At 71.3% G+C, this 115,343-nt stretch carries 96 protein-coding genes and 5 pseudogenes (2 of these 101 cut by a window edge); 47 read left to right on the forward strand and 54 right to left on the reverse strand.

Annotation, left to right across the window (positions count from 1 at the left end):
• The 4 genes in view from ACIBJC_RS00985 to upp are tightly spaced (at most 50 nt apart) and all read left to right on the forward strand, a layout consistent with a single transcriptional unit that may run on beyond the window.
• Positions 1-540 carry the end of an amino acid adenylation domain-containing protein gene (locus ACIBJC_RS00985; protein WP_399285948.1) on the forward strand. 3,594 nt of this gene lie to the left of the window's left edge, so only the last 540 of its 4,134 coding nucleotides appear in the window; its start codon lies beyond the left edge, outside the window; the stop codon is at positions 538-540.
• Between the two features lie 32 nt (positions 541-572).
• The gene (locus ACIBJC_RS00990; protein ID WP_399285949.1) at positions 573-1,526 is read left to right on the forward strand and encodes a pseudouridine-5'-phosphate glycosidase; all 954 of its coding nucleotides are present in this window, start codon (positions 573-575) and stop codon (positions 1,524-1,526) included.
• Entirely contained in the window at positions 1,523-3,454 is a 1,932-nt protein-coding gene (locus ACIBJC_RS00995) for an HAD-IA family hydrolase (protein ID WP_399285951.1), read from the forward strand. Before ACIBJC_RS00990 ends, ACIBJC_RS00995 begins: the two co-directional genes overlap by 4 nt.
• 50 nt (positions 3,455-3,504) lie before the next feature.
• Positions 3,505-4,221, forward strand: coding sequence for a uracil phosphoribosyltransferase (gene upp, locus ACIBJC_RS01000; RefSeq protein WP_399285953.1), 717 nt, complete (start codon positions 3,505-3,507; stop codon positions 4,219-4,221).
• A 57-nt stretch (positions 4,222-4,278) separates the two neighbouring features.
• Here the strand turns inward: upp and ACIBJC_RS01005 are convergent, their stop codons facing one another.
• Positions 4,279-4,740: a DUF6194 family protein gene (locus ACIBJC_RS01005; RefSeq protein WP_399285955.1), complete on the reverse strand. Its 462-nt coding sequence runs from the start codon at positions 4,738-4,740 to the stop codon at positions 4,279-4,281.
• Between the two features lie 63 nt (positions 4,741-4,803).
• Here ACIBJC_RS01005 and ACIBJC_RS01010 point away from each other — a divergent pair, with 63 nt between their 5' ends.
• Positions 4,804-5,517, forward strand: coding sequence for a MerR family transcriptional regulator (locus ACIBJC_RS01010; protein ID WP_399285957.1), 714 nt, complete (start codon positions 4,804-4,806; stop codon positions 5,515-5,517).
• Here ACIBJC_RS01010 and sigJ read toward each other — a convergent pair.
• Positions 5,514-6,413 carry an RNA polymerase sigma factor SigJ gene (gene sigJ / locus ACIBJC_RS01015; protein ID WP_399285959.1) on the reverse strand — a complete coding sequence of 300 codons (900 nt, stop codon included), beginning with the start codon at positions 6,411-6,413 and terminating at the stop codon, positions 5,514-5,516. The genes ACIBJC_RS01010 and sigJ overlap by 4 nt on opposite strands.
• A 102-nt stretch (positions 6,414-6,515) precedes the next feature.
• Between sigJ and ACIBJC_RS01020 the strand changes: the two genes are divergently transcribed.
• On the forward strand, positions 6,516-6,878 hold the full coding sequence (locus tag ACIBJC_RS01020) for a hypothetical protein (protein WP_399285961.1): 363 nt from the start codon (positions 6,516-6,518) through the stop codon (positions 6,876-6,878).
• Between the two features lie 2 nt (positions 6,879-6,880).
• On the opposite strand, the pseudogene ACIBJC_RS01025 reads toward ACIBJC_RS01020, so the two are convergent.
• Positions 6,881-7,490 (reverse strand): annotated as a pseudogene (locus tag ACIBJC_RS01025) (hypothetical protein); the annotation flags it as partial.
• On the opposite strand from ACIBJC_RS01025, the pseudogene ACIBJC_RS01030 reads away from it, so the two are divergent.
• Positions 7,486-7,755, forward strand: a pseudogene (locus ACIBJC_RS01030) (AAA family ATPase); the annotation flags it as partial. The pseudogenes ACIBJC_RS01025 and ACIBJC_RS01030 sit on opposite strands and share 5 nt — an antisense overlap.
• A gap of 83 nt (positions 7,756-7,838) precedes the next feature.
• Here ACIBJC_RS01030 and ACIBJC_RS01035 read toward each other — a convergent pair.
• From ACIBJC_RS01035 to ACIBJC_RS01065, 7 genes are all read right to left on the reverse strand, one after another.
• Positions 7,839-9,305, reverse strand: coding sequence for a glucoamylase family protein (locus ACIBJC_RS01035; RefSeq protein ID WP_399285963.1), 1,467 nt, complete (start codon positions 9,303-9,305; stop codon positions 7,839-7,841).
• 193 nt (positions 9,306-9,498) lie between these two features.
• The gene (locus ACIBJC_RS01040; RefSeq protein ID WP_399285965.1) at positions 9,499-10,701 is read right to left on the reverse strand and encodes a glycoside hydrolase family 1 protein; all 1,203 of its coding nucleotides are present in this window, start codon (positions 10,699-10,701) and stop codon (positions 9,499-9,501) included.
• Between the two features lie 85 nt (positions 10,702-10,786).
• Positions 10,787-11,707 carry a carbohydrate ABC transporter permease gene (locus ACIBJC_RS01045; RefSeq protein ID WP_399285967.1) on the reverse strand — a complete coding sequence of 307 codons (921 nt, stop codon included), beginning with the start codon at positions 11,705-11,707 and terminating at the stop codon, positions 10,787-10,789.
• Positions 11,704-12,696 carry a carbohydrate ABC transporter permease gene (locus ACIBJC_RS01050; protein WP_399285969.1) on the reverse strand — a complete coding sequence of 331 codons (993 nt, stop codon included), beginning with the start codon at positions 12,694-12,696 and terminating at the stop codon, positions 11,704-11,706. Before ACIBJC_RS01050 ends, ACIBJC_RS01045 begins: the two co-directional genes overlap by 4 nt.
• Positions 12,697-12,701: 5 nt before the next feature.
• The gene (locus tag ACIBJC_RS01055; RefSeq protein ID WP_399285971.1) at positions 12,702-13,946 is read right to left on the reverse strand and encodes a sugar ABC transporter substrate-binding protein; all 1,245 of its coding nucleotides are present in this window, start codon (positions 13,944-13,946) and stop codon (positions 12,702-12,704) included.
• A 273-nt stretch (positions 13,947-14,219) separates the two neighbouring features.
• Positions 14,220-15,275, reverse strand: a complete 1,056-nt coding sequence (locus ACIBJC_RS01060; RefSeq protein WP_399285973.1) for a LacI family DNA-binding transcriptional regulator — start codon at positions 15,273-15,275, stop codon at positions 14,220-14,222.
• A gap of 137 nt (positions 15,276-15,412) precedes the next feature.
• On the reverse strand, positions 15,413-16,378 hold the full coding sequence (locus ACIBJC_RS01065; protein ID WP_399285975.1) for an AraC family transcriptional regulator: 966 nt from the start codon (positions 16,376-16,378) through the stop codon (positions 15,413-15,415).
• A 105-nt stretch (positions 16,379-16,483) separates the two neighbouring features.
• Here ACIBJC_RS01065 and ACIBJC_RS01070 point away from each other — a divergent pair, with 105 nt between their 5' ends.
• Complete coding sequence (locus tag ACIBJC_RS01070; RefSeq protein WP_399285977.1) at positions 16,484-17,467, forward strand: NAD(P)-dependent alcohol dehydrogenase; 984 nt, start codon at positions 16,484-16,486, stop codon at positions 17,465-17,467.
• On the opposite strand, the gene ACIBJC_RS01075 is transcribed toward ACIBJC_RS01070, so the two are convergent.
• The gene (locus ACIBJC_RS01075) at positions 17,457-18,452 is read right to left on the reverse strand and encodes a cupin domain-containing protein (protein WP_399285979.1); all 996 of its coding nucleotides are present in this window, start codon (positions 18,450-18,452) and stop codon (positions 17,457-17,459) included. The genes ACIBJC_RS01070 and ACIBJC_RS01075 overlap by 11 nt on opposite strands.
• An 82-nt stretch (positions 18,453-18,534) precedes the next feature.
• On the opposite strand from ACIBJC_RS01075, the gene ACIBJC_RS01080 reads away from it, so the two are divergent.
• A complete protein-coding gene (locus tag ACIBJC_RS01080; RefSeq protein WP_399285981.1) occupies positions 18,535-19,371 on the forward strand; it encodes an NAD(P)H-binding protein in 837 nt (278 codons plus the stop codon).
• A gap of 102 nt (positions 19,372-19,473) precedes the next feature.
• Here the strand turns inward: ACIBJC_RS01080 and ACIBJC_RS01085 are convergent, their stop codons facing one another.
• From ACIBJC_RS01085 to ACIBJC_RS01130, 10 genes and pseudogenes are all read right to left on the reverse strand, one after another.
• Complete coding sequence (locus ACIBJC_RS01085) at positions 19,474-20,085, reverse strand: hypothetical protein (RefSeq protein WP_399285983.1); 612 nt, start codon at positions 20,083-20,085, stop codon at positions 19,474-19,476.
• A 304-nt stretch (positions 20,086-20,389) separates the two neighbouring features.
• Entirely contained in the window at positions 20,390-20,734 is a 345-nt protein-coding gene (locus tag ACIBJC_RS01090) for a zinc-binding dehydrogenase (RefSeq protein ID WP_399285985.1), read from the reverse strand.
• Between the two features lie 92 nt (positions 20,735-20,826).
• Positions 20,827-20,901: pseudogene (locus ACIBJC_RS01095) on the reverse strand (chloramphenicol phosphotransferase); the annotation flags it as partial.
• Between the two features lie 145 nt (positions 20,902-21,046).
• Positions 21,047-21,607 carry a hypothetical protein gene (locus ACIBJC_RS01100; RefSeq protein ID WP_399285987.1) on the reverse strand — a complete coding sequence of 187 codons (561 nt, stop codon included), beginning with the start codon at positions 21,605-21,607 and terminating at the stop codon, positions 21,047-21,049.
• 155 nt (positions 21,608-21,762) lie between these two features.
• Positions 21,763-22,749, reverse strand: coding sequence for a phosphotransferase family protein (locus tag ACIBJC_RS01105; protein ID WP_399285989.1), 987 nt, complete (start codon positions 22,747-22,749; stop codon positions 21,763-21,765).
• Positions 22,750-22,838: 89 nt separating this feature from the next.
• Positions 22,839-23,003, reverse strand: coding sequence for a hypothetical protein (locus ACIBJC_RS01110; RefSeq protein WP_399285991.1), 165 nt, complete (start codon positions 23,001-23,003; stop codon positions 22,839-22,841).
• Between the two features lie 388 nt (positions 23,004-23,391).
• The gene (locus ACIBJC_RS01115) at positions 23,392-24,438 is read right to left on the reverse strand and encodes a GNAT family N-acetyltransferase (RefSeq protein WP_399285993.1); all 1,047 of its coding nucleotides are present in this window, start codon (positions 24,436-24,438) and stop codon (positions 23,392-23,394) included.
• A gap of 11 nt (positions 24,439-24,449) precedes the next feature.
• The gene (tdh, locus tag ACIBJC_RS01120; RefSeq protein WP_399285995.1) at positions 24,450-25,478 is read right to left on the reverse strand and encodes an L-threonine 3-dehydrogenase; all 1,029 of its coding nucleotides are present in this window, start codon (positions 25,476-25,478) and stop codon (positions 24,450-24,452) included.
• Positions 25,475-26,020 carry a pyridoxamine 5'-phosphate oxidase family protein gene (locus ACIBJC_RS01125; protein WP_399285997.1) on the reverse strand — a complete coding sequence of 182 codons (546 nt, stop codon included), beginning with the start codon at positions 26,018-26,020 and terminating at the stop codon, positions 25,475-25,477. Before ACIBJC_RS01125 ends, tdh begins: the two co-directional genes overlap by 4 nt.
• Positions 26,017-26,757, reverse strand: coding sequence for a class I SAM-dependent methyltransferase (locus ACIBJC_RS01130; protein WP_399285999.1), 741 nt, complete (start codon positions 26,755-26,757; stop codon positions 26,017-26,019). Before ACIBJC_RS01130 ends, ACIBJC_RS01125 begins: the two co-directional genes overlap by 4 nt.
• Positions 26,758-27,286: 529 nt before the next feature.
• Between ACIBJC_RS01130 and ACIBJC_RS01135 the strand changes: the two genes are divergently transcribed.
• The gene (locus tag ACIBJC_RS01135; RefSeq protein WP_399286001.1) at positions 27,287-28,669 is read left to right on the forward strand and encodes a tol-pal system YbgF family protein; all 1,383 of its coding nucleotides are present in this window, start codon (positions 27,287-27,289) and stop codon (positions 28,667-28,669) included.
• Between the two features lie 235 nt (positions 28,670-28,904).
• On the opposite strand, the gene ACIBJC_RS01140 is transcribed toward ACIBJC_RS01135, so the two are convergent.
• On the reverse strand, positions 28,905-29,948 hold the full coding sequence (locus ACIBJC_RS01140; RefSeq protein ID WP_399286003.1) for an NAD(P)-dependent alcohol dehydrogenase: 1,044 nt from the start codon (positions 29,946-29,948) through the stop codon (positions 28,905-28,907).
• Positions 29,949-30,044: 96 nt separating this feature from the next.
• Between ACIBJC_RS01140 and ACIBJC_RS01145 the strand changes: the two genes are divergently transcribed.
• The 7 genes from ACIBJC_RS01145 (at position 30,045) to ACIBJC_RS01175 (ending at position 47,961) form a co-directional block, all read left to right on the forward strand.
• On the forward strand, positions 30,045-30,632 hold the full coding sequence (locus ACIBJC_RS01145) for a TetR family transcriptional regulator (protein ID WP_399286005.1): 588 nt from the start codon (positions 30,045-30,047) through the stop codon (positions 30,630-30,632).
• A gap of 183 nt (positions 30,633-30,815) precedes the next feature.
• Positions 30,816-31,025, forward strand: a complete 210-nt coding sequence (locus ACIBJC_RS01150) for a ferredoxin (protein ID WP_399286007.1) — start codon at positions 30,816-30,818, stop codon at positions 31,023-31,025.
• Positions 31,015-32,406, forward strand: a complete 1,392-nt coding sequence (locus ACIBJC_RS01155) for an NAD(P)/FAD-dependent oxidoreductase (protein ID WP_399286009.1) — start codon at positions 31,015-31,017, stop codon at positions 32,404-32,406. Before ACIBJC_RS01150 ends, ACIBJC_RS01155 begins: the two co-directional genes overlap by 11 nt.
• Positions 32,407-32,418: 12 nt before the next feature.
• Entirely contained in the window at positions 32,419-33,639 is a 1,221-nt protein-coding gene (locus ACIBJC_RS01160; protein WP_399286011.1) for a cytochrome P450, read from the forward strand.
• Between the two features lie 240 nt (positions 33,640-33,879).
• On the forward strand, positions 33,880-45,279 hold the full coding sequence (locus tag ACIBJC_RS01165) for an amino acid adenylation domain-containing protein (protein ID WP_399286013.1): 11,400 nt from the start codon (positions 33,880-33,882) through the stop codon (positions 45,277-45,279).
• Positions 45,276-47,189, forward strand: a complete 1,914-nt coding sequence (locus ACIBJC_RS01170) for a class I adenylate-forming enzyme family protein (RefSeq protein ID WP_399286015.1) — start codon at positions 45,276-45,278, stop codon at positions 47,187-47,189. The genes ACIBJC_RS01165 and ACIBJC_RS01170 overlap by 4 nt, the downstream gene beginning before the upstream one ends.
• A gap of 4 nt (positions 47,190-47,193) precedes the next feature.
• On the forward strand, positions 47,194-47,961 hold the full coding sequence (locus tag ACIBJC_RS01175; protein WP_399286017.1) for a hypothetical protein: 768 nt from the start codon (positions 47,194-47,196) through the stop codon (positions 47,959-47,961).
• 115 nt (positions 47,962-48,076) lie between these two features.
• Here ACIBJC_RS01175 and ACIBJC_RS01180 read toward each other — a convergent pair whose 3' ends face one another.
• Positions 48,077-49,363, reverse strand: a complete 1,287-nt coding sequence (locus tag ACIBJC_RS01180) for a Gfo/Idh/MocA family protein (RefSeq protein WP_399286019.1) — start codon at positions 49,361-49,363, stop codon at positions 48,077-48,079.
• A 71-nt stretch (positions 49,364-49,434) separates the two neighbouring features.
• On the opposite strand from ACIBJC_RS01180, the gene ACIBJC_RS01185 reads away from it, so the two are divergent.
• From ACIBJC_RS01185 to ACIBJC_RS01205, 5 genes are all read left to right on the forward strand, one after another.
• Positions 49,435-50,619, forward strand: a complete 1,185-nt coding sequence (locus tag ACIBJC_RS01185) for an ROK family transcriptional regulator (RefSeq protein WP_399286021.1) — start codon at positions 49,435-49,437, stop codon at positions 50,617-50,619.
• Positions 50,620-50,767: 148 nt separating this feature from the next.
• Complete coding sequence (locus tag ACIBJC_RS01190; RefSeq protein WP_399286023.1) at positions 50,768-52,036, forward strand: ABC transporter substrate-binding protein; 1,269 nt, start codon at positions 50,768-50,770, stop codon at positions 52,034-52,036.
• A gap of 1 nt (position 52,037) precedes the next feature.
• Positions 52,038-53,018, forward strand: a complete 981-nt coding sequence (locus ACIBJC_RS01195) for a carbohydrate ABC transporter permease (RefSeq protein WP_399286025.1) — start codon at positions 52,038-52,040, stop codon at positions 53,016-53,018.
• A gap of 148 nt (positions 53,019-53,166) precedes the next feature.
• Positions 53,167-53,949 (forward strand): carbohydrate ABC transporter permease, encoded by a 783-nt coding sequence (locus ACIBJC_RS01200; RefSeq protein WP_399286027.1) that lies wholly within the window; start codon positions 53,167-53,169, stop codon positions 53,947-53,949.
• A 126-nt stretch (positions 53,950-54,075) separates the two neighbouring features.
• Positions 54,076-55,488 (forward strand): DUF4832 domain-containing protein, encoded by a 1,413-nt coding sequence (locus tag ACIBJC_RS01205; RefSeq protein WP_399286029.1) that lies wholly within the window; start codon positions 54,076-54,078, stop codon positions 55,486-55,488.
• Between the two features lie 26 nt (positions 55,489-55,514).
• Here the strand turns inward: ACIBJC_RS01205 and ACIBJC_RS01210 are convergent, their stop codons facing one another.
• Positions 55,515-56,003 carry a hypothetical protein gene (locus tag ACIBJC_RS01210; protein ID WP_399286031.1) on the reverse strand — a complete coding sequence of 163 codons (489 nt, stop codon included), beginning with the start codon at positions 56,001-56,003 and terminating at the stop codon, positions 55,515-55,517.
• Positions 56,004-56,125: 122 nt separating this feature from the next.
• Here ACIBJC_RS01210 and ACIBJC_RS01215 point away from each other — a divergent pair, with 122 nt between their 5' ends.
• A complete protein-coding gene (locus ACIBJC_RS01215) occupies positions 56,126-56,731 on the forward strand; it encodes a CGNR zinc finger domain-containing protein (protein WP_399286033.1) in 606 nt (201 codons plus the stop codon).
• A 76-nt stretch (positions 56,732-56,807) separates the two neighbouring features.
• On the opposite strand, the gene ACIBJC_RS01220 is transcribed toward ACIBJC_RS01215, so the two are convergent.
• Positions 56,808-57,257, reverse strand: coding sequence for a spore-associated protein (locus tag ACIBJC_RS01220; RefSeq protein WP_399286035.1), 450 nt, complete (start codon positions 57,255-57,257; stop codon positions 56,808-56,810).
• Positions 57,258-57,646: 389 nt separating this feature from the next.
• Here ACIBJC_RS01220 and ACIBJC_RS01225 point away from each other — a divergent pair, with 389 nt between their 5' ends.
• Positions 57,647-58,699, forward strand: a complete 1,053-nt coding sequence (locus ACIBJC_RS01225) for an AI-2E family transporter (RefSeq protein ID WP_399286037.1) — start codon at positions 57,647-57,649, stop codon at positions 58,697-58,699.
• 71 nt (positions 58,700-58,770) lie between these two features.
• On the opposite strand, the gene ACIBJC_RS01230 is transcribed toward ACIBJC_RS01225, so the two are convergent.
• The 5 genes from ACIBJC_RS01230 to ACIBJC_RS01250 form a co-directional block, all read right to left on the reverse strand.
• A complete protein-coding gene (locus tag ACIBJC_RS01230; protein WP_399288031.1) occupies positions 58,771-58,926 on the reverse strand; it encodes a DUF6131 family protein in 156 nt (51 codons plus the stop codon).
• 214 nt (positions 58,927-59,140) lie between these two features.
• Positions 59,141-59,671, reverse strand: coding sequence for a GNAT family N-acetyltransferase (locus ACIBJC_RS01235; RefSeq protein WP_399286039.1), 531 nt, complete (start codon positions 59,669-59,671; stop codon positions 59,141-59,143).
• 50 nt (positions 59,672-59,721) lie between these two features.
• Entirely contained in the window at positions 59,722-60,441 is a 720-nt protein-coding gene (locus ACIBJC_RS01240; RefSeq protein ID WP_399286041.1) for a family 16 glycoside hydrolase, read from the reverse strand.
• Positions 60,438-61,688, reverse strand: coding sequence for a non-hydrolyzing UDP-N-acetylglucosamine 2-epimerase (gene wecB / locus ACIBJC_RS01245; protein WP_399286043.1), 1,251 nt, complete (start codon positions 61,686-61,688; stop codon positions 60,438-60,440). The genes ACIBJC_RS01240 and wecB overlap by 4 nt, the downstream gene beginning before the upstream one ends.
• A 71-nt stretch (positions 61,689-61,759) precedes the next feature.
• Positions 61,760-63,001, reverse strand: coding sequence for a glycosyltransferase (locus tag ACIBJC_RS01250; protein WP_399286045.1), 1,242 nt, complete (start codon positions 62,999-63,001; stop codon positions 61,760-61,762).
• A 580-nt stretch (positions 63,002-63,581) separates the two neighbouring features.
• Between ACIBJC_RS01250 and ACIBJC_RS01255 the strand changes: the two genes are divergently transcribed.
• Positions 63,582-65,453: a DUF2334 domain-containing protein gene (locus tag ACIBJC_RS01255; protein ID WP_399286047.1), complete on the forward strand. Its 1,872-nt coding sequence runs from the start codon at positions 63,582-63,584 to the stop codon at positions 65,451-65,453.
• 126 nt (positions 65,454-65,579) lie between these two features.
• Positions 65,580-66,611: a glycoside hydrolase family 113 gene (locus tag ACIBJC_RS01260; RefSeq protein WP_399286049.1), complete on the forward strand. Its 1,032-nt coding sequence runs from the start codon at positions 65,580-65,582 to the stop codon at positions 66,609-66,611.
• 43 nt (positions 66,612-66,654) lie between these two features.
• Here ACIBJC_RS01260 and ACIBJC_RS01265 read toward each other — a convergent pair whose 3' ends face one another.
• Both ACIBJC_RS01265 and ACIBJC_RS01270 read right to left on the reverse strand, forming a co-directional pair.
• The gene (locus tag ACIBJC_RS01265; RefSeq protein ID WP_399286051.1) at positions 66,655-67,152 is read right to left on the reverse strand and encodes an MMPL family transporter; all 498 of its coding nucleotides are present in this window, start codon (positions 67,150-67,152) and stop codon (positions 66,655-66,657) included.
• 21 nt (positions 67,153-67,173) lie between these two features.
• A complete protein-coding gene (locus ACIBJC_RS01270) occupies positions 67,174-67,626 on the reverse strand; it encodes a hypothetical protein (protein ID WP_399286053.1) in 453 nt (150 codons plus the stop codon).
• Here ACIBJC_RS01270 and ACIBJC_RS01275 point away from each other — a divergent pair.
• Positions 67,589-67,891, forward strand: coding sequence for a BTAD domain-containing putative transcriptional regulator (locus ACIBJC_RS01275; protein WP_399286055.1), 303 nt, complete (start codon positions 67,589-67,591; stop codon positions 67,889-67,891). The genes ACIBJC_RS01270 and ACIBJC_RS01275 overlap by 38 nt on opposite strands.
• 59 nt (positions 67,892-67,950) lie before the next feature.
• Here ACIBJC_RS01275 and ACIBJC_RS01280 read toward each other — a convergent pair whose 3' ends face one another.
• From ACIBJC_RS01280 to ACIBJC_RS01300, 5 genes are all read right to left on the reverse strand, one after another.
• The gene (locus tag ACIBJC_RS01280) at positions 67,951-69,033 is read right to left on the reverse strand and encodes a methyltransferase (RefSeq protein WP_399286057.1); all 1,083 of its coding nucleotides are present in this window, start codon (positions 69,031-69,033) and stop codon (positions 67,951-67,953) included.
• On the reverse strand, positions 69,030-69,824 hold the full coding sequence (locus ACIBJC_RS01285) for a hypothetical protein (protein ID WP_399286059.1): 795 nt from the start codon (positions 69,822-69,824) through the stop codon (positions 69,030-69,032). Before ACIBJC_RS01285 ends, ACIBJC_RS01280 begins: the two co-directional genes overlap by 4 nt.
• Complete coding sequence (locus tag ACIBJC_RS01290) at positions 69,805-71,277, reverse strand: carbamoyltransferase (protein WP_399286061.1); 1,473 nt, start codon at positions 71,275-71,277, stop codon at positions 69,805-69,807. Before ACIBJC_RS01290 ends, ACIBJC_RS01285 begins: the two co-directional genes overlap by 20 nt.
• 100 nt (positions 71,278-71,377) lie before the next feature.
• Positions 71,378-72,583, reverse strand: a complete 1,206-nt coding sequence (locus ACIBJC_RS01295) for a pyridoxal phosphate-dependent aminotransferase (protein WP_399286063.1) — start codon at positions 72,581-72,583, stop codon at positions 71,378-71,380.
• Positions 72,580-73,962, reverse strand: coding sequence for a B12-binding domain-containing radical SAM protein (locus tag ACIBJC_RS01300; RefSeq protein WP_399286065.1), 1,383 nt, complete (start codon positions 73,960-73,962; stop codon positions 72,580-72,582). Before ACIBJC_RS01300 ends, ACIBJC_RS01295 begins: the two co-directional genes overlap by 4 nt.
• Before the next feature lie 521 nt (positions 73,963-74,483).
• On the opposite strand from ACIBJC_RS01300, the gene ACIBJC_RS01305 reads away from it, so the two are divergent.
• From ACIBJC_RS01305 to truD, 8 genes are all read left to right on the forward strand, one after another.
• Complete coding sequence (locus tag ACIBJC_RS01305) at positions 74,484-75,257, forward strand: DUF6071 family protein (protein WP_399286067.1); 774 nt, start codon at positions 74,484-74,486, stop codon at positions 75,255-75,257.
• A gap of 75 nt (positions 75,258-75,332) precedes the next feature.
• Positions 75,333-76,103: a tyrosine-protein phosphatase gene (locus tag ACIBJC_RS01310; RefSeq protein WP_399286069.1), complete on the forward strand. Its 771-nt coding sequence runs from the start codon at positions 75,333-75,335 to the stop codon at positions 76,101-76,103.
• 303 nt (positions 76,104-76,406) lie between these two features.
• Positions 76,407-77,201, forward strand: coding sequence for an SDR family NAD(P)-dependent oxidoreductase (locus ACIBJC_RS01315; protein ID WP_399286071.1), 795 nt, complete (start codon positions 76,407-76,409; stop codon positions 77,199-77,201).
• Positions 77,202-77,217: 16 nt separating this feature from the next.
• Positions 77,218-77,844: a 2OG-Fe(II) oxygenase gene (locus tag ACIBJC_RS01320; protein WP_399286073.1), complete on the forward strand. Its 627-nt coding sequence runs from the start codon at positions 77,218-77,220 to the stop codon at positions 77,842-77,844.
• Positions 77,829-79,316 carry a hypothetical protein gene (locus tag ACIBJC_RS01325; protein WP_399286075.1) on the forward strand — a complete coding sequence of 496 codons (1,488 nt, stop codon included), beginning with the start codon at positions 77,829-77,831 and terminating at the stop codon, positions 79,314-79,316. Before ACIBJC_RS01320 ends, ACIBJC_RS01325 begins: the two co-directional genes overlap by 16 nt.
• Complete coding sequence (locus tag ACIBJC_RS01330; RefSeq protein WP_399286077.1) at positions 79,309-80,055, forward strand: 2OG-Fe(II) oxygenase; 747 nt, start codon at positions 79,309-79,311, stop codon at positions 80,053-80,055. The genes ACIBJC_RS01325 and ACIBJC_RS01330 overlap by 8 nt, the downstream gene beginning before the upstream one ends.
• Positions 80,056-80,206: 151 nt before the next feature.
• Positions 80,207-81,781, forward strand: coding sequence for an MFS transporter (locus ACIBJC_RS01335; protein WP_399286079.1), 1,575 nt, complete (start codon positions 80,207-80,209; stop codon positions 81,779-81,781).
• A gap of 2 nt (positions 81,782-81,783) precedes the next feature.
• The gene (gene truD / locus ACIBJC_RS01340) at positions 81,784-82,824 is read left to right on the forward strand and encodes a tRNA pseudouridine(13) synthase TruD (protein WP_399286081.1); all 1,041 of its coding nucleotides are present in this window, start codon (positions 81,784-81,786) and stop codon (positions 82,822-82,824) included.
• A gap of 11 nt (positions 82,825-82,835) precedes the next feature.
• On the opposite strand, the gene ACIBJC_RS01345 is transcribed toward truD, so the two are convergent.
• Together ACIBJC_RS01345 and ACIBJC_RS01350 are read right to left on the reverse strand one after the other, a co-directional pair.
• Positions 82,836-83,456, reverse strand: a complete 621-nt coding sequence (locus ACIBJC_RS01345) for a GrpB family protein (RefSeq protein ID WP_399286083.1) — start codon at positions 83,454-83,456, stop codon at positions 82,836-82,838.
• Between the two features lie 73 nt (positions 83,457-83,529).
• Positions 83,530-83,985: a MarR family winged helix-turn-helix transcriptional regulator gene (locus tag ACIBJC_RS01350; RefSeq protein WP_399286085.1), complete on the reverse strand. Its 456-nt coding sequence runs from the start codon at positions 83,983-83,985 to the stop codon at positions 83,530-83,532.
• Between the two features lie 191 nt (positions 83,986-84,176).
• On the opposite strand from ACIBJC_RS01350, the gene ACIBJC_RS01355 reads away from it, so the two are divergent.
• Entirely contained in the window at positions 84,177-85,634 is a 1,458-nt protein-coding gene (locus ACIBJC_RS01355; protein ID WP_399286087.1) for an MFS transporter, read from the forward strand.
• A 73-nt stretch (positions 85,635-85,707) separates the two neighbouring features.
• On the forward strand, positions 85,708-87,549 hold the full coding sequence (locus tag ACIBJC_RS01360) for a flavin-containing monooxygenase (RefSeq protein WP_399286089.1): 1,842 nt from the start codon (positions 85,708-85,710) through the stop codon (positions 87,547-87,549).
• A gap of 156 nt (positions 87,550-87,705) precedes the next feature.
• Here ACIBJC_RS01360 and ACIBJC_RS01365 read toward each other — a convergent pair whose 3' ends face one another.
• Positions 87,706-87,915 carry a tannase/feruloyl esterase family alpha/beta hydrolase gene (locus ACIBJC_RS01365; RefSeq protein WP_399286091.1) on the reverse strand — a complete coding sequence of 70 codons (210 nt, stop codon included), beginning with the start codon at positions 87,913-87,915 and terminating at the stop codon, positions 87,706-87,708.
• A 102-nt stretch (positions 87,916-88,017) separates the two neighbouring features.
• Positions 88,018-88,245: a hypothetical protein gene (locus ACIBJC_RS01370; protein ID WP_399286093.1), complete on the reverse strand. Its 228-nt coding sequence runs from the start codon at positions 88,243-88,245 to the stop codon at positions 88,018-88,020.
• A gap of 104 nt (positions 88,246-88,349) precedes the next feature.
• Between ACIBJC_RS01370 and ACIBJC_RS01375 the strand changes: the two are divergent.
• From ACIBJC_RS01375 to ACIBJC_RS01390, 4 genes and pseudogenes are all read left to right on the forward strand, one after another.
• Positions 88,350-88,946 (forward strand): annotated as a pseudogene (locus ACIBJC_RS01375) (carbohydrate ABC transporter permease); the annotation flags it as partial.
• 95 nt (positions 88,947-89,041) lie between these two features.
• Positions 89,042-91,495: a glycoside hydrolase family 2 TIM barrel-domain containing protein gene (locus ACIBJC_RS01380; RefSeq protein WP_399286095.1), complete on the forward strand. Its 2,454-nt coding sequence runs from the start codon at positions 89,042-89,044 to the stop codon at positions 91,493-91,495.
• 42 nt (positions 91,496-91,537) lie between these two features.
• Positions 91,538-92,167 (forward strand): TetR/AcrR family transcriptional regulator, encoded by a 630-nt coding sequence (locus ACIBJC_RS01385; RefSeq protein WP_399286097.1) that lies wholly within the window; start codon positions 91,538-91,540, stop codon positions 92,165-92,167.
• 170 nt (positions 92,168-92,337) lie between these two features.
• On the forward strand, positions 92,338-93,612 hold the full coding sequence (locus ACIBJC_RS01390; RefSeq protein WP_399286099.1) for a cation:proton antiporter: 1,275 nt from the start codon (positions 92,338-92,340) through the stop codon (positions 93,610-93,612).
• A gap of 58 nt (positions 93,613-93,670) precedes the next feature.
• Here ACIBJC_RS01390 and ACIBJC_RS01395 read toward each other — a convergent pair whose 3' ends face one another.
• Positions 93,671-95,092 carry a DUF2252 domain-containing protein gene (locus tag ACIBJC_RS01395; RefSeq protein ID WP_399286101.1) on the reverse strand — a complete coding sequence of 474 codons (1,422 nt, stop codon included), beginning with the start codon at positions 95,090-95,092 and terminating at the stop codon, positions 93,671-93,673.
• A 240-nt stretch (positions 95,093-95,332) separates the two neighbouring features.
• On the opposite strand from ACIBJC_RS01395, the pseudogene ACIBJC_RS01400 reads away from it, so the two are divergent.
• Positions 95,333-95,908 (forward strand): annotated as a pseudogene (locus tag ACIBJC_RS01400) (ABC transporter ATP-binding protein); the annotation flags it as partial.
• Here the strand turns inward: ACIBJC_RS01400 and ACIBJC_RS01405 are convergent.
• The 3 genes from ACIBJC_RS01405 to ACIBJC_RS01415 form a co-directional block, all read right to left on the reverse strand.
• Positions 95,884-98,685 (reverse strand): beta-L-arabinofuranosidase domain-containing protein, encoded by a 2,802-nt coding sequence (locus ACIBJC_RS01405; protein ID WP_399286103.1) that lies wholly within the window; start codon positions 98,683-98,685, stop codon positions 95,884-95,886. The pseudogene ACIBJC_RS01400 and the gene ACIBJC_RS01405 overlap by 25 nt on opposite strands.
• 308 nt (positions 98,686-98,993) lie before the next feature.
• The gene (locus ACIBJC_RS01410; protein WP_399286105.1) at positions 98,994-100,265 is read right to left on the reverse strand and encodes a glucarate dehydratase family protein; all 1,272 of its coding nucleotides are present in this window, start codon (positions 100,263-100,265) and stop codon (positions 98,994-98,996) included.
• Entirely contained in the window at positions 100,265-101,182 is a 918-nt protein-coding gene (locus tag ACIBJC_RS01415; RefSeq protein WP_399286107.1) for a 5-dehydro-4-deoxyglucarate dehydratase, read from the reverse strand. The genes ACIBJC_RS01410 and ACIBJC_RS01415 overlap by 1 nt, the downstream gene beginning before the upstream one ends.
• A gap of 454 nt (positions 101,183-101,636) precedes the next feature.
• On the opposite strand from ACIBJC_RS01415, the gene ACIBJC_RS01420 reads away from it, so the two are divergent.
• Complete coding sequence (locus tag ACIBJC_RS01420; protein ID WP_399286109.1) at positions 101,637-102,920, forward strand: MFS transporter; 1,284 nt, start codon at positions 101,637-101,639, stop codon at positions 102,918-102,920.
• 124 nt (positions 102,921-103,044) lie between these two features.
• Here ACIBJC_RS01420 and ACIBJC_RS01425 read toward each other — a convergent pair whose 3' ends face one another.
• Positions 103,045-104,535 (reverse strand): SulP family inorganic anion transporter, encoded by a 1,491-nt coding sequence (locus ACIBJC_RS01425; RefSeq protein ID WP_399288034.1) that lies wholly within the window; start codon positions 104,533-104,535, stop codon positions 103,045-103,047.
• 430 nt (positions 104,536-104,965) lie between these two features.
• On the opposite strand from ACIBJC_RS01425, the gene ACIBJC_RS01430 reads away from it, so the two are divergent.
• Entirely contained in the window at positions 104,966-105,376 is a 411-nt protein-coding gene (locus ACIBJC_RS01430; RefSeq protein WP_399286111.1) for a MerR family transcriptional regulator, read from the forward strand.
• A 52-nt stretch (positions 105,377-105,428) separates the two neighbouring features.
• Here ACIBJC_RS01430 and ACIBJC_RS01435 read toward each other — a convergent pair whose 3' ends face one another.
• Positions 105,429-106,142 (reverse strand): GntR family transcriptional regulator, encoded by a 714-nt coding sequence (locus ACIBJC_RS01435; protein WP_399286113.1) that lies wholly within the window; start codon positions 106,140-106,142, stop codon positions 105,429-105,431.
• A 458-nt stretch (positions 106,143-106,600) separates the two neighbouring features.
• Here ACIBJC_RS01435 and ACIBJC_RS01440 point away from each other — a divergent pair, with 458 nt between their 5' ends.
• The 3 genes from ACIBJC_RS01440 (at position 106,601) to ACIBJC_RS01450 (ending at position 109,494) form a co-directional block, all read left to right on the forward strand.
• Positions 106,601-107,998 carry an MFS transporter gene (locus ACIBJC_RS01440; protein WP_399286115.1) on the forward strand — a complete coding sequence of 466 codons (1,398 nt, stop codon included), beginning with the start codon at positions 106,601-106,603 and terminating at the stop codon, positions 107,996-107,998.
• Positions 107,995-109,044, forward strand: coding sequence for an L-idonate 5-dehydrogenase (locus ACIBJC_RS01445; protein ID WP_399286117.1), 1,050 nt, complete (start codon positions 107,995-107,997; stop codon positions 109,042-109,044). Before ACIBJC_RS01440 ends, ACIBJC_RS01445 begins: the two co-directional genes overlap by 4 nt.
• Before the next feature lie 78 nt (positions 109,045-109,122).
• Positions 109,123-109,494 (forward strand): DUF779 domain-containing protein, encoded by a 372-nt coding sequence (locus tag ACIBJC_RS01450; RefSeq protein WP_399286119.1) that lies wholly within the window; start codon positions 109,123-109,125, stop codon positions 109,492-109,494.
• An 18-nt stretch (positions 109,495-109,512) separates the two neighbouring features.
• On the opposite strand, the gene ACIBJC_RS01455 is transcribed toward ACIBJC_RS01450, so the two are convergent.
• From ACIBJC_RS01455 to ACIBJC_RS01485, 7 genes are all read right to left on the reverse strand, one after another.
• The gene (locus tag ACIBJC_RS01455; RefSeq protein ID WP_329826632.1) at positions 109,513-109,707 is read right to left on the reverse strand and encodes a hypothetical protein; all 195 of its coding nucleotides are present in this window, start codon (positions 109,705-109,707) and stop codon (positions 109,513-109,515) included.
• 112 nt (positions 109,708-109,819) lie between these two features.
• Positions 109,820-110,686, reverse strand: a complete 867-nt coding sequence (locus ACIBJC_RS01460) for a phosphatidylinositol-specific phospholipase C/glycerophosphodiester phosphodiesterase family protein (RefSeq protein ID WP_399286121.1) — start codon at positions 110,684-110,686, stop codon at positions 109,820-109,822.
• A gap of 242 nt (positions 110,687-110,928) precedes the next feature.
• Complete coding sequence (locus ACIBJC_RS01465; RefSeq protein ID WP_399286124.1) at positions 110,929-112,107, reverse strand: acyl-CoA dehydrogenase family protein; 1,179 nt, start codon at positions 112,105-112,107, stop codon at positions 110,929-110,931.
• The gene (locus ACIBJC_RS01470; RefSeq protein ID WP_399286127.1) at positions 112,104-113,339 is read right to left on the reverse strand and encodes an acyl-CoA dehydrogenase family protein; all 1,236 of its coding nucleotides are present in this window, start codon (positions 113,337-113,339) and stop codon (positions 112,104-112,106) included. Before ACIBJC_RS01470 ends, ACIBJC_RS01465 begins: the two co-directional genes overlap by 4 nt.
• The gene (locus ACIBJC_RS01475; protein ID WP_399286130.1) at positions 113,339-114,304 is read right to left on the reverse strand and encodes an NADPH:quinone oxidoreductase family protein; all 966 of its coding nucleotides are present in this window, start codon (positions 114,302-114,304) and stop codon (positions 113,339-113,341) included. The genes ACIBJC_RS01470 and ACIBJC_RS01475 overlap by 1 nt, the downstream gene beginning before the upstream one ends.
• A gap of 77 nt (positions 114,305-114,381) precedes the next feature.
• Positions 114,382-114,969, reverse strand: a complete 588-nt coding sequence (locus tag ACIBJC_RS01480; RefSeq protein ID WP_399286133.1) for a helix-turn-helix domain-containing protein — start codon at positions 114,967-114,969, stop codon at positions 114,382-114,384.
• Positions 114,970-115,061: 92 nt separating this feature from the next.
• Positions 115,062-115,343, reverse strand: partial view of a DUF5133 domain-containing protein gene (locus ACIBJC_RS01485; RefSeq protein WP_399286135.1) — the 3' portion only. Its footprint extends 18 nt past the window's final position; only the last 282 of its 300 coding nucleotides appear in the window; its start codon lies off the right edge, out of view; the stop codon is at positions 115,062-115,064.

Here is a 115,343-nt window from a genome sequence, read left to right on the forward strand (position 1 = left end):
GTACGGGCGGTCACCGGCATCGTACGCCGCACGTACTCCCTCACCTACGAGTTCCACGAGCTGCGCGGGCGCCGTCTCGACGCGCCAGTGACCCTGGTCAGGGCCACCGACGACAACTACTCCTTCATCGAGCACGAGGGCGGGTACTCCGCCCGGCCGCCCGCCGTCCACCAACTGCGGTCCGGCCACTACGAGTTGCTGCGTGAGCCGCACGTCGCCCGGCTCGCCACCGTCCTCAACGACCGGCTGTCCGCCGGTCCCAGCACGTCCCCCCGTCACAGCCAGCCGGCGCAAGCCACGGTCCAGGAGGTCGGAGTGCCCCACATCAACATCAAGCACTTCCCGGTGTCGATCACCGAGGAGAAGGAGCTGGAGCTGGTCGCCGCGGTCACCACGGCCGTGCGCAACGCCTTCGGCTGCACCGAGGAGGTCGTCTCCATCGCCCTGGAGCCCGTCGCCCAGGAGGTGTGGAACGAGCGGGTCTACATCCCCGAGATCGTCGCCCGGCCGGAGTTGCTGCGCAAGACGCCCAACTACTGACCGCCGCCCGCAGCCGACGAGAAGGACCTCCCATGACGATCCCCGCCCCCCGGCACCGTTCGGTGCCCCTGGTGTTCACCGACGAGGTGGCTGCCGCGCTCGCCGACGGCGACCCCGTGGTAGCCCTGGAATCGAACGTCATCACCCACGGGCTCCCGTACCCCGACAACGCTGCCACCGCCCGCAAGGTGGAGGACGCGGTACGGGCCGGCGGCGCCGTGCCCGCGACCATCGGCATCGACGACGGCCGCATCATGGTCGGGATGACCGACGGCGACATCGAGCGCTTCGCCGCCACCCCGGGCATTCCCAAGGTCAGCAGCAGGGACCTGGCGGCCGTCCTCGCCTCGGGCGGCACCGGCGCCACCACGGTCGCGTCCTCGCTGGTCGCCGCGGAACTGGCAGGCATCCCCTTCTTCTCCTCCGCCGGTATCGGCGGTGTCCACCGGGGCGCCGGGACCACCATGGACATCTCCTCCGATCTGATCCAGTTCACCCGCTCCAGGGTGGCGGTGGTCTGCGCCGGCGCGAAGAAGATCCTGGACCTCGGTCTGACGCTGGAGTTCCTGGAGACCCACTGCGTGCCCGTCATCGCCCACGGCTCCGACGACTTCCCCGCCTTCTACTGCCGCTCCAGCGGGCTGCGCGCCCCTCAGCGTCTGGACGACGAGACCCTGATCGCCCGTGCCGTCGAGACCCACTGGGCCCTGGGCAACCCCGGCGGCGTCCTCGTCACCAGCCCGACCCGGCCGGAGGACGCCATCGACGAACAGGACATCGAGGGGGCCATCGCCGACGCCCTGCGCGGCGCCGAGGCGGACGGTGTACGAGGCGGCGCCGTCACGAAGTACGTCATGCGCGCGGTGGACCGCGCCACCGAAGGACGCTCCGCACGGGCCAACACCGCCGTACTCATCCACACCGCGCAGATCGGCGGCCGGCTCGCGGCGGCCCACGCCCGGCTCCGACGAGAGGAAGACCAGTGACCACGACCCCGGTCGAGACCGTCCCGACAACGACTGCGACAGTTCCCGCCGGGACGGAGGAGACAGGACCGACCCGGGTCGCGATGTTCGACCTGGACGGAACCCTCGTCGACTCGCCCCGGGCGATCGTGGAGGCGTTCGCCGCCGCTTTCTGGGCGATGGGCCTCGCGCCCCGGGACCCGGCGGACATCCGGGCCACCATCGGCCTGCCCCTGGAGCAGGCCTTCGGGAAACTGCTGGGGGTACCGCAGGACGACCCCTCGGTCGCCGACGGCGTGGCCCGCTACCAGGAGGCGTTCCGCACCCTCATCCTCCCCCGCGCCCGCTCGCTGGTCTTCCCCGGCGTCCCCGAGGGCCTCGCCGAACTGCGCCGCCGGGGTGTCGTGGTGACGGTGGCCACGAGCAAGTTCCATGCCAGCGCCGACGCCCTGCTCACCGCCGCGGGCCTGCGCGACCACGTCACCACACTGGTCGGCGCCGACGACGTCACCCGCCCCAAGCCGCACCCCGAGTCGGGGCTGCTGATCCTCGGAGAGCTCGGCGCCCGGCCCGAGCACGCCGTGATGGTCGGCGACACCACCCACGACCTGAAGATGGCCACGGCGGCCGGCCTGGCGTCCGTGGCGGTCACCTACGGGGTCCACGAGCGGGCGGAACTGGAGACGGCCTCACCGACACACGTCGCCGACACGTTCGCCCAGGCCGTGGAGCAGATCCTCGCCGTCCTGCCGGCCGACGGCGGACCGGACGACACCCGCACCGTCGAGAGCCTCCTGGACGACAGCACGTACCACATCGAGTTCAACGGCCACCTCACCAACCACATCAAGCACGCCGTCGTCGCCCTCGCCGGCCTCGGTGTCGACCCCGGCCGGATCAAGGCCTACCACGACAACTACATCGCCCTCACCCCGTACGGCTGCCGCGTCGAGCCGGCCAGGCCTCCTCAGCGTGTGATCGACGACGGCAACTGGCTCGAACACCTCGGTCGGCGCGAGGACTTCGCCGCCTACTGCGCGTTCTTCGACCGGCGCGAACGGGAACTGGGCATGGCGGGCCTGCTGCGGCAGTACGTACCGCGCCTGCTCGCGGGCTGGGCCGGTGCGCTCCAGCACGCGACCATCCACCTGGGCTGGGCCCTGGACGCCGGCAACCGCCGCATGGCGATCGAGGGCATCGCCTACCTGGCCTTCGCGTACGTCGACTGCCATCCCGAGCGGGCCGTGCCCTCGGAAGCGCCCGGCACCGACCGGCCCGGGGACTCGCTGCTGAGCATCGCCCGCCACTGGGAGGAGAACGGGCCCCGGCTCGGCGCCTGGGTCGAGGACCTCGTCGGAACCACGAGCGCCGACATCCACCCCGAACTCCTGCGGTCCGGGCTGCAGTACCGGATCGCCCGGATGCTCGGCGAGGGCCACCCGCTGATGCACGGGACACCCTCCTGGATCGCCGCGCAGGACCCCGGCACCAGTTGGGACCAGCTCGCCTACCTCGTCACCGTTCTCTACCTGACCGAACCGGGAGACTTCCTCCTGCTGCACCTGGTCACCGCGCTTCACGCGATGCGGCACATCGCGGACGCCCTCCCCGCCGAGCAGCAGCGACGAGCGGTCGCGTGCTACTGGACCGGCATCCTCGGTGTGCTCTTCTCCCGGGGCCACTTCGTCGCCCCGGCGAAGCTGACCGCGATCGACAGCCTCTTCGACACCGCCCTGGACGACCTGGACGACCCGCGCTGGGCCCGGGAATGGGACTGGCACATCGCGCGGGCCGTGGAGGAGGAAGAGGAGCACAACGCCAAGCTCGTCTACGTGATGCGCGAGCTGTGGCGCGGCTCGGGCGGCAGGTCCGTGTACCGCGTCGCCGCCGGGCAGTTCACCACCACCCCGGAGCTCCCCGCCACCTTCGAGCAGCCCCCGGTCGACTGAACCGTCCCGCCCCGTCCTCCCCCGTCCCTCCCCCACTCCAGGAGTCACAGATGACCATCGCCACACAGCCCAGGACCGCTGCCGCGCACCCCACCACTGCCACGAGCACGTACCACCACCGCCTCGGCACGAGCGTCCACCTGCTCCCGCAGACCGACCAGTTGCGCGCCCTGCACACCGTCATCCGTGACCGCGACGCCCGCCGCGAGGACTTCGTCTTCTACGCCGGCCGGATCATCCGCCTGCTCACCGAGGCGGCCCTGAACCTCCTGCCCTTCGAGCCCTGCGACGTCACCACTCCCGTCGGCCGGACCTACCAGGGCCTGCGCTTCGCCGAGAACCTGGTCGGAGTGCCGATCGTACGTGCCGGGGAGAGCATGGAGGCCGAGCTGCGCGCCGTCGTCCCCGGCATCAGGATCGGCAAGATCCTCATCCAGCGCGACAGGACCACCAAGCAGCCGCGCCTGTACTACACGGCGTTCCCCGAGGACATCGCCACACGCCAGGTCCTCCTCCTCGACCCGATGCTGGCGACCGGCGGCACCGCCCTCGCGGCCATCGAGGTCCTGCGCGATCTCGGCGTTCCGGAGGAGCACATCGTCTTCGTCAACTTCATCACCTGCCCCGAGGGCATCGACGCCGTGGGCGAGCGCTACCCCGGGGTGCGGATCGTGACCTCCGCCATCGAGGAGGGACTCAACGAGAACGCCTACATGATGCCGGGCATCGGCGACTTCGGCGACCGCTACTTCGGAACGGACCGCTAGCGAGAAGTCGAGGGCCGCCGCCCCGGAGTGTCTCCGGGGCGGCGGCCCTCGTCCCTTTCAGCCCGTTCGTCGCTCATGGCGCGAACGTGCGAGGTGATGGGCCTTGCGGAGCAGCTCGGGGACCGCCTCCTCGGTCCGCCGGCCCGGATTCACCACCGCGAGCCAGCCGACGGAGCCGTAGACGGGGTGCGCGATCACAGCATCGGTGACGCTGGGGTCGTCGTCGACGGCTGGTTCGCGCGGCGCGTGGCCGGTCCAGTTGATGAACGATTCCTTCCCTGCGGCGATATTGACGCGGTACGTGTCCGGGCGGTCCAGGCGCGACCTCTCGTCGCCCGGCTGGTTCTTCGTCACGATCGTCGCGAACGGTTGAGTCGATTCCGGCATGACGCCCTCAGGGGAGTAGAAGAAGAACGTATCCCCCCAACTGATCTCCGGTGAGCCGTCACCGGGCTCCGGCCTGACCGCCAGGGCTCCATCCAGGTTCTCCACGAGGTCGATGATCTCTTCCATGGTCATGTGCTCAAGCGTTTCATTAAGGTGCTTGTGGAGACTTCGAGCTGGAAGACAAGGGAGTATCGGGTGTCAACTCTCAAGTCGGCTCTGCGCACGGTCGATGTGGCGCGGCGTGCCGGGTACTCCGTCCAGCAGGTACGCGATCTCGAACGCGACGGTGTCCTGCCGCCGGCCACGCGCTCGGCTTCGGGCTACCGGATCTACCGGGAGATCCACCTTCACTCCGCCCTGGCCTACCGGGCCCTGGCGGTCGGTACGGGGCCGATTGAGGCCAAGCGGATCGTTCGCGCGGTGCACGAGCGCCCGCTCCCGGACGTACTCGCGCTGCTCGACGCGGCACACGCCCGACTCGACCGGGAGCGTACGGACCTCCGGCTCGCCAAGGAGGCTGCGGCGGCGATCTCGGCGGAGCCGGTCGAAGACGTACGCCCATCGGATGCGATGAGCGTCTCCGAACTGGCCGCCGCGCTCGGGGTACGCCCGTCGACCTTGCGGCACTGGGACGCCGAGGGGCTTGCCGTTCCGGACCGGGTCTCCCCGAGAGACACGCGACGATACTCACCGGCCCAGACTCGGGACGCCCGGATCGTGCACCAACTGCGCGGCGCCGGGTACCGAATCGACCAGCTCCGGGCCCTGCTGCCGGACCTGCGGCGGGGACACCGTTCGGAAGACATCGAAGCCGCGCTGGCGGCCCGGGACGACAGCATCACGGCTCGCTCCCGCGCCCTCCTCGACGCCGGCGCCGCACTCAGCGCGGTCCTCGGCGCCACTGTCTAGCCGTCCCACCCCCACGCCCGCAGCTTCTCCGGATTGCGGACCACCCAGATCCGGGTGACACGGCCATCGACGACATCGAACGAGGCCACGGTCAGGACGGCGCCCGCCCGCCGGGCCACCAGACCCGGCACGCCGTTGACCGACCGCTCCAGGAGTTCGAGCCCCGGCGCCCTGTCGGCGATGGCGACCATGTACTGGGCGATGCGCGCACCGCCTTCGATCGGGCGTAGGGCGGTGCCGACCAGGCCGCCGCCGTCGGCGGTCATCACGGCGGCCGGGTCGAGGAGGTCGACGAGGGCCGCGATGTCCTTGGTCTCCCATGCCTCTTTGACATGCCGGACCGCGTCGGCCTGCCCGGCCGCCGTCACCGGAGCCCGCGCGACGCGTACCCGCCGCCGGGCGGAGGCCGCGAGCTGTTTGCAGGCCGCGGGGGTCCGGCCGACGATGCCGGCGATCTCGGCGAAGGGGTACCGGAAGACGTCGTGCAGGACGAACGCCACCCGCTCGGCGGGTGTCATCGACTCCAGGACGACGAGGAAGGCCATGGTCACCGATTCGTCCAGGACCATCTGGTCGGCGGGGTCGGTGCCATGGCCGTGGTCCCACTCGGCGTGGTCGGGCAGCGGATCGGGCAACCACACGCCGACATAGCGTTCACGCCGGGCCCGCGCCGAGCCGAGCACGTCCAGGCAGATGCGGCCGGTCACCGTGGTCAGCCAGGCGCCGGGGGACACGATCTCGTCCCGCCGACTCGGCGGCAGCGCGTACCAGCGCGCGTAGGCCTCCTGCACGGCGTCCTCGGACTCGGCCAGCGAACCGAGCAACCGGTAAGCGACATTGATCAGTTGGCGCCGCTCACCGGTCACCTCATCGGTACTCGTCCCCGCCGTCCCCATACCCCCGGCCGCCCCCTCGCCTTACCTTTCGCAGGCCCGCGTCGTCGGGCTGGTGAGACCTTATCGACCTACTGCCCCCGGGCGGGAAAAGGGGACCGCGGCATGGCAACCCAGGTGACGGCACAGCACCGCTTCTCGTTTCTGCAGATCGCCATCGCCCTGCAGACCCTGACCATCTTCCTTCAAGCGATCTCCGCCGGACTGCTGCTGACCTCGTCCTACGGAGAGACGCTGCACAGCGTCGGAGCCCGCGTGATGTACGGGGCGTCGATGCTGTACGTGCTCGCCGCGGTGCTGGCGTGGAAGCCGGGCGGCGGCTCGCTCCGGCCCGTCCGGTACGCGTCCGGCTTCCTCGTCCTCGCCTCGGTCCAGGTCGTGGTCGGCATCGCGCACGTACCGTCGGTCCATCTCCCCCTGGGCGTCCTGATGTTCGGCCTGAGCGTGCTGGCGCTGGCGCGGCGCTGATGTCAGTGGCCGACGACGCCGGAGAGTTCGTTCGTGCCCTTCGGCAGCGTCACCGACGTGATCTTCCCGCCGGACTCGATGTCGACGGCGTGCACCGTGCGCTTGCCCGGTTCCCAGACGTACGCGGTGTGGTCACGGACGAAGAGCGTGGGCCTGGCCTGCTGCCGGTCCAGCGGCTCCTGCCATGTGTCCACGACGGGGATCTTCTTCTCGACCGTGCCGGTCTTCGGGTCGATGACGTGAAGGGTGCCGTCGGTGCCGAGGACGAGTGCCTCGCCATGGGGTCCACGGCCGAGCGAGCGGAAGGAGTAGCTGGTGCCCAGGTCGACCAGGCGCAGCTTCGCGGTTTCGGTGTCGATGAGGGAGATACGGGTCGGCCGTTCCAGTTCGGCGTCCGGGTCGGACGTGTAGTCGCCCAGGAGGATCGGTGAGGCGTCGCTTCCGGCCTGGTTGCCGATACGGCCGTAGTCGTCGGGGGGCGTCGGCCTTGGTGAACTCGCCGTCCTTGTAGATCAGGACGCCGTCCTCGCAGCCGACGCCGACGGCCTCGCCCTGGGCGGCGGCTTCGCCGTGGACGCCGGGGCACTTCTCGTTGCGTTCGATCTCCTTGTTGCAGGGGCTGGCCCAGGAGTCGGACCTGCTGCTGCTGGACGAGCCCACCACGGGGCTCGCCCCCGAGGCCAGGGAACGCATAGCGACACTGCTGACGGACCTGGTCGACGACGGCGTGACCGTCGTCCACGCCACACACGACCTCGACGCCGCCCGCTCGGCCGACGCCTGCCTCCTGCTCCGCGACGGCCGTCTGGTCGGCCGAGGGGACCCCGAGCGGCTCCTCACCCCCGCCACGCTCGCCCGGGTCTGGCAACCGGCCTGAGGCACCACCGCCCCCGGTCGCCGGAAGGATTCGGCGACCGGGGGCTCCCCGTCCGGGTCCGCGCGTCAGCGGGTCCGCGCACGTCAGATGGAGAACCGCTCCTTCGCGAGCAGCGGACGCACCCGGGTGTGGAAACCGCCGGTACGGAAGGGGCGTTGCAGGAGGCCGGGCCGGATCGCCTGTGCCAGTGCCGCCGCGATCATGCCCTGGTCGAGCGCCAGTACGAAGTCGCTGACCCGGCCGGTGGAGACGTTGACGGAGTCACGGAAGCCGTAGCCGTCGTGGTAGGCGCCGAAGTCGCGGTCCAGCGCGTTCAGGTTGGCGATCGCCTCGCGGGGCGCGTACGGCAGGGCGAGGAAGGAGGCGTGCGGGGTGACCACCCCGTTGGTGAACGCGGACGGCGGCGGAAGCGGCGCGCCGTCCGTGGTGTACGTCCGGTCGGTGTTGGAGGCGTATCCGTCGACCTGCATGCCGAGCGCGTCGACCCCGTACTCCTGGTACCCGCCCTCGGGGATGTTGGCCGGGGAGAAGCCCCAGTATCCGTACCGCGCCTCTTCCAGGCCGTGTTCGATCTGGCCGCGGACGTACCGGTGGTGGGTGAGGCCCCAGGAACGCGGCGACCACTCCGGCTCCGGGACGAACAGCGGCACCATCAGCGCCTCGAACATCGAACCGCCCCAGCTCGGGACGAGCGCGCGGCCGCGGTGTGTGTAGTGCCCCTGCCAGACGCGGACACCGTCCATGACCGTGTGACCGCCCCGCGGGCGTTGTTCCTGCTCGTGCTCCGGGAGCATGGTGCGCAGCAGGTGCCAGTAGTGGTCCGCGGGCAGTGAACCGTCCGCGATGCCGAGGTAACTCGCCATACGGGGCTCGGTGTTGAGAGCGCCGTAGTGGTGGGCCGTCGGCTCCTCGGTGTCGGTCCAGAAGCCACCGCGCAGTTGCCCCGGTCCGGCGACGGGGTCGGCGGGGTCGTACGGGGTGTAGTAGTACGACCAGTCGGCCGTGGCCAGCAGGCGGGCGATCCGGGGGCGCAGCGCGGGCGCGGCGTCGGCGGCGACGCGCAGTCCGGTGATCAGCCAGGCGTTGTCGACGGAGGAGAGGAAGGGGCGGACCGGGGCGCCTGTTCCCGGCCACTCGGTCAGGACGGAACCGTCGTGCGCGTCGTACCAGTTGAGCCAGAAGCCGTGGGGGCGCTCCAGCTTCTCGACGGCCCGTACGGTGCGGGTCAGGCGGCGTTCCATGGTGGTGCGGTCGATCACGCCGAGGCCGGCGGCGGCGACGGTCGACCAGAGGCCGCAGCCGATGTTGGTCGGCGAGGTCTGGCGGGAGAGTACGGGACCGCCCGCGCCGCTGAGGTCGATCTTGTCGACGGCGAGACCGAGGTCGGTGGTCATCGCCTCGATGGAGCGGTAGGTGTCGCGGAACCAGCGCAGCAGATGGGGTGCGGCGGCGTTCCGCGCGGCGGGCGCGGCGAGTGCGGAGGGGGCTGAGGCGGCGCCGAGGGACAGAGCGGCGGCTCCGCTCCCGGTGAGAAACGTACGACGGTCCATGACGATCCAGCTCCTGGTGGCAGAAGGGGATGGGGAAGTTCCGTGGCGTGCGCGGTGTGTTGCGGTGCCGTGCGATGCGGTGCGATGCGGTGCGATGGGAGCGTGCGGCGGCGCGGCCCGGGTCGTTGATGGACCCGGGCCGTGCCGTACGGGCGGGAGCCGTACGGCGGCGGCTCCCGGTCGGTGGCCGGAGTCAGCCGGCGGTCCGAGGGAGTGTGCGGGTGCGGCCCATCGCGCCCAGCCAGGTGGCGGACGGCTTGGGCAGCCGCTCGAAGGTCTCCGGGTCCCAGCCGATCAGGCCGAACGTGGGCTTGTAGGAGCCCCATTCGTAGTTGTCCAGTGCGCTCCAGGCGAGGTAGCCCTCGATGCGCAGGCCGTCCTGGAGGGCGGCGGCGACCTCGTTCAGCGCGCCGGTGTAGTAGTCGATCCGGCGGTCGTCGTCCCCGGTCGCGATGCCGTTCTCGGTGACGATCAGCGGCATGCCGGGGCCGGCGACCTCGGCGGTGTGGCGCAGCGCGTGGCCCACCGCCGACGGGTAGTACTCCCACTGCGTGAGGGTGCGCTCGGCGTCGTCGGCGGTGGGGATCGGGCCGTCGGCGCCGATCCTGGTCCGGGTGTAGGACTGCACACCGATCCAGTCGTCGCCGCGGGCGGCCTCGATGAAGATGTCCTCGCGGGGGTGCCGGTAGGCCGCGGTGACCTCTTCGGCGCCGGGCAGCGCCTGGTAGACCTGGTTGGCGATGGTCCAGCCGACCTGGATGTCCGGGTTGATCGCCCTGACCTCCTTGACGGCCGCGTGGTGCGCGGCGATCACGGCGTGGGTGGTCTCCTCGTCCGGGGTCGGCAGCCCGGCGGGCGGGAAGCCGATGTCGCCGCGTTTGGCCTGGCCCGCCATGACGGCGATCATGTTGGGCTCGTTGATGGTGCAGACGTGGCCGACGCCCTCGGCGATGACGGGCGCGCAGGCGGCGACGTACCGGGCGAAGAGTTCGGTGGCGCCGTCGGCGGTGAAGCCGCCGCGCTCCTCGAACCACTGCGGCACGGTGAAGTGGTGGAGGGTGACCATCGGGCGCAGGCCGCGTTCGGCGGCGCCCTCGACCATGCGGCGGTAGTGGGCGAGTTCGGCGCGGGAGAACCGGCCCTCGGCCGGCTCGATGCGCGCCCACTCGATGGAGAAGCGGTAGTCGGTGAAGCCGAGTCCGGCCAGCACGTCCATGTCCTCGCGCCAGCGGTGGTAACTGTCGCAGGCGTCCAGGCTGGGCTCCTGGATGTGGGTGCCCGCGGTGTGTTCCTTGACCCACCAGTCGCTGTTGGTGTTGTTGCCCTCGATCTGGTGGGCGGCCGTGGAGGCGCCCCACAGGAAGCCTTCGGGGAACGGGACCTGGGTGTGCGTCATCGCGAAATGTCTTTCCGGTGCGTGGAGGGTGCGTGGCGGGTGTGAGAAGGGGGGCGCGGGAACGTACGCGTGGGGCGCGGGAGGGCTACTTCATGCCCGCCGTGGCGATGCCCTGCGTGAAGTGCCGCTGGAGGGCGATGAACACCACCAGGACCGGCAGCACGATCAGGAAGGAGCCGGCCATCAGCATGCCGTTCGAGCCTCCCGCCTTGTTGGGGTCGGTGGCGAATGTGGCCAGGGCGACCGGCAGGGTGTACTTGCCGGGATCGTTGGTCGCGATGAGCGGCCAGACGAAGTTGTTCCAGGAACCCAGGAACGTGAAGATCGAAAGCGTCGCCAGGGCGGGCTTGACCAGGGGCATCACGATCCGCCAGAAGATGTACCACTCACCGGCGCCGTCCATCCGGGCCGCTTCCAGCAGCTCGTCCGGGATCGACTGCATGAACTGCCGCATCAGGAAGACCCCGAAGGCTCCGGCGGCGAACGGCAGCACCAGTGCGGCGTACGAGTCGATCAGACGCATCTTGCTCATCAGCACGAAGAGCGGGAGCAGCATCAGGTTGCCGGGCACCATCAGGGCGCCGAGCACCAGCCCGAAGATCTTGTCGCGGCCGGCGAAGTTCAGCTTGGCCAGGGCGTACCCGAGCATGGAGCAGAACACCAGGTTCGACACGGTCACGAGGACCGCCACGATCACCGAGTTCATGAAGTGGAGCGGCAGGTCGAGCTTGTCGAGCAGATCCCGGAAGTTGTCCAGGGTCCACTCGGTCGGGATCCATACGGGCGGGCTGGCGGTCAGCTCGCCGGGTGTCTTGAAGGCGGACAGGGCCATCCACAGGAACGGCGCCGACACGACGAGCAGTCCGAGTGTGAGCAGCGCGTAGACCAGGACGCGCTTCACGGACCGGGGACGGCGGCCGGAGGGCGGGCCCGGCCGGTCCCGCTCGGGGGGCCCGGGCTGTGACGGCGCCGTCGCCACGGCGCCCGGTGCACTGGTGGCGCTCATTTCGTGTTGTCCTTCAGCAGTCGGAGCTGAAGCACCGTGATGCCCATGATCACTACGAAGAGGACATACGCCATGGCGCTCGCATAGCCCATGTGGAAGAAGTTGAAGCCCTCGCGGTACATGTTCAGCGACACGGTGAGTGTGGAGTCCGAGGGCCCGCCCTGCGTCATCACGAACGGCTCCTCGAAGACGTTGAGGTAGCCGATGGTGGTGATGACCGTGGCGTAGAGCAGGGTGGGCCGCAGCAGCGGGACGGTGATCCGGCGGAACTCCTGCCACATCCCCGCGCCGTCCAGCCGCGCCGCCTCCCGTACCTCGGTGGGGACCGCCTGGAGCCCGGCGATGAGGAGCACCATGACCGTGCCCAGGTTGCGCCAGACCGCCATCGCGATCATCGAGGGCATGGCCAGGGTTTCCGAGCCGAGGAAGTCCGGTGCGGTGAGACCTACTTCGGAGAGGAGACCCGCGATGAGCCCGTCGCTCGGATCGAGCACGAACCGCCAGACCACGGCGACCGCGACGATGGTGGTGACCACCGGGGCGTAGAAGCCGACGCGGAAGAAGGTGCGTGCCCGGTCGATGCCGTTGTTCAGCAGGACCGCGACGACCAGTCCGAGGAGGACGGTCAGCGGGACACCGACGACCACGAAGTACGCCGTGTTGAAGAGCGACGTGAGGAACTTGTCGTCGTTGAAGAGGTTGACGTAGTTCTCGAAGCCGATGAACTCCGCGTCCAGCGGACGTGTGACGTTGCGCAGCCCGAAGTCGGTGAAGCTCATCGCCAGCGTGGCGAGGATCGGGACGGCCATGAAGACGAGGAAGAGAACCAGGAAGGGGGTGGAGAACAGCCAGCCGGCCAGGTTCTGCACGCCCATCGAGGACTTCCGGCGCCTTGGCGACCCTCCGGGCCCGCCGGCCGGGGCCGCGGGCGCCCCCGTCCCGGCCCGTACCCGGGCCGCCTGTGCGGCCTTTCCGGTCGTGGTGCTCATGGCGCCTACTTCACGAGCCCTTCGATCTGGGACTGCGCGGTCTTCAGCGCGTCCTCGGCGGACGCCTTGCCCTGCGTCACCTTGGCGATGGCCTGGTCGACCTTGTCGGTGATCTCCGTCCACTCGGCAGACGACGGGGCGGACTTGGCGGTGTCCATCTGCTTCTTGAAGACCCGGAGGTTCGTGTCGTCGGCGAGGTCGCCGGAGGTCCAGGCGGAGGTGTTGGCCGGCAGGTCCTTGGTGCGCTTGTACCAGTCGGCCTGGCCCTTGGTGTCCGTCAGGTACGTGATGAAGCGTGTCGCCGCGGCCTTGTGCTCACTGTCCTTCGAGATCACGAGGGAGGAACCGCCGGCCATCGAGACGGAGGACGCGTCGGCGGGCACGTTGGCCACCGCCCACTTGCCCGCGATCTGCGGCTGGCCCTCGTTCAGCAGGGTGACGTGCCAGGGTCCCCCGAAGAACATCGGGACCCGCCCGTTGCCGAAGTCCTTCACCACGTCGTAGCCCGGCTGCACGGACTTGTTCGACAACCCCTTGTCGAAGTACGAGCCGTACTCCTTGAGCGCCCTGACCGCCTGGGGGCTGTCGATGACCGCCTCGCCCTTGTCGTCGACGATCTCGCCGCCGGCCGAGTAGAGGAAGGAGTAGAAGTTCTGCACGGTGTCCAGGCCGCTGGGCTGGATGGACAGGCCCCACTTGGTGCCGGCCTTCTGCTGGTACGCGGTGGCGAGGTCCCGCAACTCCTTCCAGGTGGCCGGGGCCTTGTCGATCCCGGCCTTCTCGGCCAGGTCGGTGCGGTAGTAGAGGACGCGGGTGTCGACGTACCACGGCACGCCGTACGCCTGGCCGTCCACCTCGCCCTGCTGCCAGCCGGAGGGGAAGAAGTCCTTCTCGTCGAAGGTCTTGGTGTCGACCGGTTCCAGCACACCGAGTTCCGCGAACTCGCCCAGGTAACTGCCCCCCATCTGCGCCACGTCCGGCAGAGTGCCGGCGGCGGCCGCGGAGACCAGCTTCTGGTGGGCGACGTCCCAGCCGACCGGAGTCACCTTGACGGTGACGTTCGGGTGGGCCTCGGTGTACTCCTCGGCCACCTCCGCGAGCTTCTCGCCCTCGGCCCCCATGGCCCAGACGGTGATCGTCTGCTTCGCGTCCGCGGCGACGTCACCGCCGCCCGACCCGCCGCATGCGGTGATGCCGAAGGCGAGAGCGACTGCGATACCGGCCGAGACGGTTCTGGCGGTGCGGGACATGGAGGGCTCCTCCTTGAGCAATCCGGATGTATGCGCTGCCTGTAAGCGCATACATCACTCTGCGCCAGGTGGCCGGAAATACGCAAGAGGCTGCTGGGTCACACTCGTGCAACGCGAAGAACACTGGGCGGACACCGCGCACACCAGGCACACGGGCCGCGACGACACGCGTGACCGGCACACACCGCTGGGAGGCGGGGGCATCGCCAGGCGATGGACGCCACCGGGAAATGGCGGGCGACCCGGCGGCTCGGCCGGGGTGCCGCGGCTCCGTCAGCCGCAGCCGCAGCTCGCGCGCCGGACGAGGGAGACCGGCAGCGTCAGCGAGACCGGGGCCCGGTCGCCGTCACCCAACCGCTGGACCAGCAACTCCACGGCCTGCTCGCCGAGGTGGCGGATCGGCTGCCGTACGGTGGTCAGCGCCGGTTGCACGATCCGGCCCAGCGGAATCCCGTCGAACCCGGTCACCGCGATGTCCTCGGGGACCCGCACACCACGCCGGTCCAGTGCGCGCAGCGCGCCCACCGCCATCTGGTCGTTCGCGAAGAGCATCGCCTCCGGCCGGTCGCCCGCCCGGTCCAGCAACGCCTCGGCGGCCCGCGCGCCCTCGGCCCGGGTCATCATCCCGACCCGCAGGTCGGGCGCGTCCGGCACCGGCAGTCCCGCCTCTCCGCACGCGTCCCGGAAGCCGGAGAACCTGGCCTCCGCGTCCGGGGAGTCGACATCGCCGCCGACGAACGCGAGCCGGCGCAGCCCGTGGTCCTCGATGAGATGGCGGGCGAGCGCCCGCTCGCCGTCGGCGTTGGCGACCATGATGTGGTCCAGGTGGTCGATCTCGCGCGGCCCGGCGAGCATCACGATCGGCAGCCGGCTCGAAATCACTTCGAGGTCCTCGGTCGGTACGGTCCGCGCGAGGACGGCGAAGCCGTCGACCCGCCCCGCGACCTTCGCGACCAGGCTCTCGGGGCCGCCCTCCAGCGACGCGGCGATCAGCAGCGCGTAACCGTGCCGCCGTGCCGCCCGCTCCATACCGCGGATGATCTGGTCGGAGTACAGCATCACCGCGTCGTCGGCGTCGCCCTCCGCCTCCGCGTCGGCCTCGGCGTCGGGATCGGCGTAGTCGGGGAAGCAGAGGCCGAGCACACCGGTGGTGCGGCTGGCCAGGCCCCTGGCGCTCCCACTGGGTACGTAACCCAGCTCGCGGGCCGCCGCCAGGACCCGCTCACGGGTCTTGGCCCGCACCGATCCGGGGTTGCGGTAGACCCGCGAGACCGTGGCGATGGAGACGTCCGACCGCTCGGCGACGTCGTAAACCGTGGGGGCGCTCACTCGACCGACCGTCCGCTTCTTCCGCCGTACCCGGGTACGCGCTGGTGCCTGTCACCGAACCGCTATGAAAGCGCATTCATCCTAGATCGCCGGTCGTACGGCGAGCAAGGCCACCCCGCGCGGCGCGGCATCGCACCTCAGCCCGACGGAATGTCCCCGGCCTGGGAGCGTCGAGTTCCGGACAGGGCACCCTGGTCCGCGCACTGCCGCCAGGCTCCGGGAGCGACGCCCTCCCTGCGCAGAAACGCACGGCTCAGCGCGGTACCGGTGTCATAGCCGACTCTGACGGCGATCTCCTGAACACTCAGCGGTGTCTCCCGGAGGAGGGTCTTCACCCGGTACATGCGCCACGACGCGAGATAGCCCAGCGGTGTGTCCCCCGCTTTCTCCTTGAACAACGCGGCGAACGCCGAACGTGACATTCCCGCCTTGCGTGCGAGTGCGTCGACCGTCCACGGATGGGCCAGGTCCGCGTGCATCTCCCGCATGGCGACGGAGAGCCGTGGCTCCCGCAGTGCGGCGAGCCACCCGATGGCGCCGCCGCCCGCCTCCGCACAACAGGCGCGCAGCGCCTGGACGAACAACACGTCGGACAGCCGGCTCATGACGAAGCCGGCACCGATCCCGCTCGCCGCGCTCTCCTGGGCGATGAGGTCGAACGTGGCGCGCAGGAGTTGACCGGCCGTGTCGTCCAGGCTCAGCCGGAACAACGGCGGCAGGAGTGCGAACAACGGCTCGGACGCCACGGCGTCGAAAGCGAACCGACTGGAGATGATCTCGGTCATCTCGCCATCGCCCCCGGCCCGCGCCGAGTTGCCGGGCGCCCGGGCGAACACTCCGTCGCAGTCGACGACATCGCTGCCCGTCTCGTCCTGGAGCGTGAAGTTCACGCCGGCCCGGACCAGGAAGCAGTCGTTCGTCTTCAGACGGAGGGGCCGGTCAAGGGGGCTCGCGGTCAGCCAGCAGGATCCGCGGGAGATCAGGACCAATCTGGCGAGGTGCCGGGAAGGGAACGAGATACCCCACGGCGCGTATGCCTCCACCCGTACGTACCGAGAGTTCTCGATCTTCATCGTGGTGAGGAGGTCGTCGATCGGATCCATGCTTCTCCTGGACGATGTGCACCAAATCCTGGACGCGAGAATACATTCCGTCCAGCGACCCGCCCCTACCGTGAAGATGTCGGATCCACGGACGAAGGACGGGCCATGCGGATATTCCAGATGAACGGTGACGGCGGCCCGGTCGCCCCGGCGGAGCGTCCGGTGCCGGTTCCGTCGGCGGGCGAGGTGCTCGTACGAGTGAAGGCGAGTTCGCTCAACGCACGCGATCTGCTCATCGCGAACGGAACGTATCCGGTCGCTGTGCCCGCGGGGCGTATCCCGCTCTCCGACGGCGCGGGCGTCGTCGAGGCGGTCGGGGACGGGGTCTCGCGGTTCCGCGTCGGGGATCGCGTCATGAGCACCTTCCACCCGACCTGGCTCTACGGTTCGTTCCCCGAGTGGGGTGAGCTGTACGGGGTGCACCGCGACGGATGGCTCACCGAGTACATCGCCGTCGACGAACAGAGCGTGGTCGGTGTGCCGGAGCATCTGTCCTTCGAGGAAGCGGCCACGCTTCCGTGCGCCGCGCTCACGGCGTGGTCGGCCGTGTCCGGGGTCGGTGCGGGCGATGTACTGCTCGTCCAGGGATCGGGCGGCGTGTCCGTCTTCGCGCTGCAGTTCGCCCGTCTGGCCGGCGCACGCGTGCCGGCCACGACGTCCAGTGCCGAGAAAGCCCGACGCCTTGGCGCTCTCGGCGCGTCCGAGGTCGTCGACTACAGCACGCCCGAGTGGGGTGCCCAGGTACGGGCGCTCACCGGCGGCCACGGTGTCGATCTCGTGGTCGAGATCGGCGGCGCCGGAACGATCTCCCAGTCGATCGCCGCCGTCGCCTACGGCGGGCGCATCTCCCTCGTCGGCAATCTCGCCTCGGGCGGCGGCATGGACCTGACGCGGTTCTTCCGACGTGGCGCGACGCTCAGAACGATCACGGTCGGCAGCCGGAGCGACCTCGAACGGATGAACCGGGTCATCAGCCGGCACCGGCTACGGCCCGTGGTCGACCGTGTCTTCCCGTTCGACGAGACACCGGACGCGTTCTCCTCCTTCGCGAAGGGACCACGCTTCGGCAAGGTCGTCATCAGCCACTGACGGCCTCCTCCGGCAGAGGCGGGCCGGTCAGGCCGGTCGGCCGCTCGGGAACGACCGTGCCGGTGCGCCGGAACTCGCTCGGGCTGACGCCTCGGATCCGTTTGAACGCCGCACTGAACGCGAACGCGTCGGAGTAGCCCACGGCGCGGGCGATCTCGGCGACGGTCGTCGCCTCGCGCTCGGCCAGCAGGTCCGCCGCGAGGGTCATGCGCCAGCGGGTGAGGTAGGTCAGCGGCGGTTCGCCGACCAGGTCGGCGAACCGCTTGGCCAGTGTGGAACGCGACACCCCGGTCCGGTCGGCCAGCGAGGAGATCTTCCAGGGCGCCGCCGGTTCGGCGTGCAGCAGGCGCAGCGCGTCGCCGACCACCGGGTCCCGCTGGGCGGCGTACCAGGCCGGGGGCCGGCCACCGGGCCGGTCGAAGTACTCGCGTATCGCGCAGACCAGCAGCCAGTCCAGCAGCCGGTCCAGGACCACCTGTTGGCCCGGTGTGTCGGCGGCGGCCTCGGCGGCGAGGTGGTCCATCACGGGGTCGGTGCCGCCGCCGGAAGCCACCCGCAGGACGACGGGCAGCGCGTCCAGCAGCCTGCGGCTGATCTCGCCGCGCACCGGGTAGGCGCCGACGATCAGCGTCGTCGCACCGTCACCGCAGTCGTCACGGCTGTCGTTCCAGCCGAGCCGGTGCCGGGTTCCGCCCTGCTCGGGCGTCGCGCAGTCCTCGCCGCAGGCGATCGGTTCGGCCCGGGTGCCGACCTCGTCGACGAAGGTGAACGGATCGGGGCCCCGCACGATGACCGTCTCGCCGGCGCTGAGGTGTTCGGGCGGGCGGTGCTCCGGCACGATCCAGCCGGCCCCGCCGAGGACGGTGCACAACGTCAGTGGCGCGCCGTCCACGAAGTGCAGCGCCCAGGGCGGGGACAGGGTCGAGGTGCCGAACAACGAGCCGTGGGCCCGCATCCCGCGGAAGAGGTCACCGAACGCGTCCATTCCGCCGAGGTTAGACGATGGCACATGCGATCCGGCTTTTCACCCATGGATTCGTCCGAGCGGGTGCCGTTGAATCATCGGCATGAGCAACGAAACCACCCTTGTCCTCGGCGCCACCGGCAAGACCGGCCGGCGGGTCGCCGCCCGGTTGCGGCTGCACGGCACACAGGTGCGCGCCGCCTCCCGATCCAGCCGTACCCGCTTCGACTGGTCCGACCCCGACGGCTGGGATGCCGTCCTGCGGGGCATCAGCACCGTCTACGTGGTGCCCCCGCCCGTGCCCGGACCGGTGCACGCGTTCGTGGCGCGGGCCGAGGCCGCCGGCGTACGGCGTCTGGTCCTGCTCTCCGGGCACGGCGCCGACACCTGGGGCGACTCCCCGTTCGGGCTGGACATGCGCTCGGCCGAGGAGGCCGTGCGCGGCTCGGCGCTGGAGTGGACCGTTCTGCGTGCTTCGAACTTCAACCAGAACTTCGACGAGGACCTCTTCCACGCCCCGCTGGTCGCCGGCGAGTTGGTGCTCCCTGCCGGTTCGGTCCCCGAGCCGTTCATCGACCTGGAGGACGTCGCCGACGCCGCGGCCACGGTACTGGCCGAGCCCGGCCGGCACGCCGGACGGATCTACGAACTGACCGGGCCGCGCGCACTGACCTGGGCCGAGGCCGTCGTGCTGATCTCCCGGGCGTCCGGGCGGCCCATCGCCTACCGGCAGGTTTCCCCCGCCGAGTACACCGCGGCGCTGGTCAAGGAGGGCTGGGGCGAGGACGACGCCCACCACGTCGCCGAAATGTTCGTGCTGATGGAGCGCGGGGTACTCGCCGAAACGACGGACGGTATCGCCACCGTGCTGGGGCGTGCGCCCCGGACCTTCGAGGACTATGTCGTGCGGGCCGCGGCAGCGGGAGTCTGGCGGCCATGACCCCTCCGGCGGCCGGTCGAGAAGCCATGGCCCTGCCCGGGATCCGGCGAACCGTCCCGCTCGGCCCGGGCCCTTCACCGTACGGCCGGGAGAGCGGTGGGCTCAGTAGAGCCGGTCGACGGCCGCGCGGACGGTTTCCTTGAACGCGGTGGGGTCCGGGGTGGTCCAGTTGCTCTCCCACTCGACCAGGGTCACGGTGTCCCCGTCCCGGCCTACCCCGTACAAGTAGTTGTGGTACCGGCTGCCGTCCACCACGCCGACACCCCCAACGGTGGCGCCCTCTTCGACATCGACCGATCCGTGGTCGTAGGCCGTGACGACGTAGCCGGGGTAGGTCTGGCGGTCCGCGCACCCCGCGTACTGCTGCCGGGCCGCCCCGGCGAACGCCACGGCTTCGGTCTCCGTCGGGAACGCGATCACCCTCTGGTAGGCGGAAGCCGTCTCCGAGGTCTGGAAGTGCCCCCTCCAGACGTTCTCCTCGGGCGGCTCGAACGCCCAGTCCGACAGACAGGGGGTGTAGGTGTCCCAGCCTCGCCCCATCGAGCCTCCGTACCAGGGCAGGACGTCCGGCGGCATGTGCGCGGCCTCCAGCATCCCCGGCTCGCCCCGCCAGTCCGCGGCCGCCGCGTTCCCCACCGGTCCGGCGGCCACCAGCGCCGCGGCGAACACCGCCCCGGCCGTCGCGCGCGCCCAGGCCCGTACGCGTACACCCATCGCCAACTCCCCTGCGTGAAGGGACCCGCCCGCGCATGGACGGGCCGGGCACCAGGATGAGCAGTACGCGACAGGGACAACGCCGCTGTCGGGACTCCCGACCGGAAACCACCGCGCATCAGTCGAATCTGTCCGAAAAGAGAAATCCGTTCGCGGCGGCTTCGATGAGCTTGTCCTTCCCCCTCGGGAGTCACGCGGAGCAACAAGTGTCAGGACGGAGAGGTCGGCCACCGTCACCTCGACCCTGGCCACCCGTTCGGACAGGGTCATACCGCGCTCGGCCGGCAGCCGGCTCGGCCGCTGCCTACGGTGTGATGACGAGGCGGCCCACGACCGATCCATCGGCGAGTACGTCCAGGGCGGCGGGCGCTCCGGCGCAGCCGAAGAGGACGACGCGGCCTCGGGGGCGGGTCATCCCTACGGCGAGGCCGGGGGTGTCCCCGGTGCCAACGGTGTCGACGACGACATGGCAGCCGTGCCCGTCCGTGATCTCCCGTACCGCCTCCAGCGGGCACGCCGTGGCCTGGGCGGCGCTGTGGCGCAGGGCCTGGGCCCTGCTGGGTCCATGCGGGCCGACGGCGATCACTGTGGCTCCGGCGGCCACCGCCACCTGGACGACGGCGAGGCCCACGCCTCCGGCTCCGATCACGCGACCGGACCGGTCCGCGTCCCTCGGCCGTGACCACAGGGGCACGTCGGTCAGTTCACAGCGGACGTCGGTCGGCCCGCTGCGAACTGACCGGCCTGCAGACACCGGACCATCCCGGACTTGCCCGAGCTGGAACCACCGTTCAACACGATCACCTGAGTTGTCACCGCATCACCGTAGGGGTATGCCTCACCACGACGGAAACGCGTATGGGCAAGCCTGCTCTGTTGTCACAACCCGGTGAGCCTTCGGGGGCACCGTTTTTGTCCCAACTTCCGGTACCGGAGCCGCCACCGCGCCCCGGCACGGCAACTACACACCGCTCGCACCGTCGGCAACAGTGTCGTCGTCGCAATGGCCGGTCCGGCAGCACACCGGCAGCCAGTCAGCGGCGATCTCCCGAGCGCGTTGCAGACGGGTCCGGTCGAGCTCCACCATCGTCAAGATCTCGAAGGCGGTACCGGCGCTACCAGGGGATCGATTCAGCATCACCTCCTCGTAGAGGAGCCAAAGTCCTTGCACGGCAAGGTCCCTGCATATCTCCGGAAGATCGAGCCCACGTCCGGCAGATGCCCCATCCGTGCCCTCGCCGGCCACAAGACGCTGAAGAAGGCTGAGAAACCACCCACGAGCAGCCGGTGTCACCTCGTCCGTGAGGGCCGCCAGAGCAACGGACGCCACCGCGGGTGCGGGCTCCCACAAGGCCGCCGGGGACCAGACATGCTCCTCGAAGCTGACCTGGCCCGGCTCCCGCCCGGGGCCGCGCCCCGCAAGCCGCAGCAGGTCCTCGGCAAGGTGTTCCGCAGAGTTGCCGCACCCGCACACCATGCCTTTCCAGTTCTGACGGGCGATCTCCCTCTCGATCGGTCGCACAGTTCTCTCCCCCCTGGACACACCTGAGGAGTGTCTCTGGACTTCTCCAGGACCGTGGAGTCGCTCCTCAAAGCTGAACCTCCACGAGCTGGTCGACGCTCACATGACACCGCGCCGCCCCCATCAGTTTCCCCGCGGCCCCGCGTGTCCGAGGGCTACGCCAGGAGTGCCAGCGCCTCCTTCGTGTTGTGTTCGGCGATTCCCCGCATCGCCTCCCGGTCGGGGAAGTCGCCGTCGAGGAGACGCAGTGGGCCGGCTACCAGCGACAGGCGCATCGCGAGCATGTAGAGGTCGAGTCGCCGCGGGTCGAGACCGGGTCGGGTCAGTGCGGTGTACCGGTCGCCGAAGCGGAGTTGGAGGAAGACGTGCTCCCACTCGACATCGAAGTACATCAGGCCCTCGATGTCGATCAGGACGGGGCGCCCGTCGGTGTCGACCAGGACGTGGTCGGGGCCGAGTTCTCCGTGGATCAGGCCGTACTCCGTGCGCGGGCTCACCCCATCGGCGAGTTCTCGCAGCCGCTCGTGCAAGGCGTCGCCGGCTTTCGCGATCCTGCCGTCGCGCCCCGCCCCCTCCTCGACGTCCCGCAGGGCGCCATCGAGGACGCGTCGCTCGCACGAGACCTGTGGGGCGGGGCCGCCCCGCTCCAGCACATCCACCCTGCCGTAGCGCCGGGCCCGGTGCCGGTGCATCGTCTCCAGCATGGCGGCGAGGACACCCAGGGCTGCCGTCGCGCGCCGGGGATCGGTCTCGAAGAGTGCTTCGAGCGTGCCACCGGAGACGTCCTCGACCACGGCGACGTCCGCCGGGAAGCGGCGTCGGCTGTCATCGGCGAGGAGTACGCGCGGTACCCGTACCCCGAGGCCGTCCAGGCTCCGCTGCGCGGTGAGGAACGGGACCAGGCCGGAGGCGGGCGCGAACGGGTCGGTGGGGTCGGTCTCTCGCGTGCCCGGCCAGAAGTTCTCAGCTTCGGCCCAGATGTAGACGATCACACTCGCCGCGCGGGTTCCTTCAAGGCGAACCCGGTACACCCCTTTCTTGCTGCCTCCGCGCAACCGTTCCGCGGCGACGACACGGCCGCCCGCGCCCAGTGCGTCCCGTACAAGCCCCGAGAGGTCTTCGATGTCCGCGAATCGCCGCATCCGCGGAACCCTACTGAAGGCGGCGCCGCGCGTGCCACGGAATACCTTCTCCACGGCCTCGTGAACCGGGGCGCCCGGCGGGGTTGTCGCTACAGCCCTGACGAGACGAGCACCCTCTCGACGAGGTCTTCGACGAACTCCCTGGTCGTCGGGGAGGCTTGAAGGGCGACCCGGACGAGCACGCCGCCGGTCAGCAGTGCCAGGGACGGCTGGACCGACTCCGCGGGCAGGTGGGAACGGAGAATCGCCTCCATGGAGCGCGTTCCCTCCTCGCAGAGCTGTCGGGCGCATCTCGTCCACCACCGGATCGTTCCCGGCGCGTTCGAGGACTCCGCCCAGAACCCGGGTCAGGTGCCCCTGGGACAGGTCGTCGGCGAAGTCGAGCAGTTCCCGGACCAGGTCGGCGCGCAGGTCACCGGTCGGCCGCGCGTGCTCCGGGGTGCCGCAGATCTGCCCGACCGATGCGCGGACGAGGCGACATTCTCTGTGGGCTCGGCGTCCTGCTGCCCTCGCTCACGCGCATCAGGCCCGGGCTGACCGTCCTGGCGGCGCTCGGGTGTGTCGCGCTGCAGGGTGCCGCGGCGGTCCTGGGCGGGTGCCGGGCCGGCCTCCGGCGTCCGAAGACGCCGGAGGCCGCCGCGATCACCCGCGGAGGCGTTCCCCTTCCGGTACGGCGTCGGCGAAGTAGCCGCGGAGTGCCCGGGGGCGGAGCCCGTACCGCCGCTTGAACGTGGGGTTGCGGCGGCCGAGTTCGGCCCACTCCCGGCCCGAAGCCCACGCCTCCCGCATCACGTGCGCGTACGCCACGTAGAAGGGGCTGTAGCCCGGAGTGTCCTTCTGGGCGTATCCGACCGCCCAGTAGTGGAGCCGGGTGTCGTCGGTGAGGGTGAGCGCGGAGGCGACCGTACGGTCTCCGACGCGCAGTTCCACCGACCCGGCACAGTCTCCGAGGGCCAGGACGAAGTCCTGGAAGAGGCCGGGCCGGTAGTAGTCGGCGTTGTCGAATTTGGCCGCGGTGGCGCGGGCCAGCCGTACGAAGGTGTCCAGGTCCGCGTCCTTCGCGTGGCCCGTGTGGGCAGTGACCCCGGCCTTGTCGGCCTCGCGCAGGTCATGCCTGAGGTTCCGCCTCGGCTTCTTCTTGAGCGCGTTGCCGAGGTAGTCGTCGAATCCGTCGTAGTCGTCCAGGGTCAGTCCCCATCCGACGTCGATGTCCACGCCGGTGAATCCGGCGTCGGGCAGCAGCGTGCCCAGTGGGCCGTCGGCGTCCGCGTTGACGATGCCGCACAGTCGCGCGTCCCACCGCGCCGCCACCTCCCTGAGCGCGCTCACCGCGCGCCGGGCGGCGGACCGGCTCCCGGGGCCGGGACGTACCGGCAGCACGCTGTCGTAGCAGTGCCAGGCATGGCTGAGCAGCACGGTCCGGCCGACCGCGTGCGGGTAGTGGTCGGCGATGACCCGCATCGGGTCGACGTCGCGTTGCAGGTAGGCGGGCAGGGCCGCCTGGACCTGCCCCGCCTCGTCCTCGATCAGGAGGTACGCGGTGCGCAGGACCGGATGCAGCGGATGCTTCTCGAAGGCACGCAGGAAGGGGCGCCGGTAGAAGACGGGGGCGCGGGCCGCCGTCATCAGGTCGTCCCAGCGCTCGTCGATGTCGTCGATCGTGGTGTGGACACGTACGGAGTACGGCATGACGGCTCCCTTCAGTCCCTCGGGGCCCAGTCGAGGATCACTTTGCCCGCGTCGCCCTGCGCGGCTGTGGCGAAGGCCTTCTCGTAGTCCTGCGCGGCGAAGTGGTCCGTGACGGCGAACGACAGGTCCAGACCGTCGTCGAGCAGGTCGGCCATGGTGTGCCAGGTGTCGAACACCTTGCGGCCGCTGATTCCCTGGATGGTCAGCATCCGCAGGGAGATGTCCGACCAGTCGGTGGGTACGTCCTCGTCGGGCAGGCCGAGGGCGGCGATCCGCCCGCCATGGGCCATGGCGGCGATCAGGTCGCTCTGGGCGGACGGGTTGCCGGACATCTCGAAGCCGATGTCGAAGCCCTGTTCCTGACCGAGTGCGGCAGGGTCGACGGGCTGTTCACCGGCCTGGACCACGAGATGGGCGCCCGCCCGCCGGGCGAGGTCGAGCCGGAAGGGGCTGAGATCGCTGACCACGATCAGGCGTGCGCCCCGGTGGCGGGCGACGGCCGCGGCCATGGCGCCGATCGGCCCCGCGCCGGTGACCAGGACCGTTCGGTCGCGGAGGGGGAAGGCGTCGGCGACGTGCACGGCGTTGCCGAAGGCGTCGAACATGGCCGCGACATCCAGGGGGACACCGGGGCGGTGCACCCAGACGGACTCCGCCGGCAGCACCAGGTACTCCGCGAAGGCCCCGTCACGCTGTACCCCGAGGCCCTGTGCCGCACGGCACAGATGCTTACGGTCGGCCTGACAGTTGACGCAACTGTTGCACGTCAGGTGTCCTTCCGCGCTGACGAGCTGGCCGGGCAGCAGCCCGCCGACGCCGGGTCCGACCGCCGCGATCTCGCCGACGAACTCATGGCCGACGACACGTGGTGTCCTGACCGTCCGCGTCGCCCAGGGGTTTCCCTCGTAAATATGCAGGTCCGTACCGCAGATGCCGGTGCGCAGCACCCGGATGAGGACATCGTGGCGTTCCGGTACGGGCGTCGGGATGTCGACGTACTCAAGCCCTTCGCCGGGCCCTTGCTTGACGAGCGCCTTCACCGGACACCTGCCGAAGAGTCCCCGGCGGGCGCCGGGTGGCCGGTGATCGCGTCCAGTGGAACGTCGATGCGCTGGTCGTTCTTGTCCACGAGCCACTGGTCGATGTCCAGCAGCCACCACCGCTGGACTTCGAGGAGGTAGAAACGCCGGGGGCCCTCGCCCCTGAACTCGTCGAGAGGTAACCGCCATTGGCGGCGTACGTCCTCGTCCGGAAAGTTCCGCTCGTAGTACCAGCCACTGAATTCGTCGAGTTCATCCGGCTCCACCGGTCGGGCCGTGGCGGTGAACTGAGCGCCGTCCAGCCCGAATCCGGGCAGTCCGGTCAGGTAGATCGAGCCGGAGATCCGCGGGTCGGACTCGATGTTGCGTGAATGCCGGGCACGGCGCAGCGAGTACCACAGCAGCCGCAGGGGTTCGCGCAGCGGTACGTAGTTGACCGTGGAGGCCCAGGGCCCGTCGGGGCCGTGGGTGGCCAGGGTGGTGAACCGGGCGTTCTCGATGAGGAGTTCACTGCGTGCGGCGAGTTCGGGCAGGGGTGTCATGACGGTTCGTCCTCCTTGCAGGTGTCGAGGATCGCGGCGTGCGGCGCCGAGAGGTAGGGCTCCCAGAAATCGGGCGGTCCGGCGGCTGCCGAGGGGGACAGACAGTGCCGCCGCCACCGGACGGGGCCGAATCCGGTCTCCCGCAGCGCCTCTTCCAAGGTCGCCGCGCTCCAGTAGTGGGCGGTGACGTGGATGTCGTGGCCGCCGAAGCACAGTGCGAGATCCACCGGGGAACCGTCCGTGAGGGCGCCGTCGGTGGTCAGGCGGAAGCCGTAGCGTTCGTAGTGATCGGGGTCTTGATGGACCTCGGGGTGAAGGGGCAGGGTGAGGAACCTTCCGCCGGGCCGCAGGGCCTCGGCGGCGGTCCGGCACTGGCCGACGAGTTCCTTGTACGTGGTGGCGTACGGCATGACGTACACGCCCAGGACCAGATCGAAGCTGCCCACCAGTTCGGCCGGCAGGGTGCCGTCGGCGTAGCCGATGCCCAGACGTTCTCCGGATTCACGGGCGCGGACGTGTTCGATCATTCCGCTGGATTCGTCGAGCCCTACTACCTGTCCGGCGCCGCGCCGGGCCAATACCCGGCTGTACACGCCGCTTCCGCAGCCCATGTCCATAATCCGCAGATGCGAAGGATCACCCAGCAACCCGATCACGCTGGGGAATTCGAGTTCTCGGCGGAAGGGCAGCCGTGAGAACTCCTCGTAGATATCGGCGAGGTCGTCGAATTGTGTCATCGAAGGGCACTCCTCTTTGTTTCTGGAGGCGTAGGGCCTGGAGGTGGAGGGGATCGACGCGTAGGGGGTGGTCCCGCTCTGGGAGGCGCCTGCCCGGCCCACTCGGCGGGATACCGGTCCTCGGCCGACGATGCGTGCCCGCGTTGAACGCTTGCGTACTTGTGAACGAGGCGGGGACAGCTCCTGGAGCGCTGGCCCGCCGAACCGCCGAACCGCCGAACCCGAACCGCCGAACCGCTGAACCGCTCCGGAGGCGCGCATCGTCCCGTCGCGTTTCCCACGTGCGGGCGTACGCGAGACCAGCCATCAGGCCGTCCTCGGTAAAGAACGAGGAGGATTACCGGTCCGCTACTCCCGCTCCGGCACCCTTGGCAGGATGATGAGCCGGAGACCGGGAATGACGTCCCACGACGATCCACTGGTCCGTCCCTGAAACGTGGCCCGCCATGACCGACGCGCGTAACCGCCCGGCGCGTGCGCCGTCACGAGCCTGACGGGCGAACAAGGCTCACCCCGAGGAGGCAGGGGCGTGGCACGCGGTCAGCCCAATCCCCACCTTGCCGCCCTGCTCGGCGAGGCCGACTGGAGTGCGGCGGAGCTGGCGAGGGCCGTCAACGGCCTGGGCGCCGCGCAGGGCCTTCCGCTGCGCTACGACCGCACCTCGGTCGCCCATTGGCTGGCCGGCTCCCGCCCCCGGCCGCCCGTCCCCACCCTGGTCGCATCGGCGTTCAGCCGCCGCAGCGGCCGGCTGGTCACCGCGGAGGAGACCGGCCTCGCACAGCACGGGTCCTCGGCCGACGACCCGCTGGCGCCCCATCAGTCCCCCCAGGACGATGTCCTGGACCGGTTGGCGGCCCTGAGCCGCGCCGACACCGACCCCGCGCGCCGGGTCACGCTGACCGGCTCCGCCTACAACCTCGGCAACGCCACCGCGCCCGCCTGGCCCCGAACCCGCCCCGCCGGTCCCACTCCTGGGCGGGAACCCGCCCTGGTCCCCCGGGCCACGGCCGCGGACCTCCGGAGAATGCACTGGATGATCCCCCTCTTCGCGGATCTCATGGAACGCCATGGCGGAGCCCACGCGCGCACCGCCGTGACGGCCTACGTCGCCGATGACACGGGCAGCCTGCTGGCGGCTCCGGCCCCGCCCTCCCTGCGCCGGGAACTGTTCACCGGAGCGGGCCAACTCACCCATCTGCTGGGCCGTATGACCATGGACGCCGGCCACCAGAGCCTGGCGCAGCGCTACTTCACCGCCTCGCTCGGCCTCGCGCGCGAGGCCGGCGACCGCCGCCTGTACGCGATCACCCTGCGCGCCATGAGCCTCCAGGCGCTGCACCTCGGGTTCCTCGAACAGTCGTGGCATCTGGCCGACGCCGCCGTGGACACCGCCGGTCCGCGTACCGACCCGTCCACCCGGGCCTTTCTGCTGAGCCAGCGCGGCCTCACCCACGCGCACGCGCGGCACCGCAGAGAAGCCGTCAGCGATCTCGCGACGGCCGAGGCTCAGCACGACCGCGCGACCAGCCCGGCCGGCCCCTTCAGCCACTATCCGCGCCCCGGCCTCGACTATCAGCGTGGCCGGGCGCTCCTTGCCCTGGGTGACGCGGCCCAGGCGGTGGAGGCACTGGGGACCGCGGCCGGGGCCCGATCCGACGACCGGCACAGGTCCAGCGCGCTCACCCGTGCGCGGCTCGCGGAGACCCTGCTGGCCCTGGGGCGTCTGGAGGAGTCATGCGTCCACTGGCACGTCTTCCTCGATCACTACCCGAGTCTGCGTTCGGCCACCGCGGACCGGGCTCTTCGGCATCTGCACACCTCCCTGCGTGGTTTCCGCCGTCAGCCGCACGCCGCCGCCGTACTCCGTCGCGCTCGGGCTCTCACTCCCCGCCCCCGGCAGCAGGCTCCCTGATCCGTCCGGACCGCGGGGAGATCTGGTTGACGGTGCCACCGCGCCCACCGGCGGCCCGCCGACCACGTCAACAGAGCTGAGGGCAACAGGGCTGAAGGCAAAAGGATCGTCCATGGCCGATGTCTACTCCGCCGCCGTGCGACCGGCGGGCGGACGGCGGCGGAGCGTGTGCGGAACAACCCGCAGAATCGTTCTTCGCCTGCTCCATCTGCCCGCGTGCCGAGGGCCGTTCCGGTCAGTCCAGGTCGGACATGTCGAGGACGAAGCGGTAGCGGACGTCGTTGTCCCTGAGGCGGTCGAGGGCCTCGTTCACCCGCGCCGAGGGAAGCAGCTCGATGTCGGCGGTGATGCCGTGCCGGGCGCAGAAGTCCAGCAGGGCGGCGGTCGCGGGTGTGCCGCCGCTGCCCGCGGAGCTGAGCTTCTTGCGCCCCACGAGCAGGTCGATGGTCTCCACGGTGACGGGTCCGAGGTGCCCGAGATGGCTGAGCGTGCCGTCCATGGCGACCAGGCGCAGGTACGGGCCGACGTCGTGCGGGGCCGAGATGGTGTCGATGACGACGTCGAACCGGTCACGGGCGGCGGCCATCGATTCCGGGTCCGTGGAGACGATGAGATCGTGGGCGCCGAGACGGCGGGCGTCGTCGGCCTTGCCGGGTGAGCGGCTGATGACCGCGGTCTCGGCGCCGAGCGCCACGGCGATCTTGACCGCGAGATGGCCCAGGCCGCCCAGTCCTGCCACGGCGACGCGACTGTGCGGCCCCACCCCCAGGGCGCGCAGGGGTTCCCAGACCGTGATCCCGGCGCAGAGCAGCGGAGCGGCGGCGGCCGGCTCCAGACCGGCGGGAAGCGGATGGGCGAAGCGGTCCCGGACGACGTACTCGCGGGAGTAGCCCCCCAAGGTGGTCGATCCGTCCTGCCGGTCGACACCGCCGTAGGTCAGGGTCGGGAAGGTGTGGCAGAAGTTCTCCTGACCGGCCCGGCACATGGGGCACTCGCCGCACGAGTCGACGATGTTGCCGACGGCGACGGGGTCGCCGGCACGGAAGCGGGCGACCGCGGGCCCGGTCCCGGTCACCACGCCCGTGAACTCGTGCCCCGGCACCAAGGGGCGGTCCGCTTCGCCGTCGTGGCTGCGGACGGCGTGCAGATCGGTGTGGCAGACGCCGCAGTAGTCGATCCGGACCGCGAGGTCGTCGGGGCGCAGGTCGCGTCGCTCCAGCGGTGTACGCCGCAGCGTCGCCGTCGAGCCGTCGGCCTGCCAGCCAGTGGTGGTCCGCACAGCACATCTCCTTAAACAGACTGTTCTGTCTGCTTCAACATAGGCCCGACCGGGCCGCCAGGCAAACCAACCGTTCAGTCTGGTAGCGTGACGGACATGGCAGACCAGCCCCTGAGCCCGCGCGGAGCGGCGACCTACCAGCGCATCCTCGACGCGGCGACCCAGGAGTTCGCCGAGCACGGGATCGCCGGAGCGCGCGTCGAGCGGATCGTGGCCGCCGCGCGTACGAACAAGGCGCAGCTCTACGCCTACTTCGGAAACAAGGAAGGGCTCTTCGACGCCATCTTCTTCGGCTCGCTGGAACGGATCATGAACGTCGCCCCCATCGACGCCACCGACCTCGCGGACTGGGCCGTACGCCTCTACGACGAGTACCTCCGCCGCCCCGACCTGATCCGGCTGGCCACCTGGGCGCGCCTGGAGCGCCGCCCCACGGGGCACCTGGTGGAGAACAGTGACCGCCTCGACGACCGCAAGCTGCGCGCCATCGCCGAGGCCCAGGACGCCGGTCTGGTGCGCCAGGGGGACCCGTTCGACGTGATGGCCGTGGTCATCGCCATGTCCATGGCCTGGTCGCCGGTCAGCAACGTCTACGCGGCAACCGCCCAGGACCCCCCCGAAGTGCACGAACAGCGCCGCGCCCTGCTGCGCGAGAGCGTCAGGCGCGCCGTGGCAGCCGGCTGAAGGGGCACGGACCGTATCGGGTCCGGCCGCCGGCCGGACCCGTCACGCCGTCGCGGGCACCGCCCCGGCCGGGTCCGGCCCCGTACCGCTCGCGCCTCCCCCCTTGGCGCACCACCGCTCGCGCCTCCCGCCCGCAGGCCATAGGACGGAGACTGCGGGCGACGCGCGGAGGAGTGGACCTGGATGCAGATCGTTGTCGACCTCAATCGCTGCCAGGGGTACGCGCAGTGCGCGTTCCTCGCTCCCGAGGTGTTCGAGCTGCATGGCGAGGAGGCCCTGATGTTCACGCCCGCCGTCCCCGACGGCTCGTACGAGCGCGTACGCAGGGCGGCGGCGGCCTGTCCGGTGCAGGCCATTCTCGTGGGTGAGCGGGCGGGCCCCGGTGAACGGTGACCCGAGGGACGGCCGGATCGTCATCGTCGGGGCGTCGCTGGCCGGTCTGCGGGCCGCCGAGACGCTGCGCGACAAGGGCTTCGCCGGATCGCTGACGCTGGTCGGGGAGGAGCCGCGGCCCCCGTACGACAGGCCGCCGCTCTCCAAGCAGGTGCTGCTCGGGCGGACGGGGGCGGCGGACGTCGGGCTGCCGCGCCGCCGCGAGGTGGACGCCCGCTGGAGGCTCGGGGTGCGGGCCGAAGGGGTCGACCCGGTCGGGAAGCGAGTGATCCTCGCCGACGGCGAACGGCTGCCGTTCGACCGGCTGCTGATCGCCACCGGAACCCGTGCCCGCCCCTGGCCGAACCCCGCGGAGGCCCGCCTCGACGGCGTACTGACGCTGCGTACGGGCGAGGACGCGGCGGCGCTCGCGGACCGGCTCGACGCCGGGCCGCGGCGGGTCCTGGTGATCGGCGCCGGGTTCACGGGCTCGGAGATCGCGTCCGCCTGCCGGGAGCGCGGCCTCGAGGTGACGGTCGCCGAGCGCGGGCCCTCGCCGCTCGTCGGCGCGCTGGGCGGAACGCTCGGCGCGTTCGCCGCCAGGTTGCAGCGCGCGCACGGTGTCGATCTGCGCTGCGGTGTGACGGTCACCGCGCTGAAGGGCGGCAACGGACGGCTCACGGGCGCCGAGTTCTCCGACGGCAGCAGGATCGAGGCCGATGTCGCCGTGGTCGCGCTGGGCGCCGTCCGCAACACCGAGTGGCTCGCCGGCTCGGAGCTGGCCGCGGGCCCGCGGGGCGTCGCGTGCGACGCGGGCTGCCGCGCGTTCAACATGTACGGGATCGTCACCGACGATGTGTTCGTCGCCGGTGACGTGGCCCGCTTCCCCCACCCATTGTTCGAATACCAGATGCTTGCCCTCGAACACTGGGGCAACGCGGTCGCCCAGGCCGAGGTGGCGGCTCACAACATGGTCAGCACGGGGCCCGACAGACGCCCGCACCTGGCGGTGCCCGCCTTCTGGTCCAGTCAGTTCGGCCTCAACATCAAGTCCGTCGGCGTGCCGACCTTCTCCGACCATGTGGTCATCGCCCAGGGGTCGCTGCGGGAGGGCCGTCTCGTCGCGGTCTACGGCTACCGGGGGCGGATCACCGCTGCGGTCAGTGTGAACCGGGCCAAGTGGCTGGAGCACTACCAGCACCTCATCGAGACGGCGGCCCCCTTCCCACCCGGGCGCGGAGCGGCCGACCGGCCCGAATCGGAGGCGCCCGTCCCCTCCGACGTGCCGGACCCCCGGCTGCTCTCGCACGGGCCCACCGTGGCCCTCACCGGCCATCTGCCGGACCGGCGCCTGACCCTGGTCAGGAACGAACCTCCCTGCGCCGTCGCCCACCGTCCATGAGGAGCCCCGTACATGTCCCCGGACACTCTTCTCCAGCGCATCACGGACTACGCGAACCGCGCCGACCCCTATCCGCTGTACGCCGAACTCCGCGAGAACGGGGTGACGCGGCAGGCCGACGGCAGCTTTCTGGTCGGCGCTTACCACGACATCGCCGCCCTGCTCCACGACCCGCGGATCAGCTCGGACTCCCGCAGCCGCGCCGACCCGCAGACGGTCCCGCCGCTCAGGAGGGGCGCGCAGCCGGCCTTCATCGGCCTCGACGACCCCGAGCACGACCGGCTCCGCCGTATCGCGATGCGTCCCTTCGGGCCGCCCCACTCCCCCGGCCGGATCGACGCCCTGGGCACCGAGATCACCCGGATCTCCGGGGAGCTGATCGACGGGTTCCGGGACAGGGACCGGATCGACGTGGTCGAGGACTTCGCCCATCCCCTCCCCGTCACCGTGATCTGCCGGCTGCTGGGGGTGCCGCACGAGGACGTACCCCGGATCCGCGGCTGGACGAACACGGTCATCGCCAGTCTCGACCTGACGCCAGGGAAGGACGAGGAGAGCCACCGCGACGCGGGGCTGGAAGCCCGGCAGGCGATGGGCGCGTACCTCGGGGACCTCGCCGACAAGCGCCGTGACGACCCGTCGGACGACATGCTCTCCGCCCTGGTGCACGACTCCGGCCCCGACGGGCACCTCAGCAGGGGTGAGCTGATGGCGACCGCGACGCTGCTGCTCATCGCCGGGCACGAGACGACGGTCAACCTCATCACCAACGGAGCACTCACCCTCCTGCGGCACCCCGACGCCCTTCGGTATCTGCGGGAGAACCCCGGACTGATGCCCGGGGCCGTCGAGGAGCTCCTGCGCTACGAGCCCCCGGTCCATCTGCTCCCGCAGCGCAGCCCCTTGACCGATGTCGAGGTCGCGGACGTCACCGTCTCCAAGGGCGCCCCACTGATCCTCGTCCTGGCCGCCGGCAATCGGGATCCGCTGCGGTTCGCCGCCCCGGACCGCTTCGACCCGGCCCGCGCGGACAACCAGCACTTCGGCTTCGGCAGCGGCGTCCACAACTGCTTCGGCGCACCGCTCGCCCGCCTGGAGACCCAACTCGCCCTGCACGCGCTCCTCCCCCGGCTGGAGGGCTTCCAACTGGCCGAGGATCCACCGCCGTACCGCCACAGCCCCATCCTGCGCGGCCCGCGGCACCTGCGGATCGAGCGCGTGTCAGGCCCGTGACCCTACGGTCGGATCCGGTTGGATCCGGTTTGATTTTTCAGGCCACGCGCGCATTTCCGCCTTCCCACCAGCAAGTTCACCGGGTCCCCGGCAAACGTGAGATGGAACATATTGTCGACTCTTTACTCTTTCATTGCCTTTCGTGTTTCGATGGGGCGGTCCGCTTCTTGATCAAGTCGACCACATCCGACGGCAGTCGCCGGCGCAGTGCCGGCAAGACCGATGGGGATGCTCAAGCCCATGCCCGAAAACCGCCCTGAACTGCAACTTTCCGATGCCCAGCTCGGGGTCTGGCTCGCGGAGCGTGCCGGGCTCGGCCGTCCCGGCGCCTACCAGTGGGCGGAGTATCTCGTCCTGGACGGCCCGGTCGACGCCCACCTCGTGGCCGCCGCGGTCACCGGGGCGGCGGCCGACTGCGAGGCGCTCCACGTCCATGTCACCGAGACAACAGGCCATTTGCCGGTGCAACGGCCTCTCCCGGACCCGGAGCACACCGTCGACGTGGTCGACCTGCGGGGAGCGTCCGACCCGGAGACCGCCGCACGGGAGTGGATGCGGGCCTCCATGGCCGAGGCCGGGGACAGCGACGCCGGGCCGTTGTTCCTGGGAGCCGTGCTCCGCGTCACCGACGAGCGCACGCTGGTGTTCCACCGGGTTCACCACATCGCTCTCGACGGCGCCGGCATGGCCCTGTTCGCCGAACGCGTCGCCGAGATCTACGGGTGTCTGCACGACGGGCGTGCTGTTCCGGCGAGCGGCTGGACCGGGCTCCTCCCCCTGGTGCGGGCCGAGGCCGCCTACCGGGACGGCGCCGATCACACCGCCGACCGGCAGTGGTGGCTGGACCGGCTGGCCGGGCGGCCCGATGTCCTGAGCCTCGGCAGCCGTCCGGCCCCGGCCGCGGCTCGCTCGCTGCGGCTGACCAGGGTGCTGCCGGCGGCGGAGTTCGCCGAACTGCGGGCCGGCGCGCGGCGGCTCGGGCACCGCTGGACCCGGCTGCTCACCGCGGCGACCGCGGTCCACCTGCACGCGGTGACCGGTAGCCGTGATGTCGTGCTGAGCCTGCCGGTCGCGGGCCGCCCGCCGGAACTCGCCAGGACCGTACCCGCGATGTCGGCCAACGTCGTCCCGCTGCGGCTGCGCGTCGATCCGGCGGCCACCGTCGGGGCCCTGCTCGACCAGGTGGCCGACGAACTGCGGCTGGTGCGCAGTCACCAGCGCTACCGGGGTGAGCGTCTACGGCGTGACCTGGGATATCCCGAGGACGGCCGGAAGTTCTTCGGTCCGGTGCTCAACATCCAGCGCTTCGACCGGCCGCTGCGGTTCGGCCCGGCGACCGCGACCGTCCACAACCTCCAGGCGCCACCGTCGGAGGATCTCTCGATCGTCGCCTACGACCGCGGCGACGGCGTGCTGCGCCTCGACTTCGACGCCAATCCCGCCAACCACGGCGAGGAACTGCTGCACGATATCGCCGACCGCTTCCTGCACCTGCTGTGGCAGACGGCGGGGGCCGACCGGGACACGCCGCTGGCGCGGATCCCGGCGACCACCGCGCCGGAGCGCCTGCGCAGCGCCGCTCTGGGCACCGGTCACCGTACGTCCGACGCGTCCACCGGCACGGCCGTCGGCGGGTTCGCCGAGCAGGCACGCCGCACGCCCGAGGCGTTCGCGGTGCGCTCGGTCGAGACCGGTGAGCGGCTCACCTACCGCGAACTGGACGCGCGGAGTTCGGCGCTGGCCGCCGAACTCGCCGCGGTCGGCGCGGGCCCCGAGCGGACGGTCGCCCTGCTGCTCGAACGGTCGGTGGATCTGGTCGTCGCGGTGCTCGCGGTGGTGCGGACGGGCGCGGCCTATGTCCCGTTGCAGCGGGACGACGCGCTCGCCCGGCAGGAGGCGACGCTGTCCGACGCGGGCGCGCGGGTGCTGCTCACCGACCGGAGGACCGAAGAGGACCGCGTCGTCGCGTCGGCCCATGACCGGGGCGTGCGGCGGATGGACGTACGGGCGAGGGGAACCGGAGCCCCGGAGCCGCGCCTCACGCCGGAAGCGCTGGCGTGCGTGATGTTCACCTCCGGCTCCACGGGACGGCCCAAGGGGGTGGCGATCACCCAGGGCAACCTGGCCGGGCTCGCCGCGGACCGGTGGTGGTCCGAGGGCGGCACGGACCGGGTGCTGCTGCACTCGCCGCACGCCTTCGACGCGTTCAACCTGGAGCTGTGGGTTCCGTTGCTGACCGGCGGTGAGGTGGTCGTCGCCGCGCCGGGACGGCTGGACCCGGCCGGACTGTCCCGGATCACGGCCACCACCGGGATCACCGGGCTGTGGCTGACCGCGGGCCTGTTCCACGCGATCGCCGCGGAGGACCCCGCGTGCCTCGCCGGGATACGCCAGGTCTGGACCGGTGGTGATGTGGTGTCCCCGGCCGCGGTACGCGCCGTACGGTCCGCGCTGCCGGAACTCACCGTCGTCAACGGGTACGGGCCCACCGAGACCACGGTGTTCGCGACCCGGTACGCCGTCGGGGAGGTTCCCGAGGACACCGGCCCGGTCCCGATCGGCGCGCCGCTGGACGGCAAGCGGGTGCTGATACTCGACGACGCGCTGCGGCCGGTGCCACCCGGTGTGGTGGGCGAGCTGTACCTCGGGGGCGTGGGCGTCGCGCGCGGCTACCTCGGCCGGGCGGTCGCGACCGCCGAGCGCTTCGTGCCCGACCCCTCCGGCCCGCCCGGCGCGCGCGTCTACCGTACGGGCGACCTCGCCCGCTGGAACCACGACGGGCGGCTGGAGTTCGCCGGGCGGGCCGACGGACAGATCAAGCTGCGCGGCTACCGGATCGAGCTGGGGGAGATCGATGCCGCCCTGCTGGCCGGGCCCGGCGTACGGCAGGCCGCGACCGTCCTGCGCGAGGACCGGCCGGGGGTACGGCAGTTGGTCTCCTACGTGGCCGCGTCGGGTGAGACGACGTCGCTGCTCGGTGCGGTGGCGCGGCGGCTGCCCCCGTACATGGTGCCGTCGGCCGTGGTGGCGGTGGACCGGCTGCCGCTGACCCGCAACGGCAAGCTCGACCGGACCGCGCTGCCCGCTCCGGACACCGGGAGCGCCGGCCCGGCACGGGCGCCGCGCACCCCCGCGGAGCACCAACTGGCCGAGCTGTTCCGTGATGTCCTCGGCCTGGCGGAGGTCCCGCTCGACCAGGACTTCTTCCGGCTCGGCGGTGACAGCATCAAGGCGATCCAGCTCGCCGGGGCGGCGCGGCGGGCCGGTCTGGCCATCAGCACCCCGGACGTGTTCCGCACACCCACCGTCGCCGGCCTCGCCGTCGGTGTCGGCGTCGTTGTCGGCGGTGCCGGCGGTGTCGGTGTCGGCGCGGGGAAGGCATCGGGGTTCCGGTCCTGGCCGGGCGACGAGGACGATCCCACGGTCCCGCTGACGCCCATCATGCACTGGCTGCGCGAGCGCGGCGGCCCGATCGACGGCTTCGTCCAGTCCCTGACCGTACGTACTCCGGCGGACATGACCGAGGCGCAGGTGCGCGCGGTGGTGCGGGCGCTGGTCGACCACCACGACATGCTGCGGCTCTCCCTGACCACGGTGAACACGCTGTGGTCGCTCGACGTTCTGCCGGGCGCCGCCGTCGGGTGGAACCAGCCGGGCGCGGTGCTCTCCCCCGAGCACGGGCAGATGGTGCACGCGAGGTGGTCGGATCCCGGGCCGGGAGAGCGGGGTGAGCTGACCCTCACGGTGCACCACCTCAGTGTCGACGGTGTCTCCTGGCGCATCATCCGGGACGACCTCCGCGTCGCCTGGGACGCCGTACGGAACGGGGACACGCCCCGGCTGCAACCGACCGGAACGTCCTTCGCCCAGTGGGCGAGGGCCCTGGTGCACCACGCGCATCACGCGTCCGTGCTCGACGATTTCGCCCGCTGGCGCACGGCGCCCGAGGATCCCCCCGTCGCCGAACGCGCCCTGGACGGCGCGGTGGACACCGAGGACACCCGGCGCCGGCATTCCGCCTCCCTGCCCGGCGCGCTCACCGCCGCCTTGGTCACCGACGCGACCGCGGCCTTCGACTGCTCGGTGAACGAACTGCTCCTGACCGCGTTCGCGCTGGCCTGCGCCGACTGGCGGGACGGACCCGACGCGCTGCTGGTGGACCTCGAAGGCCACGGGCGCGAGGAGTTCGCCACCGACTTGGACCTGTCCCGCACGGTGGGCTGGTTCACCACCCTGTTCCCCGTGGTGCTCGATCCCGGCTGCTCCTGGGCGGACGCCCGCGCGGATCCGACCGCGCTGGACGGCGCGGTGGCCACGGTGCGGTCCTGCGCGCGGGACGCCGCACGCAAGGGGCTGGCGTACGGACTGCTGCGTCATCTCAACCCGCAGAGCGGTCCGGTGCTGGCCGCCCGGCCTTCGCCGCAGTTCGCGTTCAACTATCTGGGCCGCTTCGACGTGGGTGGCGGCGACTGGGCGGTGCGGGCCGATGCCACCGTGCCGGCCGATGCCACCGTGCTCGGCCCGCCGACCGGTGGCGGGCTCGCGATGAGCCACACCGTGACGCTCGACACGGTCATCACCGATCACGCGGACGGCCCCCGGCTGGTGGCGCACTGGTCCTGGGCCGGTGAACTGCTCGCCGAGGCGCGGGTCGCCGACCTCGGGCAGCGGTGGTTCGACGTGCTGACGGCGCTGGCGCACCGGGGCCGCGCCCGGGCGACCGGGGAGCTGCCGCTGCCCCCGCTGGCGCAGGGCCTGCTGTTCCACTCGCTCTACGACCACGACGGGGCCGACCCGTACCTCGTGCAGTTCGTCTTCGAGCTCGGCGGAGCGCTGGACCCCGCCGCGCTGCGGGACGCGCTCCACCGGCTGCTCCAGCGTCACCCCCAGCTCTCCGCGGGCGTCCGGCAGAGCCCGTCGGGACGTCCCGTACAGGTGGTCGAACCGGATTTCACCGTGGAGTGGCAGGAGTTGCCCGCGCACGAGGACCTCGATCGCTTCCTCGACTCCGACCGGGGGCGGCGCTTCGACCTCGCCCGCCCTCCCCTGGTGCGCGCGGCGCTGCTGCACCGTGGCGGCGAGCGGCACACCTTCGTGCTGACCACGCACCACCTCCTGCTGGACGGCTGGTCCATGCCCATCCTGGTCAAGGAGTTGTTCTCGCTCTACGCCGGTCACGCGCTGCCGCCCGCCACGCCGTACCGCGACTTCCTCGACTGGCTGTCCACGAGGGACTCCCGCGCGGACGAGGCCGCCTGGCGCGCACTGCTGTCCTCGGTGGACGGTCCGACGCTCGTCGCCGGGGCGGGACGGAGTGGTTCGGCCGCGGCCCGGCGGGGGCTGACGGCCGAGCTGGACGGCGCCACGAGTGCGCGGGTCGACGCCGTGGCGCGGCAGTACGGACTGACCGCCAACGTCGTCGTGCAACTGGCGTGGGCGGTCCTGCTCGGCGCCCTGACCGGCCGTGACGACGTGGTGTTCGGCGCGACGGTCTCCGGCAGGCCCGCGGAGCTGCCCGGTGCGGAGCACATCGTCGGCCTGCTGATCAACACGATCCCCGTACGGGTCCGCCTCGACCCGCGCCGGTCGGTCGCCGAGACCCTCGCCGACCTGCGCGCCCAGCACCTGTCCATGCTGGACCACCAGCACGCCGACCTGACGCGGCTCCAGTCGATCGCCGGGCACACCGAACTCTTCGACACCGTCGTGGTCTTCGAGAACTATCCCGTGGACGAGGACGGACTGCGCGCGCTCGTGCCCGGCCTGGAGCTCCGGGACGTCCAGGGGCGGGACGGCACGCACTACCCGCTGACGCTCATCGCCATGCCGGGCGACCGGCTGCGGCTGCGCCTCGACCACAGCACCGAGCTGTTCGACGAGGAGGGAGCCCGCCGTCTCCTCGACCGCCTGACCGCACTGCTCCACCGGATCGGCGCGGATCCGCGGGCGCCCCTGGGCCGGCTCGACCTGCTGCTGCCCGACGAGCGGGACACCCCGAAGGGCCCCGCGGCGGAACCCGACCCGGTCGCGCTGCCCGCGCTGTTCGAGGCGCAGGTGCGGCGGCGGCCGACGGCCCCGGCCCTCACCTGCGGGGACACCACCCTGTCGTACCAGGAGCTCAACGCGCGGGCGAACCGCCTCGCGCGGCTCCTCGTCGCGCGCGGGGCCGGTCCCGAACGTCTGGTGGCCCTGGTGCTGGGGCGTTCCACGGACCTCGTGGTCGCGGTGCTGGCCGTGCTGAAGTCGGGGGCCGGCTATCTGCCCCTGGACCCGGCCCACCCCGAGGAGCGCGTACGGCAGGTGCTGGCCGCCGCCGATCCCGTACTCGTCGTGACGCACACACCGATCGACGGGGACCGTCAGCAGCTCGTGCTCGACGGCACCGACCCGGCCGCCGCCGGTCCGGCGGACGATCTCGGGGTGGTCGTGGACCCCGACAGCGTCGCCTACGTGATCCACACCTCGGGCTCCACCGGGACCCCCAAGGGTGTCGTGGTGTCGCACCACAACGTCGGGCGGCTGCTCGCGGTGACCGACAGCCGGTTCGGTTTCGGTGACGACGACGTGCACACGTTGTTCCACTCCTACGCCTTCGACGTCTCGGTGTGGGAGCTGTGGACGGCGCTGGGCCGCGGGGGCCGCCTCGTGGTCGTCCCGGACGATGTCGCCAGGTCGCCGCGGGACCTGCTGGCGCTGCTCGCCCGGGAGCGGGTGACCGCGCTGAGCCAGACTCCCTCGGCCTTCTACCAGCTCATGCGGGCCGAGGCGGAGGCCGAGGCCGGGGCGGGCGCAGAGGCGGAGCCGGGCGGCGGGCTGCCGGCGCTGCGGGTCGTCGTGTTCGCCGGGGAGGCGCTGGAGCTCTCCCGTATCCGTTCCTGGCACGGCCCCGGCCGGCCGGGGCTCGTCAACATGTACGGGATCACCGAGACGACCGTGCACGCGACCTTCGCCGAGCTGACCGATCCCGACGAGCGAGCCGGTCTCGTCGGCACCGCCCTGCCCGATCTGCGCCTGCACCTGCTGGACCACGCGCTGCGGCCGGTCCCGCCGGGCTGTCCCGGCGAGATCTACGTGGCCGGTCCCGGGGTGACGCGCGGGTATCTGGGACGGCCCGGGCTCACCGCGAGCCGTTTCGTCGCCGATCCCTTCGGCGCGCCCGGCGCCCGGATGTACCGCTCCGGTGACCTCGCGCGGCGGCGGACCGACGGCGCGCTGGAGTATCTGGGCCGGACGGACCAGCAGGTGAAGATCCGCGGTTACCGGATCGAGCCCGGGGAGATCGAGCGGGTCCTCGAACGGCACCCCGCCGTGGAGCGTGCCGTGGTGCTCGCCGACCCGGACTCCGACGGCGGCAGACTGCTCTGCTACGCCGTGTTCGGCGGGGAGCAGGACCCCGCCGAGCTGCGCGCGTACGCCCGTACGGTCCTGCCCGCGCACATGGTGCCCGCGTTCGTCCTCCCGGTCGACGCGATCCCGCTGACAGGCAACGGCAAGCTGGACCGCGGAGCCCTGCCCCGACCGGAGTCCGCGCTGCCGGTGAGCCGGCCGCCCGCGACCGAGCGGGAACGGCTCCTGTGCGGGCTGTTCGCCGAGACCCTGGGGGTTCCCGAGGTCGGCGCGGAGGACAGTTTCTTCGATCTGGGCGGGCATTCCCTGCTGGCCACCCGCCTGATCAACCGGGTGCGGGCGGAGACCGGCCGCGAGCTGAGCATCCGTACCCTGTTCGACGCTCCCGTCGTCGCCGAGCTGGCGCGGCGCCTGCCGGAGCCCGCGGGCGCACCGCGCGCCCGGCTCGTCGCGGCCACGCGGCCGGAGCGGATCCCGCTCTCCCCCGCGCAGCGCCGGCTGTGGTTCTTCAGCCGGTTCGCCGGGCCCAACGCGGTCTACAACATGTCCTTCGCGGTCCGGCTGAGCGGCCCTCTGGCGGCGGAACACCTGCGCGCGGCCCTCGGCGACGTAGTCGTCCGGCACGAGAGCCTGCGTACCACCGTCACCGAGATCGACGGCGAGCCCTACCAGCGCATCGGCACGGCCGCGGAGCTGCCGTTCGGGACGGTGACCACCTCGGAGGCCGAGCTGCCGGGCCTGCTCGCCGACGCGGCGACCCACGTCTTCGACCTCGCCGCCGAACTCCCCCTCCGTGTCCTGCTCTTGGAGACCGCGCCCGAGCGGTACGTCCTGCTGATCCTGCTGCACCACATCGCCGCCGACGGCTGGTCACTGGCTCCGCTGGCCCGCGACCTGTCCAGCGCCTACCGGGCCCGCGTGGCGGGCGAGGCCCCTCGGTGGACGAGCCGGCCCCTGCCGTACGCGGACTACGCCCTCTGGCAGCGCGACCTCGACCTCCGCCCCGGCATCGCGTACTGGACGCAGACGCTGCGCGGGGCGCCTGAGGCGCTGCCGCTGCCGTTCGACCACGCGAGGCCGCCGGTGTCCGCGCATCGTGGGGAGACCGTCGAATTCGCGCTGGACGCCGGCCTCCACGCGGGGCTGGCCCGGCTCGCGCGGTCCACCGGCACCAGCCTGTTCATGGTGACGCACGCCGCGATCGCGGTGCTGCTGAACCGGCTCGGCGCCGGTGAGGACATCCCCATCGGCACCCCGGTGGCCGGGCGGCACGACGCGGAGCTGCACGACACGGTCGGCTGCTTCGTCAACACGGTGGTGCTGCGCACCGACCTCAGAGGCACACCGACGTTCGCCGAGTTGCTGGAGCGGGTCCGGACCACCGACCTCGACGCGTTCGCCCACCAGGAGGTGCCCTTCGAGCAGGTGGTCGAGGCGGTGAACCCGCCGCGCTCGCTGTCCGGCCATCCCGTCTTCCAGGTGATGCTGGCCTTCCAGGACACGCCGCCCGTGGAGTTCGACCTGCCGGGGCTGCGGGTGGAGCCGCTCGCCGCGCACGGCGGCGCGTCACGCATGGACCTGCTGTGGAGCCTGCGCCGGCGCCACACGGACCGCGGTGCGGAAGCCGGGGTCGAGGGCCTGCTGGAGTACGACACCGAGCTGTTCACCCCGGTCTCCGCCCGGCTGCTGCTCGCGCGGCTGGAACAGCTCCTGAGGGCGGTGGTGGCGGAGCCGCACCGCCGGATCGCCGATCTCCCGGTTCTCGTCGCCGGTGAGCGCGAACGGATGATCGGCCGCTGGAACGCCACCGCCCACGACGTGCCTGGGACCACCGTGGCCGAGCTGTTCGCGGCCCAGGTGCTCCGCGTTCCCGACGCACCGGCCGTACGGCACGGGGAGACCGTGCTCACCTACCGGGAGCTGTCCGAACGGGCGGCCCGTGTCGCGGCGGAGCTCAGCGCCCGCGGGGCCGGCCCCGGCAGCCTGATCGCGCTGGAGCTCGGGCGCGGCCCCGACCTGCCCGCCGCCCTCGTCGCGGTCCAGTCGGTCGGCGCCGCCTATCTGCCGGTCGACCCCGCGCTGCCGCCCCGGCGGATCGCGGCGCTGCTGGCGGACGCCCGCCCCCTGCTGGTGGTGCGGGACGGCGACGTACTCGGCTTCAGCGCCGGGTCCGAGGACCCGGCGTCCGTACCGGAGACCACGGCGTACGTGACGTACACCTCGGGATCCACCGGGCGGCCGAAGGGAGTGGTCGTGCCCCACAGCGCGCTGACGAACCTGGTGCTCGCCCTCCGGGAGCGGCTGGCGGTCGGGGCCGATGACCGCGTCCTGGCCGCCGCGCCCGCGAGCTTCGACATGTCCCAGCCGGAGCTGTACCTCCCGCTGGTCACCGGTGCCACGATGGTGCTCGCCGCGCAGGGCGCGCTGCGGGACCCCGACGAACTGTCCGCCCTGCTCGACCGGCACCAGGTCACCGTGATGCAGGCGACCCCCTCGCTGTGGCAGGCCCTGGCCGCCCGGCGTCCCGACCGGCTGCGCCATATCCGCGCGGTCGTCGGTGGCGAACCCGTACCGCCGGAGCTGGCCGGGACACTGACCGGTCTCACGGCGTCCCTGCTGGCCTGTTACGGCCCGACCGAGACCACGGTCTGGTCCACCACCCACCCGGTCGGCCGCGTGACGACCGCCACCGTGCCCCTCGGACGTCCCCTGTGGAACACCCGGTGCTACGTGCTCGACGCCAGGCTGCGGCCGGTGCCACCGGGCGTGACCGGCGAGCTGTACGTGGCCGGCGCGGGCGTGGCCACCGGCTACCTGCACCGGCCGGGGCTGACCGCGACCCGCTTCGTCCCGGATCCCTTCGGCCCGGCGGGACGGCGGATGTACCGCACCGGCGATCTCGCGTCCTGGACCCCCGACGGCGTGCTGCGCTTCCACGGCAGGACCGACGACCAGGTGAAGATCCGGGGTCATCGCGTCGAGCCGGGTGAGATCGAGGCCGTGCTGACCCGTCACGAGGGCGTCGAGGCGGCCGCGGTGGCCGTACACGACCGGAAGGCCGACGACCGCCGTCTGGTCGGTTACGTCGTCCCCGCCGGCGTCGACCTGCGCTCGGTGGGCGCGCATCTGGCCCGGCACCTGCCGGACCACATGGTGCCCGCCCGTCTGCTCGCCCTGGACGAGATCCCCCTCAGCGCCAACGGAAAGCTGCTGCGCGACCAACTGCCCGAACCGGACTGGGCGTCCGTCGGCGATGCGGCGCCGCCTTCGAGCCTCCGCGAACATCTGATGTGCGAACTCTTCGCCGAGGTGCTGGATCTGCGCCGGGTCGGACCCGGCGACAGTTTCTTCGAGCTGGGCGGGCACTCGCTCCTGGCGGCCCGGCTGACCGATCGGATACGGACCGTGCTCGGGCTGGAGCCGGCGATCCGGGACGTCTTCGAGGCGGCCACCCCCGCCGCGCTGAGCCTGCTGCTGGACCGGGCACCGGCCACGGGCGCACCCGCGCACCTCGTGCCGTTCCGGACCGGCGGCCCGGCAACGCCGGTGTTCTGCGTCCATCCGCTCAGCGGGATCAGTTGGCTGTACTCGGGGCTGTTGCGGCACATCGACCGGGACCATCCGGTGTACGGGATCCAGGCCGAGGGCCCCGGCGGGGTGACGGATCTGCCCGGCACCGTCGAGGCGATGGCCGAGCGCTACGTGGACCTGCTGCGTTCGGTCCGCCCCGGCGGCCCGTACCATCTGGTCGGCTGGTCCTTCGGGGGCCTCGTGGCGCACGCGATGGCGGTCCGTCTGCGCGAACTCGGCGAACCGGCCGGAGCCCTGTTCCTGGTGGACACCGTCGCGGGCACCGGAGCCGGACCGGAACAGCCCGTCGACGACCAGCGGGTCTTCCGGGTGCTGCTGACGGCCGCGGGGCTCGACGACGAGCGCTTCGCCTCCGCGGACCTCGACTTCGGCACCGTCTCGGCGCTGCTGCACCGGGAAGGCAGCGTGTTCGCCCGGCTCACCACGGACGACATCAGCCGTGTCATCGCGGTGTCGCGCCACAACGACAGGCTCACCCGGACCTACCGGCCACCGCGCTACCCGGGAGACACCACGTACGTCGAAGCGGGGACGGGCGCCGGTACGCGACGCCGCGTACCGCACCACGAACGGTGGCGGCCCCACACCGGAGGCGACCTGACAGTCCGTCAAGTCACCGCGCCCCACCACCAGGTGATGCAGTCGCGGCATGTGGACGACGTCGGGGTCCACCTCCGCGAGCTGCTGAGGAGGTCGCGTTGACCGGCACCGGCGCCCCCCGGTACGACCCGGAAGGACCGCCCGGCCCGCGAGGCCCGGTCCGCGCGCTCGCCGAACTGCCCGCGGGTGCGCGGGTGGTGGTACGGCTGCCGAACGGCCGTGCGCTGGCGGACACCCTGCTCGCCTGTTTCGACCATGGGCTCGTCGCGGTCCCCCTCCACCCGCGCGCCACCGACCGGGCGGTGGCGGACATCGCCGAACGCGTCTGTGCGACGGCCCTGGTGGACGTCCGCGGGCCGCACCGCACCGGCCTGCCCGACCTCCACGGGCCGACGGACGACCTCGCGTTCATCATGTTCACCTCGGGCTCCACCGGTCCGCAGAAGGGGGTCATGCTCAGCCGGCGGGCGGTACGGGGCAACGCGTCCAGGACCGCGGCGCTGCACGGGCTGACACCGGGCCGTCCGCACGGGACCTGCCTCCCGCTGTACCACTGCAACGCGCTGGTCATGTCCCTGCTCGGCACGCACCTCACCGGCACTCCGCTGACCCTCCAGGCCACCTTCGACCCGGCCGACTACTTCGCCGCACTGGGCGCCGGCGGGGCGAGGACCGCGTCCATCGTGCCCGCCCTGCTGACGGACCTGCTGGAGGCCGGCCCCGACTGGCCGGAGGGACTGGAGTACCTGATCACCGCCGCCGCCCCGCTGACCAGCGACCTCGCCCGCCGCTTCCACCGCAGGTACGGCCCGCGCCTGCGGCAGGGCTACGGCCTGACCGAGGCGGTCAACTTCAGCTTCACCATGCCCCGGCTCGACGACGCCGAGTTCCGCGACCAGTACCTGGAGCACGTACCCCCGGTCGGGGCGCCGCTGCCGGACACCGAACTGCGGCTGGAGTCCGGCGAGGTGTGGATCAGGACCCCGGACCTGATGAGCGGCTACTGGCAGGACAGCCGTACGACCGCCGCCACGGTCACCGAGGACGGCTGGCTGCGCACCGGCGATCTGGGCGAACTCCGCGACGGACTGCTGGTGCTGCGTGGCCGCACCGGTGAGCGCGTCAACCGGGGCGGGGAGAAGCACTACCCGCTCGACCTCGAACAGGGCTGGCGCCGGGCGGGCCTGTCCGGCCGGTTCGCCGCTGTCGCGGTGGACGAACCCGCACTCGGCCAGGACATCGGGCTGATCGCCACCCGGCAGCCGGTCTCCGCCGTACGCGAACTGTACGAGCGGGCACCGCTGCGCCCGACGGCGTTCCAGTTCGGCGGGTTCCTCTCGACCTCCACCGGCAAGCCCCGGCGCACGGCGATGAGCCGGGCCCTGGCCGCACGCCGGCTGGCCCCCGCACGGTACGACCGGCTGCTGCGCCATGCCGCGGCCACCGCCCACCACCTGCTGCGCTCGGGCGCCGAGGACCCCGGCCTGCGCGCGCTGGCCGCGCAGCGGTCCGGTGACCACCCGCGAGCGGGCGACGACGCCGTCCTCGGCGCCTTCGACTTCCTGCGGGAGCACTGGCACGACGAGGACGACGCGGAGCTGTCCCGGGCCAAGGCCCGCTGGCACAGGACGCTGCTCACCGAGTGGCCCCTGGCGGTGCACGGAGAACTCGCCGCGGACGTGGCGGCCCGCCACGGGTACGAGGGGCCACCGGTACCGTTCGGCACCGAAGCACGCTTCGGCGGCGGCGCGCTGCTCGTCCTTCCGCACGGGCCCGCGGCCGACGGACCCGTCTGGCCGCTGGGGCCGCTCCTGGCTTTCCTGGGCGGTTCCGCCGAAGGCGGCGGGACGGATCGCTGGACGCGGTTGACTCTGCTGCGTGAGCGGGGATTCCCTACGGCGGGCTGCTCGGTACTCCGCGCCGGGCGGCACGACGCGGGCGGCGTGCTGTGGGCACGGCAGCCGGATCCCGAACGAACGCCGGATTCCGAACGAACAAGCACACGGGAGTAACTGGATGACCCTGGGTACGGAAACGACCGGCCGGATGAAGCAGTCCCCGGACGTCGAGGACGAGATCCTCGACGTCCGGCACCACCAGGATCCCGGCCGGAACCGGCTGACCCCGGTGGTGACCCTGCCGCCGGACGTCGCCCTGGCCGTGGTCGACGCCCTCGCCGGTCTGGTACGGGCGGCGCACCGGGAGGAGGAGGCGAGCCCGACCCCGGACGGCGCGCTCAAGCAGGCCCAGGAGTTCGAGGAAGGCGATGTCTTCATGCTGGAGCCCCCCTTCGAGGGCTTCTTCGCCGACCGCTATCTGATGGACTTCTACGACACCGCCGAGCGCGACATCTGCTCGCGTATGCATCTGCACACCGGGCTGCGGTTCGTGCGGATGATGACCGGTCCCGGGACCACGATCCGGGTGTCGAGCCTGTCCCCGATCGCCGTGCGGCCCGCGGCGGGCTGGTCCGGTGCGCTGAGCACGTTCACCGACGCGCTGCCCGGTACGCCCACCGGGGTGGACCGGCTCCGGCACAACGTGATCGTGCCGCCGAACTCCTGGGTGGACATGCAGATACCGCGCGGGGTGTCACACCAGTTCAACGCGGTGGGCCCGAACGCGGTGATCGATTCCGTACACCCGGAGGAGTCCATCGAGACCCTGCGCGAGGGAATGTCGGGATACCGGATGATGGCGCAGACCATCTTCCTCGCCAAGGACAAGAGCCCGGCCACCACCTGCGCCGACCTCACCGCGCCGGACGACACCACGCGCGGCTGACCGCGGCCGACTGCCACGCCGGTGGCTCGCGGCACGTGCCGCGAGCCACCGGTACCGCTCGGGTGACGTCCGTCGGTGTTGACCGTCGGGTGATGTCCGTCGGGTGATGTCCGCGTCACGCGCTCGTCAGATGGACGACGTCGTCCAACCGGACGACCGTGCCGGTGACCCTGGCGCGTTCCGCGGCCCACACCACCCGGTGGGTGGCCAGGCTTTCGGCGGCGTCGGAGCGCAGTGTCGAGGCGTCGCCGGTGGAGACGGCGGTCAGGAAGGCTTCGGTCAGGGCCTCGTCGCCCCCGCCGTGCCCGTCCTCGGCGGACGGTCCCGCCGAGGCGCCCGTGTCCGTACCGGCGTCGACGGTCCGCTCCTCGCCGGTACGGAAGTCGACCACCCGCAGGGTGTGCCCGTCCCCGTCGACGAAGCCGTGCGTCCCGAGCAGCCGGGTGCGGCGGTGCTCCATGGGGGTGAAGGCGCTCATGGTGAAGGAGCAGGTGGCGCCGGAGGGAAACTCCATGTTGACGACCTGGTGGTCGACCACGTCGTTGTCGCAGGCGTACACACACCGGCCGTACGGACCCGTGCGGAGGGCGTCGAGCACCGCCCGCTCGGTGTGTTCCTCGGTGACCGCCGACAGCGGCCAGAACTCGTCGTCCGGGTTGCCGAGGCAGCCGAGGTAGAGCCGCTTCGCCGAGTACGGGCAGCTCGGCTCCAACGGGCAGTCGAGGCACCGGTCCGCCGCCCCCTCCGGCCGTTCCTCCGCACGGAAGTGGGTCAGCCCGCCGAACGAGGTGACGCGGTCGGGCAGTTCGCCGAGGAGATGGATCAGCCAGTCGATGTCGTGGCAGGACTTGGTCAGCAGCATGGGAGCCGAGGTGTCCTGGCGCCGCCAGTTCCCGCGTACGAAGGAGTGGGCGTGGTGCCACCAGCCGACCGGCTCCAGATGCTGGACGCTGACGAGGCGGCCGATGGCGCCGGACTCCAGCAGCTCCCGCAGTGTCCGGGTGTACGGGGTGTAGCGCAGCACATGGCAGACGGCCAGCAGGATCTTGTTGCGCTCGGCGGCCTCGGCGATCGCGACGGCGTCCTGTTCGCTGGTGGCCATCGGCTTTTCGAGCAGGATGTGGTAGCCGAGGTCGGCCAGACGCACCGCCGGGCCGATGTGCAGTTGGTCCTGGGTGGCGACGACCGCCGCTTCGGCCACCCGGGGGTGCTGCGCCAACTCGGTCCAGTCCGTGTACACCCGCTCGGCCGGCACCCCGAACTCGGCCGCGGCGGCTGCCCTGCGGTACGGGTCCGGCTCGGCCACGGCGGTCACGCGCCCCATGCCGGACGCCACCGCGTGACGCGCGTAGGACTGCCCGCGCAGGCCGGAACCGACGAGGGCTAGAGTCACCGCAGACATGGGATCCCTTCGAGAGTTACGCAGGAGTCCCTTATTATTGGCCGTTTCGAGGTCGAGCTCAAGGGTGTGTCATGACCGAAAATCCGGGCGGGGGAGATCTCTCCCAGCTCCGCAGGCTCAACGCGCTGGCCGCGATCGGAGCCCTGCGCGGCGAACCGGCCCTCACGCTCACCGAGATCGCCGGGCGTACGGGCCTGTCGCGGGCGTCCACCGAGGACGTGGTCCGGGAGTTGCTGGAGCGCGGCTGGGTGGAGGAGGTCGCGCCGGCTGCGGGCACGGTGGGGCGCCCCGCACGCCGCTACCGCTTCCGCGCGGACGCGGGCCGGGTGCTCGGCGTCGACATCGGCGGCCACAAGGTGCTGGCCCTGGTGGCGGATCTGGACGGCGAGGTCCAGCACAGCGCCCGGGTGGCCGTCACCCCGTCGATGGGGCGCACCGCACGGCTGGCCGCCGTGGACGAGGCGGTCGGCGCGGCGCTGGCCGGGTCGGGCGCGTCCGCCACCGGGGTATGGGTGACCGGGGTGGCCACGACGGGGCTGGTCGACGGGACGGGCCGGGTGATGCTGTCGGAGGCGCTGCCCGAGTGGACGGGGCTCGATGTCGCCGCCCATGTCGGGCGGTTGGTGGCGGGACCGATCCTGGTGGAGAACGACAGCAAGCTCGCGGCGCTGGCGGAGTCCTGGCGCGGTGTGGCCCGGCACGCCAAGGATGTGGTGTTCCTGCTGGCGGGGTTGCGCACGGGCACCGGCCTGATCATCGACGGGAAGCTCCACCGGGGGTTCGGGAACGCGGCGGGCGAGATCGGGGCGCTGCCCGCGGCCGGCTGGACGCGGGCCCCGGGGCATCTGCGGTCCTGGTCGGGCGGTTCGCCCGGCGGCGACGGGGACGGCGATCCGCACCCGGCCCCGGAGGATGTCTTCCGGGCGGCCCGCGACGGCGACCGCAAGGCCCAGGCGGCCGTACGCCGCTATGTCCGCGACATCGCCGTCGGCGCCTCCGCCCTCGTGCTCACGCTCGATCCCGAACTGGTGGTGGTCGGGGGCGGGTTCTCCCGTTCGGCCGACCTCATCGTCGAACCGCTGCGGCGCGAACTGGACCGCTGGTGCATCCGTACCCCTGAGGTCAGGGTCTCCGGTTTTGGGGACGAGGGCGTCGCCCTGGGGGCGCTGCGGCTCGCGCTGGACCATGTCGACCGCGGCCTGCGCGCGTCGGGGGAGATCGCCCCGCCCGAGAGTTTCCTGTCGGGCCGCCGCTGACCGCGTGGCGGCGCGTGATGGGTGTGATGTGCGTGATGTGCGTGATGTGCGTACGGATCGCGCCGGGAGCCGTGCCCGTAACGCAACCGAGGTCTTGACTTACTTTCCCTGGTCTCCATGATTAGTACAACTTCGAGGAGGTCCGGGGATGGGGAAGAGGTCTGCGCGTCTCTGTGCGGCTCTGCTGGGGGTGGTTCTGGCGGCCTCCGGCTGTTCGAGCGGAAGTGGCTCCGGGGGCGCCGACGACAACGGGAAGGCCGAACTGTCGTACGCGGTCTGGGACATCAACCAGAAGAAGGTGCTGGAGGAGTTGGGGCGGGAGTTCACCAGGACGCACCCGAAGGTGACGGTCCATGTGCAGCTCACCCCGTGGCCCGACTACTGGAACAAGCTCAAGACGGCTGTCACCGGCGGTTCGGCGCCCGACGTCTTCTGGATGAACGGCCCCCAGTTCCAGCTCTACGCGTCCAACGGGGTGATCCGGCCGCTGGGCGAGGAGTTCACCGAGGACGGGATCGACCTCGCCGCCTACCCGAAGCCCCTGATGGATCTGTACACGTACGAGGGGAAGCTCTACGGGCTTCCCAAGGACATGGACACGGTCGGGGTCTGGTACAACAAGGCGCTCTTCGACGCCAAGGGCGTCGAGCATCCCGCGGACGACTGGACCTGGAGCGACTTCAACAGCGCGGCGGCCAGGCTGACCGACCCGGAGAAGGGCGTGTACGGCACCGCCGCCGCGCTGACCAGCTTCCAGGAGTACCAGTACAACACCATCGCCCAGGCGGGCGGTTACGTCGTCTCCCCCGACGGCGGGAAGTCCGGCTACGACGATCAGAGGACCGTCGAAGGGCTCACCTTCTGGACCGATCTGATCGAGAGAAAACACTCGCCCGATCTGCGGACCATGACCGACACGTCCCCCATCCAGTTGTTCGAGGCGGGCAAGATCGCCATGTACTGGGGCGGTTCCTGGAACGCGGGTGAGTTCTCCGCGAACGAGTACACCAAGGACAAGGTCGACGCGGCGCCGCTGCCCAGGGGCGAGAGACGAGCGAGCGTCATCCACGGGGTGGCCAATGTCGTCTCGGCCGGAACCGCCCATCCCCGCGAGGCCACGGAGTTCGTCGAATTCCTCGGCTCCGAGAAGGCGGCCCTCGCCCTCGGCCGCAGCGGTCCGCTCCCGGCGCGCGACGGCACTCAGGACGCGTGGGTGAAGGCCCATCCGCAGTTCAGGCTCACGACCTTCCTGGACGCCGTCGACTACGCGGTGCCCTTCCCCGTGTCGAAGAACACAGCCGCCTGGAACCAGGCCGAACTCACGTATCTCACCCAGGCGTGGGCCGGCGAGCAGACGGTCGGCGAGGCATCCGCCGCGCTCGCGGCGGCGATGAACGACCTGCTCGCCGAGGAGTGAGATGACGATCATCAGCAAACCGGGGGCCCGGAGCGAGAGACCATCCCCCGCACCCCGGCGGAAGTCCCCCGGCAGCCGTCCCGCCCGCCGGGACCGGGTGGTCGAGGCCCTGTGGGGGTACGCGTTCATCGCGCCCGCCGGTCTGGGGCTCGCCGTCTTCTATCTGTGGCCCGTCGTGCAGACCGGCTACTTCTCGTTCACCAAGTGGGGGGCGTTCGGCGGACACACCTGGAGCGGCTTCGACAACTACCACCGTCTCCTGAACGACCCGGAGTTCGGGCAGTCCCTGGTCAACACGGTGCTGTACACCGTGCTGGGGCTGGTCGCGATCCCCCTCGCCATCGTCTTCGCCGCACTCCTCAACCGGGAGGGGCTGCGCGGTACGGGGATCTACCGCACCCTGTTCTTCCTGCCCGTCGTCACCATGCCGGTGGCCATCGCCATGCTCTGGCGGTGGCTGTACAACGGCGATTACGGGCTGATCAACCATGCGCTGTCGCTGGTCGGAATCGACGGGCCCCACTGGATCTCCGACCCCGACACCGCGCTGTTCGCGCTGGTCGTGGTGGGGGTCTGGAGCAGCCTCGGCTACAACTTGATCATCTTCCTGGCGGGGATGCAGGCGATCCCCAAGGAGTACTACGACGCCGCCGCCATCGACGGCGCGGGCCCGGTCCGGCAGTTCTTCAGGATCACACTCCCGCTGATCTCGCCCACCGCGTTCTTCGTCTCGGTCATCTCGGTGATCGGCTCCCTGCAACTCTTCGACCTGGTCTACGTGCTGGTGGGCTCGGGCCAGACGGGGCGGGCGAACCCGGCGTTCCCCCGGCTGGAGACGGTCGTCCAGCTCTTCTACGACCGGGCCTTCATCACCAACGACCGCGGCTACGCCGCCGCGATCGTGATCGCGCTGCTGTTCCTCATCATCGCCCTGACCGCCCTTCAGTTCCGGCTCCAGAAGAGATGGGTGCACTATGGCTGAGGCCCGTCCGCAAGCCGACCTGTCCCGGTACGGGTCCCACGGGTCCAACGGGTCCCGGTCGCGGGAGCGGTCTCCGTCCCGGTCCCGGTCCTCCCGGTCCCGGTCCTCCCGGTCCCGGTCCTCCCGGTCCCACTTCGGGACGCACGCCGTGCTGATCCCCGCCTCCCTGGTGATGGTCGCCCCCTTCGTCTGGCAGATCGTCACCTCGCTGAAGTCCCTCTCCCAGGCCACCCGGGTCCCGCCGTCGCTCCTGCCCGAGGGCCGCTGGGAGAACTACGGCCGGATGTTCGACCTGCTGCCGTTCGGTGACCAGTTCCTCAACACCGCGCTGATGGCGGCGGGCCGTACCGCCGGGCAGATCCTGCTCTGCCCCCTGGCCGCCTACGCGTTCGCCCGGCTCCGCTTCCCCGGACGCGGGGTGCTCTTCGGGCTCTTCCTGTCGGTACTGATGGTGCCGCCGCAGCTCTTCATCCTCCCGCAGTACGAGATCATGGCGTCCCTCGGCTGGCTCAACACCCTCCAGGCCATCGTCGTGCCGGGGATGTTCAGCGCGTTCGGCGTCTTCCTCCTGCGGCAGTTCTTCCTCGGTCTGCCCCGGGAGCTGGAGGAGGCGGCACGCCTCGACGGCGCCGGGCCGCTGCGGATCTACTGGTCCGTCATGCTGCCCCTGGCCCGTCCCGGGGTGATCGCCCTGTCCGTACTCGCGCTGCTCTGGTCGTGGAATGATCTGTTCTGGCCACTGGTGGTCAACACCGATCCGGAGAAGATGACACTCTCAGCGGGACTGACCACGCTTCAGGGGCAGTTCCAGACCGACTACCCCGTGCTGATGGCCGGCTCCCTGCTCGCCTCGCTGCCCATGATCGCCGTCTTCGTGCTACTCCAGCGCCAGTTCATCCAGGGGATCGCACACACCGGCGTCAAGGGCTGACCTGCTGCCCAACCCTCCCCTCCCCTCCGCTCGCTCACCGTCCCCTCCGTCCCTCTCCCCTCCCCCGTACTCCCGGCCGTCGTACGGCCGGGCCCTCCACAGGACTCCAGGACAGGAATCTCCGCGATGAAGAGACCCCACCTCCGACCTTCGCTCACCAAGAGCCTCACCGCGATGGGGCTGCTGAGCGCGCTGCTCGTCGGCGCCTCCCCCGTCTCCGCCCAGGTCGCCCGGGTGGACGGGGAGACCGGCGCGAGCGCCGCTTCGGTGACGTATCCCCAGACCACCGACACCTTCGCCAACCCCGAGCGCGGCTTCTACCACCACACGGACAGCTGCGACAAGAACGACTTCAGCTCGGCCACCCTGCGGAGTTACCGCACCAACGAGGGCATCTCGCTGGTGATGTGCGTCTTCTACCTGGCCGAGTTCAAGAACAGCGCCATCAGCCAGAGCGCGCTGGACCGGCTCCAGCGGCAGTTCGACGCCGCACGGAGCGCCGGCGTCAAGACGATCGTCCGGTTCGCCTACACCGAGTCCGCGGACGGCGCCGACGCCACCAAGGACCGGGTCCTCGCCCATCTGGACCAGTTGGCGCCGTACCTCGGCGCGAACAGCGATGTGATCTACGTCGTGCAGGCCGGTTTCGTCGGCGCCTGGGGCGAGGGGTACTACACCAAGAACTTCGGCGACGCGGGCAATGTGTCCACGGCCGACTGGGCCAACCGCAAGGCCGTCGTCGACAAGACGCTCAGCTCGCTGCCCTCGAACCGCATGGTGCAACTGCGCACCCCCAAGTACAAGCGGACGATGTACGGCACGACCGCGCTGCCGGCCGGCCAGGCGTACAACGGCTCGACGGCCGCCCGGCTCGGCCACCACAACGACTGCTTCCTCGCCAGCCCCGACGACTACGGCACCTACGAGAACCCCGCCGTCGAATACCCCTATCTGGCGGCCGAGACGTCCTATCTCGCGATGGGCGGCGAGACCTGCGGAGTCAACACGCCGCGGACGAGCTGTCCGACCACGCTCTCCGAGCTGAAGATGTTCCACTGGTCGTATCTCAACACCGACTACGAGCCGAACGTCATCAGCGGCTGGCGGAGCGGCGGCTGCCTGCCCGAGATCACCCGTAATCTGGGCTACCGGTTCGCCCTGCAGAACGGGACCTACCCGAGCACGGCGACCAAGGGTGGCTCCCTGCCAGTGCAATTCACCGTCAAGAACGACGGGTTCGCCGCGCCGTTCAATCCGCGCGGTCTCGAACTGGTCCTGCGCAACACCTCCACGTCCCAGGTGTACCGGCTCCCGCTGACCGGTGATCCGCGGAGCTGGGCGGCCGGCACCACCACCACGGTCGACCGGACCGTGACCCTGCCGGCCAGCCTCCCGGCGGGCAGCTACAGCATGCTGCTCAACCTCCCCGACCCGCAGCTCTCGCAGCGGCCCGAGTACTCCATCAGGCTCGCCAACCAGGGCACGTGGGAGGCGTCCACCGGCTACAACAACCTGCTGCACACGCTCACCGTGAGCTGACGTACCTTTCCAGGACGTCGGCCCGCTCAGAACTCGCCGCCTCCGGCGCTCTCGGCCCTGCCGAGCCAGAAGGCATCGATGGGCTGTGGTGTAGCGGCGGCGATGAGTTGCCGAGCTGTCCGGTGCGCCTTGTCCGCGGCCTCGCTGACGTTGCCCAGCGAGTGCGTGGCCGCCGCGCCTTCGAAGATCAGCAGGAGCTGGTCCACCAGGAGGCCGGGGTCGGGCGCACCGGTGGCTTCGGCGAGCGCCAGCATCCGGCCGCGCAGCACACACTTGTGCCGGGCGACGACGGCCCGGATCGTACTGTCGGGCCCCGCCAGTGCGAACTGGGCATGGACGAACGCGTTGCTGCGGAATCCGTCGGACGACGCGTGGGCCCACTCGTGGAGGGCGTCGAAGACCGCGAGCAACTGCGCACGGGGGCCCTGGTCCGCCGCCTCCAGGCACGCGTCGAGGGTGAGCCGCCAACGTATCTGCCGGCCGTCGAGGTAGGCGAGGAGAGCTGCGGTATCCATGACGTTCCCCTTACGGGTCGTATCCAGGGGTGGAGCGCGCGAGCCGTGCCTCGACTCCACACCCCCTACCGGGCTAACGGGTATAATCGGCTTTCTCTCATTACCGTAGCATGGAGTAAGGCGTGAAGGTACTTTTTTCCAGTTACACGCAGGGCGCCGGTGCAGCCACCGACCTCGTCAACACCTCAGCCCTCGTCCAGACCAGCCTGGGTGAAGTCCTCACGGATCCGGGCGCGTTGGCGCGTTTTCTCGACGAACACGAGGTACGGCTCGACGCCCTGGCCGGGGGCGGCCCGCCGACCGCCGACGACCTCGCCCAGGTACACGCGCTCCGCCAGGAAACGCGCGCCCTGCTGGAAGCCGAAGAGGAGGACCAGGTCGTCGAGGGGGCGAACAGGCTCACGGCGCGGGCGTCCGCCGGGCTCAGGCTGCTGCGGGACACCGACGGGTCCTGGCAGTGGCACGTCGCCACCGGTCCCGGGGCCTCCGTGGCCGAGGAGCTCGGCGCCTTCGTGGGAACGGGGCTGCTCGGCGTGGTGCGCACTCTCGGCCACGACCGCTTCCGGCCCTGCGCCTCACCGGTGTGCTCCGGCTTGTTCATCGACACCAGCAAGGCCGGCCGCCGGCGCTACTGCATGCCCAACCTGTGCGGCAATCGCCTGAACGTCGCCAACTATCGCGCCCGCCACCAGGAGGGCGACGCGGGATCCAAGGGCGGCGGGGCGTAAACAGAACGGTGGCCCGCCCCAAGATCCCGGGCCGCGGGCTGCGGCGCGGGAACTCGGAGCCGGGCGATGAACCGGGTCAGCGGACTTCGGTGACCCGGTGCTCCTTCAGCGCGGCGCAGTTGGAGTTCTCCACCGACACGTACACGTTGTCGATGTTGCCGCCCCAGCTCACGCAGTAGCCCTTGCCGTAGACGTAGCCCGGCCCCGCGTACGACGTGTAGATCCCGGAGTCCTCGGCCCACTCGTCCGTGGCGAGAACGTAGACGTACGTGGAGACGTGCACGGCCTTACCCGGGTTGGCCCGGATGGTCGCGACGCAGTTCTTTCCGTTGGAGGAGTTGTACGTCAGGTAGACGGTGCCCAGAGAGCCGACGGGCGCCGAGTTCACCGTCTTGTAGGCGCTGCCGCAGACGCCCTGCGGTGTGACATTGGGTGCGGCGGAGGCGGTCGGACTGAACACGGTCGCGGCACCCACCGCCAGCGCGGTGAGCGCTCCGGCGGTCGCGACATTACGGGTGATTCTCATATTTCCCCCTTGTGTCCTTGGGAGCGGGTTACTCCCACTTGATGTGACCCGCGAGCGGCACGGATGGTTGTGCCCGGTTCAGGCCGAGGTGTTGGTCCGGTTCCCTGGAGGCCGTCCGCCCCGGCAGGCCCCGGCGATCCGCCTGTGGGGGTGACTTCTCGCGCACGCGGTCGCGGGAACCGGGAGGACGTGCCGTCGTCTGATACCAGCAAGGAATGCCCAGGCGATCGCACCAGCAGCCCGACATCCCGGATCCCGGCCTCCCGAGCGACGGGCGGCGGCGCCGGATCCGTGCGGTCCCCCGCCGGGCACCGCGCCGCCCCCGCGGCCCCGCGGCCCGGCAGCCCAGGGCGCGGCGCACGGCGGCCGGGCCGGCGAGGGAGCCGCGCGTGGCCCCGGCGCTGCAGAAGAGCGCCGCCTACGCCTGGCGGATCCTTCTGGTGGCGGCCGTCGTGTACGGCGTACTCGTCGTCCTGGGACGGTTCCACGACCTCGTCGTGGCGGTCTTCCTCGGGCTGGTCGGCGCCGCGATGCTGCGCCCGGTGGCGGACTTCCTGGCACGGGCGATGCCGCGGTCACTCGCCGTCGCCGTGGCACTCCTCTGCAGCATCGTCCTGTTCCTCGGCGTGCTGTCCCTGGTCGGCGAGGTGGTGGCCGCGGAAATGGCCGGTCTGGAGCAGCAGTTCGGCGACGGCCTCTCCAGGATCGAGCGCTGGCTCGAACGGCCGCCGTTCCGGCTGGACCCCAGGGCGCTGACCGATGTCCGGGCCCGGACGGGGCAGTTCCTGTCCAGTCATCGGTCCGCCCTGATCAGCACCGCGCTCACTGGCGTGGGCCGCCTGATCGAGGTGCTGACCGTGTTCGCCCTGGCGGTCTTCTGCTCGGTCTTCTTCATCTACTCGGGCGAACGTCAGTGGCGTTGGTTCTGTGATCAACTGCCGGCCGCGGCGCGCGGACGGGTGGAGATCGCGGGTCGTACGGCATGGGGGACGTTCATCGGATACACCCACGGCATCGTCCTGGTGGCCGCGACCAACGCCGTACTCGTCGGACTGGCCCTGTTCGTCCTCGGCGTGCCGCTGGTGCTTCCCCTGGCGTTGCTGGAGTTCTTCGCCACCTTCGTTCCGCTGGTCGGTTCACCGATCGCCCTGGCCATCGCGGCGGTGGTCGCCCTGGCGTTGAAGGGCCCGGTCGTGGCGGCTGTCGTGATCGCGCTGATCGTGATCATCGGCCAGATCGAAGGCCATCTGCTGCAGCCGCTCGTGATGAGCTGGGCCGTCCGCCTGCATCCGGTCGTGGTGGCGCTCTCGGTGATCGGGGGCGCGATCGGAGCCGGTGTGATCGGAGCCGTGGTGGCGGTGCCGCTGGTCTCCGTGCTCTGGGCCGTCCGCCAAGCTCTGCGCCGGGACGGAACACGTGGTGCCGGTGCGACGGCCCCGTAGACACGCATGCTCAAGAACACGGGCGGGCTGAGGTCCGTGTCCTTGAGCATCACCCGTTCCGACTCCGCGGGTCACCAGTAGTGGCGCCTGCCTCCCACCGCATGCCCGAGCGCGCCCAGCACCCACAGGATCGCGCCGATCGCGACCAGGATGATCCCGATGGTCCACAGGACGGAGATGCCGGCCACGAAGCCGATCACAAGCAGGATGATGCCGATGAGGATCACCGTGTACTCCAATCGCCGCCAGGTCATCTCATACTGCGCTCGCCGCGCCCCCCTCGCGACCCGGAGACGCGAGCGGCGGTGAGCTGAGGTCACGTACCGCGGGTGGCGAGCCGGGCGAGCGCGGCGGCGCTGGTTCCGGGGCTCCACCGTGACGGCCAGGTCGCTCCCGGCACCCGCCATCGTGGCGGCGATCATCCGCACGCCGCCCTCGCCGTCAGCCGACCCGCCGGGCCAGCACCTGTCCCGGCCAGGTACCGGACAGGAAGGGGTCGGTGGGGGCGAAGCCGTTGCGCTCGTAGAACGCGACCAGTTCGCCCCCGCCGCCCGCCCAGCAGTCGACCCGCAGCAGCTCCACACCGGCCCGCCGGGTCTCCTCGGCGGCGTGGGCCAGCAGTGCCGCCCCGATGCCCCGGCCCGCGTACCGTCGATCGGAGACCAGCAGGCGCACGTACCGCTCAGGTTCCCCGGCCGGTGCGATCGGCATCTGCGGGCTGGGGCCGGAGTCCAGCACCAGTGCTCCGACCGGTGTCCCGTCCAGCTCCGCGAGGTACGGGGCGTTCTCCGTCATGTACCGCTCCACCCGCGCCACCCCGCCGGGCTTGCGCGAATACGGTGTCGTGCCCCACTGCTCGGTGTTGCCACGCCCGTTCATCCAGACCACCGCGGAGTCGAGCATGTCCAGAACGGCCGTCGCGTCGGCGAGGGCGCCCGGCCTGATCCGTATGCCATGTGCGGTGTCGTTCACGGCGGAAGCCTAGTAGGGGTGATTCGCCCGCGGCGACGGCTCCGCGACCTTCACTCCGGCCCCGCGATCGTGATGTCCCGGAACTCCACCCGCGCGTCCTCGGTGTAGCCGCCCACGCTGCCCGCCGTGTACGGCCGTTCGGTGTCGGTGAACGCGACCACCTCGCGGCCGTCCACCACCACCGTCATCCGCGGTCCGCTCTGCCGCACCCGGATCTCCGACCAGTCACCGACGGGGAACCGCGGCGTACCGGTGGCCAGGAACCGCTGTCCGCCCCGGTATTCGGGGTCCCGTTTGCCCAGCTCCCAGCCGTTGGGCTTGAGTGCCAGATAGTAGAAGTGCTCCGGGTCGGTGTACGCCCAGACGAGCCACGCCACTTCCCACGGGTTGGGTTCCGGGGTGCGCAGTTGCTCGACGGTACGCATCCGCGCCCGCAGGTCCAGTCGCTCGTACCGTGCGGTGGAGACCACCAGGCAGGCGTGGGTACGGTCGCGCTCGCGGGCCGCGCGCGGGGTGAGCGTGAGCTCGTCCGCCCCGCCGGTGTTGCCACCGTAGCCGTGGAACACCGAGCGCCAGGGGCCGTGCACCGTACCGTCCCGCCAGGACTCGACGGACTCGGTCCGCCGCTCCTCGTCCCACAGGCCCGCCAGCATCACCCCGCCGGTCGCCAGGACGGCGAACGCCAATACGAGGCCCCCGGCCCAACGCCAGTCACGCCAGCGCCGGGTGCCCCGGCCCCGGCTCCGGTCGCTCCACCGCACGGGCCTCATGCCGCCGGATCGTACGTGCCGGCCAGACCGCCGCGCCCCGGCGCGGGTTCGCCGCCGAAGTCCTCGGTCAGCCTGGCGACGATACGGTCGGCGGCCCGGCCGTCACCGAACGGGTTGCCCGCGCCCGCCATCCGCCGGTACTCGTCGGGGTCGTCCAGGAGTTGCCCGGCCGCGGCCAGGATCGCTTCCGGCTCCGTGCCCACCAGCCGGGCGGCCCCCACCTCCACGGCCTCCGGGCGTTCGGTGGTGGTCCGCAGCACCAGCGTGGGCTTGCCCAGGCTCGGGGCCTCCTCCTGCAACCCACCGGAATCGGTCAGGACCAGGTCGCAGGCGGCCAGGGTCGCGGCGAAGTCCAGGTAGTCGAGCGGGTCGACCACCCGCACCGCCGGGTGACCGTCGAGCTCCGGTAAGAGGGCCTCACGCACCGCCGGGCTGCGGTGCAGCGGCAGCACGATCTCCACGTCGCCCCGGTCGGCCAGACGGCGCAGCGCGGCGCCCATCGAACGCATACGGTCCCCCTGATTCTCCCGGCGGTGCAGGGTCAGGAGTACCCGCCGTTCGTCGGTACGGAACGCGCTGCGCCCGGCGCCTTCCGCCAGTACCCACAGCAGGTTGTCGACCACGGTGTTGCCCGTGGTCATCACCTGCTCGTCGGGGACGCCCTCGGCGCGCAGGTGGCCGGCGGACCGGGTGGTGGGGGCGAAGTGCCAGCGGGCCATCCGGCCGATCAGCCGGCGGTTCAGCTCCTCGGGGAACGGGTTGTCCAGCACACCGGTGCGCAGGCCCGCCTCGACGTGGGCCACGGGAGTGTGCTCGTAGAAGGCGGCCAGCGCGCCGCACAGCGCGGTGGTGGTGTCGCCCTGGACCACCACCAGGTCGGGGCGTTCGGTCCTGATCACCGTGGCGAGCCCGTCCACCAACCGGGCCGTCAGCTCCGAGAGCCGCTGCCGGTCGCGCATCACCGCCAGGTCGGTCTTCACCCCCACTCCGAACATGCCGAGCATCTGCTGGAGCATTTCGCGGTGCTGACCGGTGGTCACCACCATCGGCTGGAACAGTGTGGAGGCGGCCATCGCCCGGATCACCGGGGCCAGTTTGATCGCCTCGGGCCGGGTGCCGAGCACGAGCATGGTGCGTACGGTCCCGGGAGTGACGGGCCTGACGTCCGGGGCGGCCTCGGCGGCCTCGGTGGCCCGGACGGCCGTCGCGGCCGGGGCGGAGGACAGGGGTCTGCCTGATCTGGACATGGGTCTCCCTTGGCTGGGCGAGCGGAAGGAGCACGAGCGGTACGGATGTCACGGAAGGTGCGGTACGTGGGTCAGCTGCGGGCGGTCTTGAGCCAGGTCCGTTTGCCGGTGACGGTCCGCCACAGCCCCCACCAGCCGGACGCGAACCAGATGTAGCCGTAGATCACGAAGACATGTCCGAGCAGTGCGGCGTGGAGCGCGCCGAGCGACCGCTCGCGCCGCCGGTACACGAAGCCGTAGATCCAGGCCGCGGTGAACGACAGCAGGTACGGGCCGAGGAACCACATCGTGGAGACCTGCGCGTGGCCGGTCATGAGGGAACCGGCGACCGTGCCGAACACGGCGACGAGAAAGGACAGCGGCAGCAGCGAGGTGAGCAGGATCAGCACCGGGCTGGACAGGTGGTAGATCAGGTCCATCGCCGCCCGGCCGGGAACGTCACGCAGGATCAGCGGCACCAGGTTGGCCGACTGGAGGTGCCCCTGGAACCAGCGGGAGCGCTGGCGGATCAGCCGCCGCAGGTTCAGCACGGCCTGCTGGGAGACGGCCGCCGTGGTGCAGTGCTGGTTGGTCCAGCCGCGTGCGATCAGCCGTACCCCGAGGTCCAGGTCCTCGGTGAGGCTGTCGCTCCACGGGTCCTCGCCCAGGGTGTCGAGCGCGGACAGCCGCATGAACTGTCCGTTGCCGCCCATCCCGACACTGCCGATGAAGCGGCGGGCGCTCTGGAATATGTCGCCGTAGACGACGAACTCCATGTCCTGCAGCCGGGCCAGCAGGCCCTCCCGCCGGTTGTACATCCGGACGCCGATCTGGGTGGCCCCGGTCATCGGATCGTTGAAGAACGGGTCGACGGCGTCGATGACATGCTGGTCCAGCCGTCCGTCCGCGTCCACCACACAGACGATCACATCGCTCGGGTCCCGGTCGCCGAGGAGGCCCGAAGCGCGCAGCAGACGTACGCCGTCGTTGAGCGCCGCGCCCTTGCCGAGCCGGGCCTCGGGCAGCCTGCGCTGGTGGAGCCAGACCCGTTGGGGGTCCGCGGAGCGCGCTATCTCGGGTGTCCGGTCGTCGGACCCGTCGTCGATGACCAGGGCGACGCAGTTCCCGGCGGGCAGGGCGGTTATTCGCGCGAGGCTTTCGGCCAGCACCATCTCCTCGTTGAGACAGGCGAGCAGAAAAACATAGAAGCGCTGCTCACCGGAGTCGGGGCGGTGCGGCACCTGACGGCGGGAAAGCAGGAAGAGCGCGAAGTTGTACGTTCCCGCCATCGCGATGAGGGCGATGCTGGCCCATATCAGGACCTCCCCGATCACGACCGGTCCACCGCGGGACGGTCGCGCGCCACCGGAACACCGCGTTCAGTCGCGGGGAGTCCGGCACGTAATCGCAATCGAGCCACCAGCAGGCCGAAAACAATCAGGCAGTACAACAGGAAACCTGCCCCGGCAGCCGCCTGCAAAGCCCTGGCCAGCGGAATCCCGGGAAAAGCCTCGGGTGCCGCCGCCAGACCCACCAAGGGCAGGGCTGAGCCCAAAACAGACCTACCATACATCAGTCCCCCACATTCAACTCGGCGCAGGAGTGACGGGCGCTCCCCAACGGACCGGTCTCTGCGCGCTTACGGAAAGTACCAGACGCATCACCCCCGCAGCACCCCTGGGGGGAGGGCACTTCCGCGGGAATCACATGTCTGGATTTTCTCCCCAGAGGCCCCATTGACAGTCGGCGTGAATGGTCAGAAGAATCACCGGCCTGTCGAGCTCATTAATCCCGCTTGTGGAATTGCACGACGGGCCGGAAAGGATCATCGCATCAAATATCGGCCATGATCCGCCGATGCCTCAGCTCCTTGTTCCACACAATGCGGGGCCTGAATCGAGGGGGGTACCAAGTATGAGTGAGCCCTGGAGAAGAGCACGGTCGGCCTGGCTGGCCGTGATCGCTCTCGCGATCGCCGCCTTGGTCGGCGGCGGCCTGTTGGCACCGGCGACCGCCGCCGACCGGGACGGCCGTGGGGACGCCGACCGGTCGACGGCGCACGCTCCTTCCACCGGTGTGCGCGCCGACGAACTGAAGGGCTGGGCGGCGGCGCAGCGGTCCGCCGACGCGGAGCGGCGGGCGGCCAAGAGCGCCCGGCCCACCACCGAGAACCGGACATCGAAGCCGGGTGAGTTGTCGAGGGAGCGGGCGTCGGCCACCGGCCGGCAGGCCCGCACCGCACCGCGCGCCGCCGAGCCCGGCGAGGCGAAGACACTGGTGCTCTACGACACCGCGGGCCCGTTCGGGCACCTCGGTGAGTTGTACGCGATGGGCGTGGCGAACCTCGGCGGCCACTTCGGCACCGTGACCACCAAGCCGGTCCAGGAGTACACGCCGGAGCTGATGGAGTCGTACGACGCCACCGTGTACATCGGCTCCACGTACTACAGCGAGGAGATCCCCGACGCCGTGCCGGAGGACTTCTACCTCGACACACTGCTGTCCGAGCGGCCGGTGATCTGGATCGGCGAGAACATCTGGAACATGGCGAACTCCATCAGCCTCCAGGAGTTCCAGTACCGGTACGGCTGGGACCCGACGTCCTCCTTCTACGAGACGGACGGCAGCGTCGGCCAGATCAGCCGGGTCGACTACAAGGGCCAGCAGCTCACGCGGAAGATCCCGGTGGGCCAGGACGCCGGGGTGCTGCACCCTCACATCGCGGCCGGGGCGGGCGGTCCGCAGGTGACCGAGGTGGCCCAGGCGGTGGACACGGCCGGGGGCACGACGAAGACCTCCCCGTGGGCGCTCCGTTCGGGCAATCTGACCTACATCGGTGAGATCCCCTTCACCTATGTCTCGGAGACCGACCGGATTCTCGCCTTCCAGGACATGCTGTTCGACGCGCTGGCCCCCCAGACCGCCGAGCAGCACCGGGCCATGGTGCGTCTGGAGGACATCACCCCGCTGTCCGACGCCACCAGCATGCGGGCGATCGCCGACTACCTGAAGTCGAAGAACATCCCGTACGGCATCAACGTCATTCCGGTGTACAGCGACCCCAAGGGCGTACAGAACAACGGGGTGGCGCGCACCGTACGGCTCTCCCAGCGGCCGGCTCTGGTGAACACCCTCAAGTACATGCTGGCCAACGGCGCGGTGCTGATGGATCACGGCTACACCCATCAGTACGGGAACGCGGACAACCCGTACAACGGGCTGAGCGCCGACGACTTCGAGTTCTTCCGGGCCCATGTGGACGCCACCGACACGGTGATCTACGACGGTCCCGCGACGGAGGACTCCGCCGAGTGGGCACAGGGCCGGGTCACCGCCGCACTCGCCGAGTTCGCGCGGGTCGGTCTCCCCAAGCCCCGGCTGTGGGTCACCCCGCACTACGCGGCCTCGGCCACGGACTACCGGGTGTTCGCACAGAACTTCGAGGCCAGGATGGAGCGTCCCCTGTACTTCGCGGGAACGCTGACCGGCGAACCGTCCGATTCCAGCCGCTACCTCGGGCAGTTCTTCCCGTACCCCGTCACCGATGTCTACGGTACGAAGGTGCTCCCGGAGAACCTGGGCAGCTACGAGCCGGAGGCCCACAACAACAACCCGCCCAGGCTGGCGGCGGACCTGGTCAAGAACGCCAAGGCCAATCTGGCCGTGCGGGACGGCTTCGCCAGCTTCTACTACCACCCGTACCAGCCGGTGGAGCCGCTGCAGGAGACGGTCGAGGGCATTCTGGCGCTCGGCTACACCTTCGTCAGCCCGGAGAGCCTGCTCTGATCTGATCCGGCCCGCTCCCGCACCACGTACCACTGTTCCTCACCACCCGTGCTGTTCCCGGCCCGCACCGAGCGGGCCGGGAACAGCACGGTCGTCCGGGCGCTGCCCGAGAAAGGCCCTGGTCCGATGAGAGCGCTGAGGCGGACGACCGCGGCCCTGGCGGCGACGGCGACCGCCGCCGTCGCCGTACTGACAGGATGCTCGGCGGGCGGGGACGGGGACGGCTCTCCCGAACAGCGGGTACGGGGCATCACACTGCCCGCCTGGAGCACCGGCGACTACGACCGGAGCGAGGCCCGGAGCTATCTTCGGCAGATCGCCGGCACCGGTGCCAGGTGGGTGGTGTTCACCCCCACCTGGTACCAGGACGGGACCCGCCGGTCCACGATGCACCCCACCGAGGAGACGGCAAACGACGCCGGTGTGCGCCGGATCGTCGGCCTGGCCCACGCGGCCGGGCTGAAGGTGATGCTCAAACCTCATGTGGACCTGGTGAACGGCGACGACCGGGCCGGAATCCGGCCCGCCGACAAGGACGCCTGGTTCACCGCGTACGAACACTTCATCACCCACTACGCCCGGCTGGCCGGGGAGTTGGACGTGGAGCAGTTCGCGGTCGGTACGGAGCTGGCGGGCACCTCCGGTGACCGGCGGCGCTGGCGGGCCGTGATCGCCGCGGTGCGCGACACCTACGACGGCACACTGACCTACGCCGCCAACTACGACGAGTACGCGGCCATCCGCTTCTGGACATCCCTCGACCTGATCGGCATCGACGCCTACTGGCCGCTGGCGGACTCCGCCACGACCGATCCGGCCCGGCTGGCCGAGGGCTGGCGGCCGATCGTCACCGAACTCGCCGCGTTCGCCGAGCGGCAGGACCGAAAGATCCTGTTCACCGAGGCCGGCTACGTCAGCCAGCACGGAACCGCGGCCGAGCCGTACTCCTGGACCGTCAGCGAGCGCGCCGGGGCCGACGAACAGGCGGCGGCCTACGAGGCACTGCTGACGGCCTTCGACGACGAGTCGTGGTGGGCCGGGGTGTGCTGGTGGATGTGGGACGACTGGCCGGACAGCGGCGAGACGGAGCGACGGCTGGCCTACACCCCGCACGGCAAACCCGCCGAGCAGGTGCTGCGGAGCTGGTGGCGGGAGTGACACGGGTGGCGGGAGCGAGCGGCGCCCGCCCGCAGCACGGTGATCACACGTACTCCCGGCGAAGCTCCGGCTCCCGCTCCAGCTCCGCCGCCTCCCTGATCCGGAAGCGGCGCAGCGCCTTCGGTGCCCACCAGTTCGCCCGTCCCGCGAGCCGCATCGTCACGGGCAGCAGCACCACCCGGATGAGGGTCGCGTCGACGAGGATCGTCAGGGCCGTACCGATGCCGAGCTCCTTGAGGAAGACGACGCCGCCCGTGGCGTACGACAGGAAGGACACCGCGAGGATGCCGGCCGCCGCGGTGATCAGCGGTGCGCTGCGCCGGATGCCCTCGCCGACCGCGCGTTCGGTGTCGCCCGTCCGGTCGTACTCCTCCTTGATGCGTGACAGCAGGAAGACCTCGTAGTCCATCGACAGTCCGTACGCCACACAGAACATCAGCACCGGAATGCTCGGCTCGATCGAACCGGTCGGGGTGAAGCCGAGCGGTCCGGAGAGGTTCCCGTCCTGGAAGCACGGTCGCCTTGACCGACAGCAGCACACTGCCCGTCATCAGGAAGAGGATCAGATACGTCGCCCCGAGGACCGGACCGGCCGCGAGCGGCAGCCGGTCGAGGAGTGTGGAGCGGAAGTCGGTGGTCTCGCCCGGGGAGCCGCCAGGCGTACGCGGCCGTCGGGCGCCGTCAGCCGGTCCTGCCCCGGTTCCCCCGCCCGCTTCCCGTCACGGTAGGCGCCGGACGGCGCGTCGACCTGGAACACGCCCGGGATCCGGGAGAGTTCGGCGGCGTACGCGCGTGTGCCGGCGGGGTTCGTGAGCGGTTTCGTGAGGACGACCTGGATCATGTCGGTGGGTTCGGCGGGGAACTCCTCGTGCACGATTTCGGAGGTGGTGCGCGAGGAGGTCCCTTCGGGGAGCGTGCGCTCGTCGGGGAGGCCGAAGCGCAGGCCCAGGAGGGGTGAGGCGGCGAGGAGCAGGACGGTGAGCACTCCGGCGCCGGCGAGCAGCGGGCGACGCATCGCCGCGATCGCCGTACGGTGCCAGAAACCGGAGGCGGGCGCGGTGGCCCGCTCGACCCGGTGGCCCCAGCGGGTCAGGGCCGCCGGGAGGAAGACCACCGCTCCGGTCACCGCGGTCGACGCGCTGTCCGCCTACGAGGCGGCACGGCAGCGGCTCGCCGAGGCGCTGGGCGCGGACCCGGGGCCGCCCCTGCGGTCCCTGCACACGCGGATGCTCCGCCAGGACCGTGACCTGCTGCCGCCGCCTCCCGTAGCGGTGTCCTGAGACGCGTCACGCCGGGTCGGCCGTCCCCGGGCCGGACCACCTCGTCGCGTGAGCGGCCCTCACGGGGTGCTGCCGGAGCGGAACTCCATCACGGTGGCACCCCCCGGCAGACGGTCGGACGCGCTCAGGGTGAGCCCGGCCCGTCCGGCGAGCCGGGCGTAGTCCGCCACCGATCGCTTCCGGCCGCCCAGCAGGACCAGCATGCGCAGATCGTGCGAGGTCAGCCGGCGGGTCTCGGCCAGGTCCTCGGCGCTGTCCGGCGTGCCGGGCGCCGGCTCGCCGGGGAGTACCCGTTCGGCGATCAACACCCGTCCGCCGTCGGGGACTGCGGCGGCGCAGGTCCGCAGGATCCGTTCGGCGCTCTCGTCGTCCCAGTCGGCCAGCACCCGGGAGAGGAGACACGCGTCCGCCGCCGGGAGGTGGTCGAACATGTCGTGGACCGCCGCGTCCGCCCGGTCGCCGAGGCCGTGCGCGGCGAGGTAGCGGCGCGCCTCGGCCACGGATCCCGCCTGGTCGGCCACCGTGCCGCGCAGGTGCGGGTGGGCCTGGAGGATCTCCCGGAGCAGGGCTCCGGTGCCTCCGCCGACGTCGACGACATGCCGGACGCCCGACCAGTCGTACCCGCTGCCGATGCCCCGGGTGGACTGGGAGACCTGGGCCATCAGCCGGTCGAACGACTCGGTCCGGGCGGGCGACGCGCCCAGGTCCGCCCAGAACGGGGCTCCGTGGACCTTCTCGTGGACGGGGGTTCCGGAGCGGACCGCGTCCACCAGGTACGGGAAGGTGGTGTCGAGCCGGCCGGCCACCTCGTCGGCGTCCAGCCACTGGCGCAGATTGGCCGGGTGGCCGGAGAGCAGTTCCCCGGCCAGCTCGGTGAGCGCGTACGTGCCGGGTTCCGGCTCGGCGAAGATGTCCCGGCAGGTGAGGAAGCGCAGGAGCCGGGCGAGGGCCTGCGGGTCGGCGCCGGCCGCCTCGGCCAGGTCGGGCAGCCGGGTGTGTCCGGCGGCGATGTGGTCGGCGAGACGGAGGGTGGCCGCCGCCCGTACGGCGAACGGGGTGACGATGTCGGCGATCTCGGTGAGGCCGCGGGACGGCTCCGGGGCGTCGGGCCGGACCGGAGCCGATTCGGATGCGGTGGTCATGTGCTCCTCCATGGGGACGTCGCGGTGGCGGAGGCCGGGCAGGTGCAGGGGGTGACGGTGGTCCGCGTGGACCGCCCGCCCGGTTCGTGCGGCAACGGGCCGCCCGGCTCCCCGGCGTCCGGGTGTCCGGCAGTACGGTCCTCCCCCGACGGCGGACACGGGCCCGGCGGGCCGAGTTCGGCGAGCAGGGCGGCCGCCTGGCGCCGGGTGCGGCAGCGGTGGACGGGGGCGCCGGTGCGCCGCAGGACGTCGTGGATGACGACCAGGTCCCGCCGCCGGAAGAGCAGGGCCTTGCGGAGCAGGGCGGTCAGGCTGAGCACCGGTGGGTCGCCGGAGTCCCGGAGCCGGCGCGGCACGTACTCCGTTCCGCGCGCCGCGTGGCGCCGTCCCGGTCCGCCGCGCGGCGTCGTCCCCCGTACCTCCGTGTCGTGGGCCGAGCGCCGCAGGCGCAGGCTGCGCCGTACCAGCGCCACCGCGCACAGCAGCGGGTGGCGGTCGAGGAGCACGACGAGATCGGCGGCGCGGGCGCGCGGTTCGGCGCTGTCGGCGTAGTTGCCGTCGGCGATCCAGCGCGGGAGGGCGCACAGGGCGCGGACACGGTGGTCCCACTCCTCCTCCCCCGGGCGGGACCAGCCCGGGGACCAGTACAGGTCGTCGAGGTGGTACAGCGGCAGGGCCGTCGTCCCGGCGAGTTGATGGCAGAAGGCGGTCTTGCCGCTGCCGGGGCTGCCGAGGACGACGATCCGCCGCAGCGGTCGCCCGCGCGGCGCGTCACAGGACGGGGATGCCATGGAGCTTCCCGAACCGGTCGGCGTCCTCGGCGGTGTTCACCAGGGGCTCGCCCTTGATGTTGAGACTGGTGTTGAGGAGCATCGGACAGCCGGTCTCCTCGTGGAAGCGCCGCAGCAGGTTGTGGAGGAACGGGTTCTGCCGCGCGTTGACGGTCTGGACCCGGCTGGTGCCGTCGACATGGCAGACCGCCAGATGGGCCTCGGGCTTGCGGGCGTTGGCGACGAACTGCATGTACGGGCTGGTCGGTACGGGCAGGTCGAAGGAGGCGTGGGCGTGCTCCTCCAGGACGATGGGGGCGAACGGCCGGAAGGGTTCGCGGCGTTTGATCTCGTTCACCCGGCGCTTGGCGGTCGGCGGGCGGGGGTCGGCGAGCAGGCTGCGGTTGCCCAGTGCGCGCGGCCCGAACTCGGCCCTGCCGTGGGCCACGGCCAGGACCTCGCCCCGGATGAGCCGCTTGAGGGCGTCGTCCACGTCGGGTTCCCTGTCGATGTCGTGGCCGAGGTACGGGCCCGGCCAGTGGACGGGCCGACCGAGGTGGGCGAGGGCGGAGCCGACCGAGCTGCCCGCGTCGCCGGGGCTCGGCATGATCCAGATGGTGTCGAAGAGGCCGGAACGGGCGAGGCGGGCGTTGTAGGCGCAGTTGAGCGCGACTCCGCCGGAGAAGACCAGGTTGCGGGACCCGGTCTCCCTGGCCGCCCAGGCGAACAGCCCGTCGAGCAGCCGCTCGGTCACCTCCTGGGCGCTGGCGGCGAGTGTGGCCGGGTCATCCAGTTCGGGTCGCCAGTCGGCGATGCCGCGGTGCACTGAGCGGGTGAGGCGGAAGTCCGGCCAGTCCGCCCGTTCGACGAAGTCCTCCCACATCACATCGGCGAGGTCCGGCGTGCCGTAGGCCGCCAGGCCCATCATGATGTACTCCTCCTCGTTGGGCTTGAAGCCCGCGCGCTGGGTGAAGGCGGAGTACAACAGGCCGATGCTGTGGGGGTAGTTCACCGTGGCGACCCGGTCGAGGCGGTCGCCGCGGCCGTGCCACAGCGACACCGTGTTCCACTCGCCGATGCCGTCCACGACGACCACGGCGGCCTCCGGCATGCCTGAGGTGTAGTAGCCACCGGCCGCGTGCGAGCGGTGGTGGTCGACGATGTGCACGCGCGCCCCGCGCAGTTGCGGGAAGCGCCGCAGATACGCGCGCAGGCCGACCGGTTCGGTCGCGAGCCCGAACTGTCCGGAGCGGAGCTGCCGGGTGCGTTTGAGGAGGGGGCGTTCGTAGTACACGACGTCGTCGACGCGGTCCAGGTGGGCGAGGGCCGCGGACACCGCCTGCGGGGAGAGCGCGGCGTCGTTCTTGCGTCTGCTGTACCGCTCGCAGTGCGAGGCGAAGACGAGTTCGTCGTCGCGGACGGCGGCGACCGCCGCGTCGTGGCTGCGGCAGGACAGGCCGAGGATGTGCGCCATGGTGCGGCACCTCCAGTGGTGCGCGAAGTCGGGGTCGCGGGAGCCGTGCGGGCTGGGGGCGGCGTCCCGGGCGGAGGCCGGGGAGGGACGGGGGGCGGTGTCAATACGGCCGTTCCCCGTGCCGTGCGGCCTGTCTCGGGGCGGCCGGCGCGTTGACGCGAGGGCGGGGACGGTCGGCCACCGCGTCCAGCAGCCGCGCCACCCGTTCCATCGTCGGACGGTCCGCCAGGGACACCCGGAAGCAGCCGCGCAGCCCGGGGAGGTCGGACAGGGAGCGGATACGGACGCGGTGCGCGGCGAGATGGTCGCGGGCCGCGTCGGCGGTGGCGGGGTCGGGCGACCAGAACGTGACGAAGTTGGCGCCCGGCTGGAGCGCGTGCCACCCGGGGTGGGTGGACAGGACCCGGTCGGTGAACTCCTGCCGTACGGCGCGGACGTCCCGCCAGATCTCCTGCCAGCGTTCGCGCTGCGGGGCCAGACGTTCCAGCAGGGCGACACCGGGGGCGCCGACCGCGTTCTCGGGACGGAAGCGGCCGAGATGCTCCCGGAGCGCCGGATGGACGAGCAGCGCGGCGATGCGCAGTCCGGCCAGGGCGAACGCCTTGGAGTAGGAGTGCACGACGACGACGTTGGGGAACTCGGCGACGAGCGGCGCGTGGGAGGTGTGGACGAAGTCGCCGTAGGCCTCGTCGATCACGAGCAGATGGCCCAGGTCCCGGGCCGTCCCGGCGAACCGGCGCATGGTGGACGGGGGGTACAGCAGGCCGCTGGGGCTGCCCGGGTTGGTGACGGCGGCCACGGTCGGCCCCGGCGCGTCCCGCAGCGCGTCCAGCAGGGGGTCGGGGTCGGCGGTGGGTGGTGCGCCGGTGACGCCGGGGACGCCGGTCACCCGGACCCCGCGCAGCTCGGCGTAATGGCGCCAGGCCTCGAAGGCGGGTTCCTGGAGCAGCAGCCGGCCGACCGGACGGACGAGGGCGTCGACGACGAGGCCGATGCCGTTGTCCGACCCCGCCGTGAGCAGGACGTGGGCGCTGTCGAGCCCGTGGTAGGCGCCGAGCGCGTCCAGGGCGCGGTCCTGGAAGGGGTAGGCGATGGTCTCCGCCAGGGGCAGCGCGGCCAGTTCGCTCCGCACCAGCCGGTCGCTCCACGGGTGCTGGAGTTCGCAGCTCTTGAGGTTGAGTGTGCCGGTGCGGCGCTCGCGGGGCTGCCAGCTCAGGCCGAGGGTCTCCGTACCGAGCGGGAAGCGGAAGCCGTCGAGGTCCACGGTGCGGGTCGGTCCGGGTGTGCCGCGTGCCGGGCCGGTCAACGGGGGTCCTGCTGCGGAATGCGTTCGTGGACGCTGGTGAGCCGGTCTTCCCGGCCGAACAGGAAGGCGTAGCGGGCGTCGACTTCGGGCCGCCGCGCGGTCCCGTCGCCGTCGGTCCCGTCGCCGTCGGCCTCCCCCAGGACCGGTTCCCCGCTGATCAACTGCCGGTTGAAGCGCGCCACTTGATGGGTGGTCATGTCCCCTGTCATCTCATGGAACGGGGTGTACATGGTCGGGCGGATACGGGCGCCGAGCGAGCGGGCGAACTCGACGGTGCGCGCCGTGCCCTCGACGGAGGTGCCCGGCAGCCCGACGATGACGAACGCGTTCAGTTCGATGCCCGCCGCGTCGCACCACTGGGCCAGCGTCCGGAACCTCTCCTCCTCGATGCGTTTGTTCCGGGGCAGCCCGCCCTGGCCCTCCGCCTCCAGGGTTTCGAGTCCCACGGAGATACGGACGCAGCCGGCCCGGCCCATCAGGGCCACCAGTTCCTCCCCGAGGTGGTGGATGGTGGTCGCGCATTTCCACTGCGGCGAGACCGGGCCCTCGATGAACCGCTCGCACAACTCCCGGACCCAGCGCCGGTCGAGTGTGAATGTAGGGGCGTAGAAGGCGACGTATTCGAACGGGTGTCGGGCATAACTGTCCCGGATGTAGTCGATGACAGCGTCCACCGTCATGCGCCGCTCGCGGAGTCCGAAGATCTCCGGAACTTCGCAGAACTCGCAGCCGACCGGGCATCCGCGGGCCGCCGGTACGACGAGTTCGCGCCGGAAGGGGATCCCGCAGAATTTGTGCTCGTCCTTGGCGTAAAAGCGATCGTAGTCCTGGTAGGGGATTTCGTCGATATCGGGCAGGGACCACTCCTCGGGAGCGAGCCGGTCGCCGGGGCCGCCGGGTTCGAGCCAGTTCTTGCCGTGCCGTACCGCGACACCGGGTAATCCGGCCACAGGGGCGGTTTCGGGACCGGATTCCGCGAGCCCGTCGACGTAGTGCGCCACTCCGCACTCGTAGTCCCCGGACTGCACGACGGCGTCCAGGTCGAACTGGCGGAAATAACCGGGGTTGAGGCTGGATAGCCGACCGAAGGTGATCAGCCGGCTGTGCGGGGAAAGCACCCGCGCGTACTCGGTGAATCGCGCCAGACCGTCCACCGCGTCGAAGTCGTTCATCACCGCGATGACGTCGTAGCGGCCTTGGTAGAGCAGGTCACCGACGCCCTTCCAGTTCATGCTCAGGGTGCCGGCCTCGCAGGTGTCCACCCGCCCCGTGCCCGGCCGGTGGCGCAGATGGCCGGCCACCATGTACAGCGGGCTGTGGTGGCCGGCGTTGAAGTAACTCGGCACGTGGGGCGGCCAGATCAGCAGCACGTCCGTCATGTGCGCTCCCTTGCGTCGATGGGTCGGAACTGCGAGGGCCGCCGTGCGGCGGCATGACTGTGGGCCGGTGCCGCCCGGCGGGAAAGAGGGGGTTCGGACGACGGCCCCGACACGTCCGCGTGTGTGCGGGGCGCGCCGGCCATGACCACGCGGCCGGCCGGAGAACGGGCATGGTGCGCCCCTGTTCCGCCGGAAGCATGTGGTGCGTTCTACCCCTTTCGACGCCCTTCCTATTCACCGGTGCGGAGGAACCCCGGCCGTTCTTGACCGGTTCTTTCCCTTCGGCTGTTGTGACGTCGACGGATATTTCGAGGTCAGACGGAAGGCGGAGCCACTTGAACCGGCCCGTATCTTCTTCCATATGGCCGGAATCGACGGGACACACTGAGGAAGAGCCTCCGGCACGGTTGCCCGCCCGCGCCATGGAGTGTTTCATTCACACCAGCACCTCGCATTTCGTCGCGTTACTTCCATGTGCTGTCCGGGGGTAAGTCGTGCTTGTGTATGCCAATGGCTGTTCCATGACATACGGCGCCGAGTTGGTGGACGATCTCAACCCCGATGCCGTGCTGCAACGCTATAGAGAGGAACATTCCTGGCCGGCCCGGCTGGGTGACTTCCTGGACGCCGAAGACGTGGTGAACGACGCCGTGATCTCAGGTTCCAACGACCGGATACTGCGTACCACCGTCGACTGGCTGGCCGGACATCGCGAGACCGTGGAGAAAGGCCATCTGCTGGTCGTCATCGGCTGGTCGGGCGCGATGCGCCGCGAGTTCTACGTGGACGGCGAGTTCCGGCAGGTCATTCCGTACCAGCAGCATCAGCATGCGGACCTCCAGAGACTGACGGACGTCTACCGCGAGGTGGCCTGGCACGACCAGGAGTCCGGGGCCCGGCTGATCACGCAGATCCTGTCCCTCCAGTCGTTCCTGCGGCTGCACCGGATCCCGTATCTGTTCTTCGACGCCATCGAGAGTTCCTTCGACACCCTCGGCCGGGCCGGTCTGGCCGGGAGCGGCGGTGTGGACATGGTGGACCGCACACACTTCTACCGGTTCGGCGACGCCGACGGGTCCATGGCCGATGTACTGCGTACGTCCGGCACCGGCTGGAAGGGCCGGCATCCCGCCGAGGACGGTCACGAGACCTGGGCGCACAAACTGGCGGCGCATGTGGTGGCCGAGCGGCTGCTCAGACGCCCCACCACCGCGCCCGTCACACCGCCTGCCGGTCCCGCCTTCGCCCGCCGGCGTGTCTTCCGGTCCGCGAACCGCGATTTCCTCTACCCCTGACGCCCCGGAAAGGCCCCTTATGGACAGCCCCCGCACTCCGCTTCCCCCGGCCCCGCTCTACGCGCCGTTCCCCTGGTGAGTACGCCCCCGCCGTCAGCCCCGTACCCGCCCCGGCCCCTGTCCGACGCGGTCAACCTCCGCGTGGTGGCGCCTCCGGGTGTGGTGCCCGGCCGTATCTGGCGCGCGGGCGCGGGGGCGGTCATGGACGCGGGCGCCGCCGCCGAACTGACGGACCGTCATGGCCTGCGAACCGTGATCGACCTCCGGTCGCAGGACGAGACGGACCGCTCCGGCGGCCCGGACGAACTCCTCGATCGCGGGGTGCGCTGGGCCCGTGGCCCGCTCACCGGATATCCGCGTGACCTCGTGCACGTCCCCCGGCCGACGCCCGACCACTACGTCCGCTACTACCACGCCATCCTCATGGAGAGCACCAGCGGCAGCGTCCCCACGCTGTTCGCCGCTCTGGCCGACGCCGCCGACGAGCCGTTCCTGGTCTGCTGTCATCTCGGCAAGGACCGTACGGCGGTGGTGGTCGCCGCCCTCCTCGCCCTGGCCGGTGTGCCCGACGAGCTGATCGCCGCGGATTACGCGGCCAGTGGCGCGGCGCTCTTTCCGCTGGTCGACCGCTACGCGCACAAGTGGCAGGCGCACGGCTGGACGCGCCAGGACTACCTGGTCCACCTCGGCACACCGGCCGTGGTGATGCGCACCTGGCTCGCCGAGCTGCGGCGGCAGCACCGCAGTGTGCGGGCCGCGCTGATCACGGCGGGGGCCCGCCCCGCCGACCTCACCGCCCTCACGGCGGCGCTCACCTCCCGGGCACACCCCGGCGACCGGCACTGACCGCCCCACCACGCGGGCACACCGCACGTCTTTTCCCCACCGCTCAGCAGCGCGCCGCCCCGGCGGTTCCTCTGCCCGGCGGTGGAGGCGAGGAGAAGGTCAGCCGTGGGACACCCAGAAAGCCGCTCACCGGAACTCCCGGCCGGCCCCTGCCACGGCGGCCGGCTCCTTGCCTCCTCCCCCGGGGCGGAGAAACCCTCCGGCCCCCGCCCGTACCTGCCCGAACTCCCGGCGACAGGAGCCCACATGAACCCATCGTCTCCCCCGGCACAGCCACTCCCCGGCCCCTTCCGAGGTGCCGCGGTGATCGGCGGCACCCACGGTCTGGGCCGCGCCCTCGCCCTCGGCGCGCGGGACCGCGGGCTGCGGACCGTGGTGTACGGACGCTCCGCCACGCCTCTGCCCGACGCCGACGACCTCCTCTCCGGCTCCGAGGGCCTGCTCCCCGACGCCGACGGTCTTCTGCCGCGCTCCCTGGACCTGTGCGATCCGCAGAGCGTACGGACCGCCTCCGTCGATGTGCCGGGCCCCTGTTACGTGCTCTGGGTCGCCGGAGCGTTCCTGAAGAAGGCCCTGGTGGAGACCACCGAGGACGAGGTGGAGCAGTTGACCCGGCTGCTGTTCTCCGGCCCGGTGCTCTTCCTGCGCCGGCTGCTGGCCGAGGCCGAGGGCCCCGTCCACCTGATCACGATCGCGTCCTCGTCCTCCTGGAAACGGCGTGAGCGGGAGTCGCTGTACTGCGGGCTGAAGGCGGCGCAGGCCACCTTCGTACGCAACCTGGTGCCCGAACTGCTCGCCGCGCACCCGGAGAACCGGATCACCCTGGTCAACCCCGGCGGGCTGGCCGTACCCGACTTCCACACCGGTCTCGCCCTGGACTTCGGCGCCATGATGGACCCCGGCGAGGTGGCGGAGATCATCTGGAACATCGCGGCGACCCAGCGGCGGGCATTCACCGAGGTGCAGATCCTGCGCAGCCGCGAGCCCGGTTCCGAGGGCACCCCCGAGGTGTCCTACGGGGCGCGCGTGCCGCAGACCCCCGAGGAGCCCGCCGCGGCCGGGGGTACGGCGGCTCCCCTGCCCATCCAGCACCACTGACGGAGAGGACGAGCTCTTGCTGGACCTGAACGCGCCGGTGGAACGGCACGACGAACCGTACCGATGGGCCGTGGCCCAGTCCGTGATCCCGGCGCCGGCCGCCCGGAGCCTGCGGGAGCAGATGCCCGCGCCGCAGGCACTGCATCCGGCCGAGCGCACCGGCAACGGCGACAAGACGTACCGGATGGCGGTCCTCCCGCTGATCCGCCACGGCGAACCCGAGCCCGGCATGGCGAAGATGGGCGAGACCTGGCACGGGCTCGTCGAACACCTCCGGGCGGACGCCTACCGCGCCTGGGTGGCCAGGACCATCGGGATCGACGTCAGCGACACCACACTGGACATCGGTCTCTTCGTCTTCCAGGGCGGGGACCGCATCTCCGCGCACACCGACAAGCCGGGCAAGCGCGCCACCCATGTCATCTACCTCAACGACGACTGGGCGGACGACCACGGCGGGCAGTTCGAGGTCAGGACCGGCCCCGATCTGTCCGTCAGCCCGTACGCCACCGTGGTGCCGGGCGGCGGACGCTCGGTGCTCTTCGCCCGCTCGGACCACTCCTGGCACGCGGTCGCCCCGGTGGCCGCCCATGCCCCGCAGTTCCGGCTGACCTGCCAGGTGGAGATGTGGAACCTCGGCTGACCCCCTCGCTGCTCACCGGCGACCCCACCACGGGCGCCGCCCCTCCCCCGTCGCACCCGGCAGGACACGAGCCGTACTGGGACATCGAGTCCGGGTCACCGCTCGCCGACGAGGTGCGGATGTCCGGCTTCAAGCACCTCATGGTGGGCTGCATGGCCGCGGCCTGCCTGTCCGAGGAACCCTGGGACCTGCACAACGCACCGGAGTTGACGGACCGTCAGGCACTGGCGGGCATGCTGGGGTCGCTCGGCGCGCGCGTCGGCGTCGACGGCGCCGCGGAGCGGGTACGGATCGACGCGGCCCCGCTGACCGGCCACCGCGTACCGGCCGACTGGTCGGCCCAGGTGCACGGCGGCGCGTATCTGCTGCCCGTCCTGCTGGCCCGGCACGGGCAGGTGGAGTCCGGGGCGCACGGCGGCTGCCGGATCGGCGGCGGGCACCGGGGCGGCCGGCCGGTGGAACACATCGCCCGCGTACTGGAGCGCTTCGGGGCAACCTGTGCCACGGACGACGGCGGGCTGACCGCGACGGCCCCGCGGGGCCTGCGCGGCGCGGTGATCGACCTGGCCGAGTTCTCCACCCCCGACCCGCACAGCGGACTGCCCACCGGCCCCCACTACTCGGGCGCCACGAAGACCGCGCTGCTGGCCGCGGCGTCCGCCCGGGGCACCACGGTGCTGCGGCACCCCTATCCCAAACCCGACGCCCAGGAACTCGCCCGCGTCCTGGCGCTGGCCGGGGTGGCGGTGGATGTGACCCCGGACGCCATCGAGATCCAGGGCGCGGACGGGCCCATCGGCGCTGCCTCCGTCACCCTGCCGTCCGATCTCCTGGAGGTCGTCACCTTCGTCACGGCGAGCGTGCTGCTCGACCAGGAGCTGACCCTGCGGCTGACACGCCCGGACGTGGTACGGGAGGGACTCGCCCCGGAGTTGCGCCATCTGCGGCGGATCGGGGTCCCGCTCCGCTGGGACGGCGACATGCTGCACATCCGGCCGGCCGTGGGTCCCCTGACGGCTGATCGGGTCGTCGCCGCGTCCCATCTCGTCTACAGCGACGCCCAGCCCCTGTTCGCCCTGCTCCTGCTGTCCGCCTCGGCGCCTGCGACTCTGGTGGAGACCGTCTGGTCGGGGAGGTTCGGCTATGTCGACGGCCTGCGCTCGATGGGCGCCCGGCTGGCCGTGGACGGGCAGGAACTGCGGATCCACCCCGGCCCGTTGCGCCCGGCGCCCGGACCGCTGCGGGGGACCGATCTGCGCGCCGCCGCCGCGCTGCTGCTCGCGGCGCTGGCCGTCGGCACCCCGCACCGGCTGTACGGCGTGGAGCATCTGGCCCGGGGCTACGCGCGGCTCCCCGCCAAGCTCCGCGCCCTCGGCGGGCGGATCACCCCCGGTACGTCCAGGGCCCCGGACGTCCCCGGCACCGCGGACCCCGCGGATACCCAGGACAAGGAGGCGCTCCACGATGTCTGACGGCCCCGACAGCTCCCGCGCGGTGCTCGACCTGCCCGCGCTGCGGCGGGCGGAACTGACCGAGCGCCCCTACCGCTGGGCGGAACTGCCCGGCACGCTGCGCGGCGCACCGGGCGAGACCGCGCGCAAGCTGGAGGAGGAGTTCCCGACGCAGGGCTTCCGGCTGACCGAGCGGACCGGCGCGGACTCGGAGAAGACCTACCGGACCCGCAACCTGCCGCTGATCGAGCAGGGGCGTCCCGTCGCCGACAGCCTCCCCTCGCTGTCCCCCCTGTGGCGGCGGCTCGTCGGCGAACTGGCCTCGCCCGACTACCGCGCCGCGGTGGCCGAGGCGACCGGCCGCCCGCTCGACCGCTGCGTGATCGAGGCGCGCGCGGTCCGCTACGGGCCCGGCTACTGGATCGCGCCACACACCGACCGGGCCGACAAGGTGGTCACCCAGCTCTGGTACTTCAACTCCGAGTGGCCGGCCCGGTGGCAGGGCACCCTGCGCATCCTCGGCTCGCCCGCGGCGGACGACGTACGGGCCGAGATCGCGCCCCGGCAGGGCTCCTCGGTGCTGCTGGTCCGGTCGGCCGATTCCTGGCACTCCGTCACCCCCGTCTCCCCGGCCGCCTCCCAGGACCGGCGCACCCTCCTGGTGCACTTCGTCGATCCCACGGCCGGCACCGCCGTCGGCGATCCCCTGCCCGGGGCGCGGGTCGGGGACGTAGGACCGCACGGCACGGACGTACAGTGAGCCGGCGCGGACGTGGGACGACCCGACCCGGACGGACCGCATCCCGGACCGCCCGACCAGGGAGGTTCCGGGTCATCACTCATCTGACACACCGACATGTTCCGGCTCACGGGCGAACGGGCGGCCCCGCGACCGATCGGGGCCCCCTTCGTTGACCCATCTCCACCACACCGCCCTCAAGGCCCCGGCCGGTGGCGCGGCGTCGGTCCGCCACGGCCGCCGAGTGCTCTCCGTGACCTCGCTGACCGCACTGCTCACCGGACTCAACACCAGCGGGCTCGACGTGGCCCTGCCTGGGATCGTCCGGCACTTCGACGCCTCGGCCGCGCAGGCCAGTTGGATGATTCTCGGCTATCTGCTGGCCGGCACCGTCCTGCTGCTGGTCTGGGGCCGTCTCGCGGACCTGTTCGGGCGCTGCCGGCTCTATGTCGGGGGTGTCGCCGTGTTCACCCTGGCCAGCGTCGGCTGCGCCCTCGCCCCGGACGCCTGGTGGCTGGTCCTCGGCCGGATCCTCCAGGGTGTGGGGGCGTCGGCCGTCATCGCCAACACCACCGCGCTGCTCGCGGACGCCTTCCCTCCCGAGCGGCTGCCGCGGGCCCTCGGCATCAACGCCACGCTCATCTCCGCCACCCAGGCCGCCGGCCCCCTGCTGGGCGGGGTGCTGACGAAACTCCAGGGCTGGTCCGGGATCTTCTGGACCAGCGGAGCGGCCGGGCTGGTCGCCTGCTGCTGGGCGGTCCATGTCCTGCGCCCGGACCGCGGTTCGGGCTCCTCCGAGAAGTTCGACGTGGCGGGCGCCCTGCTGTCGGTCCTGTTCCTGGGAGGCGGGGCGCTGGCGCTGACCGAGAGCGGCTCACGGGGGTGGACGTCCGGACCCGTCCTGCTGAGCGCGGCCGTGTCGGTCTCCGCGCTCCTCGTCTTCCCGCTGGTCCAGCGGCGGCAGCGGCATCCCCTGGTGGACCCGTGGCTCTTCCGTGACCGGCGCCGCGCGATGGCGCTGCTGGCCGCCTTCCTGACGGCGATGTCGTACTTCTCCGTCGTCCTGGTGATGTCCCTGTACCTCCAGACGGTCGAGCGTCTCGACGCCCTGTCCGCCGGTTTCCAGGTCATGCTCATGGCCGTCGGAGCCATGCTCGCCTCCCCGGTTGCGGGGCATCTGGCCACCCGCCGTCCGGCGCGGCTGCTGTCCAGCGTGGGCACGGCGACATCCGCGCTGGGGATCGCGCTGCTGGTCCTGGCGCTGTCGCTCGGCCCGCCCGCGCCGACCGGCCTCGTCGGGCCGGGGCTGTTCCTGACCGGGGTCGGCGCCGGCCTGTTCGGAGTGCCGAACACCGGCGAACTGATGTCGCTGGTACCGGCGCACCGGCGGGGCATCGCGAACGGCGTACGGTCCATGCTCCAGAACGCCGGTTATCTGATCAGTTCGGTCCTGGCCCTGGCCCTGGTGGCCGGTCACGTACCGTCCGGCGGGCCGGCGGGCGGCGACGTCCGGTCGTCGGTTCTCGCGGCGCCGGGCGGCCCGGACACTCTCGTCGGGCAGCACCGTACGGCGCTGCTGGTTCTGCTCTGCCTGTGTCTGGCGGCCACCGCGTCCTCGCTGCTGCGCGGCGGCACGCAGCGGCCCGTACCGCCACCGGACCACACCACCGCACCATCCGCCCCGCACCTCCCCGCGCCGCCCCGGGAAGTTCCGGGAAGTTCCGGCAGGACGAAAGGAACGGAGTGACCGTGGAGTACCCCATCCTCAAGGCTCACGACACCGACTTCGTGGTCCAGGAAAGCATGGTCCTGCCCGTCCAGGACGAGCAGGACGCCCCGTTCCAGTATCTGCGGCTGCGCAAGCGCGGGTACACCACGTTCGAGGCGGTCGAGCGGATCGCCGCGGTCTGCGGCGTCCCCGCCTCCGACCTGTCGACGGCGGGGCTGAAGGACGAGGACGCCGTCACCGAGCAGCATCTCGCGTGCCGGGGCGGACTCTCCCCGGACGGCATAGCCGAGTTCAACACCCGCCATGGCTCGGGCGAGCGCACCATGCGTCTCAGTCTCCACGGTTACGGTCACCAGGGGCTGCGCGCCGGGCATCTGGAGGGCAACGGCTTCCGGATCATCGTGCGCGGGCTGAGCGCCGGGTTCGTGCGGACCGTCGAGGCGCTCGGCGAGCGCGCCGGCGACCTGTTCTTCGTCAACTACTACGACACCCAGCGCTTCGGGGTGGCGGGCGGCCCCCGGACGACCCATCAGATCGGCCGTGCCCTTCTGGAGGGGGACCACGGGACCGCGCTCGGTCTCGTCCGGGAGTCGAAGTCCCCGGAGGCGGAGCGCGCCCTGCTCTTCACCGGTCCCGCCTCCGCTTTCTTCGACCGGATCGACCCCCGGGTGCGGGCCTTCTACCTGTGCGCGCACGCCTCGTACGTCTGGAACGCCCAACTGGCGGCGCTCCTACGGAAGGTCGGCCGCCATCCGCTCGACGAGACCGTCCGCGACGGCATCCCCTACACCTTCGCCACCCATCGGGACGATGTGCTGGCCCTGCTCCAGGAGGCTACGGCGCTGCCCTACGAGCGCCATCGCTGGGACGGCGGGGAGATGCGCCGCACCCAGGGCCTGCGTCCGACGGTCGTACAGACCCGGGTACGGGTGGACCGTACGGGCGAGGACACCGACACACCGGGCCGGCACGCCTGCGAGCTCACCCTCTTCCTGCCCTCCGGCTGCTACGCCACCAACGCGGTGGCGCAGTGGGTGGCCTGGGCCGGGTCGGTGCGCTGAGTCCCCGGGGTTCAGGCCCGGTGGGAGGCGGGCCTGACCGTCATCGTGGCGGACGGCTGCCAGCCCGTGGCGCGTGCCCAGGGTTCGGCGACGGCGACGACGAGATCGACGACGGGATCCTTGACATCGGCGTAGGTGGCGAGGTCCGGGACGGCACCCGCGAGCACCTGCTTGAAGCGCGCGTAGGCCGGAACGGCCTCGGGGTGGGCCCGCAGCCAGTCACGGAAGAGGAGGGCCAGCCGTTCGTTGGGCGAACCGGCCGCCCGGACATGGAGGTTGACGTCGGATTCCGGGTGACCGCGCCGGATCCACAGCCGCTTCGTCCAGTGCGCCGGGTCGTCGTCGCTGCCGGCCGGGACATGGTCCTGACGGTACGGCGCGAGGTCGAAGCCGTGGTCGGCCAGCGGTCCGGCGAACGCGTCCTGCGCCTCCTGGAGGTCGCGGACGCTGATCTGGATGTCGAACACGGGCTTGGCCGCCATGCCGGGCACCGCGGTACTGCCGATGTGTTCGACGTGCAGCGCGAGCGGTGCGAGCAGTTCGTACAGTCCGTCGGTGAGCGCCGTACCCCGGCTGGTCCAGACGGGGTCCGCGTCGGCCACGACGAGGTCGGGAGAGAGGTCCTTCGGCATCCGGCGATTCTAGTGCCGCGGGCGCGGTCCCCCTGTCCCACGGCCGGGTCTACGGCCGGTCGCGCGGCCGGGTCTACGGGCGGGGCCAGGGCCGGCCGGCGAGGCGTTCGATGTCGGTGTTGAAGCGTTTCAGGTAGGCGGCGAAGGCGGCGATGTCCTCCTCCGGCCAGTCGGCCATGACCTGGGTCAGGGAGCTGACGATGCCTTCCCGCTCCTCGTCGAGTACACGCGCGCCTTCCGGCGTGATGCGGAACTTGCGGGCCATGCCGCCGTCGGGGTCCGGGATGCGCTCCACGAATCCGGCCCGGACGGTCGCGGCCGTCTGCCGGTTCAGGGTGGAGGCGTCGAGCCCGAAGGCGTCGCTGAGTTCACCGATCGACATCGGTCCCTGCATGCGGATACGGCTGAGCAGGATGTAGGCACTGCGGTCCAGTACGGCGCCTTGGCGTCGACCGCCTCTCTGGTTCAGGAACGTGTGGCGGCTGAGCAGCATCTGCTCGTACTCGATCTCCTGCGTGGCCCCGACCATGCGTATGTCGCCTCCTGCCTTTCTCGCCGGGTCATTGTCGCACCGCCCGTGGACGGCCGTGCTCCACCGCCCCACACAGAATGCATCATACATATGATGTGCTCGATGCACATCATATGTATGATGCAGATGCTTGTTTCCGGTCGCACCGTCAGTTGCGCAGTCCGTTGCACAGTCATAGGAGTCCCCTGATGGACGCCCCACAGCCCGCCTCCCGCTCGGGCGGCGTGGTCGCCACGCTGGCGCTCGCCGGCACCACGGCGGCGATCATGCAGACGCTGGTCACACCGCTCATCGCGGAGCTGCCGCGGATCCTGCACACCACACCGTCGAACGCCACCTGGGTGATCACCACCACCCTCCTCGTGGCCGCCGTCTGCGTTCCGGTCGTCGGCCGCCTGGGCGACCTGCTCGGCAAGCGCCGCATGCTCCTCGCGTGCACGGTGCCGCTGGTCGCGGGCTCGGTGGTGTGCGCCCTCTCCTCCTCCGTCGTCCCGATGATCATCGGGCGTGGTCTGCAGGGCATGGGCATGGGCATGGTGCCGCTGGGGATCGCCCTGCTGCGCGACGTCGTTCCGACGGAGAAGCTCAGCTCGTCGATCGCCCTGGTGAGCGCCTCCATGGGGATCGGCGGCGGTCTCGGCCTGCCGATCGCCGCGGCGGTCGCCCAGTACGCGAACTGGCGGGTGCTCTTCTGGGGCGCCGCCGTTCTGGCCACGGTGATCGGCGTACTGATCTGGTTCCTGATCCCGAGTGTGCCCGCCGCCGCCAAGGGTCAGCGTTTTGACGCGCCCGGCGCGCTCGGCCTCGGCGCCGGCCTCGTCTGTCTGCTGCTCGCGATCTCCAAGGGCGCCGACTGGGGCTGGGGTTCGGGGACCACGCTCGGCCTGTTCACCGCCGCTGTCGTCCTCCTGGTCACCTGGGGCTGGTGGGAGGTGCGTACGACCGACCCGCTGGTCGACCTGCGCACCACGGCCCGTCCGCGGGTGCTGCTCACCAACATCGCCTCGGTCTTCGTCGGCTGCGCGATGTACGCCAGCATGCTGGTGATGCCGCAACTGCTGCAGTTCCCCGAGGCCACCGGCTACGGCCTGGGGCAGTCGATCCTCGCGTCCGGCCTGTGGATGGCGCCCGGCGGTCTGGTGATGATGGTCGTCTCCCCGCTCGGCGGCAAGCTGACCAACGCCTGCGGCCCGAAGGTCACCCTGCTCAGCGGGGTCCTGGTCATCGCGGCGGGCTACGGACTCTCCCTCCTGCTCATGGGGTCGGCGTGGGGGATCATGGCGGCCATCATGGTGATCAACAGCGGTGTGGGCCTCGCGTACGGCTCGATGCCGGCGCTCATCATGAGCTCCGTACCGCTCGCGGAGACCGCCGCCGCGAACAGCTTCAACACCCTCATGCGCTCGCTCGGCACCTCGATCGGCGCCGCCGTGATCGGCCTGGTCCTCTCCCAGATGACGACCGGCGTGGGCGGCCACACCATCACCTCCGAGGGCGGCTTCCGCACGGCCCTGCTAATCGGCTGCGGCGTCGCCCTGGTCTCCGCCGCGATCGCGGCCGTCATCCCGGCCGTACGCGACATCACCGGCGACGCGGACAAGACCCCTTCGGCCCCCGGGCCGAGGAAGACCGCCGTCGAAGCGTGAACGGCTCCGCCGTACCGGTCCGGTGCGGCGGATCATCCCCTGAGTTCTTCCGATCCGAGAGGAAGCGCCTCGTATGTCCACCCCCCACATCCCGTCCGGCTCCTCGTCCGGCCCCGTCTCTCAGGACCAGCGGGACGCGGGCTTCGACCCGGATGCCCTGCGCGCCCGCTACCGCGCCGAGCGCGAACGCAGGATCCGCCCCGAGGGCAGCGGCCAGTACCAGTCCGTCGACGGTGAGTTCGGCTACTACGCGGACGACCCCTACACGGATCGAACGGTCGATCGCGAACCGCTGAACGACCGGGTCGAGGCGCTGGTCATCGGGGGAGGCTTCGGCGGTCTGCTCGCCGGAGCGCGCCTGCGCGAGGCCGGTGTGGAGTCGATCCGGGTGATCGAGAAGGCCGGGGACTTCGGCGGTACGTGGTACTGGAACCGGTATCCGGGCATCCACTGCGACATCGAGTCGTACATCTATCTGCCGCTGCTGGAGGAGGTCGGTTACCTCCCGAAGTGGAAGTACGCCCCCGGAGAGGAGATCCGGCAGCACGCGCGGGCTATCGGGCGCCACTTCGACCTCTACCGCGACGCGTGTTTCCAGACCCAGGTGACCGAACTGCGCTGGGACGAGGCCGCGTCGGAGTGGATCGTCAGCACGGACCGCGGGGACCGCGTACGGGCCCGCCATGTGGTGATATCCAGCGGAACACTCAGTCAGGCGAAGCTCCCCGGCATCCCCGGGATCGAGAACTTCAAGGGGCACACGTTCCACACGAGCCGCTGGGACTGCGCCTACACCGGCGGCGACGCGGACGGGAACCTGCACAAGCTCGCCGACAAGCGTGTGGCGGTCATCGGCACCGGCGCCACCGCGATCCAGTGTGTGTCTCACCTCGGGGCCGACGCCCAGCACCTCTACGTGTTCCAGCGCACGCCGTCCTCCGTCGACGTGCGGAACAACCACCCGACGGAGCCGGGGCTGGCCGAGTCGCTGACTCCCGGATGGCAGCGGCGCCGCAGGGACAACTTCCTCATGCTCGTCACCGGGGGCCGGGCGGACGAGGACCTGGTGTCCGACGGCTGGACCAGCAGCGCCCGGTTGCAGCAGAAGCTCATCCCCAGCAGTGCCTACGACGATGTGCCGGCGCAGGAGCGTGAACGCCTCTACGAGATCGCCGACTTCCAGAAGATGAACGAGATCCGCGACCGGGTGGACTCCGTGGTGGAGGACTCGGCGACGGCCGAGAAGCTCAAGCCCTGGTACCGCTACATGTGCAAGCGGCCCACGTTCAGCGACACGTACCTCCAGACGTTCAACCGGCCCAACGTGACCCTCGTCGACACGGCCGACAGCCACGGCGTCGAGCGGATCACGGAGAACTCCGTCGTCGTCGGCGGAGTCGAGTACGAGGTCGACTGCGTCATCTTCGCGACCGGTTTCGAGGTCGGCGTCTCGGGGGCCCTGTCCGGAAAGCTCCCGGTGTACGGGCGGGACGGCGTCGCGCTGACCGAGTCCTGGCGGACCGGTCCCAAGACGCTCCACGGCTTCTACAGCCACGGCTTCCCGAACTTCTACCAGCTCGGCCCGCTCCAGAACGCCAGCGCCGTCAACTATGTGCACATCCTCGACGAACAGGCGGTCCATGTGGCCGAGGTCGTCGCGGAGGCCCGCAGGCGCGACGCCCGCTACGTCGAGCCGACCGAGCGGGCCGAGGCGGACTGGGTGGCCACGATCCGCGAGAACGCGCCCGACCTGTACGCGTTCCAGGCCGAGTGCACCCCCGGCTACTACAACAACGAGGGCAGGCCCAGCCCGCGACGCGAGTCGTACGGCGAAGGGCCCATCGCCTTCCACACGCTGCTCAAGCGCTGGCGCGAGGAGGGCGGCATGAGCGATGTCGTCGTCGGCGCCGAATGACGGGCGGCACGAAGGAGACGGGAAGTACGGAGGCGGCGCCGGTCCGGCGGTGGGACCACCGCCCGGCGTGAGCCGTCGTACCGGACCCGCGCCGCTCTTTTGGCCCGTACGGATGTGTCGGGCGGCCCTCCCCCTGGCGGGCCGCCCGACACGGTGTCACGCGGTGGAGCAGCGGAAGTTGGCGGCGGCGTCGGTGCTTCCGTGTCCGGTGTGGCGCGCGACGGCCGGCCAGCGGCACAGCGGACGGGGCGTGTCGCCGTTCCGCGCGAGGAGGGTGTCGGGGGCCTGACCCCGCTCGACCCATTTCACGAGGGCTGCCATCGGGTCGGCCGGGGAGGCGCCCGGACCACCGGTGCAGTGCTGCACGCCGGGTGCCATGAAGAGCCGGGCGAAGGGCTCGGTCCGGTGTCACCGCCTCGTGGTAGGCCTTCCCGAGGTCGGCGACGGTGGCGTGGCGGGTGCTGATCCCTATCGCCAGCGGTACTCCCCGATCGGCCAGGGTCTGCCGGGCGATCTCACCGGCTCCGTCGGCAGCTCTCCGGCGACGTCGCGGAGGGCCCGTACGATCACGATCTCGTCCTGCCGCAGAACGGTGAGCACCCGGGCCGGTTCGCCGACGGCTCGCCCCAGGAGTGCGGCGGCGGAGCGGAGGCCGTACTCGTCGGAGAGCGGGGCCACGGGGACCGCGGTGACCACGGCGCACGGTGTGCCGGGGCTGAGACCGGCCCGCGTCGCCGCGCTGAGACGTGGGCCGGGTGCGGGCTCGCGGCCCGCCAGCAGGTCTTCGAGCAGGTCCCGGCGTACCCGCCGGATACGGTCTGGCGCTCACCCGGTTCATCGGCCGGCGGCTGCTGCTGACCACCACCCTGCTGGTGATGCTGATGCCCTCGGCCGCGCTGGTCCTGCCGTTGTACCTGGGGGTCAACGCCGTCCATCTGGACGGCACGATCCGGTCGGTCATCCTGCCCTTCTCGTTCTTCCCGTTCGGGGTCTACCTCACGTACATCTACTTCTCCTCCAACCTTCCGGCGGACCTGCCGGCCGCCGCGCGCGTGGACGGCTGCTCGGAGTGGCAGGTCTTCCGGCTCATCGCCCTGCCGCCGGCCAAGCCGGTCGTCGCGCTGGTCGGTTTCTTCAGCTTCGTCGCCAACTGGAACAACTTCTTCCTGCCGTTCGTGATGCTGCCCGACAGCTCCCAGTACCCGGCGCAGGTGGGGCTGAGCAATCTGCTCTCCTCGTCGTCGGTCTTCAACCCCTCCGCGGGGGTCGGCAACCAGATCATGCGGCCGGAACCGGCCCTCGCCGCGCTGATCACCGTCGTGCCCGTCCTCGTCGTCTTCCTCTTCTCCCGGCGCGCGCTGGTCTCCGGCATGCTCGCCGGCGCGACGAAGGAGTGAACGGTCACCTGGTCGCCAAATTCTTTGGGTGATAGATTTTACGGTCCGGCCACCCGGAAGACCCACGCCAGGCCCGACACCTCATGGGAGCCCACATGATCGGCACGTCCTTCAACGACGGCTGGCAGACCCGCCCCAAGGTCAACCCCTTCGCCGAACTGTCGGGCCCGTCGGCTCCCTTCCGTCCGGTGACGTTGCCGCACGACGCGCTGATCGGTCAGCGCCGGACCGCTCCCGACGGCCAGGTCACCATGGAGGGCGGCGCCGGGGCCTACTTCCCCGGCGGGGTCTTCGAGTACCGCAAGGTCTTCCCCGTTCCCGAGGAGTACCGGGGCAAGCGGATCTTCATCGAGTTCGAGGGCGTGTACCGCGACGCGACCGTGTTCATCAACGGGACGTACGCGGGGCAACGCCCCTTCGGCTACTCGCACTTCCACATCGACGCGGACCGCTTCCTGCGTTTCGGCCAGGACAACGAGATCCGCGTCGAGGCCCGGAGCCATCGGGACTCCCGCTGGTACACGGGGGCGGGCATCTACCGGGACACCTGGCTGTTCGTGGGAGACGTCGTCCGGATCCAGCCCGACGGTCCGAGGATCAGCACTCCGGACGTCGACCGGGAGCGGGCCGTGGTCGAGGTGGTCACGGCGGTGGAGAACGACTCGATCGAGATCCGGACGGTCGAGGTCGTCACGGAGATACGGAACGCCTCCGGGGCCGTCGTCGCCACGGATGCGGCCAGGCTGACGGTGCTGCCCGGGGAGCCCGCGTCCGCCCGGCAACGTCTCTATGTGCGCGAAGCCTCGCTGTGGGGCCCGGATGCGCCGACTCTGTACACCTGCGACGTGACGTTGAAGGAAGAGAACGGCGAAGTGGACCGGGCGTCCGCCGCCTTCGGGATACGTACGCTCCAACTCGACCCGGAGCACGGCCTGCGCCTCAACGGGCGGACGGTAAAGCTGCGCGGCGCCTGCGTCCACCACGACAACGGGGTGCTCGGCGCCGCGACCTTCGCCCGCGCGGAGGAACGGCGCGTGGAGATCCTGAAGGCGGCGGGGTTCAACGCGATCCGTATGTCGCACCACCCGATGAGCAAGGCGATGCTCGACGCGTGCGACCGTCTCGGCATGCTGGTCGTGGACGAGGCGTTCGACGTGTGGACCTCGGGCAAGAGCGAGTTCGACTACAGCCTGAGCTTCCCCGAGTGGTGGGAGCGCGACATCGAGGCGATGGTCGCCAAGGACTTCAACCACCCCAGTGTGATCCTCTACTCGATCGGCAACGAGATCCCCGAGACCGGATCGCCCGCGGGGGCCGCGTGGGGACGCAGGCTCGCCGACACGGTCCGCTCCTTGGATCCCACCCGCTACGTCACCAACGCGGTCAACGGCCTGCTCGCCGTCATGTCCGAGCTGGGCGCCCTGGGACAGCAGGCCCCGGAGCAGGCGTCGGACGACGGCGCCGGCATCAACACCCTCATGTCCGACGTGGGGGACGCGATGAACGCCATCAGCGCCTCCGAGCTGGTCACCGAGCGTACGGCCGAGTCCTTCGCCGTCCTCGACGTCGCCGGAATGAACTACGCGGAGGCCCGCTACGCCCTGGACCGCGGCCTGTTCCCGAACCGGATCATCCTCGGCACCGAGACGTTCCCCACCCGCATCGACGGCAACTGGCGGCTGGTCAAGCAACACGGCCATGTCATCGGGGACTTCACCTGGACCGGCTGGGACTATCTGGGCGAGGTCGGCATCGGCCGCCCCCAGTACCTCACCCCCGGCGGGCCGAAGCCCTCCCCCACCGCTCCGTACCCCTACCTCCTGGCGGGCTGCGGCGACATCGACATCACCGGCCACCGCCGGCCCGCCTCCTACTACCGCGAGATCGTCTTCGGGCTGCGGTCCGAGCCGTACATCGCGGTCCGCAGGCCCGAGCACCACGGCAGGACCTTCGCGGGATCGCCGTGGGCCTGGAGCGACAGCGTCTCCAGTTGGAGCTGGCCCGGCTTCGAGGGGGCACCGGTGGCCGTCGAGATCTACAGCGACGCCCACGAGGTCGAACTCCTCGTCAACGGGCGCTCGCTCGGGCGGCGCCGGGTCGGCGAGGAGCACCGCTTCCGTACCGAGTTCGAGACCGTTCACGAACCCGGCGAACTGCTTGCCGTCGCCTACCGGGACGGACACGAGGCCGGCCGCAGCAGCCTGCGCTCCGCCACCACCCCCGTACACCTGACCGCAGAAGCGGACCGCCGGGCTATCCGGGCGACGGGCGGCGACCTCGCCTACGTCACGCTGACCCTGACCGACGCGCACGGTACCCCGCACACCGGCGCCGACCGCCCGGTGAGTGTGGAGGTCTCCGGGGCCGGGGTCCTGCTGGGCTTCGGCAGCGCCGACCCCTCGACGGAGGAGCGGTTCGACGCCACCGAGCGGCGCACGTACGAGGGCCGCGCGCTGGCCGTCCTGCGCCCCACCGCGCGCGGCGAGATCCGCCTCACCGCGACCGCGCCGGGATGCGAGGCGGCGGAGGTCGTCGTCACCGCCGAGTAGCGGTGGATCAGCGCGAAATCACGGTGCCGTACGGTTCTGCGCGTGACCAACCAGCGAAAGCCACGAGGCCCGTACCGCAAGAGCGCGGAGCGCCGGGAACAGATCCTCCAGGCCGCCTACGAGGCCGTCGACGAGCACGGGGAACGCGCCTCGCTGCAGGAGATCGCGGACCGGGTGGGGGTGACGCAGCCGGCGCTGACGTACTACTTCCCCACGCGCGACGCGCTGCTTCTCGCGGTTCTGGAGCGACGGGACGTGCTGGGCAAGGAGCTCGCCAAGGCCTCCGGGGCGGGCACGCACACGATCGACGCGGTGGTGGCGACCACGCGCCACACCACCGAGCATCCGGGACTGGCCAAGCTGTACGTCACCCTCTCGGCCGCGGCCACCGATCCGGCGAGCCCCGCGCACCGCTACTTCGCCGAGCGCTACCGAGGTCTCGCGGCCGAGACCACGCGGGACGTCGAGGCACAGCAGCGGGCCGGGGCGGTCCGGGACGACGAACCGGCCGCTCACCTGGCCAGGATGCTGCTGGCGGTCCTGGACGGGCTGCAGATCCAGTGGATGCACGACCCGTCCGTGGACATCGCCGCGATCGCCGAGTCGTTCACGCGGGTGCTCACGGACGCCGCCGTCCCAGCGCGGGAGGCGACGTCCGACCGGCCGGTGTGACGCCGCGTCCACCGGATGCGCGCGGCGCTCGGCGCGGCCCGGCGCGTGAGGCGCGCGCGGATCCGTAATCTCGGACACCGGGGTTGTTTCCGGGCAGGGGTCCGCGAGGGCGGTTTCGCCCTTCGGAGCCGACCGGCCGGTGGGTGGGACGTCGGAACGGGAGCCGCTGAATGGACATCACCTTCTCCTTGATCCTGCTCCTGCTGTTCCTGTGGGGCCTGTGCTCACGGAAGGTGGCGCGTGTCGAACTCACCGCCCCCGCCGTGTTCGTGCTCGTCGGCTTCCTGATGCACCAGGGGTTCGGCAGTGTGGACCTCGTCCCCTCGCAGGGGACCATCAAGGCGCTGGTGGAGGTCACTCTGACCTGGGTGCTCTTCACCGATGCCGCACGGCTGTCCGTCCGGTCCCTGCGCCCGGACATCGGCCTGTACGGACGCCTTCTCCTGATCGGGCTGCCGTTGTGCGTCGGACTCGGCACGCTGGTCGCGCTCGGTCTCGTTCCGGGTGCGTCCGGCTGGGCCGCGCTCTATCTGGGAGCCGCGCTGGCTCCCACGGACGCGGCGCTCGGCGCTTCGATGATGGACAATCCGGTGGTTCCCGCACGGGTCCGCCGGACGATCAATGTGGAGAGCGGTCTCAACGACGGCATCGCCACCCCTTTCGTGGTTCTGGCGTTGGCGGGCCTGGTGGCCGCCGAGGCCGGTGCGGGCCATACGGGGCCCGGCGGCGCCCTTCTGGAACTGCTCATCGGCCTGGCGTACGGCGCCGCGGTGGGTCTGGTCGCCGGTTGGCTGTTGCGGTCGGCGCTGCGCGGGTCCTGGGCGGTGGAGGGTTTCGCCGGCCCGGCCGTGCTGGCTCTCGCCCTGTTGTGTTACACCTCGGCGATCGCGCTCGGCGGCAACGGATTCGTGGCGGCCTTCATCGGCGGCCTCGCCTTCGGGACGGCTTACGGGGAAGGCGCTCCGCAGTGGCAGCTCACGTTCACCGAGCAGTCGGCGTCGGTGCTCTCCCTCCTGGTCTGGCTGATGTTCGGGGCCGTCATGCTCCCGGAGGCGGTCCGGCATCTGACCTGGCAGGCGGTCTGCTACGCGGCCCTGAGTCTGACGGTGATCCGGATGGTGCCGGTGTTCCTGGCGCTGCTGGGCAGTGGCCTGGACCGCGGAACGGTGCTGTTCGTCGGCTGGTTCGGTCCGCGCGGGCTCGCGTCCATCATCTTCGGGCTGCTGGCCGTCGAGGAACTCGCGCCCGCCACCGCTCGTGTGGTGGTTCCGGTGGTGGTCTGCACCGTTCTGCTCAGCGTGGTGGCGCACGGTCTCTCCTCCGGACCGCTGGCCCGGCGGTACGGATCGCGGGCGGCGCCGGACGGCGCGGCCGGGAAGCGTCCTTCGGCCGGCGAACTGCCGGTCAGGGGGCTGCCGGGGAGAAGCCCCCGGACGGGAGCATGAGGCGCGGCGCCGCGGGCGTGAGGCGCGGCGGACGCGGGACGTCCGGATCGTGCCGGGCTCATGCGGCCTGGGCCGCGACCCGTCCGGCCTTGACGGCGTCGACCAGTGCCTGGTGATCGCGCTCGTTCTGGTCGGCGTAGGCCTCGGCGAACCGTACGAGGGCCTGGTCGAAGACGTCGCCGCGTCCCAGGTAGGCGGCGATGGCGATACGGTCACCGGAGCGCGCGTGAGCCCGGGCGAGGGTGGCGCCGCACAGTTCGCCGAAGACTCCCATGCCGCGCGGCACCATCACCGAGGGTTCCACGATGCCCTTCCAGTCACGCAACTGGCGTATGTAGAAGTCCCGTTCCAGACCGTCGGGCGCGTGCACATGCTCCCAGCCGAGGAAGATGTCGCTGGCCGCCTGCATGAGGCGCTGGCCGGCGACGACCCGCTCGCCCTGCGTGGCGAACTCGCCGGCGCCGGCGTACGCGGCGAGTACCGACTCGTCGGCCTCCTTCGCCTGGAGGAACAAGGGGTCCCCGCTGTCCCTGCCCAGCAGCAGAATGATCCAGCAGCGGGTGCCGACGCTCCCGACCCCGACCACCTTCCGTGCCATGTCGACCAGGGTGAACTGCTGGAGCAGACGCCGGCGGTCCGGCTGAAGGCTCTTTCCGTACCGCGCGACGAGATCGCGGATCGTCTCTTCGAGTTCGGCCCGTTCGAGGTCGGGCAGCAGGTCGGCTATCGGCATGACGACGGGCGGCGCGGGGACGATCCGCCGACGGCCGTCCACCACCCGCGTGAGCTTCTCGAAGGCCTGAAGACTGTCCCGGGTGCGTGCCTTCGCCAGAGTCCTGGACACCTGGTCGCGGCCACGCTGCCGCAGGCGGCCGGTGGCCAGGGCCTCCAGCTGCGCCGCGTCGGCCTTCGCGTACCAGACGGCGAGATGGGGCATCCCGGCGAAGCGGCGCATCTGCTCGCGGTACGACCGGGCGGTGCTCCGGACGATCGCGCCGCGCTCCGCGTCCGAGTAGCCGTTCTCCCGTCCGGCGATCACGAAACTGGTCGCCAGCCGCTTCAGATCCCACTCCCACGGGCCGGGCAGTGTCTCGTCGAAATCATTGATGTCGAAGAGGAGATTGCGCTCCGGCGACGCCAGCAGCCGGAAGTTCAGCAGGTGCGCGTCCCCGCACAACTGCGCCCGCAGACCGGACACGGGCGTCGTGGACAGGTCGCCCGCCATGATCGAGGCCGCGCCGCGGTAGAAGCGGAACGGGGACTCCGTCATCCTTCCGTAGCGGATCGGTACGAGTTCGGGCAGGCGCGCGGCCGACTGCGCTTCGATGACGCTCACGGGGTCCGTCCGGTCCGGGGACGGCTCGAACTCCTCATGAGCGGACCGGGGCGCGCGGGTCCGTGCCGCTTTGCCCAGAGCGGCACGCTCCCGGGGAGAGAGCCACGGCCGCCCCTGGATGGTGGTCGCCGGTATTCCGGTCATCGGAGAGCCTCCTGCGCTGGGACGGCCAGTGGGCGACGGGGCCCACAGCGGCCGGGACGGCCGCCGCACGCACTCGTCCGAGACGCCGGTCGTGATCGCGAATGTCCGTCACGCCCAGCCTCGCAGCTCCGGACCGTCCTCGCATCACTCGCGCCGGGTGGCCGGAGAACGCACGGGGTGACCTGCGACGACGCGGTTCCCGGGCAGGGCGAGATGCTGGGCAACCTCCGCAAGGACCCGCTGCCCCAGTCACCGGTCGCCCCTGAGGGCATCACCGTCGCGGACCTCGTCGGCCGGGGGCGCCACCCGCACCAGGGCATCTTCTTGCGCTGGAGCGAGAAGGACGACGCCGCCGTGGCGTCCGCCCTCGACGCGACACACACGGCGCCGCTCGCCGACCGGGCCGTGGACGAGCTGTCCGGGGGCCGGCGCCAGCGTGTGTGGATCGCGATGGCGCTGGCCCAGCAGACCGATCTGCTGCTGCTCGACGAGCCCACCACCTTCCTCGACGCGAGCCATCAGATCGAGGTCCTCGACCTGCTGACCGATCTGAACCAGGCGCGCGGCACGACCATCGTCATGGTCCTGCACGACCTCAGCCTCGCCGCCCGGTACGCGGACCACCTCATCGCCCTCGCGGAGGGACGGCTCCACGCGGTCGGCGCCCCGGCCGAGGTGCTGACGCGGGAGAACGTACGCGCCGTGTTCGGCCTGGACAGCCGCGTCATCGAGGACCCCGTATCGGGGAGGCCCCTGATGCTCCCGATCGGCCGCCACCACGCCGCGCGGGGTCAGGGCGTGTACGAGGCGCTCTGAGCCGTCCGCACCACCGTCCGGCCGTCGTTCCGGCCGAGCAGGCCCGCCGACACCCATGCGTCCACGGTGCTCCGTACCCGTGAGACGAGCGCGCCCTTGTCGCGGAACGGGGCCCCGGCCCATACCTCGTCGAGGAGGGTCGTACCGTCGGGCTTCGACGGGTTGGCGACGTCCGAGCCGGTGTTCCCGAACGCGATACGGGGCTCGTCCCGCCGGAAGTACGCGTGCGTCGGGTCCTCGGTCCCTTCGAAGAAGGGGGCGAACTCGCTGCCGTCGAGGGTGTAGTGGAGCGGCTTGTCCCGCACCGGGGTGAGGGTGGGCAGGAGGTCACCGGAGAGGGCGGCGTTGCGGTAGAGCCCGAACCGCAGAGGGCTGGTCGAGGCGGAGCGGGCGACCAGGTTGACCGGTCCGTGGAAGAGGGACTGGAGGGCCGGGTCGTCGGGCGTCCGCTCGACCCGGAGCCGGAAGGGCACCCGGACCCGGACGGTGTCCCCGCCGCGCCAGGTCCGGGAGACGGCGAAGTAACTGCCGGGCAGCGCCTTTCCCTGCACGGCGGCGCCGTTGACCGTCACCTGGAAACCGGCGTCGGCCCAGGAGGGCACGCGCAGACGCAGCTCGAACGCGGCGCTGCCGCCGCCGATGGTCAGGGTGGAGCCCTGCTCCCTGGGGTAGTCGGTCGTCTGGGTGACGGTGATGCCCCGCTCGGCCCAGGTCAGGGTGGAGGGGCTGTACAGATTGACGTACAGGGCGCTGTCGTCGGCCTTCCTGAAGTAGACCGAGTCCTGGTACTTGGTGGCGCTCTCCATGCCGGTGCCCTCGCAGCAGGTGGTGCCCGCCTTCGGTGTGTAGTCGCGGACATGGCCGGGCGTCAGCCCGATGAAGTACGTGACCAGCGGCTTCTCGGCGTCCGCGGTGTCCTGTTTGGAGCCGAGGACCTGGTTGTAGAGGGCCCGTTCGTAGTAGTCCATGTACTTCGGGTCCTGCTCGTGGAAGAACAGCATGCGGCTCAGCTTGAGCATGTTGTACGCGCAGCAGCTCTCGGCGGTGGTGGCGCTGATCGTTCCGGCCACGGATCCGCGGCCCCGCCAGAACTCTCCGGTGCTGGTGCCGCCGATGCCGTACATCCGGCTGGGGACGACCATGTCCCAGAAGTTCTTCGCGGCGGCGAGGTAGCGTGCCTCGCCCGTCGCGTCGTGGAGCCGGAGCAGCCCGGTGAAGATGGGGATGTGCTGGTTGGCGTGCAGGCCGTCCAGGACGTCCCGGTTCGCGGCGCACGCGTCGATGAGGGAGTCGAGGTCGAACAGCCGCGCGAGGGCGAGGTGTTCGGGCTTGCCGGTCAGGGCGTGGAGGTCGCAGACGGCCTCGACCAGGCCGCCGAACTCGCCGCTGGAGAAGATGCCCCACATACGTTGCAGGGTGCTCGCGGGCAGACGGGACAGCCGGGAGTACATCCAGTCGCACAGGCCCGACGCGAGGTCGAGTGCCCGCGGGTCGTCGGTGTACAGGTGGGCGTCGAGAAGGCCCCTGAGGATCTTGTGCGCGGTGTAGTACGGCGCCCATACGACGCCGTAGTCGCTGCTGGTCATGGACTCCAGCGTGATGAACTGGGTCTCCGGGTAGGCCGCGAGGAACCCGGGGTGGCTGGGCGCGCCCCAGGTGCGGCGCAGGGTGGCGGGCAGGCCACGCGGCGAGCCGTCGGCGAAGGTGGAGCCGGTGGTCTCGTCGAAGGCGTACGACACCAGATCGCCCCGGCCCGCCGGGGAGTCGGCGGCCCGGTGGTCCTGGAGCCCCGCGATCTCGCCCGCCGTGAGGGCGCGTGCCCAGATGTTGAACTCGTCGAACGCCCCGGCGAACACCGGGTCGCCCGGGTAGTTCGAGCGGCCGAGCCAGTTGTTGCGCACCGTGCCCAGCGCCGCCGGGTCGAGGGTCATCGCCCCGTGGGCGACGGCGCTCCCGTTGACGTAGAGCACACCGGTGCCGCCGCCGATCGTGACGGCCAGATGGCTCCACCGGTCCAGCGGGAGCTGTTCGTCGCCGTCGAGTCCCTGCTCGCCCGAGGCGCCCGCGGTCGTGAGGGCGAAGCGAGGGGTTCCGTTCGCGTTGCGGGCGGCGAGGTAGAGGTAGCGGGTGGTGCCGTCGCCGAAGTCGAGGACCCGCGCCCAGTCCGCGTGGTGGGTGGGCTTCACCCAGGCCGACAGGGTGACGGCGCGGGCGTCGCCGAGGACGCCGGGCGGCAGGTCGACGTACTGGTGGGAGCCGCGGACGTTCTCCGCGGCGGTGCCGAACCTGCCGGGCACACCGAGGACGGACGGGGAGGTCCGCAGCGCGGAGCGGACCTCGGTCAGGGCGTCGACCATGTAGCGGATCCTGTCGGCGTACACCTGGTCGCCGGTGCTGCCGTAGGACTGGGCGAGCATCGTCAGGAAGTGGCCGGTGTAGTGGCCGCGGAGGTTGCCGTTGGCCTCGCCGTCGAGGCCCTCCCAGCCGCCGGGGGCGACCGCGCCGCGGGTCGACAGCCCGGCGTTGGCGCGGAAGACCTGGAGCAGCCGGTCCACGTCGTAGCCACGGCCGTGGTCGAGCATGAACCGGCGTTTCGTGGCGAAGAGGCCCGGGCCGAGCGAGACGTCCTTCAGATCGAACGGGCGGAGCGTCCAGGAGGACGGGGCCGGGAGGGCCGCGGCGGCGGACGGACCGGCGGAGGCGCAGGAGAGTCCCGACGCCGCCGCGGTGGCTATCGCGGTCCGGAGAAGGCCTCGTCTGGAGAGGGGAGCTGCCATGGTTTCCTCGTCTCTGCGACGGTGAGTTACGGCATGAGCGTTCGGCACCGGTGCGAAACGGCTCCCGAGAGCCTGGTCACGGACCGATGAGGAGACACCCGCCGTTCGGCATGTCGAACATCGTTCCGAGTTCCGATCAGAAGATAGGTTCGGGAAGCCGACGCGTCAACGCTCCCGCCACGGCCGGCGAACAGGGGCGACGCCGGGAGCGCGTCGATCCGAGCCGCCCCGGCAGCGAGCGGCCCGGCGGCGCGTCCTGCGCCACCGGGCCGCTCCTTCCGTCTCTTCTTCTCCTGCCGCCTTCTCCCCTACCAGCGCGGGATGGTGGACCGGTAGGTCGGGTGGATGGTGCGCATGTAGCCGGTGTCGTCCCGGTTGCGCTGACCGCTGGTCAGATACTGCTCGTGCAGGATCCCCAGGGCGTCACGGTCGAGCGTGACACCGAGGCCGGGGGCGGTGGGCACCTCCACCGAGCCGTCCTTGAACGCCAGGACGCCGGGCTCGATGACGTCCTCGGTCTTCCACGGCCAGTGGGTGTCACAGGCGTAGGTGAGGTTCGGGGTGGCCGCCGCGAGATGGGTCATCGCCGCGAGGCTGATGCCCAGATGCGAGTTCGAGTGCATGGACAGGCCCATGCCGAAGGTGTCGCAGATCCCGGAGAGGAGCTTGGAACGGCGCAGTCCGCCCCAGTAGTGGTGGTCGGAGAGGATGACCTGTACGGCGTCCACGGCCACCGAGGGGTGGAGTTCGTCGAAGGCCACGACGCACATGTTGGTCGCCAGCGGCATCGACACCTCGCGGGCGACGGCGGCCATGCCCTCGATACCCGGTGTGGGGTCCTCCAGGTACTCCAGCACCCCGTCGAGCGCCTGGCCCACCTTGATGGAGGTGGGCACCGTCCAGGCGGCGTTCGGGTCGAGCCGCAGCGGATGATCGGGGAACTCGGCGCGCAGCGCCCGTACCGCCTCGACCTCCTCCTCCGGCGGCAGGACGCCGCCCTTGAGCTTGATCGCGGTGAACCCGTACGCGTCGACCATGCGCCGGGCCTGGGCCACCACGCCCTCCGGGTCCAGCGCCGCGCCCCACTCGTCCGGCTCGGCGCCGGGGTGACCGGCCCACTTGTAGAACAGGTACGCGCTGAAGGGCACCGCCGCGCGAACGGCGCCACCGAGGAGGTCGGAGACGGGCCGGCCGCACGCCTGTCCCTGGATGTCGAGCAGCGCGACCTCGAACGGGGAGTGCACCCGGTCGACGGTGCTGCTGGTGGTGACCATCCCGGTCAGCCCGGAGCCGCCGACACTGCCGATACGGGCGATGATCTCGCCGACGCGCCGGTGCAGTTCCTCGGTGGCGTAGACGTCGAGCCCGACGATCTGTTCCGCCACGGCCTGAAGCCGTTCCAGGTGCCTGGCGTCGGCGTAGGTCTCGCCGAGCCCGGTGAGTCCGCCGTCGGTCCGCACCTCGACGATCGCGCGCAGGGCGTACGGCTCGTGGACGCCGACCGAGTTGAGGAGCGGCGGATCGCGGAAGGCGACGGGGGTGATGGTGACGGCGGAGATCCGCAGCTTCTCGGTGCTCATCAGGCGGCGTTCCTTACCAGTTCGAGTCCTCGCTCAACGAGTGAGGAGAGTTCGTCGAGGTCTTCCGGCGTGGGGTCGGTCAGCGGCGCGCGGACCGACCCCACCTCCAGGCCGCGCAGGCGTACACCGGCCTTGACCAAGGAGACCGCGTATCCGGGAACCTTGTCACGCAGGGCGACCAGGGGGTGGAAGAAACCGGCCAGGAGGGCGTCGACCTGCTTCTGGTCGCCGGTGGTCACCGCGCGGTGGAAGGCGAGGGAGACCTCGGGGGCGAAGCAGAAGGCGGCGGACGAGTACAGCGGGACACCGATGGCCCGGTAGGCGGGCACGGTCGCCTCCGCGGTGGGGAGACCGTTGAAGAACTGGAAGGACTTGCCGCGCTCGCGCAGCGACTCACGGATGGCGACCACGGTGCGCGCCAGGGTTTCGATGTCGCCGGCGCCGTCCTTGAAACCGACGACCTGGTCGATCGCGGCGACCTCCACGGCGGCGCGCGGGCCGAACCGTGCGTTGGCCCGGTTGTAGACGATGAGGGGCAGCCCGGAGGCCTCGGCGACCGTCCTCACGTACCGCACCAGCCCGTCCTGATCCCCGCTGACCAGGTACGGCGGCAGCAGGAGCAGCCCGTCGGCGCCGTTCTCACGCGCCGACTCGGCGAGGGCGATCGCCGTCGGGAGCGCGCCGCCGGTACCCGCGTACACGGGGACCGCCCCGTCCACCGCCTTGACCGCGGTGCGTACGACGTCGGTGTGCTCCTGCTGCGACAGGGCGTGGAACTCCCCGGTGCCACAGGCGGGGAAAACCCCGCCCGCACCGGCGGTCACCCCTGCCCGTACGTGGGTCTCAAGAGCCTGTGGATCGAGAGCGCCGTCGGGTGCGAAGGGCGTGACCGGAAAGAACAGCACTCCGTCAAGCATAAGACTCCGTTCAGATATATGACCGTGATCCCGGTACATGTCTATGCGAGGGAATTTAGGACGCACCGCGGGAACCGTCAAGCGCTCACGCCGCCGCCTTCCGCATCCGACCTGGGCAGCTCGCGCCAACTGGACGGCGGTGCGGCCTTGCGAGATTCCGCGATGAAGTCATTGACCGGATGAGGACGCGTACGTAACGTGTCCACACGCATGACAGAGGTTCACATACATGTACGACTGAGCTCGCTGCCAACCCTGGTCGGGGCGCGGTGCGACCCCCACATTCGTGAGCGGAGCCCGGCCCGCTCGGTCAACGGCGAGGCCCTCGGACACCTCTGTCATGCCGTCACGCCTATCGAAGTGGGAGACAATGATGGTCCCGCAGCCTCTTGCGAAGAGTTCCGAGAGCGAGCCCGACGCCGAAAGCCGTGCGGTCGGCAAATTCCTGCGCCGCATGCTGCCCATTCTGGTTCTGATGCTCCTGGTCAACCAGATGGACCGGACGAACGTCGGCTTCGTCCAGAACGAACTGAGGGCCGACGTAGGGGTGAGCGCCACCGCCTACGGCCTCGGCGCGGGCCTGTTCTTCATCGGGTACGCCCTCTTCGAAGTCCCGAGCAACATGTTGATGGAACGCTTCGGCGCGCGGGTCTGGCTGACCCGCATCATGATCACCTGGGGTCTGGTGATCCTGGCGATGTGCCTCATCCACAACGTGACCATGTTCTACGTCCTGCGGTTCGTTCTCGGTGTCGCGGAGGCGGGCTTCTTCCCCGGGGTGCTCCTGTACTTCACCCAGTGGCTGCCGGACTCCAGCCGGGGCCGGGCCAGCGCGATCTTCCTGGGCGGCTCCGCCACGGCCTACATCGTGACCGGTCCGATCACCGGCGCGCTGCTGGAGATGCACGGTGTGGCCGGGATCGCCGGCTGGCGCTGGATGTTCGCCCTCGAAGGAACCTTCTCCATCCTGGTGGGGATCGTCGCCGGATTCTTCCTCGTCTCCCGTATCTCCGAAGCCCGCTGGCTCACGGACGAGGAGAAGACCGCCCTGAGCGCCGCGGTCGCGCGTGACCAGGAAGCCCGCAGCCGAGCCCCCAAGGTGTCGCGTTTCCGGCTTCTGATCCACCCCCAGGTCGCCCTGCTGACCGCGGTCTTCTTCGCGATGGCCCTCACCGGCTACGCGATCACCTTCTGGCTGCCGAGCCTGGTGGCCGAGATCGGCGGCCTCTCGCCCTTCCAGATCGGGCTGCTGTCCGCCATCCCGTGGATCTGCGCGGTGATCGCCATGTACTCGATGAGCCACTTCACGGACCGCGCCCCGGACCGCCGGCCGTACCTCGCGATCTGTCTGGTCCTGTCGGCGGTGGGCGCCTTCCTCGCCACCCTGGGCTCCCCCTGGTTCGGACTGGTCGCCATCACCCTGGCCGCGGTCGGCGGAAAGTGCGCCGCCACCCTGTTCTGGCCGATGGCGCAGTCCGGGCTCGACCTGAAGATCGCCGCGGCCGGTCTCGCGGTGGTCAACTCGCTGGGCAACCTGGGCGGCTTCGTCTCCCCCACGCTCTTCGGCTACCTCAAGGACACCACCGGCAGTACGCACGGAGGCCTGTACGCCCTGGCGGTGGCGTCCGTGCTGGCGGCGCTGGGCGTCGGCTTCATGCGCCGGCCGAGCGGACCGGCGGCCCTGGCCGGCGAACCGGCGGCGTCCGAGCCGGCGGTGTCGACCGGCGAGGCCCGGTGAGCGGCGAGGCCCGGTGAACGGCATCCGGGCTTAGCCGTACCGACGTATCGGTACGAACATGGATCAACTCGACGGCCGCCCCGGAGCAGATGCCCCGGGGCGGCCGTCGTGGGGCGCGGGCCGGTCAGTGGCCGCCGGTGAGTTCGCCGCTGAGCCTGCCGTGGAGGTGGGCGCTGGCGTGGTCGAGCCCGGTGAGCTCGACGGTCTTGCCGCGCTGGGCGTACTTGGCTTCGATGGCGTCGAGGGCGGCGACGGACGAGGCGTCCCAGACGTGCGCGGCGGAGAGGTCGATGACGATCCGGTCCGGGTCGGTGGCGTAGTCGAAGCGGCCGACGAGGTCGTTGGAGGAGGCGAAGAACAGCTCTCCGGTCACCCGGTAGACGGCGGTGCCGCCGTCGGGATCGACGACGGCGGTGACAGTGGCGCGGTGGGCGACGCGCTGGGCGAAGATGACCATGGCGGTGACGGAGCCGACCACGACGCCGACGGCGAGGTTGTGGGTGGTGACCACACACGCGACGGTGACGACCATGACGGCGATCTCGCCGGCCGGCATCCGCCGCAGTGTCCCGGGGGCGAGGGAGTGCCAGTCGAAGGTCGCGAACGTCACCATGACCATGACGGCGACCAGGGCGGCCATGGGGATGTCGGAGACGACCGGGCCGAAGACGATGCACAGCACCATGAGGAACGCGCCGGCCAGGAAGGTCGACAGCCGGGTGCGGGCGCCGGAGACCTTCACGTTGATCATCGTCTGGCCGATCATGGCGCAGCCGCCCATGCCGCCGAAAAAGCCGGTGACGATGTTGGCGATGCCCTGGCCGACGGACTCACGGGTCTTGTTGGAGCGGGTGTCGGTGATGTCGTCGACCAGCTTCGCGGTCATCAGCGATTCCATCAGCCCGACGAACGCCATGGCGAGGGCGTAGGGGGCGATGGTGGTCAGGGTGTCCAGGGTGAAGGGCACGTCGGGGAGGCCCGGCACCGGCAGCGCGGAGGGCAGGGCGCCCTTGTCGCCGACGGTGGGCACCGCGATCCCCGCGGCGAGCGTGATCGCGGTGAGGATGACGATGGAGACGAGCGGCGCCGGAATCACGGTGGTGACCCTCGGGAAGAACACCATGAGGGCGAGGCCGCCGATGATCAGCGGGTACACGGCCCACGGCACGTTCCGCATCTCGGGCACCTGGGCCATGAAGATCAGGATGGCGAGGGAGTTGACGAAGCCGACCATCACCGAGCGGGGGACGAACCGCATCAGCTTCGCCACACCCAGCGCGCCGAGCGCCACCTGGAAGACACCGGCGAGGATGACGGCGGCGATCAGGTAACCGAGTCCGTGTTCCCGGTTCAGCGGGGCGATCACCAGGGCCACGGCCCCGGTCGCGGCGGAGATCATCGCCCGGCGGCCGCCGACGACCGAGATGACCACGGCCATGGTGAACGAGGCGAACAGGCCGAGCACCGGATCGACCCCGGCGATGATCGAGAACGAGATCGCCTCGGGAATCAGCGCCAGCGCGACCACCAGGCCGGCCAGCACCTCCGTACGCCACACCTTCGGGTCGTGCAGCCAGTCGGGCTTCAGGCCGCGCAGGCGTGCGGCCGGGGACAGACGTGCGGCCGGGGACAGAGCGGAAGCGGAGGACAAGGGAGAGGGAACCTGTCGTCTCGGGCACGCCCTGCGGCGGGCTGGGACATGCGGGAGGACGCGGAGAAGCCGGCCGGCGCCCCGCGGGCGGCCCGGGGGACGGGCCGGAAGTCTTCAGGGTGGAGGCGCGACGGTGCGCCCGAACGTCACATACGGGGGCGGAGTATCACGGCGGGCAGGGGGCGGCGCCAGGCGACATGGGCTCGCGCACGCGGTTCTCCTGCAAGAATCGGATCTTCGCCGGGGGCGTGGGTGGCCCCGACACGGCAACGGCGGAAGCTCCAGGAAGGGGCTTCGCCGTCAGCAACTCTACCCTAACGTTAGGGTAGAGATCGGCGGGCGTCGCACGGAGCGCGGCGGCACCGGGGAGACAAAGGGCCGGAGGATCACAGGCGTGGACGGCAAGCACATGCAGATCGGCGAGGTCGCCGCGCGGACCGAGCTCTCCCTGCGCACCATCCGGCACTACGAGGAGACCGGCCTGGTCGTCCCCTCCGCCCGCTCCCAGGGCGGCTTCCGTCTCTACACCGAGACCGATGTCGCCCGTCTCATGGTGATCCGGCGGATGAAGCCGCTCGGCTTCACCCTGGAGCAGATGCGCGATCTGCTGGACGCCACCGACCGCCTGGACGCCGACGGCGAACTGCCCGGGGCCGAACACCAGGAACTGGTCGAACGGGTCCGCGCCTTCGAGCAGGCCGCCGCCGAACGCGTCGCCGATCTGCGCAAACAACTGGGCCGCGCCGAGGACTTCGCCACCACCTTGCGCACCCGCCTGGAGCGAGCCGCGAACACCCGGCCCTGACCTGGCTCTTCACCGGCCGGCGGGATGCCGCGTGAGCCACGGCGCGCCGGGGTCACTCCCAGACGGCGATGTTGCGCCGTACCGGGACCGTGCCCGAGTCCGTGGCGAACAGTTCGGGCGAGCGGGCCCGGATGCGTTCGACGTCGTCGAAGACCGCCCGCAGGTGGGTGCGCATGGCCGTACGGGCCAGGGTGACGTCTCCGGCGAGCACCGCTTCGAAGATCTCGACGTGCTGGGTGGCGAAGCCGGCCGGTGAGGCGGTGGCGTAGAGGCCCAGGCGGCGCGCGCGGTCGAGGTGGCCCTTGGCCGAGACCACGGTCGCCCAGGCGCTGCCGTGTCCGCTCAGCCGCAGGATGGCCTGGTGGAACGCCTCGTCCAGTTCGAAGAACTCCTCCAGGGCGAGGCCCGGCCGCTGCTGCTCGGCCAGGTTGCCGCGCAGGCTCTCGACGAGATCCGGGTCGAGCTCCGTGGGGAGGTCGTCCAGGGAGGCCAGCTCGACGGCCTCCCGCAGGAACTGGGCGTCGGCCACCTTCGCCGGGTCGACGCGTGAGACGAAGGACCCCACCTGCGGAAAGACCTGGACCAGCCCCTCATGGGAGAGCAGGATCAGACTCTCCCTGACGGGTGTGCGGCTGACCCCGAGGGATGCCGCGAGCTCGTTCTCGGACAGGGCTGCGCCCGGGGGGAGCTCAAGGGTCAGAACCTTGCGTCGCAGCGTCTCGTAGACAGCGCGGCGACTGGTCCGCTGCCGGTTCGATCGGGCCATGCGTTCATCGTATCGGGCGCCGACACGGCCTGTGCCCGGCCGATGGCGCTGTGCCGCACCGGCGGCGTCTTCCAATGTGGCACGAGTATTGCATCACTGGCCGACCAGTGCTTGTATACCAGCCGTGTCGGCCAGTTGTCCGGGGTGTGAACCGGACGGTCGGCCGCGTACGGACCTTCGAAGGAGCAGGACTGTGAGCACGATCGAACACACCGTGGTGTACGGCGCCTCCCCACAGCCGGGCAGAGCCGCCCCGCGCGTCACGGCGACGGGCCGGGCCGCGCACCGCTGAGGCTGGGCACCGTCTCCCCGCTCACCCCCGTCCCCACCTCCGCTCATCCCCTTACGTCCCCGCCCCCCGGGAGCCCCGGTCTCCCGCCGCTCCCCCTCGACAGCACTCCTCCTCGACAGCAGTTCCCCAGCACTTCCCCAGCACCTCCCCGAACAACGGAGTTCCCATGACGGACACCGCTCGGACGGAGCCCACGGGCCCCGCGACGAGAACGACGCGTGATCTCACCAAGGCCGCCGTATCAGGCTGGCTGGGTACGGCGATGGAGTTCATGGACTTCCAGCTCTACTCGCTGGCGGCGGCCATCGTCTTCAACAAGATCTTCTTCCCCGACGTCAGCCCGGCGATCGGCCTGATCGCCGCCATGGCGACCTACGGCGTCGGATACGTCGCCCGGCTCGCCGGGGCCGTCTACTTCGGGCGCATGGGCGACCGGATCGGCCGCAAGAAGGTCCTGTTCCTGACCATCCTGCTGATGGGGGCGTCGACCACGCTGATCGGCGCGCTGCCGACCTACGCGTCGATCGGCATCCTCGCCCCGATCCTGCTCGTCGCGCTGCGGCTCATCCAGGGCTTCGGGGCCGGCGCCGAGATCGCCGGCGCCACCGTCATGCTCGCCGAGTACGCCCCCACCAAGCGCCGGGGCCTGGTGTCCTCGCTGGTGTCGCTCGGCACCAACTCCGGCACCCTGGCCGCGTCCGGCCTGTGGGCGATCCTGCTCGGTGTCCTCAGCGAGGAGCAGCTTCTCTCGTGGGGCTGGCGGCTCCCCTTCCTGCTGAGCTTCCTGCTGATGATCTTCGCGGTGTGGCTGCGCAGCAACCTCAAGGAAAGCCCGGTGTTCGAGGAGCGGCCCGACGTGGTGGACGGTGTCGCCATGTCCCGTACGGAGGTCGAGTCCGCCCTGGTCGACCCCTCCCTGGACCAGAAGCAGGAGGGCGTCCTGGAGGCCGGGATCCGCCAGCGCAAGGGCAGGGCGTTCTTCCTCGCCCTCGGTCTGCGGTTCGGCCAGGCCGGCAACTCGGGGCTGATCCAGACCTTCCTCGTCGGCTACATCGCCACGACGCTGCACGCCGAGCGGTCGGTGCCGACCGACGCCATCGTGTACGGCTCGCTGCTGGGCTTCCTCACCGTGCCCCTGGTCGGGCTGCTCGGGGACCGCTTCGGCCGCCGTCCGATGTACGTCGCGCTCACCCTGCTGACCATGGCCTTCGCGTTCCCGATGATGCTGCTCATCACCTCGGGCACCACCTCCGCGCTGATGCTCGGCATGGTCGTCGGGCTCAACGTCGGCGTCCTCGGTCTGTTCTCGCTGGAGAGCGTCACGATGGCCGAGCTGTTCGGCTCCCGGACCCGCTTCACCCAGCTCGCCCTGTCCAAGGAGATCGGCGGCATCCTCGCCACGGCCATCGGGCCGGTCGTCGCGGCGACCCTGACCGCCGTCACCGGGAGCTGGTGGCCGATCGCGGCGATGCTCGTCGTCTACTCGCTGATCACCCTGGTGTCCGCTCTCCTCGCCCCCGAGACCCGTGGGCGCGACCTGGTCCGGCTGGAGGACGCCGTATGAGGGCCGTTGTCGTCCACGGTGCGGGTGACCTGCGTATCGACGAGCGCCCCGATCCCGTACCGGGCGAGGGGGAAGTCCTCCTCGCCCTGGAATGGGGCGGGATCTGCGGCTCCGACGTCGCCTACTGGAAGCACGGGGCGTCCGGGACCGCCGCGCTCACGCATCCCCTGGTGCTCGGGCACGAGGTGGCCGGCCGGATCGCCGCGACCGGCCGGGGGGTGGCGGGGCTCCGGGAAGGACAGGCCGTCACCGTGCACCCGGCCGAGCCGGTCGGCGACGCCCCGCTGCCCGACCGGATCGCCGGGCGTACCAACCTCCACCCGCGGATCCGGTACTTCGGCTCCGCCGCCTTCGACCCGCACACCGACGGCGGGTTCAGCGAGTACCGGGTGGTCCGCGCCGCGCAGATACGGCCGCTGCCCGACGGTGTGACCACCGAGCACGGGGCCCTCGCCGAACCGCTCGCCGTGGCGCTGCACGCCGTGCACCGCGCCGGGGACCTGCGGGGCAAGACCGTGCTGGTCAACGGCTGCGGACCGATCGGCGCGCTGGTCGTGGCGGCGGCGAAGCACCGGGGCGCCGCCGCGGTGATCGCCTCGGACCTCTCCGCGACATCGCTCGCCGTCGCCCGCGCCATGGGCGCGGACGAGACGCGCGACCTCGGCTCCGGCGCGGTGCTCCCCGACGATGTCGAGCTGGCCTTCGAGGCGTCCGGCGCCCCGGCGGCGCTCGGCCCCGTCCTGCGGGCGACGGCGCGCGGCGGCACGCTCGTCCAGGTCGGGAACCTGCCGGGCGCCGCCGTGTCCGCGGCCCTCGGTGACCTGGTGACCAGGGAGATCAACTGGATCGGCTCGTACCGCTTCGTGGAGGAGATCGACGACGCGCTGCTGGCGATGCGGGACGGTCTGGACGTGTCCCCCGTGATCAGCCACCGCTTCGGCCTCGAACGGGCCGGGGAGGCGCTGGCCGTCGCCGCGGATCCCGCGAGCGGCAGCAGCAAGGTGATGCTCAGGCTCGGCGGGGCCCGTCCGCCGGGAACGGGGTGAGCGGAGAACAACCGGGCGGAGAACTCCCGTGCGGGGGAAGCACGGACAGGGGACGACCGTGCGGGGGACGATGAGGAGATGGACGAAGAGACTTCCCCCGCACGGCCCCTGGTCGAGGTGACCCCCGCGGCGGCCGGGTTGATCCGGCGGCTGCGGGCGGACCACGGGCCGTTGATGTTCCATCAGTCCGGCGGCTGCTGCGACGGCAGCGCGCCCATGTGCTACCTGGACGGCGAGTTCCGTACGGGCGGCTCCGACGTGCTGCTCCAGTCGCTGGAGGTCGAGGGCGTCGCGGAGCCGGTCCCGTTCTGGATGTCGGTGAGCCAGTACGAGGTGTGGCGCCACACCCGGCTCATCGTCGATGTGGTGGAGGGGCGCGGCAGCGGCTTCTCCCTGGAGGCCCCCGAGGGGGTGCGCTTCCTGATCCGCTCGCGGCTGGCCGACGCGTGACCGCGCGGCGCCGCCCGGTTACGGGTTGAGGCTGCTGACCACACCGGCCGTGGTGGAGATCCCGTTGGCGATGGTCGGCGCCATGCTCGTACCCGCGAGGAAGAATCCGAGCAGGGCACAGACCAGCGCGTGCGAGAACTTCAGCCCGCCGCTGCGCAGGAAGACCACCGCGAGAATCGCCAGAAGCAGCATCACTGAAATCGAAATGGCCATCGCCAAACCTCCTCCGCCGCACGGGAATCGCGGCTTTCGGCCGCCAGTGTGGCGGAGGAGGGGCCCGGTTCGGCCGACTGGCGTGTCCGCCGTACGGGTGGTTGACGCGGGGTTACGAACGGGCGGTGCGCAGAAAGCGTTCGAGCCCGGCGAGGTCGTCCGTGTTGAGGTGGTCCACACCGGCGGCGAGGAGTTCGGTCCAGACGGCGTCCCGCGCGGGCCCGGGGGTGTCGGGCGTGGCCCAGAAACGCAGCCGCTGTCCGTGCGCGTGCGTGGTGTCCGCGATACGGCGCAGCTCGGCGCGTTCGGCCGCGGGGAACGGGCCCACGCCCTGCCAGGTGAAGCTCTGCGTCCAGTTGGTGCTGATGAGCGGTACGAAGGAGGCGGGCGCGGCGGTCCCGAGGTCGTCGAGCCGCCCGTCGTAGAAGGCGTACCGCACGCGCTGCGCCTCCATCGGTACGCGGGCCGCGCGGTCGCCGGAGATGACCGGGGTGATCGCGCCGGGGCGTACCGAGCCGTGCGCGTAGGTGGTCAGCATCGGCCGGTAGCGGGCGAGTTGGCGGTGGAGTTCGGCGTACGCGGCGGCGCCGTCCGTCTTGATGTCGATGAGCAGGTGCACCGGGCGGTGGTGTCCGCGGTACACGGAGCCGTGGTTGGCGCGCACCCGGGCGAACAGCGGGTCGAGGTAGAGCGAGGCGAGGGTACGGGCCGGGTCGAGTTCCGTGGCCTCGTGGGCGACCAGCAGTTCGCCGTCGACCAGGAAGATGTCGGCCTCCACGCTGGTGAAGCCGTGCGCCAGCGCGTCGAACAGCGGGCGCGGGTGCAGGTAGTCGTTGTGCGCGTGGGCCTGGCGCAGCGGCCGGGGGGTGGGGCCGCCCCCGGTCCGGGAGGCGGCCCCGGCGTACGCGGGGGCGGCGACGACCCCCGCGAGCGCGGCGGTGAGCGTGGCTACGGCTCTGCGGCGGGTGGTGAGGGCCATGATGCCTCCGGGGCTGGGGTCTGTCGTTCGGGTCTGGCCGGAGCCCGGCCAGACCCGAACGGGAGGCCCTGACGCGCCGCGGCGCGACGGGCACGGTCCTGGCGAGTATCGCCCTGTCAGGGGTGAATCAGGGCCGTGCCGCGCAGTGTTCGTCCACCGGCCATCCGCGATTCAGCCACCCCCAGGGCCGCTCTCGGGAGTCCCCCGGGGGTGGTCTCGGGGGTCCCCCGGGGCCCGTGTGGTCACCCCGGTCCTGGCAGGTCCGCCAGATCGGCCAGCCGCTCCCGGTGCCTGCCGGGTGAACCGAGCGCGCTCTCGTCGGACTTGGCGCGCTTGAGGTACAGGTGCGCGGGGTGCTCCCAGGTCATGCCGATCCCGCCGTGGAGCTGGACGCACTCCTCGGCGGCGTGGACGGCGACGCGCCCGCAGTACGCCTGGGCGACGGCCACGGCGAGCGGCGCCCCTGGGTCGCCGGTGGCCAGGGCGTCGGCGGCGTTACGGGCGGCGGCGCGGGCCGAGACGACCTCCAGCCAGAGCTGCGCCATACGGTGCTTGAGCGCCTGGAAGGATCCGACGGGGCGGTTGAACTGGTGGCGTTCGCGGGTGTGCCGGACGGTCTCCTCCAGGCACCACTCGGCGAGGCCGAGCTGTTCGGAGGCGAGCAGCCCGGCTCCGGCCAGCAGTCCGCGCCGTACGGCGCTCTCCCCCGTGGCCGCGTCGGCGATCCGGACACCGCTGCCGGCCGCGACCGTGACGGTGGCGAGCGGGCGGGTCAGGTCGAGCGGTGTCAGCGGTTCGACGGTGACACCGGGCGCCGCCGTCTCGACCGCGTACAGGCCGTCGGCGCGCGGGACGAGCAGCACATCGGCGCGTACCGCGTCCGCGACGGCGCTCACCGTGGTCGCCGCCGCCTCCGGGTGCCCGGCGCTGTCCGTGAAGGGGAGCCGCGCGTCGGGGGCGGTGGTGAGCGGCAGCGCGAGGACGGCGGTACGGTGGCCGCTCGCCAGCGCGGTGAGGAGTCCCGCGACATCCGTGGACTCGGTGGACTCACCGTCGCAGCCGAGCAGGGTCTCGGTCGCCACCACCGAACTGGTGAGGTAGGGCGCGGGGGTGACGGCGCGGCCCAGTTCCTCCAGGACGACGGCGGCCTCGCGGTGGCTCGCCCCCTGGCCGCCGAGCTTCTCCGGGACGAGCAGGCCCGCCGCGCCGATCCCGGCGGTGAGCGAGGTCCAGAGTTCGGGGTCGTACGGGTCGCCGGACTCGGCGCGGGCGAGGGTGGCCGGCAGGTCGGCCCGGTCGGTGAGCAACGACCGTACGGCGGCCCGCAGATCGTCCTCGGTGTCCGAGTAGAGCAGGTCGGGGGTGGTCTCGGCCGGGGCGGGCCGTCCGGTGCGGGGAGCGGGGGTGGGCTGCGTGGTCACCGGGTCAGGTCCTTCCAGGGGACGTCCTTGTCGTTGCGCGGCTCCGAGGGCAGGCCGAGGACCCGTTCGGCGACGATGTTCAGCAGGACCTCGCTCGTACCGCCCTCGATGGAGTTGCCCTTCGAGCGCAGATAGCGGTATCCGGCGTCGCGCCCGGTGAAGTCGACCAGTTCGGGCCTGCGCAGGGTCCAGTCGGAGTACAACAAGCCCTCTTCGCCGAGGAGTTCCACCTCCAGGCCGCTGATCTCCTGGTTGAGCCGGGCGAAGGCGAGCTTCATCCCGCTGCCCTCGGGCCCCGGTCCGCCCGCGACGAGTTGCTGGCGCAGCCGCTCGCCGGTGAGCCGGGCGACCTCGGCCTCGGCCCAGAGGGTGAGCAGCCGCTGGTGCAGATCGTGGGTGCGCAGCTCCGGCCGCGCGCGCCAGGTGGCGGCGACGGGGCCGATCATGCCGCCCTCGCGGGGGAGGCGGGCGCCGCCGATGGAGACCCGCTCGTTCATCAGGGTGGTCTGCGCGACCTTCCAGCCCTCGCCGATCGCGCCGAGCCGGTGGGCGTCGGGGATGCGGACGTCGGTGAGGAAGACCTCGTTGAACTCCGCCTCGCCGGTGATCTGGCGCAGGGGCCGTACCTCGACGCCCGGGGCGGTCATGTCGCAGAGGAAGTAGCTGATGCCCTGGTGTTTGGGCAGGTCGGGGTCGGTACGGGCGATGAGGATGGCCCAGCGGGCGAGATGGGCACTGGAGGTCCACACCTTCTGGCCGTTGACGATCCAGTCGCCGGAACCGGGCGCGGTGTCCCCTCCGGAACCGCCGTCGCTCTCGCGTACCGCGCGGGTGGCGAGGGCCGCCAGGTCGGAGCCCGCGCCCGGCTCGCTGAAGAGCTGGCACCACACCTCCTCGCCGACCCACAGGGGCCGCAGGAAGCGCTCCTTCTGTTCGCGTGTGCCGTAGCGCAGAATGGTCGGCGCGGCCATGCCGAGGCCGATGCCGATGCGCCGCGGATCGTTGTCGGGCGCGTCCGCGGCGGCGAGTTCGGCGTCCACGACGGCCTGGAGCGAGCGGGGCGCGCCGAGTCCGCCGAGCCCGGCCGGGTAGTGCACCCAGGCGAGCCCGGCGTCGAAGCGCGCGGTGAGGAAGTCGGTGCGTCCGGTGGTGGCCGGCGGATGCTCGGCCAGCAGTTTCCGTGTACGGGACCGGAGTTCGGCGGCGTCGGGGGCGTCAGGACCGGTGGGCATCAGTGCTTTTCCTCCGGGAGGACGACGATCCGGCCGGTGGTGGCGCCGTCGGCCACGCGCTGCACCGCGTCGGCGCCGTCCTTCATCGCGACGCGCTCGCTGATGAGCGGCCTGATCCCGCCCCGGGCGGCGAGCGCGGTCAGCTCCTCGTGGCAACGCGCCACCGCCGAGGGGTCCTTGGAGTGGTAGAGGCCCCAATGGAGCCCCATGATCGAGTAGTTCTTCACCAGCGCGTGGTTGAGCGCGGGGCTCGGGATCGTGCCGCTCGCGAAGCCCACCACGACGATCCGGCCCTCGAAGGCGACGCTCCTGGCGGACGCGGTGTACGCGTCGCCGCCCACCGGGTCGTAGACGACGTCCGCGCCCCGGCCGCCGGTGGCCTCCTTGACGGCCGCGACGATGTCGTCCGTACGGCGGTCGATCACCACGTCGCACCCCATCTCCCGGGCCACCGCGGTCTTGTTGCGTCCTCCGGCGACCCCGATGACGGTGGCCCCCGCCGCCTTCCCTAGCTGTACGGCGGCGCTGCCGACACCGCCGGCCGCGGCGTGCACGAGCAGGGTCTCCCCCGGCCGGAGCGCGGCCCGCCGGTGCAGGGCGAACCAGCCGGTCTGGTAGCCGATGTGCAGGGCGGCGGCCTCGGCGTCGTCGAGCGTGTCGGGCGCGGGCAGCAGCGCCGCCTCGTCGGCCACCACGTACTGGGCCAGACCGCCGTTCGGCAGCTCCGGCGTGGCGATGACGCGGCGCCCGTCCTCGGTCTCGCCGCAGATCTCCACGCCCGGGGTGAAGGGCAGCGGCGGCCGTACCTGGTACTGGCCCCGGCAGAGCAGGGCGTCCGGGAAGTTGATGTTCGCCGCCCTGACCCGCAGCCGGACCTGCCCGGCGCCGGGGACGGGAGGTTCGACCTCTTCGAGCCGCATCACCTCCGCGGGCTCGCCGTTCCTGTGTACGCGCCATGCCAGCATTAGGGCCTCCACACACGGGGTCGGTACCACGTCCTGGGCATACTAAGCGGTCGCTTGTCGCGCTGGGAACAGCCCGCTCAGGACGTCTTCGGCCGCGCCCGCACATGCATCCGCTCACCCTGCGGACCGAAGAGGCTCAGGAACTCCACCGGCGCGTCCCCCGCCGGGCCGAACCAGTGCGGGACGCGCGTGTCGAACTCGGCCGCCTCCCCCGGTCCCATCACCACATCGTGTTCGCCGAGCCGCAGCCGCAGCCGCCCGGAGAGGACGTAGAGCCATTCGTACCCCTCGTGGGTGCGCTGCTCGCCGTCCTGTTCCGGCGAGGGCGTGGCCACCACCTTGTACGCCTGGAGGCCGCCCGGCTGGCGGGTGAGCGGCAGCATCGTCCGGCCGGCGTGCACGATCGGCTTGGCGCGGACCCGGGGGTCGCCCACCTCCGGCGCGCCGACCAGTTCGTCGAGCGGCACCCGATGGGCGCGGGCGATGGGCAGCAGCACTTCGAGGCTGGGCCTGCGCCGGCCCGACTCCAGCCGGGACAACGTACTCACGGAGATGCCGGTGGCGGCGGAGAGGGCGCCCAGGGTGGCCCCGCGCTCGCGCCTGATCCGGCGCAGCCGGGGTCCCACCTGGTTCAGTACATCGTCGAGCCGGGATTCTTCGTCCATCCGTACATTGCAGAAACAGCACGGCCATTTGTCAATCCGGCACGGCTCACCCGGTACTGCTCACCCGGTACCGCTCAGCCCGCGCGGACGCGCTATTCGTGGAAACCCGGCGCGACGCTCTCCGCCCCGTCCGGCCTCGTACGGTCCGGATGATCCGGGCGGTCCGGGCGGTCCGGGAAGAGGGGGACGGGCCGGATTCTGCGCAGATACGCCTCCGCCTGCCAGATCGCCTCGCGCGCGGTGCGCTGTCCCATCAGGACACAGAGGGTGTACGCGACGTCCTCGAACCGTCCGCGGGTGGTCTCGTCCAGCGGATCGGCGAGCACCAGCCGCTCCCAGGCCCGGTAGCGGGCCAGGAGATCGGCGACGAGATG

Source organism: Streptomyces sp. NPDC050509 (genome assembly GCF_044457965.1).
Lineage (GTDB): Bacteria > Actinomycetota > Actinomycetes > Streptomycetales > Streptomycetaceae > Streptomyces.

Coding starts and splice junctions, on each gene's coding strand:
- ACIBJC_RS00990 (WP_399285949.1), top strand. CDS start 573: ATGACGATCCCCGCCCCCCGGCACCGTTCGGTGCCCCTGGTGTTCACC.
- upp (WP_399285953.1), top strand. CDS start 3,505: ATGACCATCGCCACACAGCCCAGGACCGCTGCCGCGCACCCCACCACT.
- ACIBJC_RS01005 (WP_399285955.1), bottom strand. CDS start 4,740: ATGACCATGGAAGAGATCATCGACCTCGTGGAGAACCTGGATGGAGCC.
- sigJ (WP_399285959.1), bottom strand. CDS start 6,413: ATGGGGACGGCGGGGACGAGTACCGATGAGGTGACCGGTGAGCGGCGC.
- ACIBJC_RS01020 (WP_399285961.1), top strand. CDS start 6,516: ATGGCAACCCAGGTGACGGCACAGCACCGCTTCTCGTTTCTGCAGATC.
- ACIBJC_RS01035 (WP_399285963.1), bottom strand. CDS start 9,305: ATGGACCGTCGTACGTTTCTCACCGGGAGCGGAGCCGCCGCTCTGTCC.
- ACIBJC_RS01040 (WP_399285965.1), bottom strand. CDS start 10,701: ATGACGCACACCCAGGTCCCGTTCCCCGAAGGCTTCCTGTGGGGCGCC.
- ACIBJC_RS01045 (WP_399285967.1), bottom strand. CDS start 11,707: ATGAGCGCCACCAGTGCACCGGGCGCCGTGGCGACGGCGCCGTCACAG.
- ACIBJC_RS01050 (WP_399285969.1), bottom strand. CDS start 12,696: ATGAGCACCACGACCGGAAAGGCCGCACAGGCGGCCCGGGTACGGGCC.
- ACIBJC_RS01055 (WP_399285971.1), bottom strand. CDS start 13,946: ATGTCCCGCACCGCCAGAACCGTCTCGGCCGGTATCGCAGTCGCTCTC.
- ACIBJC_RS01065 (WP_399285975.1), bottom strand. CDS start 16,378: ATGGATCCGATCGACGACCTCCTCACCACGATGAAGATCGAGAACTCT.
- ACIBJC_RS01070 (WP_399285977.1), top strand. CDS start 16,484: ATGCGGATATTCCAGATGAACGGTGACGGCGGCCCGGTCGCCCCGGCG.
- ACIBJC_RS01075 (WP_399285979.1), bottom strand. CDS start 18,452: ATGGACGCGTTCGGTGACCTCTTCCGCGGGATGCGGGCCCACGGCTCG.
- ACIBJC_RS01080 (WP_399285981.1), top strand. CDS start 18,535: ATGAGCAACGAAACCACCCTTGTCCTCGGCGCCACCGGCAAGACCGGC.
- ACIBJC_RS01085 (WP_399285983.1), bottom strand. CDS start 20,085: ATGGGTGTACGCGTACGGGCCTGGGCGCGCGCGACGGCCGGGGCGGTG.
- ACIBJC_RS01105 (WP_399285989.1), bottom strand. CDS start 22,749: ATGCGGCGATTCGCGGACATCGAAGACCTCTCGGGGCTTGTACGGGAC.
- ACIBJC_RS01110 (WP_399285991.1), bottom strand. CDS start 23,003: ATGGAGGCGATTCTCCGTTCCCACCTGCCCGCGGAGTCGGTCCAGCCG.
- ACIBJC_RS01115 (WP_399285993.1), bottom strand. CDS start 24,438: ATGCCGTACTCCGTACGTGTCCACACCACGATCGACGACATCGACGAG.
- ACIBJC_RS01125 (WP_399285997.1), bottom strand. CDS start 26,020: ATGACACCCCTGCCCGAACTCGCCGCACGCAGTGAACTCCTCATCGAG.
- ACIBJC_RS01130 (WP_399285999.1), bottom strand. CDS start 26,757: ATGACACAATTCGACGACCTCGCCGATATCTACGAGGAGTTCTCACGG.
- ACIBJC_RS01145 (WP_399286005.1), top strand. CDS start 30,045: ATGGCAGACCAGCCCCTGAGCCCGCGCGGAGCGGCGACCTACCAGCGC.
- ACIBJC_RS01150 (WP_399286007.1), top strand. CDS start 30,816: ATGCAGATCGTTGTCGACCTCAATCGCTGCCAGGGGTACGCGCAGTGC.
- ACIBJC_RS01160 (WP_399286011.1), top strand. CDS start 32,419: ATGTCCCCGGACACTCTTCTCCAGCGCATCACGGACTACGCGAACCGC.
- ACIBJC_RS01165 (WP_399286013.1), top strand. CDS start 33,880: ATGCCCGAAAACCGCCCTGAACTGCAACTTTCCGATGCCCAGCTCGGG.
- ACIBJC_RS01175 (WP_399286017.1), top strand. CDS start 47,194: ATGACCCTGGGTACGGAAACGACCGGCCGGATGAAGCAGTCCCCGGAC.
- ACIBJC_RS01180 (WP_399286019.1), bottom strand. CDS start 49,363: ATGTCTGCGGTGACTCTAGCCCTCGTCGGTTCCGGCCTGCGCGGGCAG.
- ACIBJC_RS01185 (WP_399286021.1), top strand. CDS start 49,435: ATGACCGAAAATCCGGGCGGGGGAGATCTCTCCCAGCTCCGCAGGCTC.
- ACIBJC_RS01190 (WP_399286023.1), top strand. CDS start 50,768: ATGGGGAAGAGGTCTGCGCGTCTCTGTGCGGCTCTGCTGGGGGTGGTT.
- ACIBJC_RS01195 (WP_399286025.1), top strand. CDS start 52,038: ATGACGATCATCAGCAAACCGGGGGCCCGGAGCGAGAGACCATCCCCC.
- ACIBJC_RS01205 (WP_399286029.1), top strand. CDS start 54,076: ATGAAGAGACCCCACCTCCGACCTTCGCTCACCAAGAGCCTCACCGCG.
- ACIBJC_RS01210 (WP_399286031.1), bottom strand. CDS start 56,003: ATGGATACCGCAGCTCTCCTCGCCTACCTCGACGGCCGGCAGATACGT.
- ACIBJC_RS01220 (WP_399286035.1), bottom strand. CDS start 57,257: ATGAGAATCACCCGTAATGTCGCGACCGCCGGAGCGCTCACCGCGCTG.
- ACIBJC_RS01240 (WP_399286041.1), bottom strand. CDS start 60,441: ATGAGGCCCGTGCGGTGGAGCGACCGGAGCCGGGGCCGGGGCACCCGG.
- wecB (WP_399286043.1), bottom strand. CDS start 61,688: ATGTCCAGATCAGGCAGACCCCTGTCCTCCGCCCCGGCCGCGACGGCC.
- ACIBJC_RS01255 (WP_399286047.1), top strand. CDS start 63,582: ATGAGTGAGCCCTGGAGAAGAGCACGGTCGGCCTGGCTGGCCGTGATC.
- ACIBJC_RS01260 (WP_399286049.1), top strand. CDS start 65,580: ATGAGAGCGCTGAGGCGGACGACCGCGGCCCTGGCGGCGACGGCGACC.
- ACIBJC_RS01270 (WP_399286053.1), bottom strand. CDS start 67,626: ATGCGTCGCCCGCTGCTCGCCGGCGCCGGAGTGCTCACCGTCCTGCTC.
- ACIBJC_RS01280 (WP_399286057.1), bottom strand. CDS start 69,033: ATGACCACCGCATCCGAATCGGCTCCGGTCCGGCCCGACGCCCCGGAG.
- ACIBJC_RS01285 (WP_399286059.1), bottom strand. CDS start 69,824: ATGGCATCCCCGTCCTGTGACGCGCCGCGCGGGCGACCGCTGCGGCGG.
- ACIBJC_RS01290 (WP_399286061.1), bottom strand. CDS start 71,277: ATGGCGCACATCCTCGGCCTGTCCTGCCGCAGCCACGACGCGGCGGTC.
- ACIBJC_RS01300 (WP_399286065.1), bottom strand. CDS start 73,962: ATGACGGACGTGCTGCTGATCTGGCCGCCCCACGTGCCGAGTTACTTC.
- ACIBJC_RS01305 (WP_399286067.1), top strand. CDS start 74,484: ATGACATACGGCGCCGAGTTGGTGGACGATCTCAACCCCGATGCCGTG.
- ACIBJC_RS01330 (WP_399286077.1), top strand. CDS start 79,309: ATGTCTGACGGCCCCGACAGCTCCCGCGCGGTGCTCGACCTGCCCGCG.
- ACIBJC_RS01345 (WP_399286083.1), bottom strand. CDS start 83,456: ATGCCGAAGGACCTCTCTCCCGACCTCGTCGTGGCCGACGCGGACCCC.
- ACIBJC_RS01350 (WP_399286085.1), bottom strand. CDS start 83,985: ATGGTCGGGGCCACGCAGGAGATCGAGTACGAGCAGATGCTGCTCAGC.
- ACIBJC_RS01355 (WP_399286087.1), top strand. CDS start 84,177: ATGGACGCCCCACAGCCCGCCTCCCGCTCGGGCGGCGTGGTCGCCACG.
- ACIBJC_RS01360 (WP_399286089.1), top strand. CDS start 85,708: ATGTCCACCCCCCACATCCCGTCCGGCTCCTCGTCCGGCCCCGTCTCT.
- ACIBJC_RS01380 (WP_399286095.1), top strand. CDS start 89,042: ATGATCGGCACGTCCTTCAACGACGGCTGGCAGACCCGCCCCAAGGTC.
- ACIBJC_RS01390 (WP_399286099.1), top strand. CDS start 92,338: ATGGACATCACCTTCTCCTTGATCCTGCTCCTGCTGTTCCTGTGGGGC.
- ACIBJC_RS01395 (WP_399286101.1), bottom strand. CDS start 95,092: ATGACCGGAATACCGGCGACCACCATCCAGGGGCGGCCGTGGCTCTCT.
- ACIBJC_RS01405 (WP_399286103.1), bottom strand. CDS start 98,685: ATGGCAGCTCCCCTCTCCAGACGAGGCCTTCTCCGGACCGCGATAGCC.
- ACIBJC_RS01410 (WP_399286105.1), bottom strand. CDS start 100,265: ATGAGCACCGAGAAGCTGCGGATCTCCGCCGTCACCATCACCCCCGTC.
- ACIBJC_RS01415 (WP_399286107.1), bottom strand. CDS start 101,182: ATGCTTGACGGAGTGCTGTTCTTTCCGGTCACGCCCTTCGCACCCGAC.
- ACIBJC_RS01420 (WP_399286109.1), top strand. CDS start 101,637: ATGCTGCCCATTCTGGTTCTGATGCTCCTGGTCAACCAGATGGACCGG.
- ACIBJC_RS01435 (WP_399286113.1), bottom strand. CDS start 106,142: ATGGCCCGATCGAACCGGCAGCGGACCAGTCGCCGCGCTGTCTACGAG.
- ACIBJC_RS01440 (WP_399286115.1), top strand. CDS start 106,601: ATGACGGACACCGCTCGGACGGAGCCCACGGGCCCCGCGACGAGAACG.
- ACIBJC_RS01445 (WP_399286117.1), top strand. CDS start 107,995: ATGAGGGCCGTTGTCGTCCACGGTGCGGGTGACCTGCGTATCGACGAG.
- ACIBJC_RS01450 (WP_399286119.1), top strand. CDS start 109,123: ATGGACGAAGAGACTTCCCCCGCACGGCCCCTGGTCGAGGTGACCCCC.
- ACIBJC_RS01455 (WP_329826632.1), bottom strand. CDS start 109,707: ATGGCCATTTCGATTTCAGTGATGCTGCTTCTGGCGATTCTCGCGGTG.
- ACIBJC_RS01460 (WP_399286121.1), bottom strand. CDS start 110,686: ATGGCCCTCACCACCCGCCGCAGAGCCGTAGCCACGCTCACCGCCGCG.
- ACIBJC_RS01470 (WP_399286127.1), bottom strand. CDS start 113,339: ATGCCCACCGGTCCTGACGCCCCCGACGCCGCCGAACTCCGGTCCCGT.
- ACIBJC_RS01475 (WP_399286130.1), bottom strand. CDS start 114,304: ATGCTGGCATGGCGCGTACACAGGAACGGCGAGCCCGCGGAGGTGATG.
- ACIBJC_RS01480 (WP_399286133.1), bottom strand. CDS start 114,969: ATGGACGAAGAATCCCGGCTCGACGATGTACTGAACCAGGTGGGACCC.